97 protein-coding genes, 2 pseudogenes, 1 riboswitch and 1 other annotated feature (1 of these 101 running past the window's edge) are annotated in these 115,343 nt (G+C 52.1%); of the genes and pseudogenes, 65 read left to right on the top strand and 34 right to left on the bottom strand.

Going from position 1 to position 115,343, the window contains the following annotated elements:
• Together hcp and PV433_RS16820 are read left to right on the top strand one after the other, a co-directional pair.
• On the top strand, nt 1–613 hold the final stretch of the coding sequence (hcp, locus tag PV433_RS16825; RefSeq protein ID WP_332073228.1) for a hydroxylamine reductase. It extends 680 nt beyond the left edge of the window; the window shows 613 of its 1,293 coding nt (coding positions 681–1,293); its start codon lies beyond the left edge, outside the window; the stop codon is at nt 611–613.
• Between the two features lie 356 nt (nt 614–969).
• Nucleotides 970–2,016 (top strand): GerAB/ArcD/ProY family transporter, encoded by a 1,047-nt coding sequence (locus PV433_RS16820; protein ID WP_332073454.1) that lies wholly within the window; start codon nt 970–972, stop codon nt 2,014–2,016.
• A gap of 88 nt (nt 2,017–2,104) precedes the next feature.
• Here the strand turns inward: PV433_RS16820 and PV433_RS16815 are convergent, their stop codons facing one another.
• Nucleotides 2,105–3,307 carry an FAD-dependent monooxygenase gene (locus PV433_RS16815; protein ID WP_332073227.1) on the bottom strand — a complete coding sequence of 401 codons (1,203 nt, stop codon included), beginning with the start codon at nt 3,305–3,307 and terminating at the stop codon, nt 2,105–2,107.
• 148 nt (nt 3,308–3,455) lie between these two features.
• Between PV433_RS16815 and PV433_RS16810 the strand changes: the two genes are divergently transcribed.
• The 3 genes from PV433_RS16810 to PV433_RS16800 all read left to right on the top strand — a co-directional run bounded on the left by PV433_RS16810 (nt 3,456) and on the right by PV433_RS16800 (nt 6,482).
• Complete coding sequence (locus PV433_RS16810) at nt 3,456–4,094, top strand: PadR family transcriptional regulator (protein WP_332073226.1); 639 nt, start codon at nt 3,456–3,458, stop codon at nt 4,092–4,094.
• A 163-nt stretch (nt 4,095–4,257) separates the two neighbouring features.
• The gene (locus tag PV433_RS16805) at nt 4,258–5,457 is read left to right on the top strand and encodes an MFS transporter (protein WP_332073453.1); all 1,200 of its coding nucleotides are present in this window, start codon (nt 4,258–4,260) and stop codon (nt 5,455–5,457) included.
• Between the two features lie 389 nt (nt 5,458–5,846).
• Nucleotides 5,847–6,482, top strand: coding sequence for a DUF2625 family protein (locus tag PV433_RS16800; RefSeq protein ID WP_332073225.1), 636 nt, complete (start codon nt 5,847–5,849; stop codon nt 6,480–6,482).
• 154 nt (nt 6,483–6,636) lie between these two features.
• Here PV433_RS16800 and PV433_RS16795 read toward each other — a convergent pair whose 3' ends face one another.
• Both PV433_RS16795 and PV433_RS16790 read right to left on the bottom strand, forming a co-directional pair.
• Nucleotides 6,637–6,930, bottom strand: coding sequence for an RNA polymerase alpha subunit C-terminal domain-containing protein (locus tag PV433_RS16795; RefSeq protein ID WP_332073224.1), 294 nt, complete (start codon nt 6,928–6,930; stop codon nt 6,637–6,639).
• A gap of 202 nt (nt 6,931–7,132) precedes the next feature.
• A complete protein-coding gene (locus PV433_RS16790) occupies nt 7,133–8,038 on the bottom strand; it encodes an AraC family transcriptional regulator (RefSeq protein WP_332073223.1) in 906 nt (301 codons plus the stop codon).
• A 464-nt stretch (nt 8,039–8,502) separates the two neighbouring features.
• On the opposite strand from PV433_RS16790, the gene PV433_RS16785 reads away from it, so the two are divergent.
• From PV433_RS16785 to PV433_RS16775, 3 genes are all read left to right on the top strand, one after another.
• On the top strand, nt 8,503–9,861 hold the full coding sequence (locus PV433_RS16785) for an extracellular solute-binding protein (RefSeq protein WP_332073222.1): 1,359 nt from the start codon (nt 8,503–8,505) through the stop codon (nt 9,859–9,861).
• A 47-nt stretch (nt 9,862–9,908) separates the two neighbouring features.
• Nucleotides 9,909–13,250 (top strand): carbohydrate binding domain-containing protein, encoded by a 3,342-nt coding sequence (locus tag PV433_RS16780; RefSeq protein ID WP_332073221.1) that lies wholly within the window; start codon nt 9,909–9,911, stop codon nt 13,248–13,250.
• A gap of 76 nt (nt 13,251–13,326) precedes the next feature.
• Nucleotides 13,327–15,657 carry a family 78 glycoside hydrolase catalytic domain gene (locus tag PV433_RS16775; protein WP_332073220.1) on the top strand — a complete coding sequence of 777 codons (2,331 nt, stop codon included), beginning with the start codon at nt 13,327–13,329 and terminating at the stop codon, nt 15,655–15,657.
• Nucleotides 15,658–16,172: 515 nt separating this feature from the next.
• Here the strand turns inward: PV433_RS16775 and PV433_RS16770 are convergent.
• A complete protein-coding gene (locus PV433_RS16770; protein WP_190931560.1) occupies nt 16,173–16,469 on the bottom strand; it encodes a hypothetical protein in 297 nt (98 codons plus the stop codon).
• Between the two features lie 119 nt (nt 16,470–16,588).
• Nucleotides 16,589–17,032, bottom strand: coding sequence for a HEAT repeat domain-containing protein (locus tag PV433_RS16765; RefSeq protein ID WP_332073219.1), 444 nt, complete (start codon nt 17,030–17,032; stop codon nt 16,589–16,591).
• A 242-nt stretch (nt 17,033–17,274) separates the two neighbouring features.
• Here PV433_RS16765 and pepT point away from each other — a divergent pair, with 242 nt between their 5' ends.
• Nucleotides 17,275–18,507, top strand: a complete 1,233-nt coding sequence (gene pepT / locus PV433_RS16760; protein WP_332073218.1) for a peptidase T — start codon at nt 17,275–17,277, stop codon at nt 18,505–18,507.
• 186 nt (nt 18,508–18,693) lie between these two features.
• A complete protein-coding gene (htpG, locus tag PV433_RS16755) occupies nt 18,694–20,583 on the top strand; it encodes a molecular chaperone HtpG (protein ID WP_332073217.1) in 1,890 nt (629 codons plus the stop codon).
• 636 nt (nt 20,584–21,219) lie between these two features.
• Here htpG and PV433_RS16750 read toward each other — a convergent pair.
• Nucleotides 21,220–21,648 carry a hypothetical protein gene (locus PV433_RS16750; protein WP_332073216.1) on the bottom strand — a complete coding sequence of 143 codons (429 nt, stop codon included), beginning with the start codon at nt 21,646–21,648 and terminating at the stop codon, nt 21,220–21,222.
• Between the two features lie 291 nt (nt 21,649–21,939).
• On the opposite strand from PV433_RS16750, the gene PV433_RS16745 reads away from it, so the two are divergent.
• Nucleotides 21,940–23,232 carry an ABC transporter substrate-binding protein gene (locus tag PV433_RS16745; protein ID WP_332073215.1) on the top strand — a complete coding sequence of 431 codons (1,293 nt, stop codon included), beginning with the start codon at nt 21,940–21,942 and terminating at the stop codon, nt 23,230–23,232.
• 99 nt (nt 23,233–23,331) lie between these two features.
• Here PV433_RS16745 and PV433_RS16740 read toward each other — a convergent pair whose 3' ends face one another.
• Nucleotides 23,332–24,150, bottom strand: coding sequence for an AraC family transcriptional regulator (locus PV433_RS16740; RefSeq protein ID WP_332073214.1), 819 nt, complete (start codon nt 24,148–24,150; stop codon nt 23,332–23,334).
• A gap of 89 nt (nt 24,151–24,239) precedes the next feature.
• On the opposite strand from PV433_RS16740, the gene PV433_RS16735 reads away from it, so the two are divergent.
• On the top strand, nt 24,240–26,402 hold the full coding sequence (locus PV433_RS16735; RefSeq protein ID WP_332073213.1) for a family 20 glycosylhydrolase: 2,163 nt from the start codon (nt 24,240–24,242) through the stop codon (nt 26,400–26,402).
• Nucleotides 26,403–26,821: 419 nt separating this feature from the next.
• On the top strand, nt 26,822–27,106 hold the full coding sequence (locus PV433_RS16730; protein ID WP_332073212.1) for a hypothetical protein: 285 nt from the start codon (nt 26,822–26,824) through the stop codon (nt 27,104–27,106).
• Nucleotides 27,107–27,958: 852 nt separating this feature from the next.
• On the opposite strand, the gene PV433_RS16725 is transcribed toward PV433_RS16730, so the two are convergent.
• The 4 genes from PV433_RS16725 to PV433_RS16710 all read right to left on the bottom strand — a co-directional run bounded on the left by PV433_RS16725 (nt 27,959) and on the right by PV433_RS16710 (nt 32,384).
• On the bottom strand, nt 27,959–28,813 hold the full coding sequence (locus PV433_RS16725) for a WYL domain-containing protein (protein WP_332073211.1): 855 nt from the start codon (nt 28,811–28,813) through the stop codon (nt 27,959–27,961).
• Nucleotides 28,788–30,110 (bottom strand): helix-turn-helix transcriptional regulator, encoded by a 1,323-nt coding sequence (locus PV433_RS16720; protein ID WP_332073210.1) that lies wholly within the window; start codon nt 30,108–30,110, stop codon nt 28,788–28,790. The genes PV433_RS16725 and PV433_RS16720 overlap by 26 nt, the downstream gene beginning before the upstream one ends.
• A gap of 327 nt (nt 30,111–30,437) precedes the next feature.
• Nucleotides 30,438–31,799: an MATE family efflux transporter gene (locus PV433_RS16715; protein WP_332073209.1), complete on the bottom strand. Its 1,362-nt coding sequence runs from the start codon at nt 31,797–31,799 to the stop codon at nt 30,438–30,440.
• Between the two features lie 15 nt (nt 31,800–31,814).
• A complete protein-coding gene (locus PV433_RS16710; protein WP_332073208.1) occupies nt 31,815–32,384 on the bottom strand; it encodes a TetR/AcrR family transcriptional regulator in 570 nt (189 codons plus the stop codon).
• A gap of 397 nt (nt 32,385–32,781) precedes the next feature.
• Between PV433_RS16710 and PV433_RS16705 the strand changes: the two genes are divergently transcribed.
• Nucleotides 32,782–33,873 carry a sialidase family protein gene (locus tag PV433_RS16705; protein ID WP_332073207.1) on the top strand — a complete coding sequence of 364 codons (1,092 nt, stop codon included), beginning with the start codon at nt 32,782–32,784 and terminating at the stop codon, nt 33,871–33,873.
• A gap of 407 nt (nt 33,874–34,280) precedes the next feature.
• The gene (locus PV433_RS16700; protein ID WP_332073206.1) at nt 34,281–34,619 is read left to right on the top strand and encodes an ArsR/SmtB family transcription factor; all 339 of its coding nucleotides are present in this window, start codon (nt 34,281–34,283) and stop codon (nt 34,617–34,619) included.
• A gap of 279 nt (nt 34,620–34,898) precedes the next feature.
• Here the strand turns inward: PV433_RS16700 and purT are convergent, their stop codons facing one another.
• The 3 genes from purT to PV433_RS16685 form a co-directional block, all read right to left on the bottom strand.
• The gene (gene purT, locus PV433_RS16695) at nt 34,899–36,059 is read right to left on the bottom strand and encodes a phosphoribosylglycinamide formyltransferase 2 (RefSeq protein ID WP_332073205.1); all 1,161 of its coding nucleotides are present in this window, start codon (nt 36,057–36,059) and stop codon (nt 34,899–34,901) included.
• Nucleotides 36,060–36,144: 85 nt separating this feature from the next.
• Nucleotides 36,145–36,225, bottom strand: a riboswitch (ZMP/ZTP riboswitch).
• Nucleotides 36,226–36,363: 138 nt separating this feature from the next.
• Complete coding sequence (locus PV433_RS16690) at nt 36,364–36,984, bottom strand: hypothetical protein (protein WP_332073204.1); 621 nt, start codon at nt 36,982–36,984, stop codon at nt 36,364–36,366.
• A gap of 160 nt (nt 36,985–37,144) precedes the next feature.
• Nucleotides 37,145–38,434 carry an aminotransferase class I/II-fold pyridoxal phosphate-dependent enzyme gene (locus PV433_RS16685; protein WP_332073203.1) on the bottom strand — a complete coding sequence of 430 codons (1,290 nt, stop codon included), beginning with the start codon at nt 38,432–38,434 and terminating at the stop codon, nt 37,145–37,147.
• Between the two features lie 185 nt (nt 38,435–38,619).
• Here PV433_RS16685 and PV433_RS16680 point away from each other — a divergent pair, with 185 nt between their 5' ends.
• Genes PV433_RS16680 through PV433_RS16670 form a run of 3 tightly spaced genes read left to right on the top strand, consistent with a single transcriptional unit; the run spans nt 38,620 to nt 41,291 of the window.
• On the top strand, nt 38,620–39,804 hold the full coding sequence (locus PV433_RS16680) for an SPFH domain-containing protein (RefSeq protein WP_332073202.1): 1,185 nt from the start codon (nt 38,620–38,622) through the stop codon (nt 39,802–39,804).
• Between the two features lie 12 nt (nt 39,805–39,816).
• The gene (locus tag PV433_RS16675; RefSeq protein WP_332073201.1) at nt 39,817–40,584 is read left to right on the top strand and encodes a hypothetical protein; all 768 of its coding nucleotides are present in this window, start codon (nt 39,817–39,819) and stop codon (nt 40,582–40,584) included.
• The gene (locus tag PV433_RS16670; RefSeq protein ID WP_332073200.1) at nt 40,581–41,291 is read left to right on the top strand and encodes a hypothetical protein; all 711 of its coding nucleotides are present in this window, start codon (nt 40,581–40,583) and stop codon (nt 41,289–41,291) included. The genes PV433_RS16675 and PV433_RS16670 overlap by 4 nt, the downstream gene beginning before the upstream one ends.
• 73 nt (nt 41,292–41,364) lie before the next feature.
• Here PV433_RS16670 and PV433_RS16665 read toward each other — a convergent pair whose 3' ends face one another.
• Nucleotides 41,365–42,081 carry a sulfite exporter TauE/SafE family protein gene (locus tag PV433_RS16665; protein ID WP_332073199.1) on the bottom strand — a complete coding sequence of 239 codons (717 nt, stop codon included), beginning with the start codon at nt 42,079–42,081 and terminating at the stop codon, nt 41,365–41,367.
• Between the two features lie 279 nt (nt 42,082–42,360).
• Between PV433_RS16665 and PV433_RS16660 the strand changes: the two genes are divergently transcribed.
• Entirely contained in the window at nt 42,361–42,816 is a 456-nt protein-coding gene (locus tag PV433_RS16660; protein ID WP_332073198.1) for a VOC family protein, read from the top strand.
• A gap of 90 nt (nt 42,817–42,906) precedes the next feature.
• Nucleotides 42,907–43,179, top strand: a binding site (T-box leader).
• Between the two features lie 68 nt (nt 43,180–43,247).
• Nucleotides 43,248–44,708 carry a lysine--tRNA ligase gene (gene lysS / locus PV433_RS16655; RefSeq protein WP_332073197.1) on the top strand — a complete coding sequence of 487 codons (1,461 nt, stop codon included), beginning with the start codon at nt 43,248–43,250 and terminating at the stop codon, nt 44,706–44,708.
• Between the two features lie 64 nt (nt 44,709–44,772).
• Here lysS and PV433_RS16650 read toward each other — a convergent pair whose 3' ends face one another.
• The 7 genes from PV433_RS16650 to PV433_RS16620 all read right to left on the bottom strand — a co-directional run bounded on the left by PV433_RS16650 (nt 44,773) and on the right by PV433_RS16620 (nt 51,156).
• The gene (locus tag PV433_RS16650; RefSeq protein WP_332073196.1) at nt 44,773–45,186 is read right to left on the bottom strand and encodes a DNA glycosylase AlkZ-like family protein; all 414 of its coding nucleotides are present in this window, start codon (nt 45,184–45,186) and stop codon (nt 44,773–44,775) included.
• A gap of 239 nt (nt 45,187–45,425) precedes the next feature.
• Complete coding sequence (locus PV433_RS16645; protein ID WP_332073195.1) at nt 45,426–46,244, bottom strand: carbohydrate ABC transporter permease; 819 nt, start codon at nt 46,242–46,244, stop codon at nt 45,426–45,428.
• Nucleotides 46,245–46,257: 13 nt separating this feature from the next.
• The gene (locus PV433_RS16640) at nt 46,258–47,229 is read right to left on the bottom strand and encodes a carbohydrate ABC transporter permease (RefSeq protein ID WP_332073194.1); all 972 of its coding nucleotides are present in this window, start codon (nt 47,227–47,229) and stop codon (nt 46,258–46,260) included.
• Between the two features lie 40 nt (nt 47,230–47,269).
• Nucleotides 47,270–48,589, bottom strand: coding sequence for an ABC transporter substrate-binding protein (locus tag PV433_RS16635; protein ID WP_332073193.1), 1,320 nt, complete (start codon nt 48,587–48,589; stop codon nt 47,270–47,272).
• 49 nt (nt 48,590–48,638) lie between these two features.
• Nucleotides 48,639–49,430, bottom strand: coding sequence for a tyrosine-protein phosphatase (locus tag PV433_RS16630; protein ID WP_332073192.1), 792 nt, complete (start codon nt 49,428–49,430; stop codon nt 48,639–48,641).
• A gap of 34 nt (nt 49,431–49,464) precedes the next feature.
• Nucleotides 49,465–50,286 (bottom strand): metallophosphoesterase family protein, encoded by an 822-nt coding sequence (locus tag PV433_RS16625; protein WP_332073191.1) that lies wholly within the window; start codon nt 50,284–50,286, stop codon nt 49,465–49,467.
• A 201-nt stretch (nt 50,287–50,487) separates the two neighbouring features.
• A complete protein-coding gene (locus PV433_RS16620) occupies nt 50,488–51,156 on the bottom strand; it encodes a GntR family transcriptional regulator (RefSeq protein WP_332073190.1) in 669 nt (222 codons plus the stop codon).
• A gap of 231 nt (nt 51,157–51,387) precedes the next feature.
• Here PV433_RS16620 and PV433_RS16615 point away from each other — a divergent pair, with 231 nt between their 5' ends.
• Nucleotides 51,388–51,999 carry a hypothetical protein gene (locus tag PV433_RS16615; RefSeq protein ID WP_332073189.1) on the top strand — a complete coding sequence of 204 codons (612 nt, stop codon included), beginning with the start codon at nt 51,388–51,390 and terminating at the stop codon, nt 51,997–51,999.
• Nucleotides 52,000–52,054: 55 nt separating this feature from the next.
• Entirely contained in the window at nt 52,055–52,486 is a 432-nt protein-coding gene (locus PV433_RS16610; RefSeq protein ID WP_332073188.1) for a GNAT family N-acetyltransferase, read from the top strand.
• A gap of 188 nt (nt 52,487–52,674) precedes the next feature.
• On the opposite strand, the gene PV433_RS16605 is transcribed toward PV433_RS16610, so the two are convergent.
• Nucleotides 52,675–53,544 (bottom strand): copper amine oxidase N-terminal domain-containing protein, encoded by an 870-nt coding sequence (locus PV433_RS16605; protein ID WP_332073187.1) that lies wholly within the window; start codon nt 53,542–53,544, stop codon nt 52,675–52,677.
• A 319-nt stretch (nt 53,545–53,863) separates the two neighbouring features.
• Between PV433_RS16605 and PV433_RS16600 the strand changes: the two genes are divergently transcribed.
• The 14 genes from PV433_RS16600 (at nt 53,864) to PV433_RS16535 (ending at nt 70,384) form a co-directional block, all read left to right on the top strand.
• Entirely contained in the window at nt 53,864–55,276 is a 1,413-nt protein-coding gene (locus PV433_RS16600) for an extracellular solute-binding protein (protein WP_332073186.1), read from the top strand.
• 156 nt (nt 55,277–55,432) lie between these two features.
• On the top strand, nt 55,433–56,422 hold the full coding sequence (locus tag PV433_RS16595; protein WP_332073185.1) for a hydroxyacid dehydrogenase: 990 nt from the start codon (nt 55,433–55,435) through the stop codon (nt 56,420–56,422).
• Between the two features lie 151 nt (nt 56,423–56,573).
• Nucleotides 56,574–57,935: a chondroitinase-B domain-containing protein gene (locus PV433_RS16590; RefSeq protein WP_332073184.1), complete on the top strand. Its 1,362-nt coding sequence runs from the start codon at nt 56,574–56,576 to the stop codon at nt 57,933–57,935.
• 59 nt (nt 57,936–57,994) lie between these two features.
• On the top strand, nt 57,995–59,341 hold the full coding sequence (locus PV433_RS16585) for an ABC transporter substrate-binding protein (protein WP_332073183.1): 1,347 nt from the start codon (nt 57,995–57,997) through the stop codon (nt 59,339–59,341).
• 408 nt (nt 59,342–59,749) lie between these two features.
• Nucleotides 59,750–61,048: a sugar ABC transporter substrate-binding protein gene (locus tag PV433_RS16580; protein ID WP_332073182.1), complete on the top strand. Its 1,299-nt coding sequence runs from the start codon at nt 59,750–59,752 to the stop codon at nt 61,046–61,048.
• 13 nt (nt 61,049–61,061) lie between these two features.
• Nucleotides 61,062–62,378 (top strand): sugar ABC transporter permease, encoded by a 1,317-nt coding sequence (locus tag PV433_RS16575; RefSeq protein ID WP_332073181.1) that lies wholly within the window; start codon nt 61,062–61,064, stop codon nt 62,376–62,378.
• Entirely contained in the window at nt 62,379–63,257 is an 879-nt protein-coding gene (locus tag PV433_RS16570; protein WP_332073180.1) for a sugar ABC transporter permease, read from the top strand. It begins immediately after the preceding gene.
• Nucleotides 63,258–63,291: 34 nt separating this feature from the next.
• A complete protein-coding gene (locus tag PV433_RS16565; protein WP_332073179.1) occupies nt 63,292–65,040 on the top strand; it encodes a glycoside hydrolase family 13 protein in 1,749 nt (582 codons plus the stop codon).
• A 61-nt stretch (nt 65,041–65,101) separates the two neighbouring features.
• Nucleotides 65,102–66,016, top strand: a complete 915-nt coding sequence (locus PV433_RS16560; protein WP_332073178.1) for a LacI family DNA-binding transcriptional regulator — start codon at nt 65,102–65,104, stop codon at nt 66,014–66,016.
• 25 nt (nt 66,017–66,041) lie between these two features.
• Nucleotides 66,042–67,385, top strand: coding sequence for an alpha/beta hydrolase (locus tag PV433_RS16555; RefSeq protein WP_332073177.1), 1,344 nt, complete (start codon nt 66,042–66,044; stop codon nt 67,383–67,385).
• The gene (locus tag PV433_RS16550; protein WP_332073176.1) at nt 67,349–68,455 is read left to right on the top strand and encodes an alpha/beta hydrolase-fold protein; all 1,107 of its coding nucleotides are present in this window, start codon (nt 67,349–67,351) and stop codon (nt 68,453–68,455) included. The genes PV433_RS16555 and PV433_RS16550 overlap by 37 nt, the downstream gene beginning before the upstream one ends.
• Nucleotides 68,456–68,615: 160 nt before the next feature.
• Nucleotides 68,616–68,990, top strand: a complete 375-nt coding sequence (locus PV433_RS16545) for a hypothetical protein (RefSeq protein ID WP_332073175.1) — start codon at nt 68,616–68,618, stop codon at nt 68,988–68,990.
• Between the two features lie 218 nt (nt 68,991–69,208).
• Nucleotides 69,209–69,820, top strand: a complete 612-nt coding sequence (locus tag PV433_RS16540; RefSeq protein WP_332073174.1) for a histidine phosphatase family protein — start codon at nt 69,209–69,211, stop codon at nt 69,818–69,820.
• Between the two features lie 132 nt (nt 69,821–69,952).
• Nucleotides 69,953–70,384, top strand: a complete 432-nt coding sequence (locus tag PV433_RS16535) for a VOC family protein (protein ID WP_332073173.1) — start codon at nt 69,953–69,955, stop codon at nt 70,382–70,384.
• 634 nt (nt 70,385–71,018) lie between these two features.
• On the opposite strand, the gene PV433_RS16530 is transcribed toward PV433_RS16535, so the two are convergent.
• Entirely contained in the window at nt 71,019–71,549 is a 531-nt protein-coding gene (locus PV433_RS16530; protein WP_190931512.1) for a hypothetical protein, read from the bottom strand.
• Between the two features lie 456 nt (nt 71,550–72,005).
• Between PV433_RS16530 and PV433_RS16525 the strand changes: the two genes are divergently transcribed.
• Nucleotides 72,006–75,410: a glycoside hydrolase family 44 protein gene (locus tag PV433_RS16525; protein ID WP_332073172.1), complete on the top strand. Its 3,405-nt coding sequence runs from the start codon at nt 72,006–72,008 to the stop codon at nt 75,408–75,410.
• 317 nt (nt 75,411–75,727) lie between these two features.
• Here PV433_RS16525 and PV433_RS16520 read toward each other — a convergent pair whose 3' ends face one another.
• On the bottom strand, nt 75,728–81,886 hold the full coding sequence (locus tag PV433_RS16520; protein ID WP_332073171.1) for a VWA domain-containing protein: 6,159 nt from the start codon (nt 81,884–81,886) through the stop codon (nt 75,728–75,730).
• 24 nt (nt 81,887–81,910) lie between these two features.
• A complete protein-coding gene (locus tag PV433_RS16515) occupies nt 81,911–82,270 on the bottom strand; it encodes a zinc ribbon domain-containing protein (RefSeq protein ID WP_332073170.1) in 360 nt (119 codons plus the stop codon).
• A 270-nt stretch (nt 82,271–82,540) separates the two neighbouring features.
• Between PV433_RS16515 and PV433_RS16510 the strand changes: the two genes are divergently transcribed.
• The 6 genes from PV433_RS16510 (at nt 82,541) to PV433_RS16485 (ending at nt 88,000) form a co-directional block, all read left to right on the top strand.
• A complete protein-coding gene (locus tag PV433_RS16510; protein ID WP_332073169.1) occupies nt 82,541–83,806 on the top strand; it encodes a stalk domain-containing protein in 1,266 nt (421 codons plus the stop codon).
• Between the two features lie 34 nt (nt 83,807–83,840).
• The gene (locus PV433_RS16505; RefSeq protein ID WP_332073168.1) at nt 83,841–84,326 is read left to right on the top strand and encodes a hypothetical protein; all 486 of its coding nucleotides are present in this window, start codon (nt 83,841–83,843) and stop codon (nt 84,324–84,326) included.
• 39 nt (nt 84,327–84,365) lie between these two features.
• Entirely contained in the window at nt 84,366–84,704 is a 339-nt protein-coding gene (locus tag PV433_RS16500; RefSeq protein WP_332073167.1) for a DUF4870 domain-containing protein, read from the top strand.
• A 617-nt stretch (nt 84,705–85,321) separates the two neighbouring features.
• Nucleotides 85,322–85,786 carry a hypothetical protein gene (locus PV433_RS16495; protein WP_332073166.1) on the top strand — a complete coding sequence of 155 codons (465 nt, stop codon included), beginning with the start codon at nt 85,322–85,324 and terminating at the stop codon, nt 85,784–85,786.
• Nucleotides 85,783–86,874, top strand: coding sequence for a serine hydrolase domain-containing protein (locus PV433_RS16490; protein WP_332073165.1), 1,092 nt, complete (start codon nt 85,783–85,785; stop codon nt 86,872–86,874). Before PV433_RS16495 ends, PV433_RS16490 begins: the two co-directional genes overlap by 4 nt.
• A 295-nt stretch (nt 86,875–87,169) precedes the next feature.
• Nucleotides 87,170–88,000, top strand: a complete 831-nt coding sequence (locus PV433_RS16485) for a serine/threonine protein kinase (RefSeq protein WP_332073164.1) — start codon at nt 87,170–87,172, stop codon at nt 87,998–88,000.
• Between the two features lie 89 nt (nt 88,001–88,089).
• On the opposite strand, the gene PV433_RS16480 is transcribed toward PV433_RS16485, so the two are convergent.
• Nucleotides 88,090–88,389, bottom strand: a complete 300-nt coding sequence (locus PV433_RS16480; protein WP_332073163.1) for a hypothetical protein — start codon at nt 88,387–88,389, stop codon at nt 88,090–88,092.
• A 408-nt stretch (nt 88,390–88,797) separates the two neighbouring features.
• Nucleotides 88,798–90,198: a cytochrome P450 gene (locus tag PV433_RS16475; RefSeq protein WP_332073162.1), complete on the bottom strand. Its 1,401-nt coding sequence runs from the start codon at nt 90,196–90,198 to the stop codon at nt 88,798–88,800.
• Nucleotides 90,199–90,348: 150 nt separating this feature from the next.
• Here PV433_RS16475 and PV433_RS16470 point away from each other — a divergent pair, with 150 nt between their 5' ends.
• The 4 genes and pseudogenes from PV433_RS16470 to PV433_RS16455 all read left to right on the top strand — a co-directional run bounded on the left by PV433_RS16470 (nt 90,349) and on the right by PV433_RS16455 (nt 93,092).
• On the top strand, nt 90,349–90,930 hold the full coding sequence (locus PV433_RS16470; RefSeq protein ID WP_190929611.1) for a TetR/AcrR family transcriptional regulator: 582 nt from the start codon (nt 90,349–90,351) through the stop codon (nt 90,928–90,930).
• A 55-nt stretch (nt 90,931–90,985) separates the two neighbouring features.
• Nucleotides 90,986–91,217, top strand: a pseudogene (locus PV433_RS16465) (P-type ATPase); the annotation flags it as partial.
• A gap of 170 nt (nt 91,218–91,387) precedes the next feature.
• A complete protein-coding gene (locus PV433_RS16460; RefSeq protein WP_332073161.1) occupies nt 91,388–91,840 on the top strand; it encodes a GNAT family N-acetyltransferase in 453 nt (150 codons plus the stop codon).
• Between the two features lie 277 nt (nt 91,841–92,117).
• Nucleotides 92,118–93,092, top strand: a complete 975-nt coding sequence (locus PV433_RS16455; RefSeq protein ID WP_332073160.1) for a hypothetical protein — start codon at nt 92,118–92,120, stop codon at nt 93,090–93,092.
• 206 nt (nt 93,093–93,298) lie between these two features.
• Here the strand turns inward: PV433_RS16455 and PV433_RS16450 are convergent, their stop codons facing one another.
• The 3 genes from PV433_RS16450 to PV433_RS16440 are packed head-to-tail and all read right to left on the bottom strand — an operon-like array spanning nt 93,299 to nt 95,085.
• Nucleotides 93,299–93,658: a hypothetical protein gene (locus tag PV433_RS16450; RefSeq protein WP_332073159.1), complete on the bottom strand. Its 360-nt coding sequence runs from the start codon at nt 93,656–93,658 to the stop codon at nt 93,299–93,301.
• A 56-nt stretch (nt 93,659–93,714) separates the two neighbouring features.
• Nucleotides 93,715–94,701 (bottom strand): M56 family metallopeptidase, encoded by a 987-nt coding sequence (locus PV433_RS16445; RefSeq protein ID WP_332073158.1) that lies wholly within the window; start codon nt 94,699–94,701, stop codon nt 93,715–93,717.
• Between the two features lie 9 nt (nt 94,702–94,710).
• Nucleotides 94,711–95,085, bottom strand: coding sequence for a BlaI/MecI/CopY family transcriptional regulator (locus PV433_RS16440; RefSeq protein WP_190929614.1), 375 nt, complete (start codon nt 95,083–95,085; stop codon nt 94,711–94,713).
• Nucleotides 95,086–96,100: 1,015 nt separating this feature from the next.
• On the opposite strand from PV433_RS16440, the gene PV433_RS16435 reads away from it, so the two are divergent.
• The 5 genes from PV433_RS16435 to PV433_RS16415 all read left to right on the top strand — a co-directional run bounded on the left by PV433_RS16435 (nt 96,101) and on the right by PV433_RS16415 (nt 100,403).
• A complete protein-coding gene (locus tag PV433_RS16435) occupies nt 96,101–97,069 on the top strand; it encodes a GNAT family N-acetyltransferase (protein ID WP_332073157.1) in 969 nt (322 codons plus the stop codon).
• A gap of 372 nt (nt 97,070–97,441) precedes the next feature.
• A complete protein-coding gene (locus PV433_RS16430) occupies nt 97,442–98,197 on the top strand; it encodes a class I SAM-dependent methyltransferase (protein WP_332073156.1) in 756 nt (251 codons plus the stop codon).
• Between the two features lie 266 nt (nt 98,198–98,463).
• Nucleotides 98,464–98,946 carry a DUF5946 family protein gene (locus tag PV433_RS16425; RefSeq protein ID WP_332073155.1) on the top strand — a complete coding sequence of 161 codons (483 nt, stop codon included), beginning with the start codon at nt 98,464–98,466 and terminating at the stop codon, nt 98,944–98,946.
• A 46-nt stretch (nt 98,947–98,992) separates the two neighbouring features.
• On the top strand, nt 98,993–99,571 hold the full coding sequence (locus tag PV433_RS16420; RefSeq protein WP_332073154.1) for an MBL fold metallo-hydrolase: 579 nt from the start codon (nt 98,993–98,995) through the stop codon (nt 99,569–99,571).
• A 268-nt stretch (nt 99,572–99,839) separates the two neighbouring features.
• Nucleotides 99,840–100,403 (top strand): chloramphenicol phosphotransferase CPT family protein, encoded by a 564-nt coding sequence (locus PV433_RS16415; RefSeq protein ID WP_332073153.1) that lies wholly within the window; start codon nt 99,840–99,842, stop codon nt 100,401–100,403.
• Nucleotides 100,404–100,601: 198 nt separating this feature from the next.
• Here PV433_RS16415 and PV433_RS16410 read toward each other — a convergent pair whose 3' ends face one another.
• Nucleotides 100,602–101,210 (bottom strand): TetR/AcrR family transcriptional regulator, encoded by a 609-nt coding sequence (locus tag PV433_RS16410; protein ID WP_332073152.1) that lies wholly within the window; start codon nt 101,208–101,210, stop codon nt 100,602–100,604.
• Nucleotides 101,211–101,565: 355 nt separating this feature from the next.
• Between PV433_RS16410 and PV433_RS16405 the strand changes: the two genes are divergently transcribed.
• The 4 genes and pseudogenes from PV433_RS16405 (at nt 101,566) to PV433_RS16390 (ending at nt 106,345) form a co-directional block, all read left to right on the top strand.
• Nucleotides 101,566–102,003 carry a hypothetical protein gene (locus tag PV433_RS16405; protein ID WP_332073151.1) on the top strand — a complete coding sequence of 146 codons (438 nt, stop codon included), beginning with the start codon at nt 101,566–101,568 and terminating at the stop codon, nt 102,001–102,003.
• A gap of 13 nt (nt 102,004–102,016) precedes the next feature.
• Nucleotides 102,017–102,286: pseudogene (locus PV433_RS16400) on the top strand (CD3324 family protein).
• Nucleotides 102,287–102,805: 519 nt separating this feature from the next.
• Nucleotides 102,806–103,837 (top strand): VOC family protein, encoded by a 1,032-nt coding sequence (locus tag PV433_RS16395; protein ID WP_332073150.1) that lies wholly within the window; start codon nt 102,806–102,808, stop codon nt 103,835–103,837.
• An 873-nt stretch (nt 103,838–104,710) separates the two neighbouring features.
• On the top strand, nt 104,711–106,345 hold the full coding sequence (locus PV433_RS16390; RefSeq protein WP_332073149.1) for a P-loop domain-containing protein: 1,635 nt from the start codon (nt 104,711–104,713) through the stop codon (nt 106,343–106,345).
• Between the two features lie 160 nt (nt 106,346–106,505).
• Here PV433_RS16390 and PV433_RS16385 read toward each other — a convergent pair whose 3' ends face one another.
• Nucleotides 106,506–107,330: a helix-turn-helix domain-containing protein gene (locus PV433_RS16385; protein WP_332073148.1), complete on the bottom strand. Its 825-nt coding sequence runs from the start codon at nt 107,328–107,330 to the stop codon at nt 106,506–106,508.
• A gap of 314 nt (nt 107,331–107,644) precedes the next feature.
• On the opposite strand from PV433_RS16385, the gene PV433_RS16380 reads away from it, so the two are divergent.
• The 3 genes from PV433_RS16380 to PV433_RS16370 are packed head-to-tail and all read left to right on the top strand — an operon-like array spanning nt 107,645 to nt 111,784.
• The gene (locus PV433_RS16380) at nt 107,645–109,576 is read left to right on the top strand and encodes a glycosyl hydrolase family 28-related protein (RefSeq protein ID WP_332073147.1); all 1,932 of its coding nucleotides are present in this window, start codon (nt 107,645–107,647) and stop codon (nt 109,574–109,576) included.
• 39 nt (nt 109,577–109,615) lie between these two features.
• A complete protein-coding gene (locus tag PV433_RS16375; RefSeq protein WP_332073146.1) occupies nt 109,616–110,452 on the top strand; it encodes a sugar phosphate isomerase/epimerase family protein in 837 nt (278 codons plus the stop codon).
• A gap of 21 nt (nt 110,453–110,473) precedes the next feature.
• Entirely contained in the window at nt 110,474–111,784 is a 1,311-nt protein-coding gene (locus PV433_RS16370; RefSeq protein ID WP_332073145.1) for an ABC transporter substrate-binding protein, read from the top strand.
• Nucleotides 111,785–112,215: 431 nt separating this feature from the next.
• On the opposite strand, the gene PV433_RS16365 is transcribed toward PV433_RS16370, so the two are convergent.
• Nucleotides 112,216–112,689: an N-acetyltransferase gene (locus PV433_RS16365; protein ID WP_332073144.1), complete on the bottom strand. Its 474-nt coding sequence runs from the start codon at nt 112,687–112,689 to the stop codon at nt 112,216–112,218.
• Nucleotides 112,690–112,975: 286 nt separating this feature from the next.
• On the opposite strand from PV433_RS16365, the gene PV433_RS16360 reads away from it, so the two are divergent.
• The 6 genes from PV433_RS16360 (at nt 112,976) to PV433_RS34125 (ending at nt 115,332) form a co-directional block, all read left to right on the top strand.
• Nucleotides 112,976–113,374, top strand: a complete 399-nt coding sequence (locus PV433_RS16360) for a GNAT family N-acetyltransferase (protein WP_332073143.1) — start codon at nt 112,976–112,978, stop codon at nt 113,372–113,374.
• A 201-nt stretch (nt 113,375–113,575) separates the two neighbouring features.
• Nucleotides 113,576–113,812: a DUF6953 family protein gene (locus PV433_RS16355; RefSeq protein ID WP_332073452.1), complete on the top strand. Its 237-nt coding sequence runs from the start codon at nt 113,576–113,578 to the stop codon at nt 113,810–113,812.
• A gap of 247 nt (nt 113,813–114,059) precedes the next feature.
• A complete protein-coding gene (locus tag PV433_RS34130; RefSeq protein ID WP_442951537.1) occupies nt 114,060–114,221 on the top strand; it encodes a phosphoglycerate mutase family protein in 162 nt (53 codons plus the stop codon).
• A 50-nt stretch (nt 114,222–114,271) separates the two neighbouring features.
• Nucleotides 114,272–114,517, top strand: a complete 246-nt coding sequence (locus tag PV433_RS16350) for a helix-turn-helix domain-containing protein (protein WP_332073142.1) — start codon at nt 114,272–114,274, stop codon at nt 114,515–114,517.
• Between the two features lie 39 nt (nt 114,518–114,556).
• Nucleotides 114,557–114,808 (top strand): hypothetical protein, encoded by a 252-nt coding sequence (locus PV433_RS16345; protein WP_332073141.1) that lies wholly within the window; start codon nt 114,557–114,559, stop codon nt 114,806–114,808.
• On the top strand, nt 114,766–115,332 hold the full coding sequence (locus tag PV433_RS34125) for an IS630 family transposase (RefSeq protein WP_442951542.1): 567 nt from the start codon (nt 114,766–114,768) through the stop codon (nt 115,330–115,332). The genes PV433_RS16345 and PV433_RS34125 overlap by 43 nt, the downstream gene beginning before the upstream one ends.
• The last annotated feature ends 11 nt before the right edge of the window (nt 115,333–115,343 follow it).

Here is a 115,343-nt window from a genome sequence, read left to right as displayed (position 1 = left end):
CTCCCCGTTGATCGAACGGGCGCTGGAGCTGCCGGAGGCGAATATCGATTCCGAGCAAGTGCTGACGACCGGCTACCACCACGAGACGGTCATCGGACTCGCTCCGGAAATCATTCAAGCGGTCCGCGACGGCCTGATCAAGCGGTTCTTCGTCATCGCCGGCTGCGACGCTCCGGGCAAAGGCGGCGAGTATTACCGCGAGCTGGCCACTTCGCTTCCGAACGACACGGTGATACTGACGACGTCCTGCGGCAAGTTCCGCTTCAACGACGTCGACTACGGCACGGTAGCCGGCACCGGCATACCGCGGTATATCGATTTGGGCCAATGCAACAACTCCGGCTCTACGGTCAAAATCGCGCTGGCGCTGGCCGACGCCTTCGGCTGCAGCGTCAACGAACTGCCGGTAAGCATCGTGCTGTCCTGGTTCGAGCAGAAAGCCGTCGCCATCCTGCTGGGCTTGTTCAGCCTCGGCATCCGCGATATCCGGATCGGTCCGAAAGCGCCGGAGTTCATCAATGAAGGCGTCATGAACGTGCTCGTCGAGCTGTTCGGCCTGAAGCTGATCGGCGATGCGCAAGAGGATATGGCGGCTATGCTCGCTTTGAATTAGTTTGCACGGCAAGGGAACTGCACGTTTAGGTCAGCCTCTATCCCCCCTACCAGCCGCTCCAGCCGGATTGGGGGGATTTGTTGGAGTTGAGCGCTCTTTCCCTTTGGACGAAAACGGGGTCTGGAATAGTTTAACACCGCGCCGGAAATAATTAGAAGCGACATGTAGCAAACCAATGGCGCTCACAAGGAGCCGGGCAGGGGGGGGAGCCGAGCATCGAACAGCAAACCGGCAGCAGAGACTCGAACCGTCCGAAAGGTCCGGCAGATCGGCAAAGCCGTCCAACGTTCTACACCAACATCCGGCAGTCCGGCAGCATCGTCTCCAGCTCGTTGATCGGCATCGGTGTGCTGACCTTGCCCAGAATGGCCGCAGAATCGTCAGGGGAAAGCGGGTGGATCGTGGTCATAGGCGGCTGCCTGCTGGCCATCCTGGCGTTGTCCGTCATCATTAAGCTGTCCAACCGCCATCCGGGTCAGACGATTGTCGACTATGCAATCCGGCTGCTCGGCCCGAAGCGTTACCCTCTGGTCGGACGCCTCATCGGCCTTCCCTTATTCACCACATACTTTTTATATTGGGCGGCTTCTACCGCACTCATCGCCCGCAGCTTCGGCGAGGTCGTCGTAACCAACGTATTGAGGGAAACGCCTCTGGAAGTCGTTATACTGACGATGCTGTTCACAGGGTTGTTTTTCGTTATGCACGATGAGCAGGTGCTGGTTCGCGTCAATGAAATTTTGCTGCCGATCATCGTCGTCCCCGTCGTCATCATTGCTCTGTCTTCCCTGCAAAGCGCGCGGCTGGACAACGTGCTGCCGATATTCAGCGGGAATTGGCTCGGCTTGCTGAAGGGGGTTTTTTATACGGCCGGCTCGTATCTCGGCTTCGAGATGATGTCGATCTTTTTGGCGAATACGGAGCAGGGGGGCAAACGAATGACAGCCGGGATCATCGGCGTTGCGATCCCGGGGTTCATCTACGTGCTTATCGTATTTTCCGGCATATCCGTATTTGGCGTCGACGAGCTGCGAATTCTGGCCTGGCCGACTTTGGAGCTGGTCAAGACGAGCGAGGCGCCCGGACTGATCCTGGAGCGGCTGGAATCGGCTTTTCTCGGCGTATGGGTGGCATCCGTTTTTACGAGTGTGGGCAATATGTACTTCGCCGCAACGATCATCGCCACACAAGCTTACAAGGTGAAAAACCGGCGGTGGATCGCTGTTCTCATGCTGCCCGTGCTGTATTGGTTTTCCATGCTTCCTCCAAGCAGCCAGAAATTGATCGAGTACCAGAGGTTGAACATTTACTTGGGAATGTGCATCGCATATGCGGTGCCCGTGCTGCTGCTGCTGATATCCTTCGCGAGAGGCGGGCGCCGTCCGGGAAAGGCAAGTCCTTGAGGCGCCCCGGCCGCGACGGGCTTAAGCCGGCAAGTCCGGACTTGCGTTTCTTACCGGCAGAAAGGGTGAGGCAGCATCTTACGTTGGGTCAGCTCTCTTCCCAATCGATCCGGTATTCGTACATCCATCGATGGGCGTCCTTATCGGCTCTCCTAAGAAACAGCGGCATCATCAGATCGCGGAAAAACACTTGCACCGGGTTCGTCGCATGCTTGCGCCGGCCGATGCTTCTGGAGTAACGGACGATCTGTTCCACTCTGTCGCGGCGCTGTTGCTGGAAAAGGGCGAAGGCCTGCTCCTGATCGGGGAGGTCGCGGAGACACTTGGCCAGTACGATCGCATCCTCCAGCGCCAGCGAAGCGCCCTGCCCGGCATTTGGCGATGTGGCATGCAGGGCGTCGCCGATCAGACCTACAGATTTCTTGTGCCATTCCGGCAAGGAGGGCAGATCGTAGATCGGATAGACGCCGATCTCTCCTTCCATCCCATGCACGATACCCGAAAGCGGGGCGATATCGTCGGCATACAACTCCCGGATAGTTCGATGCCACTCCGCCTGGGGGATGCGCTGCAGATCTTGCCGGGTGGGCGATCCGCGATAGTCCAAGTTGCCGAACCAGTACACTTCGCCGTCTTGCCTCGTCAAATAGCCGAAAAACGCGCGTTTCCCGAACACCATCGTCTGGGTGCCCTGATCGTAGGGGAGTCTGCTGTCGGGCAAAAAACCGCCAAAGCTGATCAACCCTGTATAAGCCGGCTCCGGTGCGCCCGGAAAGACGATTCTCCGGACCCGCGAATGAATGCCGTCGCAGCCGATCAACAGATCCCCGGATGCGGTTCCCCCGTTCTCGAAAGAAATCTCCACGCGCTCCGCCGTATTCACTTCGACCGCTTTCAGCTTCTTGCCGTACTCGAGCGGAATGCCTTGACGCCGCGCTTCTTCCCGGAGAATCTGATGGAGCGCGCCTCTTTTCACCGTATACCCTTGGGGCTCCCCGCCGGAAGCGCCGATAACACCCAGCAGCTTGCCTTTGCCGCTGACCATCTTCATCGTATGCATTGCATACCCTTCGCGCCGGACTTCTTCATCCAACCCCAGCTCTTGCAAAACATACATCCCGTTGCGTGCCAGATTGAGAAACAACCCCGCATAGTCGTCGGCCTGCTCATCGGCTTCGAAAAGTACGGGAGCGAAACCGGCCCTCTTCAGAAAAAGCGCCAAGGCCGGACCGGCGATTCCGCATCCGACGATCAGCACTTTACGGGGGCGGCGAGGTCCGTTATTCGTCATGTCGTCATCTCCTTTATTCTTTTTGGAATAGTCTAATTAAACTATATTAGGATTAACTAAACGAAGTCAACTAAAATGTTCAAAATAGCTTGAATCGGCTATAATGAGTCGAGAATTAACCGGAGTGTGGAAGGAGCGAAAGACGGGTATGCCGAAACCGAAGCGCAGCAATTTGCTGGCTCTCGCCGTGTTGTCTCTTCTGAACGAACGGCCGATGCACCCTTACGAAATCGGGGTGACGATGCGTCAGCGCGGACTTTCCGGCAGCATCAAGCTCAATACGGGCTCGCTATACGCGGTTATCGAATCGCTGCTGAAGAGCGGGCTGATCGAACCGGTGGAAACGCAGCGGGAGGGCAAACATCCCGAGAGGACGATCTACCGGCCGGCCGAAGCGGGCAAAGCGGAGTTTTTCGATTGGCTGCGTATCTTATTAAGCACGCCTGCGAAGGAGTATCCTCAATTCGCGGCCGGGCTTTCCTTTCTTGCCCATTTGCCGCCCGGGGCGGCGCTGGAGCTGCTGCAATCGAGGGCCGAGAGTCTGAGCCGGCTGATCCTCGAAACCCGCTCTTCCATGGAGACGACGCTTTCCGGGGGAGTCGACCGGCTGTTCGTGATCGAGACGGAATATTCGCTGGCGCTGCTTGAGGCGGAGCGGACATGGGTCGTCCGGCTGATCCGGGATATAGAGGCCGGGGATTTGACGGAACGGACGAAGGACGGCTGGCATTGGGCGGTCCGGTTTACGGAGCCGCCTGCGGCCGGTCCGGACAAGGATGCCGATTAAAAGGCGCGAGGGCTGTGTGCGCGATCCTGCCGAATGACAGGGGACTGCGGCGGGAATTTTCCTTGTAACCCGGGGATTTTGTCAGAAACTTTCAAGTATAAAAGAGCCCGGAGGTTAACCGGAAGTGGAGAGACGACTAGAGAAGTTCAACAAGATTTACGCCATGCAATTGGTGACGATTTTTGCAGGTTTTATCGTTTTCGGCTTTTCGGAAAATAGTAAAGGACCGGCTATACCGCGCATTCAATTCGACTTCATGCTGAATGAATCCCAGCTCGGCACGCTGTTGTCGCTGAATGCGCTCGGCTATTTGCTGGCCTGCTCGTTCACCGCATTTCTGACCCGGATCTGGGGAATCAAAATCGTAAGCGTCGCTGCGTTCGGGTCGATGATCGCCTCGGGCGTGCTTATTTATTTCTCCCACAGTTACCCGGCGTTTGCTTCGTCGTATTTTCTCATGTACATCGGCAACGGGATGCTGGAGATTGCGTTAGCGATTCTGGGCGCACGTATTTTCGTGAAAAATACGGGGACGATGATGAATTTGACCCACGGCTTCTACGGGATCAGCTCCACGGTGGCTCCCCTGGTGGCGACGGGTTTAATGAACGTAACCGTGCTCGGGCATACGCTGGACTGGCGCGGCATGTATCTGGTGATGCTGTCCCTGTCGATTCTGCCCATTATATCGGCCTTACGCTCCTCGTTCCCGGGCGACAGCCTGACGCATGAGGAACGGATTCCGCTGAAAGCCTTGATGCGCGACCCGGCCCTCTGGCTGATGGTGCTGATCCTCACCTTCGGCGTCGTGTCGGAGCTGGCGGTAGGCGGCTGGCTCGTTTATTTTCTGGAGAAGGCTTACGGATGGGATACCGTTACGGCCTCGGGCATGCTGTCGGCTTTTTTTCTATGCTTTACGCTTGCCCGGCTTATATTGGGGCCCTTGACCGATAAGATCGGGTTCACCCTGTCGCTTATTGTTTTCTCGGGATTTTCGGCCTTATGTACGTTTGCAGCCCTGATCGGAGGCGAAGGTTATGCCGTTCTGTTCGCAGCGGCGGGACTGGGGATCGCGATGATTTATCCGACGGTTATGGCCTTTATCGCCAAACGGTATTCGAGGGGCAGCGACACGGCCATTACCTTTACCGTTACGCTGATGGGGGTAGGGAGCGTGATCGGCAATTATCTCATTGGAGGCGTCATAGAAGGTACGAAGGCGATTTACGGCGCCGATACTCCCATCGGTCTGCTCCGGGGGCTCCAGGCCGGGTACGGATTTATCGGGTTGTGCGCCGCTGTGTGCGCCGCTTTCGGCGTCGTGCTGTACCGCTACTTAAAACGGCGGAGGGAACTGATTTAACCCGATAGAATAGGAAGGAACCGGACAGCGAAAGCGTTCGAGCAGGCATGCAGGGCCGGCACATAGCAAAGAGCGCAGCGAGAAGGGGGAGGTCTTACGCTGCGCTCTTTGTTTGAAGCTGATACAGTATATGATAGGTTGCTAGATTTCGACAAGACGAATAAACGGTAGAGAAAGACCATTTATTGGCGCCGCCGGACAAGACGCCGGCGTTCCCCCATTTGGCTATGGAGGTGCGCGCAATCCGCTGGCGGCTCTTCCCCAGCGGCTGCCGGTTCGGGCGGTTAAACTGCGGTGAGGAAGGGGCGGCTCCCGCAGAATGAAGCTGCTGCTTATGAAGGAATAACGATAAGTCTCCCGCCAGAAAACATCCAATAGTGAGGTAATCCATGAAAACTAGTAAAAAACGGATGAGTCCGGACGATGCGTGGGGCGAACTGCAGGAATGTATCGCAGGCGCACAGAACCGGGTTTCCGTACTCCCTTGCAAGAGAGAACAAGGGATCGCAACGCTTGAACATTTGCAGCTATCGAATCGATCTTATCTGGGAGCCATTGCCCTTGAAACCGGCGGACTGTTAATCGACGGCGGCTGGTTAAAAGTTTTGGGGGCCGGCAACTCCAGTATTTCGGGATCGCTGCTTACCTGGAACAACCCGATCGGAGACGCTTTAATCGTCGCGTACGATTTGGTCGGGGGCTGTTTTGCGCTAAGCGGGGGAACGGGAACCGTACAATATTTTGCTCCGGACACGCTAGCTTGGGAAGACCTGAAAGTCCCCTATTCCGGATTTATCGATTGGGTGCTGAATGGGGAGTTGGCTTTATTTTACGAGACGTTCCGGTGGAAAGAGTGGCTGCACGATTCGCAAAACATTCAAGGCGACCAGGCGTTTTTACTGTACCCGTATCTATGGACGGCTGAAGGAAAAGAGGTGGAGCGCGCCTCGAGAAAAGCGGTCGGCGTCAAAGAACTATGGGAGATGCAGCTGGAATTCGCAAGGCTGTTGAACGGACAGTCGTAGAAGCGCTCCGGACCGCGATCCTTCGTAATTCCTTGGCCGGCAGCCCGGGGGCCGCTTTCCCCGGCAATCGGGCCCCGCAGCGACAAGCCGACTTTGCGGGACCTCATATAAGGGCAGCCGGCCTGCCCTTCCTACGGTTACGCTCCCCTTTACGCTAACCTTTGAACGATAACCCGCTCTCCTGCAAAGCCGCCCGAAGCTTGGGCAACGACGCGGGTCCCATCCCGTGAAATTTCAAAATCTCTTTCTCGCTATAGGTCGAAAGCTGCTGCAAACTCGTAATGCCGTTATGTTCCAGCGCCCGTCTGGCCGGCGCCGAGAGAAGGGAGAGAAACGCGCTGTCAGGCGCTGCTTGCTGCTCGCAAACCGGACATGTCGGACAATCGGTGCTTTTGTAGTACCGGTGTCCCTGGCTGCACGTTCTTAACGTTTTCGGTGAAGCCGCCACGATTCATACCTCCTTTCATCCTAGTTCGTTTATCCCCTGCCTGCATGTGAACCTGCCTTCAACCCATTTCAGTGATAGGAGGCAAACAAGAGCGGTTTGTACGCTTTTGAAAAGCAGCTGCATAAAACGCATACAAGGGCCATCCGGCGTGGGACAGGCTCGTTTTGTCGTTGCTGTCGTCATTTCGCTGCTTCCGTTTCCCCTATCCGCCGATCCTTCTCGTTCGGGCGAGAATCGACCTGGCGTATTCGGAGGGCGTCATGTCGGCGATCCGCTTGAACTGCTTGGAGAAATGGTGGATGCTGCTGTAGCCCAGGCTTTCGGCAATCGACGATATATTGCCGTTCTCCTCGCGAATAAGCTGCTTGGCCCGGTCGACTTTCAGACGATTGAAATATTCCATCGCCCCCATGCCCGTATGCTCCTTGAAGATCATTTTAAGTCCCGTGCGGCTGATCGCGAAGATGTCGCACAGCTGGTCGAGCGTATAATTTTGTTCGATATGGCTTTTCATGAACTGGATGATTTTCGAGAAAGATTCGTTTGTCGGGACCTCACCGACCAAGGCGGCTTTGCTTCTTGCGCTTTGTTCCGCTCTTCTCCGGCGGATCAGACGAATCAGAAAAATTTCCAGATAATTGCGGATCAGCTGCTCTCCGCCGAAGGCCGCGCTCTCCCGCTCATGCGGGCACCCCGAGATCATCGGCGAGTTGACCGGGGGATCGAACGCCTGCAAGCCCTCCTGAACAATCAAGGATAAGATCTGGTATTCGTCCTCTTGCAGACGAAAGCGGCATTCGCCCTCGAAGACGGACATGCAGGCCGAGTCGCATTCGAACGAGAGGATAATAATATTGCAGGTCGTCTTGTTTAGCGATCGGCCCCCATGAAACAGATCTGGCATGAAAAACAAGATGTCCCCTTGACGGAGGTGATACGTCCCCAGATCGGTATAAAACTCCACTTCCCCTTTATCGATATAGATGAATTCCCAGAAGTCGTGGCGTTCTCCTCCTTTGGTGCTAAAATGTTTGGACATTTCCCGGTAATAAAAGGTGACCAGCTTGCGAATGGTCAGTTCTTCCTTCAACACATGTCTCGGACGCATCGGCCGGATTCCCCCTGATCCAATTGAAATCGTTTGCAACGAACGACAGCGAGCAGAACCGATATGATCTTATTATATTTCATGTTCTTGGCCGGATAAAAGAGGGGACAGCCGCCACCTTTCGATTCCAAGGCCGTATCCATTCGCAGAACGGCTTGCGATGTCAGGCGAGCTCCTGATTGGGAGCCGAATGTTTTGACCGGATTGACAAAACGTTTGACCTTTGCGGCAAAGCCCTGCCCCCGTCTTGGCTTTATGATAAATATAAGAAAACTGCCGGGGAGGTGAGGGGAGGTTGAATAAGGTCGTTTGCCAACATAGGGTAATCGATTTCTGAAAAGCGGTACTAACATGGCATACGGGTTCCGGAGAGATGTCCCGCACAAGAAGGCAAAGCTGTCCGGTGAGATCCGATGCTCCGATGCAAGTTGCGGTAGAATTCAGGGAAACTGGGGGAACTGAACATGGGAACAAAAGCGAGAAACAGGAAGAAAGTGAATGGGCTTGTACTTCCGGCTCTTCTGGCCGGTTTGACGCTGGCAGCGTCCGGCTGCGGAAACGGCAGCGAGCAGGGGAGCGGAAACGGGGGATCGGCCGCCGAAGGCGACAACCAGCCGCCCAAACGGACGGAGCCGGTCGAGCTCGTGATCCATACGAACAACGGGGGGACGCCGGAAAGCTTCGACGCCAATTACGGGGATCGGATCCGCAAGAAATTCCCCGATTACAAAATCACTTACATCCAGAGCAAAGCGGGCAGCACGCTGCAGGATTTGCTCGCAACCGGTCAGCGGGTGGACATTTTGTTCCAGACGGATTCGTACTACTTTGAGCTGGCCGAGGGGTCCAAACTCGAATTCGATATGACCGAGCTTGCCAAAAAGCACGGTGTCGATCTGAACGCGATCGAGCCCCGGCTGATCGAAGGCTTAAAAGCGTCGGGCGGCGGCAAGTTGTATGCGCTTCCGGTCAGCAACATGATTCAGGTTCTCTATTACAACAAAGGAATTTTCGATAAATTCGGCGTTCCTTATCCGAAGGACGGAATGAACTGGGATGAAGTGCACGAGCTGGCCAAAAAACTGGACCGTGAAGACGGCGGCATCCCCTATATCGGATTTACGGCGTCGCCGGCCCATATTCTCGGCAACAACCAGTATTCCATTCCTTATGTGGATGCCAAGACGGAAAAACCGACGTTTCTCGACGGCACCTGGAACAAATTGTTCGAGACCTACTTATTAACTCCGGGCAAGACCGCAGGATACCAAAAGTTCGTAACGGACAAAAAGAAGCTTCCGTACCGGCTGGAATTTACCGATGCTCCGACGCTCGGCATGTTCGTATTCAACTCCAGCTTCCCGTTCTCGATCCCGAACATTAACGACATTAATTGGGATCTGGTCTCGCTGCCTGTCTTCAAGGAGAAGCCGAAAGTCGGCTCGCAGTCGATGCCTGTCGTGTTCGGCATCACCTCGACGGCCAAAGAGAAGGACGCGGCGATGGAGGTCATCAAGTATCTGGTATCGGAAGAGGCCCAATTGTCCGAAGCGAAAAAAGGCAACATGCCGATCTTGACCAGCGAGACGGTAAGAAAAGCGTTCGCGCAGGATACGCCGTTTAAGGACAAAAACTGGGCGGCCTTGTATGACAATCAGATCGCTCCGGGCGTTACGAAAAATCCGTACCTGCTGTCGGTCGAACGGGTGCTCACTCCATACGTACAGCAAGTCATCGAAGGGAAGAAGGATCTCAATACGGCGCTGCGCGAAGCGCAGGAGCAGGCGGAGAAGACGATCGCCGACGCGAAGCTCAAAAAATAAACCGGCGCTGGATTGTATCGTAAACTCGGCATAATGGAGGGTTTGGAATGAACGGATTCAATTCATGGCTGCCCCATCCGCGATTCATGTCAGTCAAGCAAAATGCAGCGATCCTATGTCTGTTCACACTGCTGTTTCAACTGCTGGGGCTGGCAGCGGCGGCGCCGCAGGCCATCGCCCATAGTCCGGGGGACGACGCGATGCATAACGGAGGCTTCGAGCAAATCACCGACGGCAAACCGCTTCCTTGGCTGGCGATGGGGGGCTGGAGCAATCCCGAGATCCAGGTCGCATCCGCGGCGGCACGCTCGGGTGCGGAAGGCATCCGGATCGAGACGGCACAGACGACGAACCCGTGGATCGCACAGGATGTGCTCGTCGAATCGGGCGCCGTATACGACGTGTCGGTCTGGTTCAAGTCGCCTGGAGTAACCGGAAGCATAGGGGTTAAATTCGAATATTACCGGGATCAGGTGCGTACCCCGGCCAACCGGCTAAGCCAGTACGATATGCAGAAAAATATTTTGGCCCAGGATATAACGGGCGACTGGCAGCAATTGCGGTTTGAGGCTGAGATTCCTCAAGAGGCCGGACTGATCCTGGTCTATTTGCGGATGTACGGAACCGGATCGGTTTCTTTTGACGATGCTTCCTTCGTTCTGCTGAAGCATAGGCCCATGATCGATTTGACGACAGACCGGATTTTCTATTATGCCGATGCCGATGAAGGCAACGTGGAGGCCGCTTTCAACTCGCAGGTCGGTCCCTTGGATCAGCTGCATGCGGAGGCCCGCATCTACCGGGAGTCGACCGGTGTCGTCCTTGCGACGTATGCGCATGCGAATGCGGCGCTGCCGATGAGCTTCCCGTTCGATCCGTCGCAGATGGTCATGGAGGAGCCGTACGGGGTGGAGGTCCGCCTTATGGACTCATCGAATGCGGTTCTGGAAACCGTGACGAAGCCGGTGTACCGGATCAACCGTCCGACGATGCTGCGGAACGACGGAACGCTTCTGGTGGACGGGAATCCGTTTTTTCCGATCGCGGCCTACCATGTGCGTCAGACCGACTATCCTTATTTAAATGAAGCTGGGATCAATACGGTGCAGGGTATCGTCACGAATAACGCCAATGCGCTGCAAAGCGCGCTTGATGCCGCCCACCAAAGCGGGCTGAAGGTGTTGGTTCCGCTGTACTATAATATGAAAGTAAAAGAAAATGCGGCGCTGACCGAGCAATTCGTAACCCGGTTCAAAACGCATCCGGCGGTGCTCGCCTGGATGATTATGGATGAACCGTTCTCCAACGGCAAAACACTGGAGGAGCTGGCCGACGCCTACCGGCTGATTCGGTCGCTCGATCAGGCGCATCCGACCTATATGGTCGAAGCCATGCCGCCGTATTACGCCACGACAGCCAAGGCGACGGATATTCTGGTAACGGATGTGTATACCATCCCGTATGAACCGATCTCCTTAGTCGGCGAACGGACGGCGGCGGCCAAGCAGGCGGCAGGGGAAAAGCCGGTCTGGAACGTCCTGCAGGCGATGTATAATCCGCCGAACTGGCCGATTCTGCCGACGATCGGGCAGGTGCGCAATGCGGCGTACCAGACGCTGGCGAATGGCCTGCAAGGCGTAGCCTACTATTCGATCAATGAAAATACGTTCCAACTGCGGCAATCCGCGCTCTGGCCCGGGCTGGTCGATTTCCGGGAAGAGCTGGAGCTGTTCGGCCGGCTGGTAACCGAAGGGAGCCGGATCGGCCAAGGGCAGACGGACCACGGCCGCTGGGCCGTGTGGGAGCATGAAGATGTCCGCTACGCCGCAGCCGTCAATACAAGCGAACAAATCCGTCAGATGACTGTCCCGCTGGGGGTAACGGGCTATCGCGCGGAATTGCTCTATGGGGACACGCGCTCGGTGCTGGATGGGCAGGGCGATGAACTGACGGTTCATCTGGGTCCGCAGCAAGCGCTTCTCTACCGGATTACCCCGTTCGAGAACAGGATCTCGGAAGCATTAACGATCGCGGCTCATGCTTCGGGGCTTTCTGCGGATGCCCAGTGGACGTCCCGCATGAACCAGCTGGAAGCCAAACTGAACGTGATCCGGGGTTATCTGACCGGAGCCGCCCCCGATCCCGCTGCAGCCGTTCATACGGCGATTCAGGCTTTGCACAAGGCGGGCCAGTTGGAAGAGTGGGCCGATCTGAACGGCAGCGCATCTGCAAAGCCGGATATGCTGGCCGCTATGAAGCAGCTCAGAGAGCGGCTCGGGCCGCTGGCCGCCTCGTATGTCCGGAGTGAGCTTCATGTCGGAGGCGGACTGCTGGTCGGACAGGAGGAGCGGAACGAGCTGTCCTTCACCTTGCACAACGGAGCGGAGACCGGACTGCAAAACATCCGGGTCACGTTGAAGTTTCCCGATCCGTTCGGCCTGGAGCCGGAAACCCGGACCGTCTCCCCGCTCGGCAGCGGCCAATCGGCGACGGAGACGTTCAGCTTCCGCATGGCGGAGCCGTTGCTGGAGAAGAGTTACCGGCTGCAAGCCGTTATCGAGCTGGAGTACTCCAACAAACCGGGAGTTGCGATCTTAACGGATACGTTCATTCGGTCTCCTTATACGGATCTGCTAAGCGCGAAGATCGAACCGGACGCCATTCTGGCGAATAAGGGCGGCAGTTACCCGTTTACGGTGAAGGTTGATAACAACGTGCCGGGAAGCCTGCAGGTCGGATTCGAGACGGAGCCCTCATCCGCCTTGTCCGTACAGCTTCCCGCTCCTTTCCAACTGCCGGGGAATCAGCAAGTTACGGTCAGCGGCACGGTATATGTACCGATGAGCGTTACCGACGGGGTCTATGCGGCGACGATCCGGGTGCAGGCGGACGGGAAGACGGTCCGGTCGATGCCGCTTCAGATCCGGATCGATAAAAACAAGCTGCCCAATCCGGGATTCGAGCAGGCTAACGCTTCAAGCACGGGACCTGCCGGCTGGCTGATGCGTCAAGGAAGCTGGGTACAGGACGCCGTCTACGGCGGTCATTATGCCGTCTCCTTGCAGCCCGATTCGGCCAACGCCTGGAACGTTATCAACTCCGACCTGATCGCGATCGAACCGGGTACCCGACATGTGTTGAAGGGCTGGGCCAAAAACGGCGCTACCGGCGGCAGCGTGTCGATCGGGCTGAGGGAGGTCCGGGAGAACGGCTCATCGACGATCGGTTATACGTGGAAAGAGATCGCGCCCGCTTCCGACTGGACGTATTACGAGTTGGAGGTAACGCCTGCGGCGGCGGCCAAGTATGTGCAGGTTTATTTGAAATCGGACGCGGACGTGGATGGAACGGCATGGTTCGACAATCTATATGTCGGAGAAATCGAGTGATCCGCACGATAAGCAGGAAGGCACGGGGCGGGGAGAACCCGCCTCTTCCTTTAGAGGAAGCAGGGGGAGAGCGAAGATGAATCCGTTGGACAATTCAGTCTGGATGTGGAACGGCCGAAGCCGCGACGAGGTGAATCAATATGTGGAATTCCGCCACGAATTTACACTGCCGCAGCAAGCGGAGCAGGCGAGCCTGTATATTTCCGTAGATTCGGAGTACGCCGTATGGATCAACGGGACATGGGCGGATGCCGGTCAATATGACGATTTCCCGGATCATAAAGCTTACGACCGGTTGCCCGTCGGGCATCTGCTGCGGAAGGGGGATAATGTGCTGTGTGTGCTCGCCTATTATCAAGGCGTTAACAGCTTTCAATATATTCCGGGCACCCCGGGGCTGATCTACACGCTGGAGACGGGGATGGAGACGATCCGGAGCGGCAGCGGCGCGTATTGCCGGCCTTCGCGGACGTATGCTTCCGGACGGCTCCCGATGAGCACGGCGCAGCTCGGGTTTACGTTCGAATACGACGCGGCCCGCGGCGACGGCTGGCTCAGTCCGGAATACCGGATGACGGACGAGTGGAAGCGATCCGGTCCGGGACGGGCTGCAGACGAGTATCCGGCATGGTATGCGAGACCGGTGCGCAAGCTGGATGTGAAAGAGCGATGCGGATCGAAGCTGATCACCCAGGGAGTGTACGTGCGACAAGCGGCGCCGTCCGATGCGATAGTGGCGGAGCTGATGCAGAGCGACTACTTGTCCCATCGCCTGTCCCGGTCGCTCATCGGCGGCGGAGGTCCGCTGACGCTTCCCTCTTCGGGGGGATTGCCGATCAAGCCCGAAGCGTTTCCAGAAAACGGCGGCGTGTATCTGGTGCTGGATATGGGGCGGGAAGAATGCGGTTTTCTGGAGCTGGAGCTGGACGGAGAGGAAGGCGCCGTTCTCGATATCGCATACGGCGAGCATCTGGACGATCTTCGGGTCCGCGCATCGGTCCGCGGCAAACATTTCGCCACCCGATACCGGTGCGGCAAGGGACGGCAAAGGTTCACCCATTATATGAAACGATGGGCGGGGCGCTACCTGCAGCTTCATATTAGCGGCGTTAAAGAGAAGTTCGTGCTTTATTACGCAGGCCTTCGGTCCGTGGAGTACCCGGTTGAATGGAAAGGCGAATTCCGCTGCCCCGACCGGCTTCACCGTCAAATCGAGCAGGTGGCCGTCCGCACCCTCCATCTGTGCATGCACGAGCATTACGAGGATACGCCCTGGCGCGAGCAGGCGTTGTACGCCATGGATTCCCGGAATCAGGCATTGTGCGGATATTACGCCTTCGGCGAGTACGAATTTCCGGCCGCGTCGAACCGGCTGTTCAGCGAAGGGTTGAAGGAGGACGGTTATCTGGAGCTGACCGCTCCGGCGAGAAGCCCGTTCACGATTCCGTCCTTCAGCTTCCTATGGATCGTTCAACTGGAGGAACATTTGCTGTACAGCGGCGATCTTGAGCAGGCCCAAGCGATGCTCGGCATCGTTCGGCGGATGTTGGATCAGCATACGGCCCGCTTGCGGGACGGGCTGCTGGTCACTCCGGGAAGCTCCGGCTACTGGAACTTCTACGATTGGGAGCGCGGTTTGAACGGTGCGGCCGCAACCAAGCCGGGTTACGAAGGACTGGAGGGCACGAGATTCGACGCGCCGCTTAATCTGTTTTTCGCGATGGCGTTGGAGGCTGCGGGCGGCATGGCGGATGCCTGCGGAGACGCTGCAGCGGCCCGGGGCTACCGGGAAACCGCGCATAAGGTGAAAGCGGCCGTCCATGAACAGTTCTGGGATGCGACGTCGCTCGCTTACCGGACGTATCTGGGGGGAGACGAAGGCGATCATTATGCCGAATTAACCCAATCGTTGGCCCTCTGTGCCCGTGTATGCCCGGAGCCGGCTGCGGCCGATTTAAGGAGACGGTTGTCTTGCCCGGACAACGGATGGGTGCCGGTTTCGCTCAGCTACGCCTTATTCAAGTTCCAGGCTTTGCTGGCCGAACCCGAGCTATACGGGCAGATCGTATTCGATACGATTGAGGACGATTGGGGGCATATGCTGTACCGCGGCGCGACGAGCTTCTGGGAGACGAAGGACGGGGCCGACGCGTTCGGTCAGGCCGGGAGCTTGTGCCACGGCTGGTCGGCCATCCCCGTTTATTTTTATTACGCCTATATACTGGGGGTCCGGCCGGTCGAGCCGGGTTTTCGGGTATTTCGGGTGGAGCCGGTGCGGACGGTGTTTCATCAAGCGTCAGGCACGATCCCGACACCGTATGGCGACATTCAGGTGGAATGGAAGATGACGCCGGACGGACTTGTCCTGCATCTGGAGCACCCGGAGGGGACGGTGCGGGAGTCGTAAGCATCTAGTAGCGGCAGTAGCCGCTGCTGCGGGACAGGGAGGAGCTCCGGCCGATCAGGGGTGATGTAAGATAATCGGGTTGCGTCTCTTCCTGGGGGAGGGACGCTTTTTTTCGTGGTGGAGGTAACGAATAAGAGTGGTTTGTGAGGCTGTCGATTCAATGTGTAGAAGTGTTAGCAGGCCGTTCCAAGTGAAAAGTTACCTTCTTCTACTCAAACAGGTTGTCCGGAATCCCTTGATTGAATAAGGATTGTAAGGTAGGGGATTCCAGACAAAACTCGCCAGAAGGTAATCTTTTCCCTTTCCACTTGGTTGTCCATAATAAATCGACAGCCTCGTTTGTATGCTTTATTTGGTCCGCAAACCGGGTTGGACACGGAATAAGAGCGGTTTGCAGCTCCTAAAATCCGCGAAAAGGGTGCAGACGTGGTCGGCAGTTAGCAACAAAAAAGCCCTCTTATCAAAAAGAGGACTTGCTTCGTCATTATAGCCGCGGACCGTTCGAACGCTCGCTTCTAGCTATGCATCGACTGCGCTTTAGCTTGCTCGCGGGTCGCTTCGTTCAGCATCGACTTCCAGTCGGCGAACTTGGTCTGCCTGGCGACATGCCGGTCCCACAGTTCGTCGGGAATGTTACGGATATCATCGAGCGTATCGGCTTGGAAATTGCCGATCTCCAGAAACTCGTTAAAGCTTTTGCAGGAGGAATGCTTGCTCATAAACGACTTGGTGAACAGTTCGTCGAGCGAAGTCTGGCCTTCCTTACTTGTTTTTTGACCCTGCAATTCTTTAAGCAATTCGTCAAAGGGCATAGGTTTTTGTTTTCTCAGAGGATCACTCCTAAATTTAATGTTCTCGGTAAACTATAACACATCACGGCTATAAAATGTCGCCTTTTCCAAAAATCAGAGTCAGATGCGTCTCGCACCGCCTATTTATTCGTTAACGCGGCCCACGACTCTTCCAGCCATTTTTCGAACTCTGCGCCTTTGTCCCCTTCATAAGTATCGTATACATCAAGTCTCATCTTATGCAGTTTTTCCTTGAATTGCTCGAACGAGTGGCCCTCCGGCAAACTTTTTTTAATGCGGACGAAAATTTTCGTCGTTCCCTTGACCAGTTCGCCCTTTTTCCTGCGCGGCTGCTGCACGTTCTCGCCAAACTCCTTGAGCTTGCGGTAGGCGGCCTCCTGGACTTGATACACCGTGTCGTTATTCATCCGGTGCGTCAAGATGTCGATCACCTGCTCATGTTTCCAGGCGCCGAGCTCTTCTACGGCAGTCAGCCGCTCGCGCCAATTCGATGTCCGGTTCGAGGCCGTTTTGAGTTCCGCATAGTTAGGCGGCAATTCGTTTTTCGCTTTTCGTTTGTCCAATCGATTCCAGCACCTTTCGTTGTTTAGATTCCGCTTTCCTGGTGTAAACTTCCTGCTGTTGGTTCGTGCGCCGTCCGTTCTAGAGCTCCCTAAGGCGAGAGCCGTGAATTTTACTTGGCATAGTCATTGTACCAAGCAGGTGGAAGAATGCAACCGGAGGCGTCTGCGGGTTATCGCCGGACGGAGCTCCCTTCCAAGGCCGGGCGCGTTGCAGTACAATAATCGATAAGGAGCTGAGCGATATGAAAAATGAGATGATAGCCAGATTTACCTCTTACGTGCAGGTGGATACCCAATCGAACGACGGTAGCCCGTCTTGTCCTTCCACGCCGGGGCAGTGGACGCTCGGCAGGATGCTGGTCGAGGAACTGAAGCAGATCGGGATGGAGGAAGTGACGATCGACGAGAACGGCTACGTCATGGCTACGCTTCCGGCTAATACGGATAAGCCGGTACCGGTCATCGGTTTTCTCGCGCATATCGATACGGCGACGGACTTCACCGGGGCGGGCGTCCAGCCGCAGACTGTGGACAACTACGACGGCGGGGACATCGTGCTGAACGAGGAGCAGCGGATCGTCCTGTCGCCTCGCGATTTCCCCGAGCTGGCCGGTTATAAGGGACATACGCTCATTACGACGGACGGCACGACGCTGCTCGGAGCCGACGACAAAGCCGGGATGGCCGAGATTATGACGGCGATGGCGTATCTGATCGCGCATCCGGAGATTAAGCGCGGCAAAGTCCGGGTCGCGTTCACGCCCGACGAAGAGATCGGACGGGGTCCGCACCGGTTCGACGTTGTCGCCTTCGGCGCGCAGTATGCGTATACGATGGACGGGGGCCCGCTCGGCGAGCTGCAGTATGAGAGCTTTAATGCGGCGGCTGTCCGCATTTTGTGCAGAGGGAAAATCGTACACCCGGGCACGGCCAAAGGCAAGATGGTCAACTCCGCGAAAATAGCGATGGAGATCAACCGCCGGCTTCCGGTGGAGGAAGCGCCCGAGTTTACGGACGGCTACGACGGCTTTTTCCACCTGATCTCGATAAACGGCAATGTGGAGGAGACCGTGCTGAGCTACCTCATCCGCGACTTCGACCGGCAGCGGTTCGAAGGGAGAAAGGCCGAGCTGACCGGCATCGTCGAGGAGCTCCGGCACGTATACGGGCAAGAGCGCATCGCGATTGAGATTAAGGATCAATACTTCAATATGCGCGAGAAGATCGAGCCGGTCATGGAAATCGTCGATATCGCCCGCCAGGCGATGGAGAGTCTCGGAATCGAGCCGGTCATCCAGCCGATCCGGGGCGGGACCGACGGCTCCCAGCTGTCGTATATGGGATTGCCGACTCCCAACATTTTTACAGGCGGCGAGAACTACCACGGCCGGTACGAGTACGTGTCGGTCGACAACATGCTGAAGGCGACCCACGTGGTCGTGGAGATTGTTAAGCGCTTCGAGCAGCGGGCTTAATCCAAAACAAATGATCCATTTGCAGCGGTTGCTATTGACAGATCCGTCTGTTTTATATACTAATAATAGTAGTAGCAGTCTAGTTACTTGAGTGCCAAAACGATTGGACCGCCTTTCTTCACGGGTGACGAATACGACATCGCGGTTTTGGCGCGGCTATTTTCACTATTGGAAGGAGACTTATTCGTGGCTAAGAAACAGTTTCAGGCGGAATCGAAACGATTGCTGGAAATGATGATCAACTCGATCTACACGCAGCGGGAAATTTTCTTAAGGGAGCTAATCTCCAACGCCAGCGACGCCATCGACAAAATGTATTACAAGGCGTTAACGGACGACCAGCTTGTGTTCAACAAAGACGATTATTACATCAAAGTCACCGCAGATAAAGAGAACCGGACCTTGACGATCTCCGATACGGGTATCGGGATGACCAAGGAGGAGCTTGAAAATAACTTGGGGGTCATCGCGAAGAGCGGCTCCCTGGCGTTCAAAAAAGAAAACGAGCTGAAGGACGGCCACAACATTATCGGCCAGTTCGGGGTCGGCTTTTACTCCGCGTTTATGGTAGCCGATGTCGTTACCGTAATCAGCAAAGCGCACGGCAGCGACGAAGCGTTCAAGTGGGAATCTGAGGGTGCGGACGGCTACACGATCGAGTCGTGCGGGAAAGATTCGGCAGGGACCGAGATTATTCTCAAAATCAAGCCGAACACCGAGGACGACCAGTACGACGAGTATTTGGAGGAATACCGTTTAAAGGCGATTATCAAAAAGTATTCCGACTTTATCCGCTACCCGATCAAAATGGATGTCAAAGGACAGCGGCCGAAGGAAGGCGCCGACGAAAACGACAACGAGCTTGAGGAGTATGTCGAAGAGCAGACGATCAACAGCATGGTTCCGATCTGGCGCAGAAACAAAAGCGAGCTGACGGCTGACGATTACGAGAAGTTTTACAACGAGAAACGGTACGGCTTCGACAAGCCGCTGAAGCATATCCACATTAGCGCGGACGGCGCCGTCGTATACAACGCGATTTTGTTCATTCCGGAAAATACGCCTTTCGATTACTATACGAAGGAATACGAGAAGGGACTCGAACTGTACTCCAACGGCGTGCTGATCATGAACAAGTGCGCGGACCTGCTCCCGGACTATTTCAGCTTCGTCAAAGGGATGGTCGATTCGGAGGACCTGTCGCTGAACATCTCGCGCGAGATGCTGCAGCATGACCGTCAGCTCAGCCTGATCGCCAAAAACATCAAAAACAAAATCAAAAGCCAGCTGCAAAGCATGCTGAAGGACGAGCGGGACAACTACGAGAAGTTCTACAAAGCGTTCGGCCGCCAGCTCAAATACGGCGTATACAGCGACTACGGCATGAACAAGGATCTGCTGCAGGATCTGCTCATGTTCCACTCCTCCAAGGAGAAAAAGCTGGTCACTCTGGACGAGTACGTCTCGAGAATGCCGGAAGACCAGAAGTATATCTACTACGCCTCGGGCGAGTCGATCGAGCGGATCGAGAAGCTGCCGCAAGCCGAGCTGGTCACGGATAAAGGCTACGAGCTGCTGTACTTCACGGACGATATCGACGAGTTCGCGATCAAGATGCTGATGAACTACAAGGAGAAGGAGTTCAAATCGGTATCGAGCGGCGATCTCGGCATCGAGCCGGACGAGAAGGACAAGGAGTCGGATGAGGAGCAGAGCGAGAACAAGGACATTTTCGAGCATATGCAAACCGTGCTCGCCGGCAAAGTGAAGCAGGTCCGGACGTCCAAGCGGCTGAAAACCCATCCGGTCTGCCTGACCGCCGAGGGCGAGCTGACGATCGAGATGGAGAAAATCCTGAAGGCGATGCCGAACGGCCAGGACGTCAAGGCGGACAAGGTGCTCGAAATCAACGTCAACCACGAAGTGTTCCGGTCGCTGAAGGATGCGTTCGCCGGCGATAAGGCGAAGCTCGATCTGTACACGAACCTGCTGTACAACCAGGCTCTGCTGATCGAAGGATTGCCGGTTGAAGACCCGGTGGAATTTACGAACAATATTTGCAAAGTCATGGTGTAATGGATTCGCCGTGGCGGCGCTAGTTGAAGGAACCCTGTCTGGCATTGTGCCGGGCGGGGTTTTTGCACATGACTCATACTGATTAAGTGATTAAGTCGGCTAATTGGGCCGGCAGGTGTTGCGGTCGTTCATGGTGATCGTGATCGCGATCGCGGTCCGTCGGCCCTAGGCCCTGCTTGGGAGGGGAAAACCGGATAAGAGCGGTTTGCGAGGCTGTCGATTCATTGTGGACAACCAAGTGGAAAGGGAAAAGATTACCTTCTGGCGAGTTTTGTCTGGAATCCCCTACCTCACAATCCTTATTCAATCAAGGGATTCCGGACAACCTGTTTGAGCAGAAGAAGGTAACTTTTCACTTGGAACGGCCTGCTAACACTTCTACACATTGAATCGACAGCCTCGTTTGCACCCTTTATTTTGTCCATAACCCGTTTGAATGGGGAAATAAGAGCGGTCTGGGACTGCTAAAATCGGCGAAAAGGGTGTAGACCCCGCCAGCGGGTTGAAATAAGTGGTGCGAATCGCCTTTATTCGTCTCGTTTTTTCGATTAGGTTGAAAATAAAGGGTGCGAGAAGGGTGCGAGAAGCTCTTATTGTGCGATAGCATGCGGGAGGGTCTCAGGCGGAATTAAGGCATTAAGGCAGCTTGGGCCATCCTTCGGTGCTGCTCGTTACATAGCCGCTGATGAGCCACCTGCTGCCGTCCGTCCGTTCCAGTTGCAGCGTATCGGTATAGGTCACCTCGGCGCCGTCGTGTTTCCTGGTTCGGACCTGGACGGAAGCCGTCTTGAGATCGGAGCCGGACTCCCGGATCGAGGCGATCGTGTAACCTTGAATATCCCCGTAATAGAAACGATAGTTGGCCAAAAAAGCGGGGGATACGGTGAGGTAAGGTGCTGTGCCTCCGATATCGACCCGGAACGCGTTGTAGAAGCCTTCAATTGTGGCGCGGGCCTCGGCGTGATGCGCGGATAACGGATCGGCTCGATTTTTCCAGAGGGAGCTCGCGATGCCCAGTAAGACTGCTGCCACGATTAAGATTGAGAGAATCCGGACTTTTTTCAAATGATCACCATCTTCTTGGTCATGATGGCACCAGTATAGCATGAGATGCGAAAGTGTATATGCTGATCGTGAGGGAATAGAGGGGACGCCGGCCATTCTTGCAAAGGGAGGGCTTATTTGTCGTGCCGGTCAAGCAGGCAGGCGATCGAGGCTCGTCCGAACCGATCCTTTCCCGGTGAAATGAAGTGCATAAAAGGTGAAGCGATTGTCCATAGGAACGGCATAGGTTATCGATTACGATGAATGCGAGCGCTCTCAAGAAATCCATATCAAACAAGGAGGGGTTACCCGGTGGTTACAAAAAAAACGATGCTGCTGTCGATGATCGGGCTTGTCCTGGTTGCAGGCTGTGCAGGTCAAAGCGAGAACCCGGGAGGTACGGCCGGCAATCCGAAAGAGCCGGAGAAAGCGGAGCCGGTCACGATTACGGCGGCAGTCGACGGTGCGTATAACGAAGTATTCGACACGCTGCTCAGCCGGTATGTGAAGGAGAAGTACCCGCATATTACGCTGAGCCTGATGCGGCCTGCGGAAGGAAATACGCTGGATAACCTGATCATCGCCGGCACGATCCCGGACATCATCTTCACCTTTAACGGCAACCTGAGCTCGTACCGCACCAAAGGTTTGTTATACGATATGACGGCCTTGATCCAAGAGAACAACTTCAACCTGGACCGTTTTGAAACGAATTATATCGACGATGTTAAAATCGCTTCGACGAACGGCGAGCTGTTTGCGTTACCCTATGAAACTACGTTTCACGCCTTGTATTACAACAAAACGATTTTCAATAAGTTCGGGGTCGATTATCCGAAAGACGGGATGACGTGGGACCAGACGGTCGAGCTCGGCAAACGGGTCACCCGGTACGAAAGCGGGACGCAATATCGCGGATTGGACCCGGGAGCGGGGATCATATGGATCTCGCAGCCGCTGTCGCTGGCCGCCGTCGATTATAAGACGGACAAAGCTTCGATTAACAACGAGGGATGGAAAAAGATTTTTGAACTGGTGAATGCGATGTATTCGATTCCTGGCAATAAACCGGTTGGAAACGTGCTGAACGAGTTTACGAAGGACAAGACGCTTGCGATGGTCGGCCATTTGAATATCTTTTCCGCTTTGCAGCCGGCAGAGAAGGAAGGGCTGGAGTGGGATGTCGTGCAGTATCCGAGCTTTCCCGAGAAGCCGAACATTTACGGCAATTCCAGCGTGTACGTCGGCACGATCACGCAAGCGAGCAAGCATAAGAAAGCGGCGCTGCAAGTGCTTGACGTCTTGACCTCGCAGGAGTTCCAGACCGCACGGGCCAAGTCGGGCAGCATAACCACCTTAAAAAGCGAGGCGGTCCAAAAATCGTTTGGCGCCGACATGCCGTTTCTGCAAGGCAAAAATGTAGCAGGCATATTCAAAAGCAAGCCGGTGTCATACCCCGTCGCTTCCCAGTATCGCCCCAAAGCCGAAAATATCGCAAAAGCGAAATTTACGGAATACACGGAAGGCACGATCGACGTTAATACCGCGCTGGCCCGCGCCGAAGAAGAAATCAATAAAATGATTGAGGCGGAAAAACAGAAATAGAGTAGAAGGAGCGCATCCCGGCCGGTCCGGCGGCGTCCGCCTTCTGCAAGCGGATGCCGCCGCCGATCGGCAGGGGCCGAACCGAGTACGAACCGGATGTTATACAAAATGAGCTTTCCGGTATTGCGAGGGGCTTACGTTCATCTTTCTGGAGAAGATCCGGCTGAGGTACAATCCGTTCTCGTAGCCGCATTGGAGCGCGATCTGCTCCAGTGTCAGCTTCGTCTCCGCGAGCAGAGTGCGGGCGCGGCTTAGCCGGAGAGACGTGACGTAGTCGGAAGGGGTCACTCCGTATGCCGCCTTGAAACGGCGAGTGAATTGAACGGCGCTCAGACCGAGCTCTCCCGAGATGCTTTTCATGTTGACGGGCGAGGCGCTGGATTCCCGGAGCAGGCTTTCCGCTTGACGCATTAGCGTATCGATCGGCTGCCTGATCTTGTCTTGGGCGGCCGAGCGGGTCTCCCAGGCATACAGCTGCCATAAGTCCTGGAGCAGGAAGTTTCGGCGATAGACGCTGGCCGGATCTTTCTGCTTGATTACTTTTTTCAAATATTCGTTGGACGAGAACAGCCGCTGCGTATCCTGCAAGGCGCATTTTCCGACTGCATGGGGCGTCAGCTCGTGCTCGCTCTCGATTTTGCGCCCGCCTTCCGCATACCAGTCGAAATACACGGCGAGAAACGTAAGCGGATGGATCACTTCCCGCTCCATCAGCACGCCGGGAGGGCAGAGCACGAGATCGCCGAACGTCGCCGTTCCCCGGTGGCTGCCGATCTCATATCGGAACTCGCCGCTTTCGGGAATAAACAGCGTCCAGGTCTCGTTCGGTTCCCGGTCGTATACAAATTGTTCCTTGCTGCACCATCTGACGATGATATGAACATACGGGGACAGCTCCCCGATCGGATAGGGCTTCATCGGCCGCATCTCCCGGCATCAGTGTTGTACTCGAATTATAAATGAAAAACGGGCGATTATCGATCCCCCATGGAAAGGAAGAATGTATCGTGAACGGAAGCAGTGTTCCTATCCTCATACCGGCACCCAAAAAGATGAGGTACGAAGGAAAGCAGGTGCTCGACAGCAGCCGGCCAGTGACAGTCGAAGTGACGGTTGAAGCGGGATCACAGCCGGCGGCAGTTACGTTAACGGCTGTGCGCCAGTTGACTGCTTGGTTGGAGGAGCATTGGGGCGGAACGGTTAAGGTACGCATGCAAGAGTCGCAGAGGGACGAAAGTGTGCGCGAAGGTGACGCTTATCGGGTACGGCTGGTGGAGAGAGGCATGGAGGCGGAGCGGTATACGCTCGTGTCGGATGCAAATGAATTGCGGATCACAGGAGTGCCGCAAGGGCTGCTGTATGGCGTCCAGACGCTGCTTCAGCTGCTTCAGCCCGGGACGACCCGCGACCTGCTGAGTCTGCCTCTCGCCGAGATTGAAGACGAGCCGGATCTGGCCGTCCGGGGCATATTCGCCGAAAGCTTCTGGGGCTCCGATCTGATGGAGCTGGACGACTGGAAAGCGATGGTCGACGAGATGGTATCCTTCAAGCTAAACACGCTCGGGATCGGGATATACGGCTGCTGGCCCAGACGGTACCCGGCGGAAGGCAACAGCAGCTCCGAGTTTCTGTTCGCGCCGTTGCTGGACGATCCGGAGCTGGTGGAGGAACGGAGCATCCGTTATTGGAATCCCGCGACGGGGCAAGCGGAGACGAAGACGTACCGGCCGGCTTTGTACGAGCAGGACGGCCTGAGTAAGCTTATCGCGTATGCGGTCGAACGGGGCGTCCGGGTCATTCCGCAATTTAACGGTCCCGGCCATTCGCGGCTGCTGCCGAGACTGTACCCGGCGATCTCGTCGGTAGACGGGCAGGGCCAAGCGACGGGCACCGGCTACTCGCTGACCCATCCGGAGACGTTCCCGATGCTGAAACGGATGATGAAACGGGTGATCGATCGTTACATGAAGCCGTTCGGCCAGACGTGGTTCCATATCGGCATGGACGAAATCACCAGCTGGTGTGCCGAAGATTTGAAGAAACATTCTCCTCGCCAGCTGCTGGAGCTTTATTTGACGGAAATCGGTCGGTTTCTTGTCGATAACGGGATGGAGAAAATTATTATTTGGCACGACATGGCTGACAGTTTAACCGGTTTTGACGAAGCGTTCGAAACGCTGCTGGAACGGAGCGACCTGGCCGGCAAGGTGGTCATTCATTGGTGGAACTATACGATGCCGGTGCTTCCCGTCCGATCGGTTCGCGGGGCGGCAGGCTGGATGGCGCCGAGCACAGGGTATTTGGCGGGCATGTTCTATCAGGATTATGTGGAAAATATCGAGAACCGGCTGAACGAGGGAGCGGAGCATTCCTTCGAGGGAGCGATGGCCTATGCACTCTATTCGCCGACATTTCGCCGGAATACGGCCTTCTTGGCGGAGAAAAGCTGGAATACGCGCAAACGAAGCGCCTCCGAGTTCGAGCGTGTATACGCGGGCTGGATCGTAGACGGCCAAAAAGCGGAGCAGTGGGCTAGAGGGTTTCAGGAAATGCGGAAAATGTTCCAGTACAACCCGACGTTTGTCCTGCTGCTGGAGATCGGCGTGTTTTCCGGCAACGGGGATGCTTCGCGCCCGTACCCCTCCAGAATCATACAAGGCGTGCTCGCTTCCGACGGGATTCATAAAGCGTACCGAATTACCCGGGCGCTTGCTCAACATACGCTGCTGCTCTTTGAGCGGGGAGATCCGGTTTCCGGCCGGGAATACGACCTGCTCGTCAACCGGTTCGAATGCCGCAGAGTGATCGGACTGATCGACGCGCTGCTCGGACTTGCCGATGCGGTTCAGGCCGAGCAGCGATTGGCGGGGAGACCGGTCACAGACAGAAGCCGGCTGGCCGAAATCGGCGGGAAGCTGGAGCGGCATCTGGACGAGCTGGACGCCCTTCTTGCCGAGATGCAAACGGTGCTGCCTCCCTACATGGCGTATGTCGCTTGCAGAGAATACATGTTCCTTCGCCAGGCGATGCAGGTGCAAGCGGACGAGCTGGCGCTTCTTGCGCGGGACGAGGCGATCGGGAGCGGTGAAGCCTTGATTCCCCGTACCTGTCTCGTTGCGAGGCCGGGGGACGGCAGGGATGGCCCTCTAGGGGCCGGTGTCAACCGATAAGCTCAAGTGTAAGCAAATATAGCCATGCGCCTCCGGCGGGATGCCGGAGGCGCTTTTGTATTTCATGCGAGCGTAGCATTTCCGGCGGGCGTGGAGGGTGGAGGGTTCGGGGGCTCCTTGTTGAAATGCCTGAAGTAGTCGTTCCTATTCAGCGCAGGTCTTGCAGTATAATGCCAGCATGCCGATATCCGAACTCGTGAGAAGGGCTGTATCCTCGCACTGCTGCTGCTTTGCGTTTGTGTGCGGCGAAATCGTAAGTGAGAGTAACTTAGCTTGTTGAGTTTGGAGCACGGCCAAGCTTTGAAGCGCAACCAAGCCTAGTATGGAGGCGTATAACGTATACATGATGGTAGGAACGAGGAAAGGGTGGGTGGATGAAAAAGTTGGACGGTCTCTAGCTTCCCGTTAGGAGGTTAGAGATGAGCCGAAGTTTTAAAAAGTCACCCGTTATGACGGACCATGTTACGCCCGGAACACGCTGGGCCAAGCGCCAGGCCGCGAAAGCGGTGCGCCGGTACGCGGGCTGTCTGACGAACGGGAAATCGTACCGGAAAGTGTTCAATCCGTGGAACATTTGCGATTACCGGTTTTACCAGACAAAGCGGCAGGCCGAAGAAAAGTGGGAAAGGTGCGCACGGCTTCAAGCGAGATTTACCAAGGATAGAATCCTTCGAAATTGGGAGAAATTTTACAGAAGAAAATAACGGAGAAGCGCCGGCATGGGAAGCGTCGGCGTTTTTTTGTTTGGTCAGTCGTCGTGATGGCAGCCGTCTGGATGACTCGTCTTGTGACTTGGGCTCGCCGGCTACTACTCGGACCGCCGAATTGAGCCGCTCGCCCACGGTCACAGTTCAGCGCCGTCGGAGCGCCTTCCGCCCGCCAGATGCTGCTTCGCACCAACGGCCCGTCTCTCGCCCTAGCGGCTGTTTCGAGCCGCCAAAGCACCGTTCCACCGTTCGTCCCACCAGTCACCGCGTAGCTCCCCCGGCCGGGCTTCCGTCCGCCAGATGCTGCATCGCTCCAAGGTGCCGTCTCTCGCCCGTCTGCGGCTGCTTCGAGCCGCCAGAGCGACGCTCGTCCGGCGCAGTGTGATTCGCTGCCTGGCGGCGATCGGTCGACCGTATGGACTTAGCGGAAGAACGACTTCCGTTATTTGGGGAGGAAGCCGTCTGGGAGAGCAAAAGCGGAAGTTTTTGTTCCGCTATTGCTTGCTCGTAAAGCCAAATAAGCTAAATCGGCGGAAATAACGGAAATGAAAGTTCCGCTAACACCGATTTGACGAGCGTGGAGCGAGAATAACGGAAGTCATTCTTCCGGTAGCATGGGTGGCCTCAGGCTGAAGAAGCACCGCCGCAGCACCTCACGCCATTTTAGTGCATCGCGCCAAATTCTGATTAAAATTAGGTGGCTTCCAGTTAAAGGACCGCCTCCCGTCCGCCAATCGCTGCTACCTGCCGCGAGAGCGCCATCCCGTCCGCCAATCGCTGCTACATGCCGCCGGAGCGCTCTCCGCGCCCGCCAGCCGCTGAGCTTGCCTCATCCGCCCCACCGGAGGTTTACCCCTCCGCCGCTTCCGAGGCAGCCGCAGCTTCCTCCCGTCCCTCCGCGTCCGGGAAGATGCCGTACCGGGCCAGCGCCTTGGTCGCGGATTCGTGCATCCGCTTCTGCAAGTAATCCCCCTGCACGACCCGGACACGCTTGCCGAGGAAACGGAGCTTGGAGAGCAAATATTCGCTCTCGTCGCCGAGAAAACAGACCCGAATCCGGTAGAGGCCGGCCGCCGGATCGTATTCGACATCCTTCTCGAAACAGGAGAACGCGTATAGGATGCGGGACAGCTCACGATTGTACGCAGGGACGACTTCGATGAGGGCATCCGTCTTGCGGGAGTCGAGCATCCGGGGGATCTGCCCGCGAATCCGCTCGGCTTCGTCCGGCGGGATGACGAAATCCGAGACCGAGACGATTTTTTGCAGCCGGGTGCTCATCAAGGCGCGGTGCCTCAGATGGTACCAGAGCAGGTACCACTCTTTTTTGACCATCGAATATTCCAGCTTGAACGGCATCCCTGTCTGGCCGGACACGATCTGTCCTCCCTTGGTCGAGTACGTCAGACGCACCCCCGATAAACGCTGCAAGCAGCGGCGCAGCGGACGAAGCATCGGATGATACAGCTGTTTGTCGGCGCTGCGCGCTTTCTCGGTTACATATACGGCCGTTTCGATGGAGGGCTCGCGCTCGAGGATGGAGCGCAGCTTCTCCAACGTGCCCGGGGAGAACGCATCGGCGGCGGAAGGGTGCCGGAGCATCGTCTTCAGCCATTGCCGCTCGTGCGAGGTCACCATGAACGTCCCCGAGTCGTCCAGCCGGGACAAGAGGCGGTAATTAAATATTTTCTCGAACGGGTTCATAACGGGCTTGCAGCTCCTTCCATTCCTCGATCATTTCCCGGCGCAGCCCGGCGGGCTCCAGCACTTCGCAGCTCGAGCCGAAGCTGCGCAGCCACGGGCGGATCTCGATCGTACCGTTCACGGTAATCTCGAAGTCGAAGCGGTCGTCGGTTTCCTCTGTAATCCGCCCCCATTGCCCTTGCAGCAGCACTCGTTCCTTGACGAAGTTCGGCTCTCCGGGTCCGGGGTTATAGAAGCGGGCGCGCACGTTGACCGGACGGCCGGTATCGATGAGCCAGCTGAACCGCGTGCGCTCCTCCAGCTCCCGGAGCTTATCGGCAAATTCCGTCTCGGCAACCGCCGCGTCTTCTTCGATCTGAGTCATGCCTTCCATCCGGTATTTCCGGATGCCCTCCCGGCCGGAGGCGAGCATATACCAGCGTCCGTACTGATGATCGTATACCACCTTCAGCGGAAGCGCGGTCTCCAGCCTGCCGCTGGATTCCCGCTCGAACAGCGGATTCGTATTTTTGGAGGCGTAGCTCTTGTCGGCTTTCGGGGAGAAATACAGAAAGCGTACCTTGCGGCGGCTGCGGATCGCCTGAATCAGCGGGAACAGGTGAGCTTCGTCCAATATTCTCGAATAATAATGGTATTTGTATAGAAACGGCTCCACGGCCGGCTTGTCGGCGGCGCCGCGCAGGAAATGCTTCTTCAGCCCGTCCCGCAGCATATAGCCTTGAACCGACGGCACCTGCGTATGGGTCATCACATCGACGAAGTCGTACAGATCGTACAGCTCCTCCTCGGACAACTGCATAATAAATTCGTTATCCAGCCGGTACCGGTACGGACGCGGACCTGCCTCCTTACGGATGACGCCGACTTCCTCCAAATATTTCAGATCGGAGCGAACGGTCTTCTCATCCGGCTGTGCGGAGCTGGCAGGCAGCTGGCCGCAGAGCAGATCGAGCAGTTCCATCGCGGTGAACGGCCGGTTGTTCAAGGCGGCGAGCAGCATCGAGATCCGCTCGCTTTCGGACTCTTTCAGCGATTTGGCGCGGAACAGGAACAGCAGCATCGGATCGGCGCAGTCATAGTAGCTGTAGCGGACCGCTTCGGAGAGCTCCTTGCCTTGCTCCTCCGGCAATTGTCCGTGCACGGTGCCGACGATTTCCTTGAGGCGCTTGATCGTTTTATCGAAAGTATGTACGGATATGCCAAGTCGCTCGGCAAATTGCTGCCGGCTGTACGCACCGCTCGTCAAGGCGAGCAAACGCAGAAACTGGACTTCCTTGTCGAAGCTTTCACGGGCCATCAGCGATCCCTCCTCGGTTGGCGGCGAAAGGTTCTGTCTTTATTGTAACAGGCGGGGAAAAGAGGGGGAAGATACGTCCTTCCCAGGTCGAGGGGGGAACGGCATTGACTGCCGCTGCGTCCCGTATACGTCTTCTAGCGGGCGGTATCGCGGCGCAGGAGGCGTTCGGCGGCCAGTCGGCTGGCGTCGGTTGACGTCAGCCGAAGGCGAGCTGTCTAGCGGCAGCCCGGCGCCCCGCAGGCCAACCCAAAAACGGGCGGTCCCTTCCAGCAGGGCCGCCGCGTCGTGTACTTGTCCGGAAGCCGAACATCTCCCGCCGCAGGAACGTTACACGGCCGAATTCGCTGCAGGAGCGATACGCGCGCGTCTGCGGATATAGGCGTATACCGTAATAACGACGATCAGCTCGGAGAGCGGAATCGCCAGCCAGATGCCGGTCGTGCCGATCAGATGCGGCAGCGTGAACAGGATGGCGACCATCAACAGCATTTCCCTGGCCACGGTAATCCAGGTCGCCATTTTGACCTGATCGGTTGACTGGAAGTAGGTCATCATCACGAAATTGACGCCCATAAACAAGTAGCCGATAAAAAACAGCCGGATGCCGGTAGCGGCCATCTCCCGGACTTCGGGGGCGAACGAGCCGAACAGCGACACGATCCCGTCCGCCGCGACGAGCCCGATCAGAAAGATGCCGGAGCCGATGCCGAAAGCGGTCTGGACAGCGAGCCGGATCGTCTGGCGCTCCCGGACGTGCTGCTTCGCTCCGCGGTAGTAGCTGATAAGCGGCTGGATGCCCGCCCCCATGCCGATGAACAGCATAAGCATCACGCTGTGAACATAGTTCAGGACGGAGAAGGCGGACACGCCGAGCGTTCCGGCCCAGCGGACCATGGCGATATTGTAGCCGGCCATGAAGACGGCGATGCCCAGCTCCGCGACGAAGCTCGGGAAGCCGATCGTGAACGTATTTCTCAGCAGCTCCCAAGAGAAGCGCAGCTTCACGAACCGCAGCGAGCATTCCTTGCGCAGAAAATGGGTGACCAGCACAAGCGTCCCGATCGCAGAAGCGCCGATCAGCGCCCAGGCCGAGCCCGCTACGCTGAAATCGAGCACGAACAGAAACAGATAGTTCAATACCACGTTGCATATCGAAGTCACGATCAGCGAGATCATCGCCAGGTTCGGATTGCCGTCGTTGCGGACGAAAATGTTGAACGTATTCTGGACGGTTACGATAAAGCCGAACGCGAGCAGCACGTTCATAAACTCCATCACATACGGCATCGTATCGTCGTTGGCCCCGAGAAAAATGGCCAGGTTGTGTCGGAACACATAAGCGATCCCGGCGATGATCAGCGTCAGGCCGAATATAAGCGCAAGCGAATGGGTGAAGACCGACTGGGCTTGATTCACCTGCTTGGCGCCCAGATGCCTCGAATACAGAGCCGCTCCCCCGATGCCGATCCACAGCGAGACCGCAAAATAAATCGAAAACACCGGAAACGCGACATTAACGCCCGCAAGCGCCACTTCGCCGAAACGGTTTCCTACGAATATGCCGTCAATGACCGCATTGATCGACATCATAAACATCCCGATCATGGAAGGGATCAGGTAACGGACGAATACTTTGCCCACGGAATCGGATTCCAGGGCCGTCAGCTTTTGGTTTTCATTATGCATCATACACCTCGATAACAGTTACGAATGAAGAATGCCTTTCCATAAGAAGGAGAAGGTCGTTTCGGACGCCTGGATAAAATAATCGGGACTGCCGAATATAAGCTTCGCGGACAATCCTTCGAGTACCGTATGGACGGCCAGTGCGGCTTCCTTGGGGTCCGCACGAAGCGTAAGATCGCTGCGGAAGGCGAGCTCCAGCAGATGCAGCAGATGATGCGAGTACAGGTCGTACAAGGTGATGAACAGCTGCTGCAGCGGCTCGGGCGGCATAAACGCCATCAGGAACATGAGCTTCACGTTCGGGTTCGTCTCGTAACGCTCCTTCATCTCGGCAGCGAATGTCTGCATCGTCTTTGGCAGCGGCTTACCCCGGTGTTCATCGAAAAACGCAGTGAGAAAGGCGATCTCCTGCTTGGTCGCCTCTTCGTGGATTTCAACGACCAGGTCTCTTTTATTTGCAAAATGAGCGTATATCGACTGCTTCTTAATGCCGGCTCCTTGGGCGATATCCGCCAGCTTCGTCCCCTCGTAACCGAACTGCAGAAGATGGCTGACCGCAACTTTTTTGATCTCGTCTCTTCGGCTCACCTGCATGACCCCTCGGCGAATTAGTAGTTGCCTTACCGTAGTCAGGTAACTGTAATCGGATTTTATCACCATTTTCATTGATTTTCAATTGGTCTACAAATATTTTACATAACAGATCTAGTCGGGGACACGAACTCTGGTCAGTTAAGCGGCAACAGGAATAAGGCAACCTTGCTGAAGCTTCTCGGCTCGCGGAATGGACTGTGCACGCGTGAAGGGGGGATGCTGCGGCGGGGCGGCATCCTGAAGATGGAAATAGATTGACGATCCAAATCAAGTGCGGTTAAAATGAAAGCGCTGCCCGGTTTGGCTTGCGATCTGTTGATGCAGCAGCCGCAATGTACGATCAGCCGCCCGGGTGCATTTCATCGGATTCGGTATAGGGAGGGGCAATGGAATGGACAATAAAGGGACTGTCGTGCTCGATTTGAGGCCGGCCAAGGGGAATCCCCGCAACAGCGAGGGTGCATTTCTGGAGCTGAAGGACGGACGGCTGATGTTCGCGTACAGCCGGTTTATCGGAGATTCGCACAGCGATGAGGCGGCGGCGTGTATTGCAGTCCGCTATTCGTCCGATGGCGGCGATACGTGGTCGGATGACCGGATTGTGGCACATCCGGGCGACTATGACGCGCTGAATCTGATGAGCGTATCTTTGCTGAGGATGGGCAACGGCGATGTCGGGCTGTTTTATATTATCCGTTACGGCTGGCATGACACGCGGCTCCGGTTATGGCGTTCATCCGACGAGGGGGAGACTTGGGGGGAACCCGTGTGCTGCGTCCCGGGCCTGGGCTACTATGTAACGAATAATGACAGGGTCGTTCGTTTATCTAATGGTCGGACCATAGTACCTGCTGCCCTGCATAAAATGAGAACCGACAGCACGACCGACTGGAAATCGTTCGACCAGCGGGGTATGGCCTACTTTTACTTGTCGGACGACGACGGGGCGACGTGGCGCGAAGCGAAAAGCGGATGTTCCTTGTCGCTGGCGCATTGCGGCAGCGGGCTTCAGGAGCCGGGGGTCGTCGAGTTGTCCAACGGCACCTTATGGGCTTACGCCCGCACCGATCTCGGCCGCCAATACGAGATGTTTTCGTTCGATGGGGGGGAGACGTGGAGTCCCGCCGTTCCGTCGCGGTTCACTTCGCCGACCTCGCCTTTGTCGGTCAAGCGCAATCCGGAGAGCGGCGATCTGTTCGCTGTCTGGAATCCGGTCCCGAACTATGAGACCCGGACGCTGGAGAGGCATTCCTGGGGGCGCATCCCGCTGGTCGGCGCGATCAGCACGGATGACGGGAAGACGTGGGGGCACCGCTTTACGATAGAAGGAGAAGAGACGCGGGGCGGGTACTGTTACACGGCGATTCATTTTACAGCGGATTCGCTGCTGCTGGCTTATTGTGCGGGCGAACCGGAGGACGGCATCTGCCTGGCCAGACTGAAGATCAAGAAATACAAGCTGGCGGAGCTGTACGGGAAGTAACCGGACCGCGGAAGGGAAGTTTGGACAGATTACAGGTTGGGAGGCTTTTCGGGTTTGGCTGTTTGGGGTGGCATTTTGTATGGTTTAACAGGACTCTTCGTTCCTGATCGGATGAACCCGGTATATTTCTGAACGAGCCTGCTTAGGATATAGTATCCGTATCCGGGGCCGTTCGGATCATCCGTTTGTTTCCTGAATGCCCGCGCGCAGAAAAAAACGGCGAATCTGCCGGCCGGCGTGCCGAAAGGATGGACGAACCGGAGCTAATCATGATAACGTTATAAGATTAGCTGTTTTGCTGTTATCCGGTTCATTGCCGGAGGGCGGCACGGATCTCGAATCCGGTCTAGCGCGTGCGCCGGCGGATATCCGTAGCACCATTATTTGTATGGAGTGGGGTTCAGGTCATGGATACGACCACATTCAGTGCATTAGCCGAGCCCAACCGCTTAGTCATCGTCGAACTTCTGCGCGACGGCCCCCTTACCGTAGGGGAAATAACCGAGAGGCTCGAACTCAACCAGCCGCAAGCTTCCAAACATCTTCGGGTTCTTCACGATGCCGGGCTCGTCGAGGTGAATCCGGTCGCCAATCGGCGTATTTACAGGCTGCGTCCGGAGCCGCTTCTCGAGCTGGAGAGCTGGCTGGAGTCGTTCCGCCGTCTATGGGAGGAACGATACGACCGGTTGGACGAATATTTGCGCGAGCTGCAAGCGAAGGAACACGATCACGACGGGAACAAGTAAGGTTCCCGCGGGGGGATGTACGGCAGGTCGCGTCAGTGCCCGGGTCGGCCTCGTTCTTGAACGAAGCCGTGTGCCGGGAACGGGCCGTACAGACGTCTAGCCGGAGCGATCGGACTCTGGTCTAAACGTCCAAGTCAAAGAAGCAGCGAGGCGCGGAGCCTGCTGCTTTCTTTGTTGTAGAGGGGATGGGAGCCTGTACAACTGGGGCAAAGTATTACCCGAATCCCGGGCAGGGAGGCGGCCCCGTGTCTTGTTCCTGTTCCGGATCGGTTGAATCTCCTATGCTTCCTCGACGGACAGCTTGTCCAGCGCCTGCTTGGCGCGGTCGCGTGCTTCTTGAACCGTGGGAGCGGACGATAAAGCTACCGCCATACGGCGTCCTGCCTTCGTAACCGGCTTGCCGAAGATGCGCAACTGCGTGTTCGAGACGGCCAGCGCCTCGGCCGCACCGCCGATCCGGTAATGCTCCAGCTCGCGATCCGCCTTCAGCGGCCGGCTGGCGCCCGGCGTTACCAGTACGATCTCCGGAATCGGATAGCCGAGGATGGCGCGGACGTGGATGGCGAATTCGGACAAATTTTGCGTGACCAGCGTCACCAGCCCGGTATCGTGAGGCCGCGGCGAAACTTCGCTGAAGTACACTTTATCTTCGGCCAGAAACAGCTCGACGCCGAACAAGCCGTAACCGCCGAGCTCGTCCGTAATCGTCTTCGCGATATGCTTCGCTTCCGCGATCTGCTGTTCCGTCATCTCGTGGGGCTGCCAAGACTCGATATAATCTCCGTTCTCCTGAATGTGTCCGATCGGAGCGCAGAAGCTTGTCCCGCTTACGGAACGGACCGTCAGCAGCGTAATCTCGGATTGGAATCGGATAAACTCTTCGATGATAACCCGGCCGTTCTGTACCCGACCGCCTTCCATCGCGATATTCCAGCTGCTCTCGATATCGCTCTCTTCCCGGCACACGCTTTGCCCTTTGCCTGACGAGCTCATGAGCGGCTTGATGACGCAAGGGTAGCCGGTCTCCTTGACGGCTTGCACGAACTGTTCGTACGTATCGGCGAACTTGTAGCCGGCCGTCGGAAGTCCCAGCTTCTCGGCGGCCAGCCGGCGTATCCCTTCGCGGTCCATCGTCAGCTTCGCCGCGCGGGCGGTCGGGATGACGCGGTAGCCTTCCGCTTCCAGCTTCACCAGCTCCGAGGTGGCCAGCGCCTCGATCTCCGGTACGATCAGATCCGGCTTCTCCTGCTCGATCACGGCCCGCAGCCGCTCCGCATCCAGCATATCGATCACGTAGCTGCGGTGGGCGACCTGCATGGCAGGCGCGTCCGCGTAGCGGTCTACGGCGACCGTCTCCACGCCCAGGCGCTGAGCTTCGATGATCACTTCTTTCCCCAGTTCTCCAGAGCCTAACAGCAGCAATTTGGTTGTACGCAACATCGGCTTGTCCCTCAATTCGTTCTATTTTGTCATGCCCATTTCCCGCAAGAAAACCAAAAAGAGGCAAGGAGAAACCAAGTCCCCTTACCTCTGCCCAGGCGTACGGCCGTTACCGTCCATGTGCTCCCTCATGGTTCCCCATGCTCCGCCAGTTACACATACACGTTGAATTGTCAGCTTGATCATACCGGAATCCGGTTCGAAATGCAATTGGCCTCGTGCCCGGCAACTGCGGTTATCATTAGCCTCGCATTCCCCCTGGAGGATAAGGACCAATCAAAGGCCGGTCACGAACGAACACCGGCTACTGCTGACGCTGATTGATTTCCTTCAAATGTTCCAGTAATTGTTGAACGATCGTTTCTTTCGATTTAAGACCGTCCAGCAGCAGATCCGACCTTAATTTAAGGTGTTCGTAGAGGTGTCGCATCGCCTTTCCTTCAAAATCATGATAGCTGGTTACATAGTTCAAGATCCGGTCCAACCGCTCTTGCGGCGGTTCGTTTACATAATCATAGGTCAGATTTCTAATCATCCTTCTGCACAGAGAAATCTCCAGCGGGAGATCGATACAAACCGAGGTATGAATGATCGCGTCCATCCCTTCCCTAAGTCGTCCGAAAGGCTCCTCCACAATAATAAACTTGGCTGGCATCAATTTTCTGTTCCAAGGATCGGTTACTTCCATTCCATTGTGTAACTGAGTCAAATCCCTAAGAAACTCGTCATTTCTAACTTCATGGGGGTTGACCTTCTCTCCGCGGTTGATCCTCTCGAACAAATCGTCCGGAAACCGAAGCGTCGATTGATAGGCATCGAAATAAAAACTGACTGCATCTTCGAGAAGCTCGACGCTTCTTTCCATTAATGAGCTTTTCCCTGCACCCGAAGGACCGCTAATACAAATAACGATGGATTGACGCATCCTGGAATCCCTCCCCAAATTAGCGGCAGCCTGCTGCCGAAAGCGGCAATAGAATCGCGATTATCCGAGTAAAACAAACAGCCTCGGTTCAACTCGTGAACGAAGGCTGCCTGACCAGATGTGTTTGAGTTGAATTAGAGAAATGAGGCTTTGTACCGGCTTACTGGCTTCCGGCAAGCCGCTTCCGCACACTCGCCAGCTGCACGCACAGCGCCAGCACCTCGATCGCAGTCCGCAGCTCCCCGAGCGGCGGCAAGGTCGGAGCGATCCGGATATTCCGGTCCCGCGGATCGTGTCCGTACGGATACGTGGCGCCGGCTCCCGTCAAGGTGACCCCGGCATCGGCGGCCAGCCGGACTACTTCCTTGGCACAGCCGTCCGGCGTGTTCAGGCTGATGAAGTAGCCGCCGTTCGGCTTGTTCCAGGAGGCGATTCCCAGTCCGCCCAGCTCCGACTCGAGGATGTCCAGCACTGCTTCGAACTTCGGCTTGATGATCGCAGCATGTTTTTCCATATGGGCGTGAACGCCGTCAACGCTGCCGAAGAAGCGAACGTGACGGAGCTGGTTGATTTTATCCGGTCCGATCGTCTGCACCGAGAGCTGCTTGCGGATGAAGCTCAGATTATGCTCGCTGGCGGCCATCACCGCTACGCCGGCTCCGGGGAAGCTGATCTTGGAAGTGGAGCTGAAAATAAACGGACGATCCGGATGGCCCGCAGCCCGGCAAGCCTCCAGAATCGGCTTCAAGCGGTCGGGCGTATCGCTCAGATGGTGAACCGTGTACGCGTCGTCCCAGAAAATCCGGAAGTCGGACGCTTGGGTCACCATCCGGGCCAGACGATCGACGACTTCATCCGAGTACGTGATACCGTCCGGATTGCTGTATTTCGGCACGCACCAGATGCCTTTGATCGACTCGTCCCCCCGTACCAGCTCCTCGACCCGGTCCAGATCCGGACCGTCCTGCCGCATATCGACGACGATCATCTCGATGCCGAACAGCTCGCAGATTGCGAAATGGCGGTCGTACCCCGGGCTCGGACACAGAAATTTGACCGACGGAAGCTTGCTCCACGGCACTTCGCCGCCGGCTACGCCGTGCAGCATCGCCCGGGAGATCGTGTCGTGCATCATATTCAGGCTGGAGTTGCCGCCAATGAGGATCTCGCCGGTCTGGACGCCCAGGATGGAAGCGAACAGCGTCTTTGCTTCGGGAATGCCGTCCAGCCCTCCGTAATTGCGCAGATCGGTACCGTCCGCCGCCCTCAGCGCCTCGTCCGGTCTTAGTACATCCAGCATGCCCATCGACAGATCGAGCTGCTCCGGGCAAGGCTTGCCGCGCGACATGTCCAGGCGCAGCCTGCGGCTTTGATACGCCTCATACCGTGCTTGTAAAGATTGTTCGAGTTGCTGTAGATCATTTATGCTTTTTGCCTCTAAGTCGCTCATTAAGGCGGCCTCCTAGTCTATTTTCCATGAATCTACTATTCGCTGCGGCCAGCCGGATCTCCTTGCGTTCCGTCCTTCTTTCGACACTAGCTATAAATAGGAATCGAAAAAATAGTTTGTTCGTACTATAATCAGAATAGTCTTTACGAGGGAAAGAATGGACCGATCGACAGGGGGATAGGACGATGGCACTGATTACAGTGGTGAAATACGACGGGCCTGCCGATGTGCTGGCCTGGAAATATCCGGATCAGGAGCTGGGCACCTGGACTCAGCTGATCGTGAACGAGTCGCAGGAGGCGTTATTGTTCATGGGCGGACAGGCGCTGGATGTGTTTCCGGCCGGGCGCCATACGCTTTCTACGCAAAATATTCCGATACTGACTTCGATCGTCAAGCTTCCGTTCGGCGGCAAGTCGCCGTTTACGGCGGAGGTGTGGTTCGTCAACAAGCTGCGGACGCTGAATATAAAATGGGGGACGGCGGCGCCGATCCAGTTGAAGGACCCGGTATACCAGGTTCCGGTATCGGTGCGGGCGTTCGGGCAGTTCGGCATTCAGATCGAAGACACCCGGAGTTTTTTGACCAAGCTGATCGGAACGGTTGAGGAATACGATCAGGCGACGCTCGGCAAACATTTTCGGGCCGTCATGATGATGAATATTAACGAACTGATCTCGAGCTACTTGATCCATAAGAAGATCAGCATACTGGAGATCAATGCGTATGTCGGCGAAATATCGAAACATATCGAAGAGCGGATCGCTCCGGCATTCCAATCCTACGGAATCCGGCTGGTGAACTTTCATACCGACTCGATCAACATTCCGGAAAGCGACTCCGTAACGGCACGGCTGAAGGAAGCTTTGGCCAAAAAAGCGGAGATGGACATTCTCGGCTACACGTATCATCAGGAGCGGACGTTCGACACCTTGCAAAGTGCGGCGCAAAACGAGGCGGCTTCCGGAACGTTTATGGGAGTCGGCATCGGCATGGAGATGGGAGCCGGAATCGGAGGCACGATGGGGAGAACGATGTCCGAGCTGTCCCGGCAGGCGAGCGCCCCGGCGTCTGGCTGCAGCAAGTGCGGCCACCCGATTACCGCAGGTTCGAAGTTTTGCTCCAATTGCGGCGATCCGTACCATCCGTGCGCAGCCTGCGGAGCGGACAACCCGGCGAACGCCCGGAGCTGCGCCAAGTGCGGGCAGGCGATGGCCGGAGGGTGCAGGCATTGCGGCGTTTCGATAACGCAGGGAGCCAAGTTTTGTCCGGAATGCGGGCAGAGTCAGACGCTGCAGTGCAGCTCGTGTAAGCAGGAGTTTCAACCCGGAGAGAAGTTTTGCAAGGAATGCGGACATAAGCTGGGTTGAGAGGAGAAGACGATGAGCAAACGCAACGTGACTGGCTTGATGACGGTGCTTTTTCTAATCGCGGCTGCCGCGACCGCCGGTTCGTTCGGATTGTTGAGCCGGATCGGCTTGCCGCTTGTGCATAGTATCGTCTCCGGGGCCGCTATGCTTGTAGCCGAGCTTCTCGCCTTCCGCTTTGTTTGGGAGCGGGTCGGAGCCGGAGCGAAGGAGAAACAGCTGGTACCGGCTTATTTGGTGCAAGGCACGCTGATCGTGCTGTATGGAGCGGCTGTACTGGTGATTACGTTCGTGTTCGGGTTTGCTTTCCGCCTGTCGTGGCCTGTCTATGCCGGGGTTCAGGCCGGCATGCTCGTCTTGCTCGCCGCAGGTGTAAAGGCGTCCGGCCGGTACGTCCGGTTCGTTGCGAAACACGAGACGGAGCTTCGACAGCGGAGCGTATTTATGAAGCAAATGAAAAGTTCCCTGCACACAATCCGGGAGCTGCTGGCGTTAGACGGGAGCGGCAGAGAGAAGGAATTGCTGCATTCGCTTGTGGAACAATTGGCCGAGCGCTTGTCCGCCGGCGATCCGGTCAGCCGCCCTTCTGTCTCCCAACTGGAAGACAGCTTGCTGTGGCAAATGAGGGAACTGGAGAATTGCGTGCGTCTGCTGCGTGAAGAGAACGGTCATGCCGGTCATCTGGAGATGGCCCGGCAGCTCGCACAGGACGTGCTCACGGATCTGGAGACGCGGAGACGCAAGCTTCGGAGCGAGGCATCGAGAGGAGAAAGTATCGGATGAATTATCAGGCAAAGCCATCCGTTCACGGCTGTTTGGTGTTTATTGGCTGTACGTTGTTTTTTCCGATCGGCGTTTTCTTTCTGCTGTTCCGGATCTACAAGCACCGCCACGCCAATCATTTGAAAATTGACGATATAAAATTAATTTCCGTGTCGTTGATGGTCGTTTGGGCGTTCATGTCGTTCGTGTACATGGTGGCGATGGTTCAGGAGCATCCCGGGGATGTCGTCCTGTTCGCCGCGATTACGTTTCTATTCCTTGCGCTTCCCGGCGTCCTCCTTGGTTTATGGGCCAGACGCAAGGAGCGTAAGCTGCATCAGATGTACACCTATTACGAAAATCTGACCGTACATAAGCATATCGCATCGATCGACCGAATCGCGGACATGACCAAACAAAATGCCCATACGGTGATGAACGATATCTGTCATATGATCTATACCGGACGATTGCCGGGCGCGTTCGTAGATTCGTATTCCCGCGAAGTGTTGTTCCGGAACGCGCATGCCGTCCCTCACAGACATGACGTGAACATCGTGATCGAGACGGGGTACTCCCGCATGCAGGCGGCGCCCGCTGCTGCTCCCGTGAAAAAAGAAGCCGTACCCGCTGTGAAAGTCGTAGAATGCTCGGGCTGCGGCTACAAGACCGAGCTGGTACAAGGCCAAAGCAAAGAGTGCGAATATTGCGGTTCTCCGGTCGGATGAACCCCGGGAACGCTCCCGGGCCCGATGGAATAAAAAACCTCCAACTCCGTTAGAACGCGGGAGTGGAGGTTTTTTACATACTGCTGATCAACAGATAAAACCCGGTAAAAAGCAGGATGACGTACGTAATCATTTTGAATACCTGTTGATTCATATACTTAAATAAAAATTGCCCCAGGAAAATCCCGAGGAACAGCGAAGGCAACGCAATCGCAGCCGAGATCCACGTCTCGGAATTCGTCCCGTCCAATCCGATTTGCATGATCAAACTGGCCAAATAGACGAACAGGTAGTAGGCCAGCGTAGTGCTGCGAAGCGTCTCCTTGCGAGTGCCGACGCCTGCGAAGTAGAGCAGCAGAGGCGGTCCGGGCACCCCGATGCTCGTCGTTAACAGACCCGAGATGCCGCCGGTGACATAATCTTTGGTTACGGTCTGCCGGACAGTCAGCTTGAGGATCAGAAGTGCCGTCAAGAGCAGGATCAGGCCGCCTACGACCATTTTCAACCATTGAACATCCACGTATAAATAAATGAAAATTCCCGGTACTAACCCCAGGATACTGCCTTTGATTAATCGGGTTAATAAAACCGGATCGATTTCCTTGCGAATGTTATAGATCATCACAAAGGAAAGGCAGAGCGACAGAATAATATTGATCTGAATAGCGGTATGAGCCGGGTAAATCAGAAACAAAAACGGCGTGCCGATAATTGAAAAGCCGTACCCGGTACTGGTCTGCAGCAGTGAGGCGGCAAGGACAATCACAACGAGCAGAATCCAATCCTCCATCAAGGCATCACTTCACTTCCATATTATTACTTTTGCGAACGAAACCGTCCACCTATTATAAAGTTTAATATGGATAAAATGAAGGGGAGCAGCTGGTAAGAAGAGGAGGCAGGATAACTTTTCTAATGCAAGCTGTAATCAAGAGGGTTTCGCTGCTTGGGCACGAATCTTATGCATATCCTCAGATGAATTTGAAGCGGCGTCCTTGTTAAACAGGTAAGTAAGCTTGCATATTGTACTAGAAGAGCCGAAGAAAAATTGAAAAAGGGGTTGTTTGATTTGACGGAGCAGGCGTTGAGTAAACAAAAAGTAAGCGAAGCTTTTGAGCAAAAATCAGTAAAACGAATCGTCGGGATCTCCTGTCTCAATTTCCCGGTTAAAAACGTCGATATTTCTGCACAGTGGTATGTCCGGCACTTAGGCTGCAAATTGGTTCGGGAACCGATGCGTTCCTCCTCGGGTGCCAATGCTATTATTCAACTTGGCGATGAAGGTCCAAATGTCTTCTTGCATGAAGAAGCAGAGAGAACCCCTTTACATTTCATCCGACAAGGGGTGCCAGCTTCACTCTTCGAATTGAAGACAGACGATATTGAAGCGTTCTACGCTCAATTAAGAGAGGACGGAGTACAAGTAGGCGAACGATACGATAATGATCCATGTTCAAAATATTTTGATGTGGTTGACCCGGACGGAAATACGATCACTATAGCTGAATGGATTAAAAATAGTTAATGATTCTTCACTAATAAAGGGCGCAGGAAGATTGAAGTTGACAACAACCATTTCTATTTGCTAAGTTAATTTTAAATTTTCAAAAAATAACATACGGCTATGAAGAGAAAAGTAATTTGGATTCATTATTTACAGAGAGCTCCTGTCTGGTGGAAAGGAGTAATAGGGATCTAAATGAAAAAAGACTCGGAGCTTCGCATGGATCTAAGATTGTTTTCTTAGTGATGCTGCGACGGGATCTCCCGTTATAGAGATAGGGTATAATCAATTTTTTTATAAAATTGCCGTACCCGAAGAGGTTGATATGGCAACATATCGATAAACTGAGGTGGTACCACGAAGTGAATAACTCTCGTCCTCAAGATTAATGATCTTGAAGACGGGAGTTTTTTGATTTTTTAGTTACATAAACGAAAACTGGAGTGAGATGAATGAGTAATGAACAAACGAGCCTTAGGTTAGAGAAATTAGAGACTTTAAGATCTCAAGGAATCCCGGTATATCCCGAAAGATTTTCTGCCAATTATGAACTTTCTGAAGCCTCTCTGCTTGAAGACGGAATTTCGGATGTACGAGTCGCGGGAAGAATACGGGGTATTAGAAACTTCAGTAAATTCACATTTATCACCCTATCGGACATAGCAGGAAGTTTACAGCTGCTTTTGAATAAGGAAGAGATTGGAGAGGCGTTGTTTCAACAATTCCATAAATTGGTGGATATTGGGGATTTTATTGGGGTCGAGGGACATATGTATACGACTAGAACTAATGAGAAAACGTTGCGGATTCAAAGCTGCGTATTTCTTGGGAAGGCTTTGCGTACTTTACCGGATAAGTGGCACGGGTTAAGTTCCATTGAAACCCGGTACAGGCAGCGCTACTTGGATTTAATCATGACCGAGGAAACCCAATTACGTTTGTTAGCCAGAACGAAAATGGTTCGTGCTATTCGGCGATTTTTGGAGGATCGACATTTCTTGGAAGTAGAAACGCCGGTCTTGCAGCATACGTCCTCAGGTGCAATAGCTAAACCTTTCAGGACCTATCATAACTCGTTAGATACGGAATTAAACTTGCGTATTGCCCCGGAAACCTATTTAAAACGATTGATTATAGGCGGCTTTACCAAAATATTCGAATTCGCAAAGTGTTTCAGAAATGAAGGGATCAGCCCTCAACATCTTCAAGAGTTTACGATGGTTGAAGGATATGCTGCATACTGGAACTATGTCGACACCATGAAACTCATGCGTGATATGATCCTGTATATTCTTGAGGAAACCTTTGATACGACAACTATTACAATAAAAGGCCGCATAATCGATTTCTCATTAGAATGGGACCTAATTTCCTTTAGGGACTTAATCTTAAGAGACACAGGGATTGATATAGACCTGTACCCTGATGTTAAAGAGTTGTACCGGGAAACGAAAAGGAAAAATATCGATTTAGAGCATGCAGATCTTGAAGTTTTAGGCAGAGGTAATTTTATTGATCTTCTGTACAAGAAGATGTGCCGCCCCCAACTGGTAAAGCCGACTTTTCTGGTTCAGCACCCGATTGATTTATCTCCACTAGCTAGAGCTAATGATCAAAATCCAACCCTTACAGACCGTTTTCAGTTGGTAGTGAATGGTGCGGAAATCATTAATGCCTATTCCGAGCTGGTCGACCCGCTTGAACAAAGAAGAAGGTTAGAGGCTCAAGCCCTTCTAAAGAGCAGCGGGGACTTAGAAGCAATGGAGATGGATGAAGATTATCTTACCGCGATGGAATATGGAATGCCCCCTATCTCCGGCTGGGGATTTGGCATAGAACGCCTGTTGATGGTGCTGACTGATAGCGATACGATTAAGGATTGCGTTTTATTTCCTTTGACTAAGAAAGTTTAACTGTGCGGAGATCTTTTTAATCATGGCGAGCTACTAACAAGGAGGCTTTTTCAATAATGAAATGTTACGTCGTAAGTTCATGATAAGTGAGAGCTTCTTCTTCGATATAAATTCGCGCTACGGAGGTCAATTCGTTCAGGTCAACGCCATGCAGTTTCTTGGATAAGGTGCCGCGCAGCCAGCGATCCAGAACGGGTTGAACGGCTGGCCGGACCACGAGGCAATCGCCCGCGGAGACAAGATGGAGGGTCCCCCGCATCAGGACGATACGGACGACACTCCGTTCCAGCAGAAGCCGGCTTAACTGTCCATGTTCAAAATCGGCGAGCCGGCTCCATAGAGCGAAATAAGGGGCGCTTGGAGATTGCGCTTGCATCCCGATAAGGCGCTCGACCGCTTCTATGACGGGCGTATTCGCCCGCTGCAGGAGCATCTGCCGGGACAACAGCGCGCGATTGAGAGCACGTCTGCTCAGCACCTGCGGACCGCTGCTGTTTTTCGGCTTAAGGGCATTCGGTTCGTTCGTGTATTCATCGCTTGGCCGCCTTTGTTATCGGGATGGTTGGGGGATCGTGTCTATTGTGGCGTGTTGTTCGTTTATATCTCTATGGTAACCCTCCTTCCCTGACAACAGTATGTCAGGATCAAATCAACACAGCGGCAATCCAGGACTTTCGTTTCGCGTCCCGGATAGCCGCTGTTTTTTTCGCACAGATGTCATTTAATCCCGAAGCGCACGAACGAATCGACGATTTGCCGCTGAAGCGTCAGGTAGAGCAGGAGGATCGGCAAGCAGGAGACGGTCGTCGCCGCCATCAACGATCCCCACATGTTCGTATCCGAGTTGACGAATAGCTTCAGACCGATCTGCAGCGGTGCGTTCTCCATCTTTTTGGTGATCAGCATCGGCCATAAGTATTCGTTCCAGCTGTTGATGAACATGATGATGCCGAGCGAGGCGATCGTCGAGCGGATATTGGGCAAAATCAGCTTCGTCAAAATGCCGAAATCGCTCTGGCCGTCGATGCTCGCCGCCTCGATCAGCACGCGGGGAAACGACTGGAAGCTCTGGTAGAGAGACAGGATGCCGAAGGCGGACACGGCAAAAGGGATAACGATGCCAAGCAGTTGTTCGTTTAACCCCATTTGGTTGACCAAGACGTAGTTCGGGATCATGATCGACTGAAACGGGATAAGCCACGTTAAGCTGAGAAGCATGAAAATAAACGTTTGCCCCCGGAATCGCCAGCGAACCAGCGCGTAAGCGGCCAACAGGCTCGTAGCCAGCTGAAACGCGGTCATTAAGGTAGACATGCCGAGCGAATTGAGCAGCATCCGGATAATCGGCATTTCCGTGAACGCATACTTGTAGTTGCTCCATGTCGGGTGCAAAGGAAGCAGGCTGGAGGTGAAAATTTCGGATTCGTTTTTGAATGAAGAAATGATCATCCAATACAGCGGGAATATGGCCACCGCGCTCATGGCGACGAGCAGTCCGTGTTGAATCAGCTTTAAAGCCGGAGGTGTGCGTTTCATCGTCGTCTCCTCATCAGTTGTCGTAAAAGGAGTATTTGCGGGACAATCCGGTCAAGGCCAGGGCGATCAGCCCGAATACGAAGAAAAACATCATGGACGCTGCCGAGCTGAACCCGACGTTGAGGTTGGAGAAGCCGAACTTGTACATCTCGTAATAAATGTTCGTCGAGGTGCCGTACGGTCCGCCCGCGGTCAAAATATCGATATAAGCGAATGTCCACTGGCTCGAGAACAAAATGCTCATCGTCAGCATGAACAAGATCATCGGGGACAGGAGCGGGACGGTAATATGCCGGAACAACGCGAGCCGCCCGGCGCCGTCCTGGGAAGCCGCTTCGTAATACTCCCGGTTGATGCTGGTTAACGCCGCCGAGAACATAAGCGTGCTGAAACCGATCATCTTCCAGCCGGTGATGAGCAGGATGATCCATTTGGCGAAGTCCGGATTCGAGAAATAAGCGATCGGTTCCTGAAGCAGCCCGGTCTGGATCAGCACCTGATTCACCAATCCGTTGGACGGGTGAAACAGCCAGCGCCATATCGCGCTTACGGACACCGGGGCCAGGATCATCGGGATGAAAAATAAAGCACGGTATACGTTTTTCATGGTGCCGGTCATCTGATGCGTTACGGTCGCAAGCAGGACGGGAATTGCGATGGAGAACGGCAGCAAGCCGATCGTATAAAAAACCGTGTTGCCGATCGAATCGGCGAAGCTTTTGTTGGCTAGCAGGCGCGTGAAGTTGTCCAAACCGACAAAGGCCGGTTCGGTGCCAGGCACCATGCTCCATTTGTGAAAAGCCAAATAAAAGGTGGAAAGAAGCGGCTTGTACATCCAGACGGCAAGCAACAGCAAAGCCGGCGACAAGTACAAATAAGGCTTCAGGCGCCGCAGCATCTTGATTCGGTTCCCTTTCCGTTTCCCGGTGAGAGACGGCCGCCCCGTCAAAGGGGGAGCATACGAGTTCTCGATAACCTGGCTCATAACAGTTCCTTTCCGTTACTAGTTTCGGAATTTCGGACGCTTATTTGAGCAATGCGTTGATTTCGGTTTGCGCTTTTTTGAGCGTGGCCGCCGCGTCTTCATTCGTCATAATCGTTTTGGCGACGGCGTCGGAGAAGGCGGTGGATATTTCCGTCGCATATTCGCCCGGCCAGATGGCGACCGGCTTGATTTGTTCAAGCTGCGCCAGATTGATTTTATACAGCGGGTTTTGGTCGACGAAGCTCTTTAAATAATTCGGATCGTCGGCGAGCGCGGTGCGAAGCGGCAAGTACCCGACGGAGGACGTGATGATCGTATAACCTCGATTGCCCGTTACGAATTGGACGAACTCCCAGACGGCAGCGCTTTTTACCGGATTGTCCGGACGGATGGCGAGTACGCTTCCGGAGTTGACGGGCACCGCAGGCTTGTCGCCGAATCGCGGCAGCCCGGCGCCGTACAGTTTCCAGCCGCCCGCTTCCGATGCCTTCTTGAATCCGCTGTGCAGGGCGGTCGACGTAACGAACATGCCGAGATTGCCTGCCATGAACTGCTCGGATAGCTCGGCGTCGCTGCCTTTGGCGTGAGCGCCGTTCTGGTACAAGTCCTTCCACATTTGCATGGCCTTGACGCCCGCATCCTCTCCGAATGTCACGGATTTGCGGTCCTTGGCAAGCACCTCGCCGCCGTTGCTGAGAATGAGTCCTTCCGTAATCCAGCCGTTGTTCGGCGCAAGTCCGAAGCCGTCCTTCCCGGTTGCGGCTTTAATTTTAAGCGAGGCGGCTTTGATGTCTTCCCACGTTTGCGGAGGCTTGGCGGGGTCCAATCCCGCCTCCTGGAAGAGCTTGCCGTTAAGGAACACGATCGGCGTGCTGAACGTAAAGGCGAGGCCGTACATCTTTCCGTCGATTTTGCCCAGCTCCAACGCGTTGTTGGAAATGCCTTTGAAATGCTCATCCAAGACGTCCTTGGGGAATACGTCCTCATAAGCTTTAAAGCCGAGCGTCAAGCGGGAGCTGTCGAGCGGGCCGAAAGCGTGCTGAACGACATCGACCTGCTTTCCGGCGGAAATGTCGGCCTTAAATTGTTGAAAGCTCGCATCCGCTACGCCCTCCACCACAACGCCCTTCTCCTTGCCTACCGTTTCGTTGAATTCCCGAATCAGCTGCTCCATGCCGGCTTTCATCGTCGGATAGGCCAGACTGTACGAGTAAAAGGTGACTTTCGTCGGTTTGCCCGGGTCCAGCTTGCCCAGCTCCGCTTGGCCGGCAGATCCGGCGTTGGAGTTGCATGCGGTGAGACTGACGGCTGTTGCGGCTGCGATTGTAAGGATGGCTGCCGTTTTCGTAATCCGTTTCATGGTTACGCCCTCCAGAGAATGAGTGGGATCGGAACTACACTTGCCATGTTTATTGAAGACAATAGGCTTGAATTCGTTCTCTGGCGGCTGCGTCGATTCCGAATTCGGCTTGCAGATAACGTTCGAACGACCCATACGTTTCATGAATGGAAGTTTTCGTTGCATCCAAAAGCGGCTGCTTGAGCAGCATCGCCTCCTGGAACGATTCGAGCTCCTCCTTGCTTACATACCGGGAGGCCATCTCGAACAAATGATCGTGATAGGCGGTCAGCGTTACATTGGACAGCAGAAAATCTTCCACCGCCGTCTCATAGGGAACGCCAAGCGTCAGCAGAATCAGCAGGCTGCCTACCCCTGTCCGGTCGCGGCCTCCGGCGCAGTGATGAACGAGGGGCAGGTGGAGCTCCGGCTCGGCCAGCAGCTTCATGAGATGCTTGTAGGCTTCGTTGCCGATCGGCAGCGCCGCGTACATTTTCGTCAGCATGTCGGCTGTAAACGCCTTATGCATGCCGGCTTCGAACATTTGCTCCAAGGTAACGTGCGGTGATGATTCGGCTGCCATATTGGCGGGAACGCGGGAAAGGACGGCTTGCCCGATCTGCGGGTCCGGCTTCAGCTCGGCTTCCGCCCGGTTGCGGTAATCCAGCACATGCCGGATGCCAAGCGCCTCGAGCACTTTATGATCGCCCGGCGTTAACCCCGTCAACTCGGCAGCGCGGTAGAACAGACCATGCTTGACGGTGCGGCCGTCAGCCGTCCGGTATCCGCCCATATCGCGGAAATTAAAGGCGCCTTCCAGAGGAAGAAGACACTCTGGTTGCGGGATCGTGTGGCTAGTCATAAGGAATCGAAATCTCCTGTCTCTATTGAAATAATTAGTGCTGCTCGGCCAGCGCCTTCAGCGGAAAACGGAAAAATTCGGCGTTCGAAGTCGGGAGAGTGACGGTCGATACGGCGACGCCGTCTTGATCGACGGTCACCACGTTATAGCTGCAGGCGTCGAACATGCGGAAATGCTCGGCGTCAGCCAGTTCCCCGCCGAATGCGGTACCGGCTGCGGCAACGCTGAGGATGCCGCGGAACGAGCCGACATTGTTCGAATGCACATGCCCCGCCATCATTCCGATGACGTCCGTACCGGCGAGTACATCCATGAGCGCATCACGGTTTGTAAGACTGTGATCGCCGGGCATGCCGTTGATCGTCAGCAGCGGATGGTGGATGGCGACGATCGTCCCGCAGGGAGCCGGCGTCCGGAGCTGCTCGGCCAGCCAGGCCAGCTGCCGGTCGTCGATCGTTCCGTTGTGTGCTCCCGGAACTTGCGAGTTCAGCCCGACGAGCCGCAGGCCGTCGATCGTTTGCGTGTAGTAGTAAGGTTCTTCGGATGCGGTCTCGCCCAAGTACCCTTCACGGAAAGGAGCGCGGTGATCGTGGTTGCCAAGTACGACATAGACGGGCGCGCTAATCGTTTCGGAGCCTTCGTCAAGAAGTTTGCGGATGTAGGCGTAATCTGCGGTGTCGCCTTCATGGGACAAATCGCCTGTGATGAGCAGGAAAGAAGGGCGGAGGCCGGATTGTTGAATATGGCCGAAAACGTGTTTGACTTTTTCCGCCAACTGCAGCTTCGCGAACGGGCCTTCTGTGTCGGGTGCGTTCATGTGGGTGTCCGTCAGGTGCACGAATTGAATAGGTTTCATCGAAATCGCCTCCAAATAGGAAAGTGTAGGTTGTGGAACGAAAATAAACTTGTATACAAGAACTATAAATCTTGTATGTAAGATCAGTGTTAACGGGATTTATCGATTTTGTAAAAGGGGGTATTCGGCGGTAAGCGCAAAAAAACTCGCGTCCTCCGGGAAGAAGTCGCGAGTGTATGGGGGATAAGAACCGAGCAAAGTTCACGCATGTCGGTGTGAGATGGCTTTAAAACCGGTCCGCAGCAATTCCTCCCGCAGGTTTCGCTTCGATTCGAGAATCATCAGCTTGGCTTCCCGGTAGTTTTTGTCGCACAGGACCCGGTAAATGTCTGCATACAGCTTTTTGCCGGTATAGGGACGATGCTTGCCTTCCATCGAGCGGTGAGCGACGACGAAAAACAAAATTTTGTCTTTGTAGCGATCGAACGTTTGCTCCATGCACCGGTTATCGAGCGCCTCGAGGATCGTTCGCATAAACAACAGCCCGTTCTCGTAGTAATCGCGGTCTCTTTTCTCCGCGCTCGCCTCCGTCAGCCGGTCCAAATACGTCTTGAACGCCTCCAGATCCAGCTCGTACGCATGCTCGTCGAATTGATCGAGGGCATAGATGTATAAGGCATTCAGCAGGTCGAACATATCGTACAGCTCCTGGACGTCGATCTCTTTTACCAGGACACCGCGTTTATTCAACGTTTCGACGAAGCCGTCCTTCTCCAACTGGGAGATTGCCGCCCGAACGGGAGTACGGCTCATATTCAGTTTGCCGGCAAGGTCGCTCTCCGAGAGAAGACTCCCCGGCAAATATTGTCCATTCAACAGCTTTTGGCGAATTTCCTGATAGGCGATATCTACAAGAGGCACGTCCGGCATGGCTGAAGCTCCTTAGAGGTTGAAAAAATAATTTACATTCCTTCTAGTATATCTCATCGGAGAGGCAGGGGGCAATGAAGGTACATTTCAGTGCGATTGGCCTGCACTCCGAAAGTGCTGGGTTTGTATGTGGGAGAAGGTGGAGCGATTTTCCAAAATTTGAGGTAAAATGGTTGTGATGAGGTTGTAGGGAATATTATCGGGACAGCTTGTGTGAACGGAGGAGGATTTATGCGATTCATAACGGGCGTTTGTATCTTGCTGCTGCTTTTGACGGGGTGCACGGAGAAAGTCGGGAATCCCGTACCTGAAAGCGAGCAGCAGCCCGCTGCCGTAACGGTGACGCCCGTCGATCTGTTCAAAGGCGAGGCAGCCAAGTTTCAACCGTTCCTGGGCGCTATGTCCGGAGCGTTCCGGCTGCACTATGAAGGAAACAAGCCGAATGCAAGTCTGGATATCGGCATCTGGCAAAATGGGAGGAGAACGGCTTCATTAGGCTCCGTCGGCGATTTGTTCCTCCATTCAGCGGATGATCCGAATCGCGAGGTGGAGGTCATCATATCGATGGAGCCCGTTTCTGTGGAAGGGAAGCAGGATTCGATACGGATAAAAGTCAGCTCCGGGTCCAGCCTCGTTACCTTTACTGCTCCGTGGGACGAACAGCTGACCGCGCGAGGAGTGATCTCTTTTGCCGAACCGCGTTCCTTTCCGGTCGAGGGCTCCGTTCATGTGTGGGGGATGCAAGGAACTAGCAATAATGAAATTCACACCGCGGATTTCTCTCCGGAATCCTTAAGCCGGCTCGAGCGGGCAATCATTTTTACGTTGCGTTTCGAACAGTAGCCGAGGAAATTTAAAACTGTACACCTACTTTGAAAGCAAGCTGGAGGATGATGAAGTGGATCACGCAGCTACACATGTGAGATGGGCGACCATCGAGGACGCGGAAGATCTTGTCCGTTTAAACCGGGAATTTAACGGCGGATATCGGGCCGTTGAACAGGTACAGGCGTCAATTGAAAGTAACCGGGAACTTGTTGCGCTGGCCTGCTTGGATGATACAGTCGTAGGATTCGCTTGTGCCCAATGGTTTTCGTCATTTTGTTACGATCATCCGTATGGAGAAATAACGGAAATGTATGTGCAAGAACACGCGCGCAGGAAAGGACTGGCTGCCGGGATGATCTCGTTGCTGGAGGAGGGGCTTCGGGAGCGCGGAGTGCGAAGTGTCAAATTGCTCACGGGGTTAACTAATGAAAGGGCAATTCAAGTTTACCAGAATTCAGGCTACCAAAAAGAGCGTGAATTATTGTTATCAAAACGATTTTGATTGCCATGGAGAAAAGAAATTAGCTTTACAGACGAATCCGATCAGGCTAATGTCGATCGACATTTAACTACCGAGCCGTCTGCAATAAACGTACCGAAAGCTCCGGCTTATGATCCTGGCCGGAGCTTTCGGGCTTCGTTTAGAAAAATTTATTTATTGCTTTTTAAAATCTAGATGAATAGTACGCCTTATTCCTCTTCAGTAATCACAACCGATTGCGTTTCACTTTCCCATTCTACAGCTGCTTTTAGAGCCTCGCTAACGAAACGAACCGGTACTACCGTGTTTCCTTCAACGATTGCAGCCGGTACTTCCAAAGTCACTTCTTTCCCATTCACATAAGCGGTTGCATTGTCGATAAACAGCTTCACGGTGATATCGTCACGCGTAACTGTGACGGAACGCTCGTCGCCATTCCAGCTCACTTCTGCTTTTAGAGCCTCCGAGATGGCGCGGAAAGGAACCAGCGTGCTGCCGTCACGGATGAATGGCGGCACTTCGACTGCCGGTTCTTCACCGTTTACATACAATTTAACGCCTTTTTTCCCCAGTTTTTCATAAAGCTTGCCCAACTTTTTGTAAGAATCGATATTTTTCAGGTTAGCTCTTATTGCATCCTTTTGCACATAGACCGCATCGGTTACATTGCCTTGGCTGTCCAAAATATCGGCAACGGCGGAAAGCGCTTTGTCCTTCTCGATTAACGCTTCCAGTTCAGCCTTTTGCTCCGCGCTAAGCATGACTTCGTATTTGTTCAGCAGCAGGTCTGCGATAACAGGTCCGGCCGGCTTGTCCTTCACATTCTCCAAGGCATTCAGAAGCCCCTTATATCCTTGTTTACCGTTGTTGCCGTAGGTATCGGAGGTAACAGAATCTTGTGACTCCGACTCGACCTTCGGTTCCTTTTCTTTCGCAGCCGCATTAGAATGAGCCGCAGCTTCCGCTTTATTGTCCGCGTTGCCGTTGTCGTTCGGCTTGGCCGCGAAGGCGGATCCTGCCATAAGACTTGTTGCCACCAGACAAGCTGCTGCGATTGACCATGCTTTCTTTGTTTTCATTTTGAAAGCTCCTTTGTAGTAGAATTACTTTCCAAATCTATGTACCCTAACATGTTCGATTTCCCCCTCGACTTTTGTGAGGGTGGAAGTAACGGGATCTTTAAATAATTCGCCAAACATGCGATTACCGAAAAAATCCCAATGATCGCACCGACGTTATACGCCCTATTGTTTCGGTTTGCGGAGCGGAAGGTGTGCGAGAGTTGACTTGAATTTCGGACATAGGCTATATTGAAGAGAAATGAACGGGTTAGAAATGAGTTACAGCGGCGAGCAAGCGACTCGTAGGAACCGTGCGGAAATGTGAGGAGAATCGATGGTGGACAAAGGAAGTCGCAAATTTTTTCGACAGCGGTTGGAGCATATGATCGAGGAGCTTCGTTCCGGTATCGTGACAGGCAAATACGCTGCGGGAGACTTCCTGCCGTCCGAGAGCGATCTGGAAGGGATGTACGGGCTGAGCAACCAGTCGGTTCGCAAAGGGCTGGACGTGCTCGTCCAGGAACGGCTGATCGAGAAAATTCCGCGAATCGGCAATAAAGTGACGGAGAAGCCCGAGAAGCCGCATACGGTCATTCGGTTCGGGTACCACAGCACGATGGAGAACGATGCGGGAGTTCGCGGGCTGCTGGACCGGTTTCATGCGTTATACCCGCATATTCAGGTGCAGACGGTGGCTCTGCCGACGAGCGGCTACGTCCCGTTCGTGCTGGAGCAGCTGCAGACGGGCCTGCTCGATGTCGTGACGGTGAACGAGATGAACGTGCGCGAGCTGATGGCGCAAGGAGCGGCGGACTTGCTGCAGCCCTGCGACATCCATCCGGATACGTATCCGTTCCTAATGCCGCTATTGCCGCCGATGAACCCGCCGGTCGTCCAGCCGCTGCTCTTCTCGCCGGTGATCATCTGCTACAACAAGGACCACCTCGAAGAGTGCGCGCTGCCGGAGCCCCACAGCGGATGGACGTGGCCGGAGCTGCTGGATTATGCGGTGCAGTTGGCGAGGCCCGGAGTCCGGTTCGGTTTTTACTTCAATATGTTCATGCGCAACCGCTGGCCGATTTTTCTGCTGCAGAACGGCGTTGTGTTCCAAAGGGACGGCGAAGGACGGTACGTCGTGGACGATGACAAACTGATCGCCAGCCTCGAGGTCGGCAAGCAACTGCTGGGCATGGCCGACGCCTTCCCGATTGCTTTGTCGGCCAGCGATACGGATGCGGAGGATTTATTCAGGGACGGGCAAGTGTCGATGATTATGACGACGTATTTCGGCCTGAATGAATTGAAGCGGGCGAACGTCACCTACGATATAGCGCCGCTGCCGCAATTTGATTCATTCCGGACGATGCTGGTGCTTATCGGGGCCGCCGTCAACCGGCAGAGCGCTCACCGCGAAGAAGCGTTGCTGCTTGCCGAATTTATGAGCGGGTATGAGACGCAGCAGCATATTCGCAAAAACACGATGAGCATACCGGCGAACCGGCGTGCCGCCGAATGGCGGGGCGAGGAGTCGGGGTACCGGCCGTCCCGGTACGGGATGTACCGCGAGATCGTCCCTTCGTACCGGACTGTGGGGGATTTGCAGTTAAGCTACTTGCAGCTGTCCCGTATGCAGCGGGACGTGAAGCTGTATTGGACCGGCCTGCTTAACGCGTATGATTTCTGCCGCCGGGTGGAGCAGACGCTGACCGAAGCGGGCCAAGGCCTCCAGCCGATGATGCCGACGAAATAAACAACCTCACATTGACTCGCAACTGACTGGCATTGTGCCAGTCTTTTTTTATTTTCACCGTTGACACTTGATGGTTATACGTTATAATGACAGTATATGTGGGTTAGATATGAGTCAATAGAAGATTGTTAATGCGGCTAATGGGAGTGGAACTAGATGAGAATTGCTGTATTGCCACCACCTGCGGGTCAGAAGCGATTGTTCTCCGCGCGGGCGTGGGAACGACTCCAATCGATGGGAACTGTGGCGTGCAATGAGATCGAGGAAAAACCGACGGAGGATTCGATTGCCGGGCTGATAACCGGAGCGGATATCGTCATCACGTCCTGGGGAACTCCGGCGCTGACTCCGCGGCTGCTCGACTGCGCCCCGCAATTGAAAGCCGTCATCCATGCGGCCGGCACCGTCAAACCGATCGTGACCCCGGCGCTGTGGGAGCGGGGCATCCGCGTATCGAGCGGCAACAACGCGCTGGCGATCGGCGTCGCGGAGACGGCGCTCGGATTCACGATCGCGACGCTGAAAAACATGTGGGCCTTGACGCAGAACATGAGGGACGGCCAGTGGACAAAAGGACGCGGCGACGTGCGGGAGCTCTACGAGGTAACCGTTGGCGTCGTAGGCGCAGGACGTGCCGGCCAGCACTACATCCGGCTGCTGCGCCAGTTCCATGTCGACGTGCTGGTGTACGATCCGGTCATGGACGCGCAGACGATAGCGGCGCATGGCGGGACGAAGGCGGATCTGGATACGCTGCTCGCCAGGTGCGACGTCATCTCCATCCATGCGCCGTCATTGCCGGCAACGTACCACATGTTCAATCAAGAACGTCTGGCCGCGATGAAGGACGATGCGATCCTTATCAATACCGCACGCGGCTCGATCATCGATGAGAAGGCGCTCGAGGCGGAGCTGCGCAAAGGCCGGCTGATCGCCTGCCTCGATGTGACCGATCCCGAGCCGGCGCCGCCGGATCATCCGCTGCGTCAACTGCCCAACTGCATGATGACCCCGCATATTGCGGGAGCAGTGACGAACGGCTTGAAGCGTCTCGGCGCCTTCGCCGTTGACGAGATCGCACGGCTGCAGCAGGGAGAGCCGCTGGAAGGAGAGGTAAAGGAGGAGCAGATGGCCGTACTCGCCTAACAATAAGGAGGTGTGTCCCATTCCATCCAGACTCAGGATGTGTCGGCGGACGAGTCGGGGAGCTGCGGCGGCAGCCATGCTGCTGCTGCTTGTCTCTTGCACGGCGTCTCCGCCGATAAGGGAAGCAGAGCACATTCAGGAGGCGGAGCACATGAACACGAGTCAAGAACGGCGCGGGCGGATCAATCCGCAAGCGGCGGCGGAGCTTCCCGGGGGCGCGCAGCCTGTGGCGATAGATCGGGTGCAGGACGCCCTGGATCAAGCGAAAGCGGGCGAGACGATCTGGGTCGCTTCGGGTACTTATGCAGACCGGCAATTTGTCTGGACCTACAAGGGCGAAGGTCCTGTGGCGATCCGGGCCCGGGAAGACGGCGGCGTCCGCTTGACGGGGGCTTCGCTTGTCACGATTCGCGGCAGCCGGCATGTCGTGCTGAGCGGTTTTTGGTTCGACGCCGTAACGTCGGACAACAGCGTCGTGTTGGATGGGTCGTCTGACGTTCACGTGACGGAAAACTACTTTTACCGCAACGGACGCACCCCGACGAGCAAGATCGTCGGCATTCGCAACGGTTCGGCCCGCAACGAGATTCATCACAATACGTTCGATCAAAGCTACGGGCAGTCGGTGGCGACCTACAACGGGCATACGCCGGATGACGTGAACAACACCGACAATCGGATCTACGCCAATTTGTTTTACAACATTCCGACGGTGAAAAGCGTGTACAACAAAACGAATGGAATGGAAGCGGTTCAATTGGGGCAGGGGCGCGATGTGCATGTCGTCCACCGGACTCAAGTGTATGAGAACGTGTTCGAGCATGTTGCGGGCGACCTGGATGAGATTATCAGCGTCAAAACGAGCGGCAACGCGATCTATCGCAATTCGTTTCTGAACAATCCGTCCGGATTGACGATCCGTCTGGGGGCGGGCAATACGATTCGGGACAACTATTTCGAAAATACGGAGAAAGGGATTCGCTCGTACGGGTACGATCAGACGATCGCGCGCAACTATCTGGCAGGCGGCCGGATCGGCATCCAGTTCCCGGCAGCGGACACGAAGACCGGCGAGAAAGAGCAGGTCGCCGCCCCGTATTACCAGTCCGACCGCTCGCTTATTACGGGCAACATCATCGTGCGGCCGAGCGAAGCGGCGTTCGTCTTCGGACGCAATTACAAGCCGGATCAGTGGCCGCTGCTGCCGACCGCGCTGCGGATCGAGGACAACGACGTGTACCTTTCGGCCGCCAGAGCCAAAGACTACACGATGCACGAGCAAGCACCGGCATTTGATCCGTCGATGGCAACGTTTAAGGGCAATCGTACGTTCGGGACGGACCGGCTCAACCGGGAAAGCGTCTCTGCCGGCGACCCTGCGGCGATTGCATTTACGATTACAGCCGAACCGGTTTTTCCTTCGCCCTCGGACTTCTGGGGCGAGGAGCCGCTGGGGAGCCGGGACAGCCGAACAGGGACGGCCTGGAAGCAGCCGGAGCCAGTCATACGTTAATCGTTAGCCAAGGGTAAGGGCATAGGGGAGTTCGTTCCAAAACAGAGAGGGGTAGATCAATGAACAGGACACGCACGCGCACATCGCTTATCGCAGCAGGATGTATGGCACTATTGCTCGCCGGATGCGGCAATGACGGCACGGCCACAAACACCGACGCCAACAAGGAAGGGGCGGGAGGAGCTCCGTCGGCCAAGGAAGAAGCGGCCCGGATCGCCAGCGAACCGACCGAGCTCGTCTTTTACAACACGTCGAACGGCTGGACGCAAGAGCGGTTTATGGAAGAGTACGGCAATCCGATTGCGAAGAAATTTCCGAACTACACGCTCAAATTCGTGACGCAAGAAAACAGCCAGACGCTGCCCAACTTGCTGACAACGGGTCAGCAAATCGATATTCTGATGGCCTCCATCGGGCTGACGCCGGCCTTCCTGTTGAATTACGGGCTGCAGAGCGATATCAGCGATCTGATCAAGAAGTACGGCTACGACTTGACCCGTCTCGAGACGTCTCTGGTCGATATTCAGCGGGACTTGGCGGACGGCGGCATCTACGGATTGCCGGTGACCAATACGTCTGCGGCACTGTTCTACAACAAGGACCTGTTCGATAAGTTCGGCGTCGGTTATCCGAAGGACGGCATGACGTGGGACGAGACGTTTGCTCTGGCGCAGCAAATGACGCGTCAGGACGGCGGGGTCAAATACCGCGGGCTCACGATGGCGTTCCAGCATGTGCTGTTCCTAAACCAATTGTCCGCTCCCCATGTGGATAAGAAAACGAATAAAGCGGCGTTTTTGCAGGATGGCTTTGTCCGTTCCTTTGAAAACCTGGCACGGTTTTACCGGATACAAGGCAACGAGCTGCCTAATAACAAGTTTGCGCTCGGTTCGCAGCGGGACGACTTCTACAAAGTGCAGGATATCGCGATGTTCTTGTCGCTCAGCGGATCGGCCGTATCGTTCGGCGCGATGAACTGGGATGCGGTGCAGCTGCCGGTGTTCGCGGACAAGCGCAATGCAGGGCCCCAGGCGTATCCGAACTACTTTTATTTGACAAATATGAGCAAAAAACGCGATGCCGCCTTCCAGGTGATGGATTACGTCACCTCGCTGGAATACCAGAAATGGCTGACGGAAAAAGGAAGCTTCCCGGTCGTGCGCGAATCGTCCAAACTGATGGAGGACTTCGGCAAAACGAACCCGATCTATGCGGGCAAAAACGTGAAGTCGCTTATGCCGCAATCGTTCGCGCCTGCGACGACAAAAACGAAGTTCCAGGATGTCGCCGACAAAGAAATTTTGAATGCGCTTAACAAATACGCGAGCGGAAGCGATGTCAATACGGCGCTGCGCCAAGCGGCGGAAGCGACCGACCAGGCGATAACCGCTACGGCAGCGAAGTAAGCAAACGGCGGCTTGAAAAGTGAAAGCCGATCGGATGAACCTGGAAAGGGATTCCATCCTGTGCATGAAAATCCGGCTGGCAGCTTATCCTAAACGATAGGCTGCCTTTGCTATTAGAGGCCCAAACGGATCAGGGTGCAGCGAAGCTGGGCACGAAATTCGCTTGCATGATTAGGCGCTTGCCGCTTACGCGGCAGCGGGCATATATTCGCGGGGGAGCGGCGGTCTCGTACCTCCCTGCTCGTGAGCGGGAAAGAGCCAATTAAGAGCGGTTTGTACCCTCAATCCCCCTTTATTTTCCATTGACTTTCCTTTTAGGGCGCGATAAGATAGGGGCAAATTAATACTTAAACGTTTCAGTACCAACTTCACTTAAACGATTAAGTATAATAAACAAGGGGGAAACGTATGTTGTTCAAACGATTGCATCTTTTCACCTCGGTCGCCGTTATTTCCAGCCTTGCGCTTTTGGCCGCCTGCGGCGGCAAGGCCAGCCCGGCGGCGGATCAAGGGCAAAGCCGTCCTGCGGACGAAACCGTCAAGCAGGAGGGTGGGTTGAAACCGGAGACGGGAGCGCAGCTGCTCGTATGGGAATCGAAGGGCCCGGAGCTGGACTATTTGAAAGCGATCGCAGAGCAATTCGAGAAAGAATACGGGGTCAAGGTGAAAGTGGAGCCCGTGCCCGCGATCGATTCGGTGAAAAAGCTGACGACGGACGGTCCGGCCGGCCTCGGGGCCGACGTATTCGCCGCTCCGCACGATCAATTGGGCAATGCCGTGCTGGCCGGGCTTGTTTTGCAAAACGACGTATTCGATGAGGCTGCGAGGGGCGAGTATATGGAGTCGGCCATCGACGGGGTGAGCAACAAAGGGACTTTGTACGGATTTCCCACGGCCATCGATACGTACGCGCTGTATTACAACAAAAGCCTGATGGCGGCCCCTCCGAAAACGTACGAGGATATCGTCAAGTTCGCCGCCGGGTACAACGACCCGAAAAACAAAAAATACGCCTTCATGTGGAACGTCGGCCAATTGTACCAGTCTTACTCGTTCCTGGCCGGTTACGGCGGTTACGTGTTCGGGAGCAAAGGAACCGATGCGGGCGATATCGGGCTGAACAATGAAAAAGCGGTCGAAGGCGCATCCTATATCCAATCGCTTAAGCAGATTTTGCCGTTAAATACGAACGACATCAACGACAATATCATTACGGGCTTTTTCCAGGAAGGGAAAACGGCGGCGGTTATTAACGGGCCGTGGCTGCAATCGAGCCTGACCCAGGTCAACTTCCAATACGGCGTCGCTCCGCTGCCGCTGCTGCCGAACGGCCAGCACCCGATCAGCTTCTCCGGCATCCGCGGCTTGTACGTCAATTCGTATACGAAATATCCGGCTGCGGCCAAGCTGTTTGCGAGTTATGCGACGAACAAGCCGAATCTGACGAAACGGTTCGAGATGACCAAGCAATTGCCGCCGAGAAAAGATATGATGGAAGATCCGATTCTTACCCAGGACGCGAACGCTTCGGCCTTCCTGGAGCAGGCGAAATACTCCACTCCGATGCCGTCGATTCCGGAAATGGGCAACGTATGGGTGCCGGCGGGCGCTGCGCTTTCCTCGCTCTGGAACTCCAATCAGGACCCGCGCACCGCCCTGAACAACGCGGTCGAGCAGATCAAAACAGCAATCAAGACGACGAAGTAAGGCGGTTACACGTATGAACTTGACACAAGAAGCCGGGCGGTACCGGACGAAGGCTGGCTTATTATCCGCGCTGCTGATCGGGCTCGGTCAGCTGTATAACAGGCAATACGGCAAAGGCCTGCTGTTCATGACGGGGGCGCAGTTGCTGTTCTGGACTTATTATCCGATCGCTTTCAAAGGAATTGCCGGACTGATTACGCTGGGGAAAGCGCCTACCCGCATCGTCGGAGGCAAAATCGTTCAAGGCGACCATTCCATCTTCCTGCTGATAGGCGGTCTCATCACGCTTGTCATCGTCCTGCTGTTCGTCGGCTTTTATGTGCTGAATATTTATGACGCCCGCAAAAACGGAGAACTTCGCGACGAAGGGCGGCGCGTTCCCGGCCTTATCGATTCGTTCCGGACGGCGAGGTTCCGGCATCTGCCTTATTTGCTCCTGCTGCCCGCCTGCGGCTTCGCGCTGTTCGTCACCGTCATTCCGCTGACGTTTAACGTGCTGATCGCCTTTACGAATTATTCCGCTCCCGCCCATATTCCCGACCGGGCGCTGGTGGACTGGGTAGGGCTGCGGACGTTCACCGATTTGTTCACGCAGGAAGCTTGGCGTTCGACCTTTCTCGGCATATCCGTCTGGAACATCGCATGGGCGGCGGCTTCGACCGTATCGGTCTTTTTCGGCGGGCTGCTGCTGGCGCTGATGGTGAATTACCCGGGCATCCGGTTCAAGCGGTTTTGGAGAACCATGTTCATTTTGCCTTGGGCGGTTCCGCAATTTATCTCGATTCTCGTGTTCCGGGTGTTGCTCAACGGATCGTTCGGTCCGGTAAACGATATGCTGATGAAGCTGGGCATCCCGGCCGTTCCGTGGCTTTCCGACCCGCTGATGGCGAAAGTGACGATCGTGCTGGTCAACCTGTGGTTTTCGACTCCGTTTCTAATGGCTCTGATGTCGGGCGTGCTGACGACGCTGCCCCGCGATTTGTACGAAGCGGCGGAAGTGGACGGGGCGTCGGGACGGCAGAAGTTCGTCGGCATTACGCTGCCGCTCGTGCTGGCGGCCACCGCGCCGATTCTCATTATGCAGTTCGCGTTTAATTTCAACAACTTCAACCTGATTTACTTGCTGACGGACGGCGGCCCGGACCATCCCGGCTATTACTATGCGGGGAGCACCGATATATTGATTTCGTGGATTTACAAGATGACGCTGAACCAGAGCCAATTCAATATGGCCTCGGCCGTCTCGATTATTATGTTTGTGTTTATCGCGGCTTTCTCGTTATGGAATTACAGGCGGATGAAGTCTACCCGAGAAGAGGATTTGGTCTGAATGTCGAAGCTGAAAAACAATGGACGTGACGGAATACGCGCAAATTCGGCGAAGTTCCGGGAGAAGCTGATCGTAACCGGCATCTACGCGGTGTTCGCCCTGCTGCTCGCGGCGATCGTATATCCGATCGTATGGGTGATCGGGACGTCGCTGAACCCCGGCACCGGACTACTGGTCAGCAGCATGTTCCCGGCGAATCCGACGTTCGGCCATTATGCCGAGCTGATCGGCGATACCGATTTTGTGCTGTGGTACGGCAATACGGTCAAGGTCGCGGTATGCAACGCCGTTTTGTCGACGGCATTGGTCGCGATAACGGCTTACGCCTTCTCCCGTTTCCGCTTCAAGGGCAGGAAGCAAGGACTGATGACCTTGCTCGTCCTGCAAATGTTCCCGGGCTTCTTGTCGATCATGGCGATTTTCGTGCTGCTGCTGCAAACGAAGATGCTCGATACGCATCTGGGCATCGTGCTCATTTACGCCGGAGGGGCCGTCTCGATGGGAACGTGGGTGATGAAGGGACATTTCGATACGATCCCGCGCAGCCTGGAGGAAGCGGCTTTTCTGGACGGCGCTACCCATAAGGACACGTTTTTCAAAATTATTCTTCCGTTGTCGCTGCCTGCCGTGACGTTTGTGGCGCTGAACAGCTTTATTACGCCGTTCATGGATTTCATCTTGCCGCAAATCGTCCTCAGGTCGTCGGAGAAAATGACGCTTGCCCAAGGGTTGTACAATATGGTCGCCAACGAGACGAATTCCAGCTTTACCGTATTTGCCGCCGGGGCCGTGCTCGTCGCATTGCCGATTACGCTGCTGTACATGTATTTTCAGAAATATTTGATCGGCGGACTCGCGGCCGGCGCCGACAAAGGCTGACGAAGCCGGTATTTGGAGGATGGGGGAGTGCGCCATGCACGTTGAAGCGATCTATCACAGGTCGACGGACAGTTATTGTTACGCCTATGACGACCGGACGGTCCACATTCGGCTGCGCGCCAAAAAAGGCGATCTGCGGACTCTCAAAGCTTTATACGGAGACAAATACGATTGGGAACATACCGCGAAGGAGAAACATCTGCACAAGATCGCCAGCGACGAGCTGTTCGATTATTGGCAGGCCGAGCTGACGCCTCCGTACGGCCGGCTCCGCTATGCGTTCGAGCTGGCGTCCGGCACCAGGAAGCTGTGGTATACGGAGCAGGGCTTCTCGGAGCGGAAGCCGCAAGATCCGCTGTCCTGCTTCGACTACCCGTTTCTGTGGCCGAGCGAGGTGTTGAAGCCGCCGGAGTGGGTCAAGCGGGCCGTTTTTTATCAAATATTCCCCGAACGGTTTGCGAATGGTGATCCGGCGAACGATCCGGCAGGCGTCCGTCCTTGGGATCAGGACGATCCGGGACCGCACGATTATTACGGCGGCGATCTGCAAGGGGTGCTGGACCGGATCGATTATATCCAGTCGCTCGGCGTCAATGCGGTCTATTTCACTCCGCTGTTCGAGGCGCGGACGAACCACAAGTACGATACGTCGGATTATCTGCGTATAGACCCCCATTTCGGAGACGCCAAGCTGCTGAAACGGCTGGTGCAGGCGTTCCACGAACGCGGCATTCGCGTCGTCCTCGATGCGGTGTTCAACCATAGCGGCTTTTGGTTTGCGCCTTTTCAGGACGTGCTGGAGAAGGGGGAGGCGTCGGCTTACCGCGACTGGTTCCATATCGACGAATATCCGCTGACGAGGGAGCCGCGGCCGTCCTATCGCTGCTTCGCCTTCGAATCGCACATGCCGAAGCTGAATACGGCCCATCCGCAAGTGCGCGATTATTTGCTGGACGTGGCGCAGTATTGGGTTAAGGAGTGCGATATCGACGGATGGAGACTGGACGTGGCCAACGAGGTCGACCATGGGTTTTGGCGGCAGTTCCGCAAGACGTTAAAGTCGTTGAAGCCGGATCTGTATATTCTGGGGGAAATTTGGCACGATGCGATGCCGTGGCTGAGAGGCGACCAGTTCGATGCGGTGATGAACTATCCGGCGACGGAGGCGGTGCTGCAGTTTTTTGCCAAAGGCGAGATCGATGCCGATACGTTAGCGGATCGGATCAACCGGCTGCTGGCCGGCTATCCGCAGCAAGTGAACGAGGCAGCGTTTAATATCGTCGGAAGCCACGATACCCCGAGGCTGCTTACGGTCGCCGGGGACGAGCGGAAAGGGAAACAGGCCGCGCTGTTTCAATTTATATTGCCTGGGACGCCGTGCGTGTATTATGGTGACGAGACGGGAATGCAGGGAGGGGCCGACCCGGACTGCCGGAGGCCGATGGTGTGGGACCCGCACCGGCAAAACGCGCAGCTTCTCGACTTTTACCGCCGCCTCGTCTCGCTGCGCAAGTCGAACCCCGCCCTGCAGGAAGGCTCGTTCGAATGGCTGTATGCCCGGGGCCGCCAATTGGTCGTGCGGAGAACTCATGCCAGCGGGCACGTGTACGTGTGCTTCAATCATGACGCCGCTCCGGCTCATCTCGTGTTCGCCGTCGAGCCGCACGTTTCGCCCGTTCCGGTGTGGGGGAACGGCGTCGTTCAGATGGCGGAGGAGAAGGCGAACGTCACCTTGCCTCCGTTCGGCTGGCACGTACTGATCGCGGTGTCCGGGAGCGATTGACAAATCGGATGGCGTGTGATTAAATCGACTGAAACGTTTAAGCAAAGGCGGCAGATTTGAGATGAAAAAAGCGACTATCAAAGATATTGCTAAGGCGGCCAACGTGTCGATTGCCACCGTCTCCTATATTTTGAACGACGTCAAAACCCAATCGATCTCCGACGAGACACGGGTTAAAGTATTGAAAATCGCCCAGCAGCTCCAGTATGTGACGAACCGGAGCGCCCGTTCGCTGAAGCTGCAGAAAACCGGGCTGATCGGGATTTTATTGTTCAAAGATTTGCAGCCCCACCGCTGGTCCGAGCTGAAGTACGTCAAAGCGTTGTACCGGATCGAACGGCTGTGCAGCCAGCTCGGCTACCATACGATCTTCATGCAGATCGAAGGGGACGCTCCATCCTATGACATGATCCGGGAGCGGAATCTGGACGGGGTGTTTCTGATGAACGTCGACCAGGAGCGATTTGCGACCATCTCCCGCTACTTCGGATTCGGCATTCCCGTCTTTGCGATCGACAGCCATATCGAAGATACGATCTTCCATAAAGTGCTTCCCGACTTCGCGGCCGGCTTCCGGTCCGCGCGGGAGAAACTTGGCGAAGAGCCGCATTTCCTCGTGATGGACGGGTATAACGATTCGCAACTTGTCGGGCAAATCAAGCGGCTGTCGGGTATGGACGAGGAACGGATTCACGTGTATGAGGGGGCCGAAGGGTTGAACGCTTTTTTGGCCAAGTACCCCGGCAGTCCGGGAATCGTCGTCAACGAATTTTTGGCAGGCGAGGCAGTGCGGACTCATGACCGGATCGTCGCTGTATGCACAAGCGATTGTCCGGAAATGCTGGCGGAGCGGATCGCCAAGGTAGCGTTCGATCTGAGCGATTACAAGCGGATTGTGGACATGATGGACCGCAACATTCACGATGCGGATCACAGCAGTCCGGAGAAGTTCCTTTATTTGCCCGTTATCTCGTAAGACAAGGACAGGAGGAAGGCACCAAGTGAATTCATCGCGGTTGATCGCATTCGAATCGTTTCATTCCGCCATTTTAAACAACAATCGCGAATTGTTCGTCTATTTGCCCCCGAGTTATGATAGCGATCCGGATGCGCGTTATCCGGTTTTGTATATGCACGACGGCCAGCACGTCTTCCACAAAGACCGGAAGGGCGAGTCGTGGGACGTTCATCTTACAGTAGACCGGCTCGTTGCGGAAGGACGCATGCGCGAAATTATCGTGGTTGCGGTCGCCCATGTCGAGGATGCACGCATCGCCGAATATATGCATGCAAGCCCGGACGGGCGCGACGTGTTCGGGATGACGAACCAGGGCGAGCTGTACGAGTTGTTCCTGCTGCGCGAAGTGAAGCCTTTTATCGACAGGGAATATCGCACCTTGCCGGACAAGGAGCATACCGCTCTGATGGGCTCGTCCGCCGGCGGGCTGGTTTCGTACAATATCGGGTTCCGGCATCCGGATACGTTCGGCATGATCGGCGCATTATGTCCGTTCTTCGTAAGCGTCGATCCGGCGACAATGGAGGAACGCTGGTTAAGCCGGGTATATACGGAGAAGCAGGATTTGAAAATCTGGATGGACGTGGGCGATTCCGAAGGTTATACCGTCATGGAAAAACATGTGCGGCATGTCGCCGATACTCTGATCCGGGCGGGCTTCCAGCCGGGAGTCGATCTCATGTTCCATGTGGCCATCGGCTCGGGGCATTCCCAGAGGGATTGGGCCGCCCGTGTCCATGCTCCGCTGCTGTACTTTTTCGGCGGGATCGGCAAGCCGGTCCGAGCGGAGCTGCACGGCCCCGCCGTCATCGGGCTGGAAGGGCCGAGGCGTGCGCTGAACCCGGTCGTCCATTACGACAGCGGGTTTATGGTCACGGACTTGAATGCGCATTATGTAGCGGACGATCCCGGGATCGTCGAGGCGAGCGCGGACGGTAAGCTGCTGCCTAAGCGGACCGGAAGCACGAAAATTACGTATAACGGCTCTGCGGTGACAGTCTGTCACGAGCTCGCCGTCGTCCCGCATGTGCCCGCTACGGTTCCGGTCGAGATGTACGTGAAGGTACCGGAGGGCACGCCGCCTGCAGATAAGCTGTACGCGGGCATCGAGCTGCCCCTTCTTCGCGAGGGCTGGTACGGCGGGACGTTCGAGGTACCGAGAGACGTTTCCTTCGTGTTCCGCATTTCCCGCGGATTGGGCCGGCACGAGGTCGATGCCCGGGGCCGGGAAGTTCCGTACCGGACGTTCACGGCGGACGGCCGCCAGGTGCTGCATTATGAGGTGGAAGATTGGATAGATACGGCGTCGGAGCGCTTATCGGGGTGAATGAGATGACAAACGGATCGAGCCTTTTGCGAGTCGAAAACTTTTATTCCGCCAGCTTGGACAACTCAAGAGAGCTGTTCGTGTATTTGCCCCCAAGCTACCGGCATCATACGGCCAAGCGTTACCCGGTGCTGTACATGCATGATGGTCAAAATGTATTTCATCCGGCCTTCAACGGTTATTCGTGGAACGTGCACGAAACGGTCGACCGTCTCGTCTCGCTCGGTCTGATGGAAGAGATCATCGTGGTCGGCGTCGCCAACCGGGGGACGGAGCGGTCGGACGAATTCACCCACGATCTGGCCGGCGTGTTGTATCGCGAGGATAAAGTAACGGTGCAGCCGAAGGGCTTGCTGTACGAGTCGTTTCTGATCGATGAAGTGAAGCCGTACATCGATGCGGTGTTTCGCACCGAGCCGGGTCCGGAGCATACGGCGCTGATGGGATCGTCGCGGGGCGGACAGGTGACGTACCATATCGGCTTCCGCCGGCCGGACATTTTCGGCAAGCTTGCTATCGTGTCTCCTTATTTTTATTGCGTGGACCCTAGCAGCCCGGCCGAGGTGACGCTCGTGCATCTGTTCCGGGAGAAGCAGCCGCTGTCCCGGATCTGGATCGATCTCGGCGGCCGCGAAGGCACATTGGTGATGGAAAAGCACGTCCGCGGCGTTGCGGAGCACCTGCTTGCGCTTGGTTATACGGCGGACCGCGAGCTGGCGTATTATTTGGATGCCGAGGCGGAGCATGTGGAGCATGATTGGGCCGCACGGCTGGCTTCGCCCTTGCTTCATTTGTTCGGCGACGAGCCGGCGCCTGTCGATACGTTGCGGCTGGGCGGCTGCGAGGAAGTAAGCATGGCCGGTCCGGCTTGCCGCCTGAATCCGGTTGCGGTTCGTGCCGACGGACTGACTCAGTCGGTGCTGCGGCCGGTATATACGGTCGAAGACCGTTCCGTGCTGAATGTGCGGGAGGATGGAACGATCGTGCCGCTAACGACCGGCGAGACCGTTATTACCGCCGAATACGGCGGCGTGCAGGCGGCCCGGACGGTTCGCGTCACCGCCGGATAACCTCTAGGGCCGGATATTCCGGTTCAAACAGGATAGTAACAACGAGGCTGCCGGAGAGCGATCCGGCGGCCTTTTTGTGTGCGGTCCTGTATAGATACGCGCAACCTTCCAGGGATTGGAAGCGTATAAGAAAGAAAACGGCCGCAGGGGGGATGATCGGTTGGCTCTGGTACCTGTGTTTGGAGTCGCGTCTGCTGTTTTGTCTTTTATACTGCTCTCCGTGATATGGATCGCGGGACTTCTTTTATGCAGGAAGCATTCCTTTCGGGGAGGATATTACTTTTTTCTGTTTTTACTGATCGGCAAGATTTACTCCTTTCTTGTTACTTGGGTGCTCTCGCCCATCCTCAAGACGTATGTCGATTCCGTCAATGCTGCCTCGGTGCCTGCCTCGGGAATGACGCCGGGAGAACTGCTCATGTGGATTTCTTATGCGAACGGCTCCATCACCTTTCTGCTTCAGCTGGTAGCGTACGGCTGCTTGGTTATCGGGTTTTATCGGATGTGGGCGCAGCGGAAGTATGACTTCCGCTAATTTCGTAAAATCCGCAACTTTAACGGCTTAGCGGAAGTTTGGTTTCCGTTATTCTAGCCGTTTGAGGTGATCCAGTCGGTTATATGGTGAATAGCGGAACCGAAGTTTCCGCTATGGGTCGATTTCCTGCTGCAAGAAACAAATAACGGAAGTGATACTTCCGGAAGAGGGTTGTCGGGCTGCAAAAAACTATCGCGATCGATCCCAAGGAGGGAACAATGGCTATTTACTTGGTTAGGCATGGTAAAGACGAGGACGGGTTTCGCGGCGGCTGGAGTCAAAGGGGACTCATCGTGGAAGGGTACAGACAATCCGAGAAACTAGGCCGGTATCTCCAGGAAAACCGGGATGTGTACAACATTCATCGGATCGTTAGCAGCGACTTGCAGCGTACGCTGGATACCGCAAATGAGATTGCCCAATCCCTTGACTTGCCGGTGCATCGCAGCCGCGACTGGAGAGAAACGAACAATGGCCTAATCGCCGGGATGCCGAACGAGATCGTGAATGAACGATACCCTGGCTTGTATTTTTCAAGTTTACGGATGGATGAACGATATCCTGGCGGCGAAAGCCCTATCGAGTTTTTTACGCGAATCCGGGAAACGTTCGAACAATTGTGCGAGGAACAGGCAGCAAGCAATCACCGTGAGCATGTACTCGTTGTTACCCATGGCGGGGTCATTAATGTCATTTACCATGTTCTAAAAGAATTGGAATGGAGCAATACCAATAAATCGTTTCCTGCGGCCAACACCAGTGTTCATAAAGTGGAGCATCGTTATGGGAAATGGCAAGTTACGCTCGAAAATGTTCTTCCGCACTTCTAATAAGTTAGCTCCGTAACGGGCAGCATAGTTCAACCCAAACAAAAGAAAGCGAAAAATTCGGCTATTTCAAATATCACCGTTGAAAGTTGTTTAAGAAGAACGAGGATAAAACTTAAAGAGGAGATGTATGAAATGGCTGAAGAAGTTCGGGTCGCTCAGAAAGTCGATAGTCCATTTAGCCAGCGGGATAAGGCTAAGATTAAAGCGATGATCACCATTGACATGCATGTTTCCGATTTGAAAAAGGCATTGAATTTCTATGTTGAATTATTAGGCTTCACCTTAGTACGACCACCATTCCATCTCGATCAAGACGTTGAAGACGACAACGCCATTATTCGAGTCGATGGCGGTCCAAACATTATTCTGGTTAAGAAGCCAAATTCACAAAACAAGGGCAGATCCCCCATCGTCTTTACCTACCATACCGATGATATAGAGGCTGTATACTCTGTTCTTAGGGACAGTGGCATACGAACGAACGAACGGTTTGACGATGGATGCGGGAAGTGGTTGGAATGTTACGATCCGGATGGAAATCTGGTTTATGTGCACTCTGATTGAGTCCACATAATCGGGAATGCATTTTAAAGGTTAAAACGAGGAACGTGCAGATCGACTTAGTAAAGGGGATGCAAGGTCGTCGATTACTTCGACGGCCTTTTTGAATGCTCAAAGAGTGTCAGAAAGCATACCTTTCTGTAAAACGAATTACAGAAATAAATATCGCTTCTGTTTTATATGTCGCACCAGCGTAGGCTCGTTAACAACCGCAGCGAAGAGAACAATTAAAAATTAAGCTGGACTAGCAAAAGATTCCCGCCAGCCGAAGCCAGCGGGGGCATGCTTCCTGATCCCTAACGTTCTCATTACGGAGATTCAGTTACGGTTTGCAGTTAATACCGGAGTAACGACTACAGCTTGCGTTGCGACACTCGGACAAGCGTAATAGCAAGATCGACCCCAAGTATGGGTAAGAGATCAATAGTGACATTGCCTCCCTCGGGAAAAGGCACGGCCGTAACCAGATTAACCCCCGCCGGAATCGTGAACGGCGGAAGAGGTGGTACGGTTTGAACGATAGAGGCTAGAGTAATTGTAACCAAGCAAAATGTCGCTGCTCCCATGTTATCAACTTCTCCTTTGGGACTTTGCCAGTCCCTAGACGACCGGCCTTTTTTTCGTACCGAATGTCCTATCAGGCTCTGCGAGCGCGCACTTGCAAAATGTAGAGCGCAAATACGACATAACAGAGCCCCCAGGCGACCGAACCCAAATCCGACACAGCAGGGATAAAGTAAATGCCGGGATATACGATGAACAAAATCAGGCTCCAAATGGGATAAACGCGGGCACGGATCGCTGTAAGGCTGAAAACGATCTGCCCGATCAGCGTCAGAATGGAGTTAATGGGCAGCAGCATGGAGATGTAGTTGTGGTCTTCTGGCAATAAACCCAGCATGTTGTTCCAGACGAGCGCTGCCGTCAGCGAACTACTGACGGAGAGAAGCAGCACCGAGATCAAACCGAGAAGACCGCTTCGCGGTGCCTGATACAGGTAAACTCCGATGATGCCGATCCCCATCAACACGCAAGCGACGAATCCGCTAACCAGCTCCGGCATGCTGTCGGCTCCCCAGATGTAGGCGGAAGGCGCCATACAGATTCGTGCGATTCCTCCCAGAAGCGCAACAACGCCTAAAATTCTAATGATTTGTTTTACTTCCATGAAACCATTCCTCCCCGACGAGTGGTGAAAGATTTGCCGTTCTGCTACGGAACGGCGCAAGCTCCTCATTCATCATAGATCGTGTTCACTTGTACGACCAGTTACCGTTTGTCATCATCTAAGTCATGTATGTCATGATCACGTTCGTACCTCACGCTTCGGGCGGCGTTTGCTGAACTTTAGCCAACTTGATTTCTGGATGACCGGAGACTGCTTCGGGAAGGCCTGCAAACGCTGCTTCAAACCGAAGAGGGGTTCGGCTTTCAACTGAAGGGTATGTCCTCCCGTATTATCGTTCAGACGATACGCAATGCGAGGGACGGCGAAGGGATTGCCGTTCCTGCAAGAGGACGTCGCTTCCAAGTCGTGACAATAACTGTGACAGTCTGTAACTATCGAGTGACGATCTTCTCTATTAGAATGGGGAGGTTATTAAACTAGAAAGGAGCACTGTTTATGGGAGCGAGCATAAAAGTGAAGGGCCCCTCCAAGGTGGCAGCCTTGCTGACGACAGCGCTATTGTTTACTCAGCTTGCGGTTCCGGGTCCGCGAACCTACGGTTCGGGGATCGATAAGCTGAACGTGTTTGACGATCGATTGGAGGAATCGTTCCACAACAACAGCTGGGCGGGTGTCAGCCTGGACGAGACGGTGACGGTGTACGAAGGAAGCCGTTCGATCTGGTTCGAAGCCAAAGAAGGGCAGGCCGTCTATCTGTACAAGGACCGCATCATGAATGCCGGCGAGTACGACAGCTTCAGCTTCTGGCTGCGCGGAAGCGGCCAAGGAGGGCAGTCGTTCAAGCTGGTGTTCACGCTCGGCGGACAAGCGCTTGCGGAGCTGAACTCTGCGGATTTGCTTTCAGGCGGTATACCTACGGAGGAATGGGTGAAAGTGACCGTTCCGCTTGGCGAAGCCGGCATACAAGGGTTGATGGACGGAATCCTGATTTGGGGTGCTGGCCAGCAGAGTCCACTATATTTGGACAACCTTGTCTTTACGGGCAAAGCCGGAGGAGAAGAACCTGGTGGAGAGCCGGGCGGGGAGCCGGGAGGAGAACCTGGCGGTGAAAATCCAGGTGAAGAACCGAGCGAGGAGGAGCCAGGCAGCGAAGAGCCGGGAGATCCGATCGAGCCGGTCGAGGGATTGTACTTGTTCGATGACAAGCTGGCGGATTCGGTCACGAACAACAGCTGGGGACAGGTCAACCTGGCGGAAGGCTCGGTGAAACGGACAGGCTCTCGTTCGATTCGCTTTACTCCAAACGGAGACGGAGCGTTGTATCTATACAGCACTCAACTGCTGACGGTGAACGACTACGACAAGCTGAGACTGTGGGTGCATGGAGGTTCCGAAGGCGGACAGCAAGTACAACTGGCGCTGACTGCAGGAGGCGTAACGGCCTTCAAACGCCCGCTCGAGCATTGGCTGCCGGAAGGCGTTCCCGCAGGGGAATGGGCGTTGATCGAGATGGATCTGGCGAAACTGGGGCTGGAGCACCGTCTGTTCGACGGCATTCGTTTGACCGGCCTGCAGCCGGGCAAGCAAGCGCCGATATATCTGGACGATATTGCGATTACTTCTCGACAAGCAGCACAAGCCGCCGTGCTTGAGCTTAGAATCGATCAGCCGCGTCTGGTGATGCTGCCGGGAGAACACCGGCAGATTCAGGCGGAGACGTTCCTGCAATCGGGTGACACTGCCATCGTGACGAACGATACGCAATGGACGATTGACAAGCCGGAGCTTCTGTCCGTCGAAGGCGGCGAACTCGTTGCGCTGCAGCCGGGAATTGCGAAGATTACGGCAACCCACAAAAATTTGACGACCGTTGGGTTCGTCCAAATTACGGAAGTCCAGGCGGAGCCGGTGTACGAGGAATCGCTGGCCTCAGGCTTCCATAACTACAGCTGGCACGAAAAGGATTTCGCCAACGCGGAGCAGGCGAGAAGCGGCAGCCGCTCGATCAAGTTCGAGCCGGACGGCTGGGACGGTGTATGGATTTCCGGCGAGTCCAAGAAGTCTGTGGAGGACTATTACGGCATCCGGTTCTGGCTCCATGGGGGCAACGCCGGCGCCCAAGAGCTGCTGTTCCATTTTTACAACGGCAATCAGGCGCTTGGAGCGATCGATCTGAACGAGCTGTTCCCGAATCGCTCCCTTCCGGCCGGTCGATGGACGGAGGTAACGGTCAGCATGGCCGATCTCGGACTGGATCTCGGATTTTTCGATGGTTTTGTCCTGCAGGCTGCGACGGAAAAAAACCAGGAAGCGATCTATATCGACGATATAACGTTTCTGTCCAATCCGAATGCGGGGCAACTGCCTGAGCCGGAGCTCCCGCTCGTCACCGTGTCCGTCGATCAGACCTCGGAGCGGAAGCCGATTAGCAATGATATTTACGGCATTAACTATGACGAGGGAAATCCGACGACCTCCACTCTGCCTTTTACAGTGGAACGTTGGGGAGGCAATCAGACGACTCGCTATAATTGGCAGTTGAATGCGGCGAATCGCGCCAATGACTGGTTCTTCATTAATTACCCGTACGACGGCCCGGATTGGGAGCCATCGGGGGGCTCGCTATCCGATCGGTTTGTCGATCGTGTGCTTGGGCGGGGGAATCAGGTGCTGATGACGATCCCAACGATCGGTTGGACGCCGAAGGATCGCACGGTCAGCTATGGCTTCTCGCAGCAAAAATACGGAAGTCAACAGGAGGGTGCATGGGAGCTGCGGGATGCAGGCAATGGAGTGTTCAAGGATGGCACGTTAGTAACGAACAACGATCCCGGCGACACCTCGGTTCGCGTCGGAACGGAGTTTGCCACTGATTGGGTTCGCCATATGGCCGAAAAGTCGAACGATAAAGTCCGACTGTACGCGCTAGACAATGAGCCGGATCTATGGCACGTGACGCATCGCGATGTCCATCCTGAGGCTCCGACCTATGATGAGCTGTGGAACAAAACGGTAGAGTATGGCACGGCGATCAAGCAGGCCGACCCCGACGCCCAACTGTTGGGCCCTGTTTCGTGGGGATGGTGCGGTTACTTCTACTCCCCGGCCGATTGGTGCGCCGACGGTTCGGATCGTCAGTCTCACGGCGGAACGCCTTTCCTGGAATGGTACTTGCAACAAGCGAACCGTCATGAGCAGGAGACTGGCGTGAAGCTGATCGATTATTTGACCATTCACTATTACTCTCAGGAGGGCGGGGTTCCGTCCGAAAATGAAAGCCCGCAGGTCTCGAAACGCCGCTTCCAGGCGCTCAAGGCGCTGTACGATGATCAGTTCGTCGATCAATCCTGGATTCAAGAGCCAGTTCGACTCATTCCGCGCATGAAAGAAGTCATCGAGCGCAATCAGCCCGGACTGAAGCTGGCGATTACGGAGTACAACTTCGGCAACGGCTTCGGCGTTACGGCGGGTCTGGCGCAGGCGGAAGCGCTCGCGATCTTCGGCAAAGAGGGTGTCGATCTGGCCACACGCTTCGGCAACTTCCATGCGGACACGCCGATCGAGGATGCGTTTAAGCTTTATCTGGATTACGACGGTCAAGGCTCCAAAATCGAAGGAAGCAGCGTCCGCACCGATTCGTCGCGCTATGATGCGGTCGGCTCTTATACGATCGAAGGAAATGACGGCAAGACATACGTACTGCTGTTCAACAAGGACACGTTAAGCCGGGATATTCAGCTCGAGCTGGGTACAGGCTTTGACACTGCGGAGGTTTATGCCTTCGATGCGGTCCGTCGCCTGGCCAAGACCGGCGATCTCGCAGCAAGTGAGACAGGCACTGTGTTGCTAAAGCTGCCGAAACGCTCGGCAACGCTGCTTGTCATGAAGTCTTTGAACTAATTCTGGTTGATGTTGAAGGAGAAACGTACAAATGGAGTTGAAGCAGCGGCATAAGAGCCTGGCAGTACCATAACCCGTTCATTGTATAGATCCCCGCTAGTTGGATTATTCTTTTCCGGAGCGAAGAAGATTCGTATAAAATGGTGATGAAGTAACCGCTGCTGCCGCAGAACCGATGTGAGAACAGTCGTTCTTCGCAAACAGCGGGGAAGAGATGGTGAGGTGCGTCTAGCATTCTGCCGGGCAGACCACTCAACTCCAAAAAGGGATCGTCTCCTCGGCGGCTTATCGCTGCCTCTGAGACGATCCCTTTCGTTTTACTTGGCGGAGCCTCCGCTCGGAGGCCCGTTTTTGACGACTGGCTTCTTAATGGCCATCTCCGCTTGCTTGAAGTAGTAAGCGGCGCCGATCTGGAAGCCGAGTCCGAAGCCTACGACGTCGCCGGCTCCTTCTACTGCCTTGCCCGATTTCAGAATATGGAACTGTTTGGCCAGTTTATCCTGATCGAAGTCCGTCAGCTTCAGCTTAAGTGAGCCGATGCTGTACTCGAGCTTGGGGAGATCCTTGTTGCTCATCATGCCGCTCAGCACTTCGCCCAATCCGTACGTATACGCTTTGGCGGCTTTGATGATTTGTTCATAATCGTCCAGCTTTAACGCGAAGGAGCTGACGCTCCAGACCGACGAACTGACGCCGATAAACGCGCCGGCCATGAAAGCCATATAATCGTCGCCCGTCGGAGAAACGGGCTCAAGCGACATCAGGTACTCCGCGAAGCTTCCGTGCTCGCCCGTGTCCGTGACGGAGATCGTCTCGTAGGTGTTCGGGTCGATCTCCAGCCAAGCCCAGCGGCTTTCGCCGTGAATGCTCGCCGGCCGGTTCGGAATCAGCATGATCGCGGGAGAGGTTTTGGCCCGTTCGATGAGCGTGTCCGGGAAGCCGTTTTCCTCCATATACTTCAAATCCTTGTTGCGGTTGTTCCTGAGGCTCAGGAACAGCATCGTATTCTCCGGGCTGCTCTGCCATACGTCCATGAAATCCGTCTTGTCACCCGGCAGCGCGGCGCCTTCGAGCCGGGAGGCGAACAGGCCGCTCATGATGTGAAAGCCGCGGACGGCTTCCTCCGAGCCCCGATGAATCCGATTGGCGATCTGCTGCAGGTCAACGCTTGTTCGGAACTTCGATTGCGCCCGGTCGTTTCGGATGGTTACGAAAATCACCCGTTCCTTGTCGACACGTCCTGCAGTAACGTCCAATACCGCTGCGAGTTCGTTTTCGTAGGCGGTTTGGTTGGCGATAATCCGATACAGAACGCTTCGGGTATACCAGATGAGCGCGGATTGGTCATCCGGTTTTTCCGTCGCCTTATGCACCCGGTCGGCCGCTTGCTGAAGCGCTTCGGCTGCTTCGGCGGACAGATCGGGAAGATTGACCGCGACCGTATGGAAGACGTCGGCGATCTCTTCTCCGTCCTTAAGCCGGGTTTCATGCGTGAGTTTCTTCTTCGGCAATTGAACCTCGATGCGCACGCCAACGATTTTCTGTTCGTTAGCGTCGATCAGACGGTTGCCGACGATTTGCAACGTCTGGCTTTCCAGCACGGCGGTATACTTGCCTTCGGAACCGCCCGCGCGGATATCCACCGGCTCGCGGCTCAACTGATCAAGGTCCAGAGCGGCTTCGAGAACACGAACCTCCTCGATTAATGGCTTATCTTGGCCTCCCCCTCCGCCGAGCGCGCCGCCGACGTCCCCGGTGATGCCGCCCACTCCCCGATCCTCTTTCGCTTCGGCCATGAAATAGACGCTGATCGTGCTTTGCGCGGACGTCATCCGCCTGCTTCCCTGACCGCCGGGGAAGAAGGCCAGACCGTCCAGCTCTGACAGGTCCTTCATGAACGGCACGACGAAGATTTTCGTTTTTCCTTCTTCGTCGAGGTAGGACCATGCGGGCAAATGCTTCAGAATTACCGAATCTACCGCTCCCAGCTCCGCAAGCGCCGCTCTTCCCCGATCGGTTACTTGCACCATCCTGAGCGCCGGGCTGTAACCGAACTTGGCGAGCAGGCCTCCGGTCAGGTAGGCCAAGTCGCCTTCGGTTCCCCAGCCTTGCGCCAACACGGCTTCCGGGGAGCTCCGATAAGTCGAATACGGGTCGGCGGAGGGCAGCCATCTCAGTCCGTTCACCAGTGCCTGGAAGTCGGACCACGTCTTGACCGATTCCAACTGCAGCATGCCGTGAACGGTTGGCAGAGGAGCCGGAATGCCTTCCTTGCGGCCTTGGCCGGCGTCGAAATCGGCCGTCCGCACGGCGTCGGCCGGCACCTTGGCGGCCTCCAGCGTGCGGTGGCGGCTGATCGCTTCCGTGAGCGCCTTCGAGAGCTGGATATCGAATTTCTCGTCCAGAGGCGGCTCCACCCGTTTGACGAGCAGCCCGTTTTCCTTGTAGGTTTCGTTGCCGACGGGAAGGTTCAGGCGGGCGAACAGGTCGGATTGCAGCGTCCAGTTCAGATCCGCTTGATTGTGAGGGATCGAGAACACGAGCAGCCCGCGCCGCGAGGCGCCGTCGAATACGGACCAATCCTTATCGACGCCAAGCAGCAGTTCGTCGGTAACCGGGTCTGCCTGCAGATCCGAAACCTCGCGTCCTGCCGGCGATTGAACCGGCACAAGCTTAAACGTCTCGCGGAAGCCGGACGATCCGAAGCCGTCGGATTCGTCGGCAACCGTCACGTCGGCTATGACGAAGTTACCGCTGCCGGACTCGATGTCGCGAATGCGAGCCAGCGAGTTGACGACCAGCGATACCCCCTTGTCTGGGAGCATCGCTGTGTTGTCCGCACCTGATGCTCTTGTTGCGTCACCTGCGCCCACATTGTCCGCCGAACCGTCTCTTACCGGAAGCACCGTCGCGCCGCCGAAAAGGTCGACGTATAGCTCCATCGGCATAGCCCCCAGCGCATTCGGCGTCTGGAAGGCCAGGCGGGCTTTGTTGGAAGACCCGGGACCGAACATGACGGGTCGCAGCAAGCCGTGAGGCAGCAGGGCGGTGGCCGTATGAACGGGGATAAGGAAAGGGCCCTCGGCTGTTATGATGTTCATATAAAACCGATCCTGCGGGTTCAGCTTCAGATCGGCCTGAACCAGGGATTTCAATTCGGCTTCCACGATTTTGAACACGCTCGTTTTGCGGGTCAGCGCGACCTTCTCGATATGATCCGTTTCACCGAATGCCGTCAAGACCAGCTCGAACGTATCCGAAAGCTTGCCTGTGGCGCTTTTCGGCATGCCGGCCAATACGGCGGGCTCCTCCCTCGGCAGGGAACCTACCAAGGCGAGCGATATATGCCCGTGTTCGACGTCGTAGTAGTGGACGGAAGCCCGTTCAATCTCTTCGTCGGGTACGAGAAATACTAGCATCCCTTTAACGCTCTCGCCTTTTTTAACCGTGATGTCTCCTTGTCCGGGAGGCGCCAGCGGCTGTTCCGTCAACCAAGTGGCCGTCGAAGCCGGATAGGTGCCCTCGCCGTTTACGTTCATGAAGAAATGCGAAGCGAAATCCGGAATCAAGTAGTCGGCTCCGCCCGGGTGAGCGTTTGTGAGCTCCATCTCGATAGCGGCAAAGCTGCGTTTCGCCGGGGCATCTACACCCTTCAGCTTTTTGAGGAAGAGAAGCTCCCGGGCCGTCCATTCGACCGCTTTGTTTTTCCCTTGGCTGTTCAGCGGAACGCGCTTGTAGATTTTGACCTCCTCGCTCGGCAGATCGCGTCCGTAGACGAGCGCAGCTGTTGCCTGTTCGTATTGCGCGACCTTCTTGCCCGTCTCGAAGCCGATCGTCTGGAATTCGACCTTGTCGCCTGCGTCAAGCAGCACAGGGAAATCGACCAATCGATCGTCTGAATAAATACGAGCTCGGCCGTCATCCGATTCGTTGCGGACGGCGAGCATCAGCGGGATTTGCTCGGAAGGCCGCTTCTGGACTTCAGCAAGCGCATCTTGGAACGCTTTGGCCAATATGGCCGGATCTTCCGAGATCACGTACTTGCCTCCCGATTTCTCCGCCGCCCACTTGAACGCTTCCGCGCTGTCGTCCGTACCGAGGCCTACCCACAGCACCTGGATGCCCTCTTCTTTAATACCGGTCAGCATCTCTTCGAAAAAGGCCTTTTTGCTCTCTTCGACATCAAGCGCCGCATCGGTCAAGTAGACAATAACGCGCTTTTCGGAAGGGATTTGCTTGATCGAATTGTACGTCACGTAGACGGAATTCAAAATGTCGGTTCCCCCGACGGCCTTCAGGTTGCCCAGCGCCTGCATCAGTTCAGACTTGCGAGAGGTGAACACCTGATCGAACTTCAGCTTCGCGGAGAAGCTGAGCAACTGCATCAAGCTATGCTCCGGAAGCTGTCCGACGAAGTCGTGGAACAGATGCTTCACCTTATCGATCCGGTAAGCGCCGTTGCCCGAAGCGGGATCGACATCCATCGATCCGCTTACGTCCAGCGTCATAGCGATGACCGGAACGTCGGACGGAGATTGCTCCTTCGGCCGCTCGTAGGTGAGCTCGAACCGATTGCCCAGCCTGTCGTTAATGGCGGCGAACACATGCTTCAGCGCAGCTGTATCCTTAGCGGGATAATACGTTCCTTCCGACATCGCTGCCAGCTCCAACAGCGTGGAGTTATCGTGATCCGGACCGAAGCCGATCGAGTAGATCGGAATGCCGGAATGCCCCACAGCTTGCTCGACATCGCCCTTGCTCGCCTTGCTGCCCGTTCCCGCCTTCTCGGTGTTGCTGTCCACTCCGTCGGTGAACACGACCAGCGTCGGCCGCTGCTTATCGTTCAGCAGGTTCAGTCCCTCAATCACCGAATCGTACAGCTTGGTATGTCCTAGCGCCTTGATCTGACCAAGATTCGCCAGTACATCCATCTTACTCGTGCCTTCCAACACCCGAATCTGGGAATCGAAATCGATCACCTGGATATAGGCGTTGTCCGGCAGCCCTTGAATAAAGGCGCGGGCAGATTCCAGCACTTGCTCCATCGACATTGACATAGAGCCGGAGGAATCAAGCGCCAATACGACGCTAGGCGGCGTCTCGATCCGATCGAGCTTGACCGGCTGTCCCGGCCTGCCTCCCTCTACAATATCGATATCCTTCATATCGGGCGTAAATTTGGGGTTTTGGGAATCGAGCAGCATGAAGGTAACGCGGGCCTGATTGCCCAGCTCGACAGCTTCTTCGATTTTCAGCTTGCTCTCTTCGCCGCTGGCGTCTCCAATTCCGTCGTTCCGATAGGCGCTCTGCAGCAGCGGCTTGATCTCCAGCTCCGTCATCTCTCCCGCGCTGACGGGAACCAGCCTCGTATTCAGAGGGGGGCGATTTTCCGGCTGTGCCACGACGTTCCAGAAGCCGGAGGGCAGCCAGAACAGCGTATCTCCTTCCGGCGTCTTATCGCCTTTCAGATGAAGCTCGGGGTGGGTCAACGTGACTCCCGGAGGCGCTTCGACTTGGATAAGGCCCAGCGCGTCCCCGCGCACCTTGAGCGCTCCCAGCCGTTCCCCGTCTTTGACCGGACGGATGTCCTCCCCTTCGTCAAGCGTGAAGACAATTTCCTTCGGGTCGGTATCCGGGCTCCAGGACAGCTTCCACAGCAAGGGGGCGGACGTATCCTGGGGAATATCGCTCAGCGTATAATGATTCGTTTTGTAGGCGAACAGCTCTTGAATGTATGACAGGTCTCTACGGTACTGCCCTTGCGAATACGAGCCTTTGCCCGACAGCCGAACATGGCCTCCTGCCAGATCGACTTTGAAGCTCTGGTACTTGTGCCGTTCGTTGTCCGTCATGAAATAGATTTCCTGATTCGGGTAAGACGATGTCTGGAAGGAGACGGATTCTCCATGCTTCAGACGAAGCTCCTTATATATCTTCAACAGGTATCCCTCGCCGCTCTTCGAAGCGACTCCCCACCAGGCGGTTCCCTCCGGATCGTCCGCGCGAAGCACCCAACTGCCTTCGGAGGCGCCCATATAATATTTTCCGCCGAGCTCGGTAACGTACAGCCGCAGATCCTCCCAGGGGTCGGTTTGCGAATCCTTCCATTGCACCTGCAGTTGCCACAGATCCCCGCCGGTGATTCGAGACAATTCCATGTTTTCTTCATCGACGTATTTCAGCTCCTGGGTCTGATTCGGAGTGTAATCGACGGATTGATAGTTGTCTTGGGAGCCGAACGGATTCAAGTAGGGGATCGCGATATCCCACTTGCCGATCGGATACGTCTTTCTGCGCGGCAAATCTTTGACGGCCTCTGCTCTTCCGGACGGTCCCGGAGCGACGGATTCGACGACCGTGCCGAGGGGGCCGCGGTTATTCTTGACCATTACGACAATAGCGCCAAACGCCAAGAGCGCGCCGACAAGAAGAAGCAAGGCGATCTTGGCGTTCTTATTGGCAAGCAAGCTTTTCATGGACTGTCTTTCCTCCGTTCCCGCTCAATCCGTCGCTGAAAAAGTATGCCCGCAGGACGGACAGAACCGGGCATCCAGTGGGGACGCTTTGCCGCAGACACAGTCTTTTTCGTTCGCGATCGTTTTGATTTGTTTTTTGTTCTCCTCGATTTCGTTTTCCAGCCGTACGATTTCCGCTACTTCTGATTGAAAATCTGATTCCGCGACCTCTTCCAGCCGACCGACCGCCTTCAGGAAAAACAGACGGCCGATGCTCTGATACAGCTTTTCGATTTCCTTCTGTTTACTGCTGTTCTGCAGTTTGAGCTTGTTGACCTCCACGACGATTTTCGCCTTGCTGCCAGCTTCCGAGAAGCCCGATTTCATTTTGTCCATGAAGCTCATGTCCATTCCTCCCAAGAGATAAAGGTTCATTACGTTCATTGTAAAAGAATGCCGAGACACCCCCTAGTTACAGGCTGTCACCATCTTTGTCATCTCCAATTGATTTTTCAACTTGAGGAGATTCGGCAGCGGGCGATGACAATGATGTGACAATTCAAATGACATCTTGTAACTGGCGTCCGATTATCAAAAGGAATACGATGAAATCGAATTTCGCATACAACTGCAGAAGCGTGAGTGCTGCGGATTTTTTGACGAGGAGATGGGAGAATGGGAAAGTATTCGGCGAAAGCGGTCATGTGGCTCTCTACTCTGATTCTTGTCCTTGCCTGCACGGCATCGTTCGCCATGGCCAAGGAAGATGAGGTAGCGGTTTATTTTAACGGGGAGCTGCTTACATTTGCCGATCAACAGCCGGTGATCCAAAACGGGACGACGCTCGTGCCGTTTCGCGCAATATTCGAAGCACTAAGTTATGAAGTCGAATGGAACGGTGAGGAAAGGAAAGCGATTGGGATAAGAAAAGGGCTGAAAATCGAGCTGACGATCGACAGCCTGACCGCCAAAGTCAACGGCCAAGCAGCGGAGCTGTCCGTGCCGCCGCAAATCATCAACAATCACACGATGATTCCGCTGCGATTCGTTTCGGAGAACAGCGGCTATGACGTAATTTACTCACAAGAATCCGGCACGATAGTCATCCGGATCGGCACAGGTATGCCTGCCGGCAATACGGCGGGCGAAACGGGTGGTCAGGCGGAGCCTTATGTCGTGAAGGGCAAAGTTGTCAACCCGCAAGGCGAGCCGATCAAGGGCGCTTTGATCACGATCGACAACCAACTGCTGTACAACAGCAATTCGCAAATCAAGACGGACGCGAACGGACAGTATCGGATCGAGCTGACAAAAATGGCGGCGACTTATAAGGCGTATGCGGAATATTCGATCATGTACGAGGGTGTGAAGCATAGCGTCGATTTGATTCCCGATGACGATAGTCCGTTCGCCGGCAACGAGGGCGCGGTCCGCAATTTTACCGTCAAACTCGATAGCTCGACCGGAACGGGCGGAAGCGCGGAAGTGCTGTTCTATATGATGGATCTCATTCATCCGCTCAACCCGGTCGCCGAGCCGCCGAACCGGGACGACGTCACGCTGACGCTCGAGCCGGAGGGCAAGATGCTGGACGGAACCTCGGGCAAGAAAATCGTCAGCAAGGGCAGCCGGTCGAACAACGGTTACGGCGTGCATAACGTGCCGATCGGCAAGTACAAAGTAAGCGCGGTCTATGCGCCTCCCGGAGCCGAGCCCCAGCACATGCTGATCAGGGTTGTGAACCCGGGTCAGGATGATCCTTTTCATCCATCGGTCGTCGCCGGCTTCCAAAGAGTCACAGACAAAATCTACAAAATGGAGCTTGAGCTGAAGCTCGATGTCGTCAAGCCGCCGGCCGAGGACCCGTCGGAGATAGATTGGGACGCGGTCTACGATATTAATGGCAATCGGATAGATCAGAACAAGGAATGGAACTGGTAACGGTCCGAATACAAAAAAGATGGGAGAGCGTAAAATGAAGAACAGGCAAAAATGGAGTATAGCTTTGTCCGCCGTCATGCTGATAGCCATGATTTTCGCGACAGGCTGCTCGAAGGTCGAAAAGGCAATCCAAGAGGCCGAACAGGGAACGACGACAATCACAAAGGGAAACGGCGAGGAGATTAAGCTATCCAGCAAAGCGGACATCCCGGATTTGTTCCCGTCCGACGTGCCGATTCCGGACGAGATTCAAGTTACGTCGTCTATCGGCGGCAAGGATTCCGTCACGCTGACGATCGAAACGAAGATGCCTTACGATGACGTAGTCAAATTGTATTACGACTATACGAAGCGAGCCGGCTACTCGGAGGTTCATAAGCTGGAGGACAAGGATTTTATCAACTACTCGTCCAAGAAAGGCATGGAACGGTTCGTATTTACGCTGCAGAAAGATCTGGAGGACAAAAAGATCGTTACAGGAGCTCTGGTCTATTCGAATAAGCCGGAGACCGAACAATAAACGAAAATCCATTCTAAACGACGGAAAGGAAAATGAACAATGAACGTCGAAAATCCGGAGCTTCAAGCCGAACCGACGGATGTCGCCAACAACAAAGGGATGGCGATTCTGGCCTATATTCTCTTTTTTATCCCTCTGCTCGCGGCCAAGCAATCGAGGTTCGCGATGTATCATGCCAATCAAGGGCTGATCTTGTTTCTGGCGTTGGTTGCCGTCAATATCTTCAGCACGATCGTCCCGGTTATCGGCTGGCTCTTGATCGGCCCGCTCGCGAATCTGGGTTTATTCATTCTCGCAATCCTAGGAATTCTCAATGCGGCCGGGGGAAGATGCAAGCCGCTTCCGCTCATCGGAAGCTTCCGGATCATCAAACACTAATCGAAAACCGCGTCTCACGGACCGCCGCTTTTTTCCTTAAGGAGAATAGCGGCGTTTTCGTGACTGTAGCAGGGGTTTAAAGATCACCCCGGCTGGATTGACTGCCGCTGAACAGCGCGCCGACCAGCGCTCCGTGAACGGCGCCGTGAAATCGCGGCTCTTCGGGATGCGGATCGAAGGCGAACGTCGACCTGATCCACGGCTCCCGTTTATTTGACTCCAGGAAATTTTAAAACAATGGGTGACTTGAGGAAATTGCTAGAGGATCAGTTTTTAAGCATGCTTGCGTACGTGGCCGAGAGGAACGCAAGAAGAACCGGCAGCGACAAGCGGAGGGAACTGAGGTTGCTAAAGCAGACGGGGGAAAGCTCGGTCGTCCGAAGGTCAAGATCGGCGCAGCATTCGCTCTCGTCTATGATGAATGGAAGGCTGGGCGATCACAGCTACAGATGCGATGAAGAAATTGAATATGAAGCATAGAACATTTTATAGGCATGTCAATGAAAACGAAAGCAATCGTCTTTGTTGAACTAACGGGCAGTAATATGGAATGAAGTGGAAGGTTTAGGGTTATTTTTGTGGAATGTACTATATAAGGGAGAAGGGAGTGTTTTGTATTGAGTATGAATAAAAAAATCCTAACCGTTGTCCTTTTTCTTATTATTGTCGTAATAGATTACTCGTTTTACCGTTCTAATGACCCTGCTTCAACAGAAATGAGCAATGATTATTTTCCAGAATCCGAATGGAGAACTTCTACGCCCGAAGAACAAGGAATGGACTCGGAACAGCTGCTTCGAATGATTCAATATATAAACGATCAAAAATCAAAGATTCATAGCATTGTCATTATCCGTAACGGATACCTGGTGTTAGATGCAAATTTTTATCCATATCGAGGGGACTTGATCCACACCTTGCAATCAACTTCGAAAAGTGTGCTTTCTAGCTTAATAGGTATTGCTGTAACCGAAGGTAAAATCACTGACATTCAAAACAAAATCTTGCCGTATTTCCCCGATAAGTCCATTGATAATGTTGATCCTTTAAAACAGGAGATCACAATTCAAAACTTACAATGACAGCAGGATTCGACTGGCGGGAGTCACATGTTTCATACGGGCAAACGGGTAACTCATATACAGAAGCTATTCAAGTTGCAGATCCGGTATTATTCACACTCAATCGTCCAATGGCGGATAAACCAGGTCGTATATTTAACTACAACACGGGATCTACAGACCTCCTTTCCGTTATTCTTGAGAAGGCTACCGGACAATCGACATATGAATATGCAAAAACTAAACTTTTAGACCCTATTGGCATTAAGGAATCGTATTGGGGCCAATATAGATCCGGACATTTTCTTGGAGGGGCAGGGCTTTTTCTTAAGCCTGTCGATATGGCGAGGATCGGTTATCTGTTCTTAAACGATGGTGTATGGGATGGAAATCAAATTATTTCTAAAGATTGGGTAAAGGAATCTACCAAAACTCACGTAAAATCCAATATGTTCTCAGGCAGAGACTACGGATATTTATGGTGGATGAACAATAACGATGGGTTTTCGGCATCTGGTTCAGGTGGGCAAACTATTAATGTATTGCCTCATCAAAATATGGTAGTTGTCACAACTGGAAGCACAACTGATTCCAACTTGCCAACGCAACTACTTGACCAGTTTATCCTACCCTCACTTTCATCAGAATCACTACAAAAGGAATCAACAGCGTTTTGGGCATTACAAGATGCTTTAAACACTGAAAGTACCCCAGTTATCCCCCAACCGGTTGAAATTCCATCTTTCGCCAAGGATATTTCGGGGAAAAGGTATGTTTTTGAAAATGGATCTTTGTCGTACACGTTTCATTTCCAAGAAAACAAAGGGGGGATTGTAACCATCGAGTACGATGGAGTGAAAAGAACCCGTAACTTTGGATTTAATGGAAATTACATGGTCTACTTTGACCCTTCTGAAATAACCATTACGAACAGCACCTTGGCTACTGCTACCTTTGATAATAACACTATTAACTTACAGTTTAAATCTCTACAGTATCATACCGATTCTTTGTTAACATTTGCATTTGATCATGATAAAGTCAAGTTAAAATCAACTAATTTATATGACAAATCAGTATCTGAAGTGGAAGGGAAACTGGCTCCATAGACTATCAGCAAGGCAACTTTACAGGATAATCTAGGCATCGACGAGAACGCATAACCGTGCTAACAGGGAACTACACTCAAGGTACAACTTCTGCCGCTTTCTCAACTAAAGGTAGATTTTTTCCTAGAAAGTTCAATCATTCCTAACGGATACGATAGCTCGATTGTTACATTACGGCGGCCGGTCATAAGATAGGCTGCCGTTTCATTAAGCTAAAGGGCAACTTAGCACAAAAATTGGAATATAATGATATAATGTCCATGCTTTAAATATCATCATATTTCGGAGGTAAAGTATGGTAACCAAAATAATCGAAGGGGTATCCTTTGATTTGAAAGAAGATTTTTGTTTTGATTTTTTATCGGAGTATGGGCAGGTCTTTAGGGTATTCGATAAGCAGGATTCTGGCTACATATCCTTCGGTGTCCAAAATGCAAATAATAAATTGTTTCTTAAAATAGCTGGAGCACCAACTGTAAGAAGTAATTACAGTTCGGCTGAATCAATAAACCGACTTAAATCAACCGTATCTATTTATCAAGACTTACGCCATCCTAAGCTTATTGAAATAATTGATCATAAGGAAATCAAAGAAGGATATCTTACTGTTTTTGAGTGGATTGAAGGTGAATGTATGGGAAAACAGTATGGTGCATTTGATAAATTTTTAAATTTGCCATTAGAGGATAAATTCAATATTTATAAAGATATCCTTCTGTTTCATCAACATGTTAACCAGCGAGGATATATCGCAATTGACTTTTATGATGGTTGTATCATGTATAATTTCACTTCAAAGCAAACCATGATCTGCGATATAGAGTTCTACAGCAAAAAACCGGTAATAAACAAATTTGGACGAATGCCGGGGTCAAGTCGGTATATGTCGCCTGAAGAATTTCAATTAGGAACTGAAATAGATGAGAGGTCCAATGTCTTTGTTATGGGGGCTACTGCCTTTCAGTTACTAGGGGGAGGAAGTGATCGTTCATTAGAAAAATGGAAGGCCGATGAAAAACTTTATACTATTGCATTAAAAGCTATCGATATTGAGAAAGAAAACCGTTATAGAACTATCGATGAATATTATGATGCTTGGAACAACGCCTGTAGTAGTTTAAGCTAACGGGACACGATAGTGGAACAGGATCTCATGTATGGAGGATCTCGCAAGTATCTTTAAAAAGGTTAGGGAAGAACGGGATCTAAACCGAGTCAAAAGGCGGTACATGAAGCTAACGAAGTCAGAGCTTGTGGAATTGTTAATTCAATCAGAGCAATACATGGCGCAAAACAATAAACTCTTGTTGAAAGTAGAATTCGAAAAGTACCAGTAAACAGCATGATAATCAAAAAGGACCGCAATTCGGCGGTCTCGCTTTCGACGTTTGCGATGATCTCTGCAGCAGCTTGCTTCACTACATGGCTTGGAAAGAAGATGTCTTTTTCTCCCGATATCACAAGTGCAAGTGCATAGTACTGGTTCAATTCGGCTTTTCCGGTGAGCTTTGGCATTTCTTATTCCAGTTTGACATTCATGAAGATATCTTCTATGAGCCGTTTGTCCCTTTCGCTTATGCTGAAGTTTGACATTGTAGCTGCGTTTCGGACGAGGTCGTCTTGTAAAGGATCATAGGCAGAAGTATTTTGCGAATCATGGCGAATTTTGAACCTAACTTTAACCCACAGGTGTGGTCAGAACTGAACAAGCAATCTTTTCCGGGTAATAAGCGGCAAGCCTTAATATAATACCCCTGTCATAAGACGGCCCGATAAAGGAGCATTTATCGATTGGATAGTGATCTAATTGAAGGCTTTCCAAATAATCTTCGTAACGCTTTTGAATAATAGCTTTGCCAAATCGAAGTAGCAAGTGGAAGAATCACGAAAGCTGCCTTATATAAACCTCATTTGCAAGCCGATTCAAAAATCGACCAGCTCATTGATTGTTCCGCGAACAGGCTCGCGAACGAACGCCCGATCCTGCTTAACTCTTCGCGCAGGCATGCCGTGTACGGGCCGCATCATCAAATTTGGGGATATTTTCGCATTACGGGTGATGCCAATCCGGTATCGTCGAAGAAGAATGGACAAAACGATTTTTAGCTCAACCATGGCAAAATACCAGCCGACACACATATGAGGCCCCGTGCTGAACGGCAAATATTCGAACGGGGAGGGCTTGAAATCGAGCCACCGTTCGGGCTTGAACCGATTCGGCTCGCTGTAAAGCTCAGGGATTCGATGCGTGATGAATTGGCTGAAAAACACATTTGTACTGGCTGGAATCGTAATTCCATTTAATTCACAAGGAACAGCGGTTACCCTGGTTCCTATGCTCGCGGGTGGCAGTAGCCGCAAGCTCTCTTTAATGACACCTTCAAGCAGTGGCAGCTTGTTGATTTTGTCCATCGACACCGTGCCTTGTTGAACCGCCCCGTCCAGCTCTTCTATAAGATTGGAGAGCACATTCGGATGCTGATTAAGCAGGAAAATAGTCCAGGTCAACGCATTGGCTGTCGTTTCATGTCCGGCGACAAACAGGGTAAACGTGTGACCGACCAGTTCCTCGTCGTTTAGCTTGGCGCCGTCTTCATCGTGGGCTTTGACAAGTGAAGCGAGTACATCGGCGGCGTGGGGCTCGGTTCGCTTTTGATCAATCATGGAACGGATATAATCATTTAATTGACCTGCTATACGCAACGCTCGGTGATACGGTGTATACGGAATATCGACAGGGGTCAGCGTGACCCATAACAAGGATTTGGTCAATTGTGAGATAAGCTCGCCAATTTGATCCAGATCCTTATCTTTATACGTGCCCATCAATGTTTTAACCGCTATGCGCTGAGTTATTTTTTTCATTTCCGCGTTCACGTCAATCTCTTGTTTGTGCTGCCATTCATCGCATAGCTGCTCGGTCAAGAGAATCATGTCTTTGCTGTACTGCACGATCTGTTCATGGTGAAAAGAAGGCTGTATAAGGCGCCGGTGCTGCTTATGCTTTTCTCCGGCCATTAAGATCAGGTTGTTATAAAACATTTGTCCCATAACCGTATCTTTAGGTATTTTGACAAGGGCCGTACTCATTTCAAAATAATCGGGATTTGCAACAACCTGGCGATTGAGCTCGGGTCCGAACGCAAAAATCGTTTTCGGCTTATCCGTTGTTCCAAGCGAAACAAGATCACCGTATTGTTCGTACAGCTGCCGCTGAAACCTGAAAGGGCTGCGAAAAAAATGAAGCATGTTCATCCTCCATCCCAGCGCAGGTCGCGGGCCTTGCAATTCAGCTAACGGGGATGCTCCTTTATTGTTGTTCATTTTGGTCCCCTCCACATTATTTATGTTTTGAAATAATATATTTCATATCATTCATAATATATGGTTTTTGCGGCAAATTCAATGTTTTTTTGTAATTGATGAATTGATATGTTACAAATCATTTTATATAATGTGGTTTGAGGTGACAAAATGAACGGATACCAACAACGAACGGAAAAGAAAAAAGCGCAAATTATGAAAGTAACCTTCGAACTGCTCTGCAAATACGGCATCGACAAAATAAGCATCGCTGAAATATCGAAACTGGCTAACGTATCGCCTGTGACCATTTACAATTATTTCGGTAGCAAGGACGAGTTGGTCAGACAAACGTTTGCCGATTTCATGGACAAGACGTTGGATAAGTACGAGCAACTATTGGAACAGCCGATTCCGTTTCAGACGAAAATGGAACAAATATTGCGTGATCACGACGATATCGTGGATCATATGAATGTAAGCTCTATGGTTCAGGCCAATATTAACGATCCGGTTATTCGGGAGTATATGGAGGATTTTTATACGACCCGGACGCTGCCTTTTTTCGAAAAGCTGATCGATTTAGGCAAACGGGAAGGCTGTATCGAGCTGAGCTTATCCATGGAGGCGATTTTGTTTTATATACAAATGTATAAGGAAGCTTTGGCGCGACCTGCTTTTCTGGCGCAAGCAAGCCCTTCGATGCTGAAAGATTTGGATCGGTTAATGTATTATGGCTTGATGGGGAAGTAGCCATGTTTCGGTGAGGGAATTCCGTGAGGGAGATCTTTCCTCTTGATTGGTGTGGAACATAGCTCCCATATTTATAACGGGGAATCCATTCCGGTGGATCGGCGATACCGTATACGCGGTAATCATTAACGAACACGGTTCCCTAGAAATTACGTTACCAAGTGGGTCGAGGACACGACGATAGCTAAGATTATCCACCTTGTCGAGGAAGCACTGGAGAAAAAAGCGCCTAGGAAGCTTACGCCGATCGCTTCGCCCGGATCTACACGCCGATTGTCGTTCCGCTAAAGGATAACGATAGTTAAATAAAGATAACACGACGGCAGCCGGCCAGAAATGACCGGCTGCCTTTGCTCAACTAACGGGCAGAAAAGTTTATTGATAACGATATATTCCCAAGAAAAATTTAGATTTCTATTGTAAGGTTGATGGTGAATTTAGGAAGGCGGGGAACCGTTTGATAGCCTTAAAAGAGATCGACCATCGGAATTGGCAAGAATGTATAAAATTAAAGGTTAAAAAAGAACAAGAGCATTTTGTACCTTCAAATCTTTATTCTCTTGTACAAGCCAAGTACCAAAATACTGAATATTATTCGTTTGTACCGTTTGCGATTTATTTGGATGAGACTATGGTTGGATTTATAATGTGGGATGATGTTCCAAATAACGGGGTTTATGTAATACCACGATTGATGATCGATGAGCAATATCAAGGAAAAGGGATCGCAAAACGTGTGCTTCAAACAGCCATTGACATTATCAAACAAAAAAAAGATTGTAAGGGAATACAGGTTAGCTATGAACCGGATAATGTTGCTGCACAAAGGCTATACGCAAGTTTAGGGTTTAAGCGAAACGAACTAAAATCAAAGACCGATGGGCCTGTCGTCGAACTTAAGATAAAATAAATTCTTGATCGGGTACATAGAACATTAATTCACACCATGATAAGGCCGTGTGCTAAACGGCAGCTTGTTACGCTAACGGGCAGTAATGTGGAGTAAATTTCCCTTTACAACAGAACGTACATTCGCTATATTTTAGTTGGGTATATTTCCCATATTAATGAAAGGCCATCTGCTAAGGATGCTTAAAAAAACTTTCCGTTAAAGACAGCGCTGTGAACACTGACACTTGAGGCTGCTACTGGAATAAAAAATACTTGAATGAAAGGTACTGATTAGATTGACACTTCAAAACGAAATTATGTGGGACTTGGTAGAATCGCATACTGGGCTATCCAGAAAGTCGGAAGAAGGTTTAGTATTATATGCGGGTCAGACAGATAATCAAAAAATGCTTTCAGAGGTTAGCTATGTAGTTCCAATAAAGATGGAGGCAGTTGTAAAGACGGACTCAACAAACATTCGGTTGTATTTCGCTCAAAAAGGACGACTGATCTTTAATTGGGATAGTAATCAAGATGAGGTGCGACTTCATAGTCCTATTAAGGGGTATACAGCGGTTAATTTTGAAAGGTTATCTGTTAATGAATGGGCGAAAATCACTTGGATTGTAAATCCGGATCATATGATTGTTCGAGCAAACGATAAGGAAGTTTGTAAGGTGACAGGGGCTTTCAGAGATTTAACAGGCAGAGTAGGAATCGGACCTGCATGGGGATCCCAATTGGTTGTTAAGTCATTCAGAGTTAACGGTGAGTATCGCAAAGCAAGGAAGCTGACACAGAAAGTCGCAAGTTATGATGAACAAATAATAACCGAATTTATAACTTTAAGAAATCAAACTTTGAGCTTGATGGATCGTATCCCGGAAAATATCTCAGATATTATACCAGAAGGATTCGATTCGAATATTCATTATCACTTCGGTTTTATCTTAGTCGCATGGGATCATGGTATTTTTCCAAAACTTAAACAAAATTATCGCGTTCCCATTAAGTATCACCGGATGTTTCCAATTAGACTAAAACCTAAGGATTGGAAAGAAGACCCCCCAGGTATGCTCGAGATTAGAAAACATTTGGAAAAACAAAGGGATGAAATTGCAACTATTTCTTCTGGGCAGTTAGATGTCCTAATTAAACATAAACAGACCTTACGAAGACTTTTAAAATATTTTATGCCCTTAGAACGTAGCCATTGTTTAATGATTAATGACATTATGAATTCGATATCCAATGGAGTTGACAAGGGCTGAGTATATACTCATCAGATCGTCCTTGTAGCTGGAGAATAGTATAAAGAGTAAAGTGTTGAGCATTCCGCTAACGGGTACGAGAGTACAGTAATACAACATGGTGAGGCTGCCGGTATGGATGGGCAGCCTCGCTGTGCTAACGGACAGAATAATTCAGTCAAACGACTGAAACTGATTAAGTTGTTTGCTTTTTTCACATGTCCTATTTATTCATGTAAATTTTCACTTCGAGTATTTCCGGAAGCCGAAAACAGAGCTTCGAACTCAGCAATTTCTTGGGGAGTCATACTCCTAACCGTAATGGACGTTCCGGGAGGGATCGACGGATCTTCTTTATGTGTTCTTGTAACGGATACTCCAGGAGGGTACTTTTCATAAGATTCTTTTAATTTCGCGATGCTCCCAGGTGAATAATACCCATCCTCTTTTGTGACCTGGCTTTGATCATCGGGTGTCAGATCTTCAAAAGATACCAGTTCCTTATAACCTTCAAGAGCATATAAGCCCATTACCCCTTTTTCGGTTACGAATTTTTGTTCGTCAGGCGTAAGCGCATTGTATTTCAAAAATTGTACGCCTGTATATAGTCCAGAATCTCCCGCACCTTCACTGGTTTGATGGGTCACCTTGGGTGTTGTTCTGGCTGCCCAGGCGGCTGTAGATGTACCCATTGCTCCAACAGCAAGGACTGCCGCTGCGGCCAGCATGATTGTATGTTTTTTAGTTTTTGCACACTAAGCATGAGTGATAATCTCCTTTTCAATCGTTTTCCGTCGCCGGATAAGGAAGCGCAAAATCGAACAGGAATACCCCTTGAACCGATCATCACGTTCAGGATGGTTTCACCGTACCGTTTTCGCTCGACATGAGACATTTCTTTCACCACTTCTTCGTCACAAGACAGCTCGCTCCACGTGTGAATGTCATTTCGCAGAATGCGAACGAAGGGATTAAACCAATGCAGGCTGCTCGCTGCCAAGGTGATGGCCTTGACCCATAAGTCTTTTCGTTTCAGGTGAATCAACTCATGCTGCATCACCATGCTCATGTCGATATTTTCTAAATGTTCTATAGGAAGATAAATGGTCGGTTTCCATAGCCCGACAAGAACAGGACTCCGGATCGCTGAGCTATACGTAAGACGGACGTTGCTTCGCATGCCGAGAGCTTTCTTAATCAAGGTAAGCTGTTTGGCCGCTTCGTCGTTCACCGGCACGGGCGAGCGCGTAAACTGCAAATTCTTTATAAACCTCCGGTAACAATAAACCTGCCAGATGGCGAAAGCGATAGCCCCTGTTCCCCAAATACTCAGAAAGACAAGGGCTGCATCAACAGAAAGATTCAGTTCCGAAATGGACTTTTGTTGTATACTCGAAGGCTGACCGGAAATATGGACGGTTGACGTTTGGTATGGATTGAAGAGCGGCAAAAGCCATTGCATAACAAAGGCTACGGGCAGAAGATAAAACCCTATTGCCATTTTTCCAATTGTATATAGCCACTGAGCAGGGAAGACTCCTGGTGAAAAGAGCCGTAACAGGAGAATGCAGATAACAACGGTACTTCCCGCAACGGAAAGGGAAACGAGCAGTTCCAGAAGTTTATTCATAGACTACACCTACTTTCCCGAAAACCATTGCTTCAGCTCTGCGATGTCTTCATCCGAAAGTTTGTCGCCGTCATACAAGGCAGCGATTAAGTTTTTAACCGATCCTTGGTATAATCCGTCCAGTACATGTTGCGCTTCCGCTAGTTTGTAATCTTTCGGCAATAGAACAGGGACATACTTGTTCGTTCGGCCGTCCCTTGTCGCTTCTAACACCCCTTTATCGATCAATCTCGATAAAAATGTAGAAATAGTTTGCGCCTTCCATTCTTTACCCCGCCCAGCGAAAATACGCAGTAGTTCGGTTGATGTGACGGGAGGGTCGCATTCCCAGATCACCTCCATGAGTTCCATTTCAGTATCAGACAATCTTTGAACATGTTTCACCGGTGTACACCTCTTTGCATCGTTATGCGTCCATAACAATTTATTACTACACCATGTAGTAATTATAATCTACTACACAGTGTAGTGGGATGTCAAATCAAATACGGTTGACCCTGCATACTTGTCGTTACGAACGGTACGATTGCTCAATTATCTACTCGAACAGAAGCTGATGTCATGGTTCGGCAGCTATGCTGCGAACACGAGGATATATGTTCCATTAAGTGGTATGATAAAGGTAAAAAGTGATCGAGAGGAGTGAAAGGACACCATTGAGAAAAGCTGCGAATCCTTTATTATTAGGTGCTTTAACTGGGCTACTGACACTGCTTTGTACGTATATCTTTGGCACGATACATCGTGACTTTTACCTTGCAATTGTAAACTTATCCTGGTGGATAATGTGTTTATCTGTTATCCCCTCGTTATTATTATTGACAATTCTAGCATCTCGCCTTAATAAAAACTTTAGTTATATTCTTACATCGTCCATTACAAGTGGGATCGTATTTATGATAATCGGTTGGCTTGTTTTGGGTTATAAAAAACCTATAATGAAATTATTTTATAACTTCTTCCCCTCAGAAAAGTATCATTCTATGATAGGATATCCCTCCAACGTTTACATATTAAATGGGGGTATTTTTTTAGTAGTCATTATTTTGAGTTATTTGATTATTATTCAAAAAGTACGCTAAATTACTGCATAATTGCACTAACGGGGACGAGAGCTCAAAAAATACATGACGGCAGCCGGCCTGAACGATCGGCTGCCGTTTTCTAAACTAACGGGCAGCATAGTGCAAAAACGATCTATTTCAATTTATTAAACGACTCATTGCAAGTGGAAACTTTTACGGATTTTTTTATTTCATTTCTTTTTCACCATAACTTTGAAAGATTCTTGGATTATGATGTAAATATAATATTCGGAAAGGGTGATGTGATATGGTGAAGACGAACTGCCATGTATCTAATCTTTGTAAGTTAAATTTAATTAAAACGGAGGAGTTAGATGAACACAATCGCCCGAACATGGTCTACGGACATGACTTTCTATGCATTGTCTGATCAATTCTCCATTCATAAAGCTGATGCTAAAGATTGGAGTCTTTATTACAGTATTTATTATAATCAGGCGTATAACGGATTTTTTAAAGAATATGGTTTTGACGTTTATGACGGAAATAATGCCTTTTGGATTTTTAATTATGAGTCAAAAATTGGTGGGGTAATTCTCAACGAAAATCGATTGTATAACTTGTTTTTTATCCCGCCTTTTAATGATGAAATAAAAGTAGTTAAATTATTAAAACACCTTCTTGTAGATTTTTCTGACGGATCTAAAAATATCACAGTAATTAATGTGCTTCCACATCAAGTTGATCTATTTTCCCAAGCAGGCTTTTGGGCGGACGTTAACCGTTCTCGTATGATGCAGCGTCCAACTGAAGTCCTCAATACCATTTGGGATGACGGTTTTAGAATAGAATCACCCGTTATGGGAAACGGAAAGTTTTCAATCGAATTAGAAATAGCGGAATTGTTTTTTGAGAGCTATAAAGGTGGAATTAATGCAGCAAGAAGAAATCATATCTCGAAAGAAAGCTTTATTTTTAAACGGAGTAGTAATATTTTTACTGACTCGATGCTTAAGGCATCCACCCTGGTATTTGATAATAACACTAACCAATTAATTGGAGCATGTTTGTTATTTTTAGAAGATAAACAGCGAACGTATTACCCTGGGGTTTTTAATATTGGTGTCCTCCCTAATTACAGGAACAAGGGATTAGCTTCCAATATGCTAAAGAGAGCATTGACCCTTTTATACGGGGAATATCCGATACTAAGAATTGGTGTATTGCAAGGAACATATGCTGAATCCCTCTATTATAATTTGGGGTTCATGCCAGCTCATGTAGAGGTAGAGCGTTTAGTTTTACCCTCCTCTGAGATAAAGTTGTTGAAGTCAATCCAATAACCAAAGCAACAGACGGGGACTCATAATTTAAAGTGAGTCCCTCTTTTACTTAAGAAACAAGTCATTCCGCTAATTGGTACGATAGTGAAATTATACATGGAGCAGTTCTCGCGGCAACTGCTCTCTTCTTCATTGAAGTAACGGGCAGTATTCGAAGTATCCATATGAATTTTTCACTATAATCAACATTTGCTCTGTGCAGCTTCCCCTTAGGACCATATATTGGGTATATCTAAATATAGGGTGAGTGATTATGATGAACGCAAAGAAATTAGTTTGGACAATTACTTCAAAGTTGTGGAAGAGGCAATTACAGTTTATTCCAAAAACATCCTTCCAAAGAAAATAACACGTAATTGGAGGGGACCATAAATGTCTTCTACCCAGGGTTCTTATGAAGGAATCGTCGCGGACACTTATGATATTTGGTTTTCTGGCGACCGTTTCTTTGACACTGATTTTTATAAAAAGTTACTTGATGAGGTTCCAGGAATTGCTTTAGAAATCGGATGTGGTACTGGTAGACTTTTATTATCTTATTTAAAAGATGGGTACCAGGTTGAGGGTATCGATTGTTCAATGCAAATGCTCAACACCTGCAAACAAAAAGCTTCTGAAAAAGGATTATCCCCCGTTTTGTATCACCAACTCATGCAAGATATGATATTGCCAAAGAAATATATAACAATTTTTATTCCATTAGCTTCATTTATGTGCGTATCAGAAAGAGGTGAAGCAATCCGAGCATTAGAAAAAATTTACGATCACCTCGATAATAATGGTCAAGTTATTATCCCCTTGTTCATTCCACAAAACGTTAACAAGAAAGAATGGACTGTTGGGCGCAGAGGAACTCGAAGCGACGGTGCAGAAATTATCACAAGCTCAATTTCAAATATTAATTTCCACGAACAAGTACAGACAAATTTTGATCGTTACGAAATTATTAAAGACGGCGTTCTGTTTGAAACCAAATTCAGTACATCAAAATTAAGATGGTATTATAAGTACGAATTTATTATGATGCTTGAAAAGGTTGGCTTTCATGACATGACCGTCTATGGTGGTTATAACTTTCAACTAATGACTGACGACCAAACGTTTATGATTTTTCGCGCAAGAAAGTAATACCTCGTTGTCGCTCAACTAACGGGTACGATAATTCAATAATCAACTGGAACGAGGCTGCGGCATTGGATCGGCGGCCTCGCTGTGTTAACGGGCAGATTAGTTCACTATAGTGAACGATTTTTGAAAATTAAGTATTGACTCTTACGTAACGTTATGAAGTATTCTTTAAAAATACGAACAGTGTTCAAGATATTTTTCGGTACAATAAATGAGGTGATTTCATGTAAGATATTGAACGTCAGGCACAAAAAAAGGGAGTAAAGTTGGAGGGATCTGGGAGATGTCAATTTTGCGGCTCTAAAACAAATGGTGGGGTATTTGAATGTTTTGATGTTTTCAATGCTGTTGCAGTTAGTTCAGTTGATATAACCGGCATATCACAATTTATATATGCCGATGCCCATGCCTTGCAACATTCGGAGGTCCATGGGACTTGGAACAATAACCTGCATTTGACCAGACAGTATTTAATACTTGTTAGAAATGTGAAATGGAACTACTCGAAAACACCCCCTTTAAGCAATGTTTTGGATAAATACAAATTGAAACGCCCAGAAGATATGATCCCTCCGCTCCCTGTATTGGCAAGAGGGCGTACAACCATTACAGATTTGGTAGGACTGAAACAAGAGGAATTCAGTAAGATGTTATTGCAATGGGCAAATGACGTATACCAGTCATATGTTCGATATCATTCGATTGCAAAAGTTGTTGGTGACTTATATATAAATAAATTTGAGCGTTGAATGACTGGACATTAGATTAGAGTTATCAATATAAGAGGGGGATAGAATGAATTGCGTAAATATTGGGTATAATTCGACGAACTATTTTGCCATTCATTACCATAAAGAGTACTTGCTCATTGATACCGGTTTACCGGGTACATTGGGGAAGATGAAAAATCATTTTCAAAAATACGGTATTCGTTTGAATGATATTAAATATTTGATGTTAACTCATTTCCACCCTGATCATTGCGGGATTGCCCAAGAAATACAACTATTGGGTGTTGAATTAATAATTGGCCATACTCAACTGCCATTTTTGGCAGCTGCCAACGAATCCTTAGCAAAGTTCCCCGATTACAAACATATAGTCGTCAAACCCCAAAATATAATCAACGAAAATGATAAAATCTCATTCTATGAAAAGCTCGGCATGCCAGGCTATATCCTTCATACACCTGGGCATTCAGAGGATTCCATAAGCATTGTTATTGAAGGATTAGGCGTTTTTACAGGGGATTTACCGTTTATGAACCAGAAGATCACTGAACAAGTAGGGGTAATCGAACAAAGTTGGTCCAGGATTAGGAGTACAAGTGAAAAAAAGGTTTTTCCTGGGCATGGCAGTAGCTTTGAGCTTTGATCGAGCTAAGAATAGATGAGCTCAACTTTTGAATAAACTGGATTTAAAGACATTAAAGAATATCAATTGTGGGAAATAAGGAAAGAGTTTATTCCGATTTTGACATGCTTACCTCAGATTCACTAAACCGGACAGGCAACTTTAATGAACGGGAATCCGTTACGCTAACGGGTACGATAGCTCAATGGGGTTGCCACGGGATCAAGCAGCGGCCTCACTCCACTAACGGGCAGTTAACTTTAAGTCAACGGAAAGAGGGTAATGTTCAATGCAACTAGGGACAGTTATATTTTTAAATGGAACTTCGAGTTCGGGGAAAACCAGTATTTCCTTAGAATTACAACGAATTTTAGACGAACCATACTTACACATATCTTTAGATAAGTTTTTACATATGCTTCCAGTTGAATACCTTAATGGAAGTAAACCAGCGGATAAAACTAAAGATGCGATGTTTAAAGTTGCAAAGGGAATGCATCATGCACTTTCCGCATTAGTTGCTACTGGGAATAACATAATTGTCGACCATGTACTCCAAGAAAGACAGTGGTTAGATGAATGTGTTATGTTGTTAGCGGATTACAAAGTGTTGTTTGTTTCAGTAAATTGTTCGTTAGAAGAACTTCAACGAAGAGAAAGGGAAAGAGGAGATCGGAATATTGGTCTTGCAAATTATCAGTATAATCTGGTTCATACACATGGCACTTACGACTTAGAAATAAATACGGAACTCAATAAAACTCATGAGTGTGCACAGCAAATCAAACAGTATTTGCATGATAATTCTCATTTAAATGCCTTCAAAGTATTAAAGCAAAGATTGAGCGATTGAACTAATGGGTACGATAGTTCAATTGTTACCCGGCAGCCGGTCAAAATGTTCGGCTGCCTTGTTATGCTAACGGTAGGATATTTTGATGAGGCAAAGAAAGTTGATAGTAACATGCCGGGACACATTTTTCGCCGATAGACCTGTTAAGCTGAACCATATCTCAAGTAACGTCAAGTTTTTCGGGAGTCGTCTACAGGCTCATCCATTCGTAGCTTGCGAGCATAGCTCCTGAAGATGGCGGGTGACGATCTGCTCAACGGTCACCGGTGTGTAGAGTTCCGGGCGGAGCAGTGCGAGGATCGTCAAGCCTTCGACAATCGCGGCTAATCTGAATGTTTCGAGTTGAATGTCCACCGAAGAGGGGAGAAGCCGCCCCTTAGCTAGAATTTCGAGGACAGCTTGAGTCAGGTAGTGGAGTCCGTCGGTGAGCTCGTCTTTTTTAACTTGTAATGCCAAACTGGTGAGGGATCGGATGGCGAAGACCCACCAGACGCCGACGGAAGTTCGTTTTTCCGCATCCAAAGGGAGCAGTTGTAACAAAATTTCCTTCGCAGCCTCCATCGGAATAGGGCTTATTTCCAGGCGCTCTTCTGCTCGGGCAACTCCTCTTGTCAAATAATAATCCACGATAAATAGCAACAGCTCGTCCTGTGTTGAAAAATAATGACGCAATGCGCCAGGCGACAACCCCGCCGCTGCTGCAACGGCCCGGATTGACGCATGTTCGATCCCTTTTTCTTCAATAATACTCCATGCTGATTCGGCGATCAGTTTTCTTTTTTGTTCGTGGTCCACGACCTTCGGCAACGGTAAACGCCCCTCTTGTCTTATTTAACACACTGTACTAAAATAAATAATACAGTGTGTTATTTAGATTTGATTCAGTTATATCGCGTCGCAGTTATCACGTCAATAGTTGGACTTTGTCGTGATTGACGGGAGGGGATGCAATGCAAGAGCAAATCGATGGATTTTTTCGTTTTCACTCCATCTGTTCTAGTTGCAGAAGAGAGTTTTATGTTATTGAAGGGACTCAAGCTTACGACCATGTGAAACGAAATCTCAAAGGAATACATTGCTGCGAAGACTGCAAAACCAGGATCGAGCTTGAAGCACGACTACAGCTCGGAAGACGACTTTTGACCGGCAGAGATTAGGTTTCATGAGTGTGGAGGATATTGAGCGGATGCTTCTGGAAGACGGAGAAGAGGCGATGGCCGAGTTGTTCCGAAATCAGTATCCTCCTAGCCTTACACGCGAACCGAACCAAGTCATTCTTACCCTGAGAGATTCAGGATCAGAAGCGATAGTGGGAATCGCGTTTTATCGAGTTGGAGTGACCTATGGAGGAACACCCAATGAATTTCTTACTGCTTCAGCTTTTGGTATCCATATCAGGCCTCAGTACCAGGTTAGTCGAAAAGAGATTAGGAGATTCGTTCAGGGATGCCTGGTAACGATGAAGCAATTGGATTTGCGTCATGTCCATACGAGGCTTACATTGAACCATTTTGATGTGTTTGCCGCTATGGTTTCCGAAGGGTTCCATAATACAAATGCCGAACGATCTAATGCGATTCGTCTTTCCAAGAGATTGTAATGGGAAAACGCCAATGAAGAAATATGTAAATGCTAAACAGATTTTGCCGGAAAGCTTAATTCAAGAAATTCAGAAGTATGTTAAAGGCCAACACATCTACATTCCTCAGACGGACCGCCAGGAGTGGGGCACTTCTACCGGAGTACGCGAAAATATGGAGTAGCGAAATACCGAGATATGCCGGAGCTATTATGGGGGGATAAGCATATCGCAGTTGGCGGAGACTTACAATTTAAGCGAGGAACGGATTCGAGGAATTATTTATGAGAGACAGCGTGAGTAGGAGAAAATGTGCAAATTCCCGTTAAAAACCTGGAACTCTCCATAGCATGGTACGAAGCCAATCTTGGCTGCCGGTGCAATATATAATAAGCGAAAAGGACACTGGCATCCCGTCAGTGTTCTTTCGTACCTCAACGGGTGATTTTTAACACTGCGGGCATCAAGATGGCCGGGTCCACCTTTCCCCATGGCGTAAACGTCGTTGACAGCACTTAGCGTTTGCCGGACTCTGCCGAACGGTATGCGCCGAACATAATTTTATGAACGTGCGGTTGCTTCCTGGCCGATTGTACAGGCTGCTTTCCAGCGCAAAGGCAGCGGACAAAATGAGTCGTCACGCCTTCATGCGGAAGGATGCGATTGAATCATGCGGTACATGACAATCGGCGGGGGCCGCGCGAGTCCGGTTCGACGGGCCAGATGGGGGCGACGTTAAGCTAACGGGAAATATAATTTGATAAATTAATACACATTTAGCTTCCTTTATTGTGGTAATATTTACCTAATTGAGGTGATATTCATGAGTCAGGTCACAAAAGAACAATCTGATGTAGAGGAAAGAATGGTTGGCGGGTACAAGCCCACCAGTATTCCAAGTGCATTAAAAGTTGTTAGCGGACAGATAAACCAACTGGAGGTTGTGATCATGTCGGAACAAAATGCGAGCAACAACACAGATGTGCCTGTGATAACGGAGAATAGTAACATTGAAAGAGGACAATTCTTGCTAACGTTTCCAGTACGTATGGTATTGGATGTACAAAAGTCTCAGGCGTGGTATCGGGATGTATTTGATTGTGATGATATTTCTGGTTATGGACATGCAGCACGAAAAGGGATGGGTCTAATATTAAAGAAGGCTGTTTCGGAAAAAGATATTCGTCCAAACGCCGTTTCAAAGAAGAGATCAGCTTATCCAACAGAATGGGATAGTCCAGATTATAGTTGGGATTCACTTATTTATGTGGATTGGAGTAACCTTGAATTTATTGTTGAAAAAGTACGGGAAAAGGGCGGAACAATTGCCGTTGAACCCTTTGAGTACTCACATGGAACTAGGATTTTCAAAAAAGCGCATATCCTAGATTTAGATGGATACAACATGGTTTTAAGTGCGAGAAAGGAAAAGTCAGACGAGCAGAAAGCAACACCTGAAAAACAAGAATTTACATTCAAAAAGGCGATACAAGTACGTCTTGTCTCGGATCTGAAAAAGTCTTTGGAATGGTATCGAAATATATTGGGATGTGACGAAGTGAATGAAGAGGGCTATGCAAGACGCGGTGAAATGGAAGTTATCTTGCAAGAGGCGGTATCGCCAGATGAAGTACATCCCAATGCTGTGCCGGCAGACAATGAACAATGGGATACTTTTGTACACGTAGCTTGGGAGGATGTATGGCGCATCACTGAAGAGGTACGCGAAAAAGGCGGTAATATTGGTGTAGAACCGTTTGTGATTACAGCAGATCGTTGGGACTTCTCAAATGCACATATATTAGATCCGGATGGATATAACATCATTTTAGGAGGTATGCGGGATAAACATTAAGGCATTGTTGATTAAACAAACGGAGTACAAGAGCTCAATAAAAATTTTGTAGACGAGTGGCTTTTTACGATCAGCTCCTTGCTAGCAGACAGATTTCTTCTATAAGCAATTGCTATATCTCGATTGTTACCTGACACAACTGGATAAATGTTCGCTGCCGTCGTTATCGTGGTGTTTTCAATCGATGGGGGCATCTTTTACCTATTTCAGGGTTTGAGTTCATTATAATTAATTCTTCCCTATATTGTGGATGATCTCTATGTTAGGATTGTGGTGCTGTAAAAAATAAATCGTAACGAGGTGAGGACAATGAAAACAAAAAAAACATATACGTCTTATCCTCATATTGCTTTTTAGTTAATTTTTACGAATCCATTAGGCTCTGAGGGTAGGACTCACTCTCAGGGCTTTTATATTTAGGCAGAAGGAACGTTTTTCGCTTTCTTGCCGGTCTATGACAGCCACTTACGGAGTGGCTGTTATTTTTTTAAGGACAAAAGGTTGGTCAAGGCAACAATAGTGGTTTTATTTTAAATTGGTTAGGATTTAATCGTTTGTGTTGCAAATGGATCTGAACTCTATTAGGGGGAATATGTATTGAACTTGAATGACTTAGGAAGGAATTCATTTTTCGAGGAACATTTCAAACCGTATCGGGTTATGTTTGAGCAGGCTCACACCTGGAGAGTAGGGGGCGATCCGTCTCGTCGTTACCTTGTTCCAAAGGATAAGGGGCCCCCTTCTTGAGATATCGTTTCATTTTCGGCATCGTTTCCCGTTAATCACCGCTTTCCAAAGAAGAAAGGATGATCCTTTATTAAAAGACTCGCTCAATATTTTCGCTCCTTACAATCCGGACAGTCATCGTATAGTATGATTTATGAACCTGACCCAACCTATTGGAATAATGATGTTGCCTATTACATTGAACGGACACATAAACTCACACTGGATAAACCATGCATCACCATAAAAATACCTTTTGACCGTCTCGGCTTAGATGAAAATAGGGATCAAGTAGCTCTCTCCGATTTTGCATTAAGAGAATGGGGTAATCATATTAGGACATTAAATGAATTGATTTATAACCGGTCACGTCCTGATAAAGAAAATGGTGCTTATTATTGTTTTCGTCCAACGAATGTGGTGTTGCAACGTAATGCATCCTTTGTCGAAGTCATCTCGGAAGAATGGTATCTATGCTTAATGATTACAGTTCAACTTCCGTTCAGGAATAATGATAAAGCTATGCGCATGCTCTGCAAAATGCTTCCAAAAGAAGTGGAGAAGTTTATTGCTACGTTTGATCTCATCCAATTAAATGCAGCCTATGGATTGGTAAAAAAACAAAATAGGATTCGCGAATGGCTGAAATCCAGTGATTATTGTGCGTTTATTGCGAATGGCAGCATTTTGCCAAGAAATAAAGACAACAGCGGGCCACTGGAGGGTGCCTTGCCTTTTACATCTCCGGAAGATGTTGAAGTTGAAATTTGTGGTCTGCGAGGAATGGGAATTAAACAAGGTGTGACGGTCATCACCGGCGGTGGTTATTCGGGTAAAAGCACTTTGCTGGATGCACTAAATTCGGGGATTTACAATCACAGCATAGGCGACGGACGAGAATTTGTGATAACCGATCAAAGTGCAATGGAAATATCCGCAGAGGAAGGCCGTTCCATAAAAAATATCAATATAACGCCTTTCATAAAATGGATACCCAATGGTTCGGCTGAACAGTTTTCGACTGACTACGCCTCAGGTTCCACATCTCAAGCCGCCAATATTATGGAGGCAATCAACGTCGGGTGTAAGCTTCTTCTTATTGATGAAGACAGAAGTGCGACGAATTTTATGATTCAAGACATCAAAATGCGTTCCTTAATCAAGCATGAACCCATTACACCTTTTACGGAACGTGTCAGGGAGCTTTATGAGGCTGCCCACGTATCTTCCGTTCTTGTTATTGGAGGTAGCGGTGAATTTTTAGCCGTTGCCGATCAAATCATCCTGATGGACAATTTTGTGCCAAAAAACGTAACCCAGGAAGCAAAAAAATTATGTGAACACGACAAACCACGCGAACGTATCCCCTATACAAAATGGGAGATAGAAAGAAAAATAACCACCGATCACTTTTCGAGCTATCCGCAGGGCAGTGGTACAGAAAAGCTGATGGTTTCAACCATGGGATACATGATGATAGGTGATGAACAAATTGATATCAGAGGGCTTTACAATATCACATCACACGCCCAGCTTGCAGCTATCGCCTTTTTAATTCGAAAAATCGCTGTAAGAAATCAGGATCGCCTCATCTTTCTTCATGAAAAGATCAAAAAAGCACTCGAAGATATGGAGAGAGAAGGAGTAGATATCGTATTTTCTTCCTTTTTCCCTGATTTCGATAGATGGCTTGAATTACCAAGAATTAATGAAGTGTTAGCTGTCATAAACCGAATGAAACATTTGAATTTTATTCAGCTCGATTCCTCTGAACACCTCTAATCACGACATGAAGAAGGACCGCGAGAGCGGTCCGTAGCTCGAACGCGATTCGCCGCGCGCTTCCTGGGTTCAAGTGCGCCGTGTACCGCACCTCTTCCGTAACCGGAAAGTGGCGGCGGTAATAGCTTCGCGCCAACTCGCGGAATTGCCGGGGAAGCAGCTAGATCCGATGCGCTTTTCTGAAGGCGGTCGGCGTGACTCCCATATGCTTCTTGAAGATGTAGCTTAAATAATAGGCGTTCTGGTAACCAATGTATTCCGAGATTTGATCAAGTGTCATGGTTGTTTCCAGCAGCAGCTGTCTCGCTTTTTCCAGACGCAATTCGGTCAACAACTGGATCGGGGTTTGTCCGAAGCTAGCTTTAAACTTCTGGCATAGCCGTGCTGGACTTAGTCGCAATTGTGCAGCAATGTCCTTCAGATCAACAGTCTCAAAGGCATGTTTGCGAATGAGGGCGGAGGCTTCGTTCATGATCGGCTCTGGTTGTTTGCCAGCTTGCCATTCTTTCGGCCAAGGCCATTTGCTGCACTCCCTCCCATATGATAACCAGATGTCCAGCATATAGTGACCGCACAGCCACAGCTTCACTTCCTCGCTGAGTCCTTCGGATTGCTTCATCAAGGAATAGTTGGTTGCCAACCGCTTCGTATCGGCGATACTCGTTTTGCCGACAAACCGGGTCGGTTCCGCCTGTCCCGCCCTCACCAAGTCGTTGATCCGCCATCGAACCCGAATCGCAAAAAAAGTAAGCGGCGATATAACGACCCTGCGCAGAACCGTATTTGCCGGACAAATGATCAAATCGCCGAATGCGGCAATGCCCTTCTCCTCGTTAAATTCATACTGGAACGACCCGTCTATGACGGCGAAAATGGTCCATTCCTTGCAGGTATCCTCATAAAACAAAAATTTGTCTTTTCGCTCCCAATATCTGCAATATGTGAGCTGGGGGATCAGAACATTTCGACCCTCTTCGGTATGCAAGTCGGCTCCTCCGTTCTGCAAGAGTACTTCACTAGCCTTAACATAATCTGAGACTGATTGTAACATACGATCGATTCTTTAGGGCATGATCCAGGAAGATCATCCAGGCGTTGCCCGGCCGACAGTTACCCCCTCCCTGCCCAGGAAGGGGGCTTCTCTCGGAATTCCGTTAAAATTTATATATAGTCTGGTTTAATTCTCTTTATTTTAAAAGCAATCGGGTTCCACTATGCTGAAAGCAGGATCAGCTTGCTCATTATTTGTAAACGCTTACCGTTTCTTGATAACCAAAAACCACAGATCGGAGGTCTACTATGAATCAAGAGAAAGAAATCGGCACAAAGGAAGAGGTTGACGATTCGGGAACGGTCAGCGGCAGCAGAAGAAAGCTGCTCGCATCGATTGGCTTGGCAGGCACGGCTTTGGTCGCGGGCAGTCTGTGGAGCGCCGCGAATGTCCAGGGGAAACGGGTGACAGAAGCGGTATACGGGGCGGAAGAGGAGGGGTGTTGTTGGCCCAAGGTGACGATTGCCGAGCTGCGTTCCTTGTCTACGGCTCCTGCGGAATTTTATGTTGTGACCGATCCGGGCCAGGAGGGCGTGTTCCGTTTCGATCCGGCCGACGGGTCGAGCGCGGATGACACCGGTCTGGTAATCGTCTCGGCTACAGGAGCACGGTTCAAACGCATTTTCCAGGGAGCGTTCAACGTAAAATGGTTTGGGGCGAAAGGCGACAACGCGTCTGACGATACACAGTCCATACAAGCGGCTGTGGATGCCGCGCAGAACCGGGGGTCAGTCGTCTACTTTCCGTCTTCCGATTTTTATTTGATCTCAAGCCCGATCCTGATCGATTCCAGTAAGCGAGGGATTCGGCTGATCGGGGACGACTATAACCGCCGGGTCCATTCTTCCGTCATTCGTCCGCATGCTTCCGTCACGGCGTCGGCTCCGCTCGAAGCAATCTTCAAGTTTACGGATACCGTGGTGGGGAATCAGTTCGAATTTTCGAATCTCGACATTTCCGGAGACAACAAGACGAAGTACGGGATATATTCCAAAAAAATCGCGCATTCGCTGTTCCGCCGGATTTCCATCAAAGGAACGACCTTGGCCGCGCTTGCTATCGGCTACGGCTGGTGCAATGACGTCGAGACATGCGAAATATCTTACAACCGCGGCGATGGCATCCAATTGGTTGATGGTGAAGTGAACGTCTTCAATGTTGTGAATACGAAAATATTCACGAATGACGGCATTGGCATCTATTTGTCCAGGAAAGCGCTTGGCGTCCGGATCAACGGCTGCAATATCGAAGGAAACAAAGTATGCGGCGTTTTCGCCCGCAATTCAATCATGCCCTTCGATCTGTCCGACAACTATTTCGAAAATAATGGCTCGGTCGGTTATTCGTTTGCGAATCCGGAGCGGTTGGTGAAAGCGCAGATCATTATAAACGGAACAGTCGCAGCGGCCACGGTCGGCAACACGCAGCCGGTCAGCTCCATCCGGATCGTCAATAATTTCGCCAGTCTACGGGATTCCGACTGTTTGGTAGCTTGCTATTCCGCCAAGCTGGGGCTGGAGATCGGCAACAACAGCATCTCCCGCTCGAGCGCTCCTTTCAAAGCCTACACGCTGCTAAGAACAGGGACGAGCAGGACCGGAATGGGAGCATGGGTCAACAATCTGAAGATATACGGGAACGGCGTCGCTTACGACGAAACGTACGCTTCGCTGGCGAATTTGCAAATCGAGGACTTGGCCGCATCGAAGACACACTTTCATAAGGCTGAAATTCAGGGTGTTACGAGGGTAAACTACTCGCCGGGTCTGGGACAATTCGTTCCCGTCACGACGGGAAGCGGAACGTTTGCTTTGTCGAGCGCCACCTACCGCACCTACGAGGCGTTTGAACTGTCCGGGGCTGCCAATACGAGCGACTGGGGGTTCACGATCGATTTGGCGTTGTACCCGGAGTTAGCGAGCAAGTACGTTTATTTTGCTTTTTATGCGAGAGCTTCGGAGGCTTTGGCGGGTGCTGCGGCCTATTCCAGTCAGTTAGGTCCGAGCACGACAGCCTATTTTGAGAATACGGATTGGCAGCTCGTCTCCTACGTAGACTTATTGCCGTCCTCGGGAACAGTTTCCTTCGGTATACGGAAACTGTCTGTCCATGCAACCAGTCTCGTATATGTCGCCCATCCGGTATTGAGCGAGGTTGGGGTACCGTACGACTGGTACTGAACGCGGGATTGCGGGAACTGAATAGGAGGGACGCGGAAGATGAAACTGGCCTGTATGACATTGCCTTATGCAACCTGTTCCATGGAAAGGGCTTTGGAAGGAATCGCGCGCGCGGGGTATCGATATATCGGCATCGGGAATCCTCACGCGGGGATTGAATTACCGGATGCGGACGACATCGGTGCCATCGGCCAATTGACCGGACTGTTTGCCGAGTACAACTTGCAACCGTTGCAGCTCATGTCCAATGCACATTTTAAGATCGATCAGCCGATCGAGCGGGCGAGGCAGCGCATGCAACTAGCGAAAGCGCTGGGAATCAAGGAAATACTTACAATCGGGACGCAAAGCTATCGCTCCTTTCCGTCGGATCCTCTGACAGAGGAGGAAATGCAACCGATAAACCGGGCATACATCGAACGGTACAAACAAATTGCCGAGGAAGCTGCCCTACTCGACCTCATCATAACGATCAAACCCCATACCGGCAATACGGCAACCGCCGTGGATATGCTGGAGACTTTGCAGCAAATCGGTTCCCCGCATATTCGGGGATGCTACGATCCCGGCAATGTGGAGTTTTACGAAGGAATTGATGCCTCTGACGATTTTCCCCAGGTGGCGGAGCGCACGCATTCGCTTATCGCCAAAGATCACCGCGGGGAACGGGGCGCACGCGATTTCCCGATACCCGGCACAGGAGATGTAGATTTCCCGGCTATTTTTACCGTTTTAAAGAGGGGCGGGTTCCAGGGCAATGTATTTTTGGAGCGGGTGGACGGACCGTCTGTACCCGAGCTGATCGATCAGCGAATCGCAGATGCTCGAATGCACCTGGTTCGCATGTTGCAGGAAGCGGGTTTTAGACCAGAATGATGGAAACGCGAGGGTGTCCATATGTTCAAGCAGAGAGCAAGATTGCTAATCCTGTTAGCCGGAATAACCGCTATTGTCGGAGCTTGCAGCGGAGGGGCAAAAGAGGGAGCCGATGTTCCTCAAACGGCTAAAGAAAATCCGGCCAAACGCGTTCCGCTAACCTTAGTGTCCATTTCTCCTATAGAGGAGATGGAAGTGGTTTATTTGGAGCCGCTGCGCAAAAAACACCCTCATCTCGATGTGCGGTACATTCAATCATCGAAGGCTAATGGCACGACGATTCCCGAACTGCTGGCAACCGGCGTCAAGTTCGATTTGTACACCAATTCACGGGGAGGATTCGAGGAGACGCTGCTCGATTACGATCTGAAGTACGATATGAGCGACTTGATCCGCAAGCATAACGTCGATATTGGCCATCTGGAGCCGACAGCTATCGAATCGATGCGGCAGATGTTCGATGGAAAGCTTTATGGCCTTCCGGTTAAGATGAACAGTTTGCTGCTCTACTACAACAAGACGCTTTTCGATACGTTCGGAGTGTCCTATCCGAAAGACGGGATGTCATGGGCGGAAACGCTCGATCTGGCGAACAGAATGACACGGTTTGACGGCAGCGTGCAATATTACGGGATCGGCAGCCATGGTACGGGTGCGATGATCGGCTGGAATCCCTATTCTTTGCCATTGGTGGACGGGACCAAGCGAATACCGACGGTTCATACGAACGCGCAATGGCAGACACTGGTCCAATCTGTGCTATTAAATCCCGTATTCACGAAAGCATACAAAGAAATAGGGAAAATACCGGATTGGTCAACGTTTAGCAAGGACCGCAGGGTTGCCATGCTTTTGTACACGGCGGCCGCTCCGCTTGCACTGACAAAAGAGTTTTCGTCGCTCGATTGGGACATGGTTTCATTTCCGGTATTGCCCGGCTTGGCTGAAGTTGGCTCGCAGGTTTCTCCGAATTATTTCGGCATCACTTCGCTTTCGGAGCATAAAGAGGCGGCCATGGAGGCAATCAAGTTTTGGACTTCGCTCGAATTTTTTGTCGAAAATTCGAAGGGCGGTACATTGATGGCTTCGAGAGCCAAGGAAGTGAGGGAGACGCTTGGATCGGAATCTCCTTTCCCGAGTAAAAATTGGCAGGCGGTCACCTATTATCCTTTCGCGCCGCTTGCAGCGACAACGAACGTCGATTCCAAAGCGAGGAGCATCTATGAGAAGCATCTGAATGCGTTGCTTGCGGGAACGGTCGATCTCAACACAGGCTTGCGTATGATGGCGGAAGAGACACAGAAAATGATAGACGAGCAGCCGAACCCATGAAGCGATTGTTAGTGGGATGCCGAAGTAAAGTGAAGGTGGCTCAGCTAAACGGAGACGATAGTTCAAAAAGCGAGGCTGCCGGGGATATTATTAAAATGTTGAAGGGTAGGGCTATAAGATGTCGCTGGAAAAGAATGAAGTGGAGCTCGGAGAGGATGAAATCAGAGGCATCCTCCATAAGCTTGAACAGGATGAGCTCGTCGAGATGCCATCCACAGGTAAGTCAGCTTCAGAGCTGAACACGCTTCTGTTGGAAGTGTTTCGGCGACGGAATGCTAAAAGATCGCCGGCCGAGCAGAACAAAGTCATTTCCGCGCTCCGTGGAACAGAGTTTGTCGCGGGCACGATAGTCAAGGAGCTCCTACGCGGCAGCTCCTTTTTCGTTTCCTCAACGGGCAGGATAGTTCAGTCGAGCTTGCCTAATACCTCTTCTACTTGTAATTTTTAAAAGTATCAAGCACCATAGCATTTTCGTCGCAGTTTGAAAACTTAGAACAATTCATACAATCTTTCCATGTTTTTTCCATAGGTAAGTTGCTCTTATCGACGATGTTGAAGCCACACTTTTTAAAAAAATCAACTTGATATGTCAAAGATAATAAAGTTTTAACCTCAAGCTTTCTTGTTTCATCTAAGACGGCATACACAAGACTTCTTCCGATACCTTTTCCGAAATGAGTTGTTGATACAGTCAGTGATCTAACTTCTGCAAGATCTTTATCCAATATGTGTAGGCTTACGGTTCCAACAATTTCACCGTTACTTTCAGCAACATAAAAACACTGAAGGTATTCGTAAATTGAATTAAGAGTTCTATGAAGTAGTTTGCCTTCATCAGCGTATGCATTTATTAGTTTATACATCTCATTTGTATCTGTAATTGTTGGTTTTCTAATTCGATACATCCAATCCCTCCCAGGAAATAAGATTTTAAATATTTATACAAAAATAAGAGTAATAATTCAATAGTTATTTCTGAAATGGACATTTAAATCTGTCGTTAATTCGATTTAGCGGTTTCAATAAGCTACGGGTGTGATAGCCTAGAAAAGGCACTGTATAACTATATGGATCAGCTTTGCCACGGCAGCTGCTCCTCTTTTTATTAAGCTATTTGGAAGCTATGCTCAATAAGGAAATACATGTATAATTATGTCGTCCTTAATAAATTTTTGAATGAGGTCTGAACTAATGATAATTTACAAAAGCGATGAAACACCATCATCGAAGGAAGTCATAGCACTATACAACAAAGCTACTTTAAGACGACCTAACGACGAGAGACGCATGGAATTGATGTTAAAGAATGCAAATATTAAAGTATCCGCTTGGCATAACGGGAAGTTAGTGGGTTTCCTGAGAGCATTCACAGACTTTTGCTTTGACTGTTACATTAACGATATTGCTGTTGACCCTGAGTACCAGGGAATGGGAATCGGCAAAGGACTAGTAGAGTATTTAAAACCACAGTTAGAAAAGGATACATTGATGTTCCTTATTTCCGCCCCTGAATCTAAAAGGTTTTATAAAAAAGTCGGATTTAAAAATTTTGAAGATATCGAAGATACATGGCACCAAGTTATTAAATAACCCATTGCATCACTAAGCTACGACGACGGGTACGAAAGAGCTAAATACAAACACAAGGGCAGCCTCTAGAATGATCGGTTGCCTTTACTCGAAACAGTGAGAGAAAGCCGTTATGGCTTTGGTAGTATTTGTTGATATAATTAAAGATGAAGCAGATCAAGATAGATCAACTTTTTCGATTGGTAGGTTGATGAGATGACCATGAAAGCAACAGCCGAGCAGGTGGCCGAATGGATGCTGGAGAAGGTGAGGTTCGCGGGAATTCTGTACCAAGAGGAGGCCGTGAACTACATTCGTACAAATTTCGGAGAGCAGTTTATTTACGTGAATGAGAACGGGAATACGTCTATTGATAAGAATGTAAAGAAATTTTTCAAAAAGCTCCACAGCGGAAAAGTCGCTTGGGATCGGGACGGTTTTTTCTGGGGTTGGACATAAGGAAGGGACTAGCCGTCATGCTGGTCTCTTTTTTATTTCATAAGACCCCGCTGAATCTGTTGAGGTCGCCTCATTGAAGTAACGGGTACAAGAGCCCAATTAAACATAACGGCAGCCGGCCTGAACGATCGGCTGCCGTTTCTCAACGGGCAGGAAAGCTTAGCTAATAATTACTTTATCACATCCCAATAACTGGTGGGAATGGTAGACTGAATAGAGAGACAGGTACATGGGGTATTAGCAAGATATGAGGAAAATGTATATTATTCAACATTGTCAGTCAGAGCATCACATAAATAATATGTCGGGTGGCTGGACTGATACTCCGTTAACTGATTTGGGTAGAAAACAAGCGGAGCTTGTTGGATTGAAATTAAAAAAAGAACTAGTGCCCCATCTGAGATCGTAGTTGGAAATATGGGTAAATAACCTTAACGACTACGACTCGGAGGGATTGCCATGACTTTGTACGTTCGTGAGTTATCCAATGAAGAAGGCAACAAACTGCTGCATATCGTCCGTAGAGGTACTGAACCGGTTGAGGTTCGGCGTGCACTTCTGATCCTAGCCTCTGCACAGAAAATGAAAGTGCCTGAGATTAGCCGACTGTATCATATCTCTGGTGAACACATTCGAAAGACGATCCATCGTTTTAACGAAGAAGGAATGGGCTCTCTCAAGCCAAACTATGGCGGAGGTCGATAACCGACATTCACGACGGAACAACGAGAGGCAATCATTGATTTGGCGCAGATCCCACCGCACACCATTGGGTATCCATTTACAAACTGGTCGCTTTCTAAATTGAAAGAAGCTGCTGAAGAGCGCGGCCTAGCGGCATCGATCTCCATTGAAACGGTACGGGTTATTCTAGATGAAGCAAAGATTACGTACCAGCACACGAAGACCTGGAAAGAATCGAACGACCTTGATTTTGAAGTTAAAAAAAACGAATCGAATCGTTATACGAAGCGCCTCCATGTGACGGGCGCGTAATCTGTGTAGACGAATTTGGTCCTCTTTCCCTGCAGCCTTACCGCGGAAAGGGCTGGTTCCAACAACGTCGTCCTAATCGATTACGTGCTACGTATACACGCCCTCATGGCGTCCGCCACCTGCTTGCTGCGCTTGATTTAAAAACGAACAAGTTATATGGCCACGCTTCGAAAACGAAGAAACACGCAGATATTCTTCGTTTCTTCAAGGTGCTTCGCCGCCGCTTTCATGCTTCGGAAAGACTTTACATCGTTCTTGATAACTTCTCGCCGCACCACCATAAAAAAGTGAAAGCTTGGGCACAGGAAAACGATGTAGAACTCGTATTCACACCGACATATGCATCATGGTTAAACCGAATCGAGTGTCATTTTGGACCGCTTCGAAAGTTCGTACTGGAAGGCAGCGACTTCACAGCGCATAAAGATCTTGGCTCAGCTATTCAAGCTTATCTTCGTTGGCGGAATAAAAACAAACGTCATGCGGCTATTCTACGTGAGCAAAACAAGATCAAGGTTATCTGATGGGGCACTAG

The organism is Paenibacillus sp. GYB004 (assembly GCF_036577605.1).
GTDB classification, from domain to species: domain Bacteria; phylum Bacillota; class Bacilli; order Paenibacillales; family NBRC-103111; genus Paenibacillus_AB; species Paenibacillus_AB oceani.
Note: the sequence above shows the minus strand (reverse complement) of the source record. Positions and strands in the feature narration are given on the sequence as shown.

What these genes read in the sequence shown, in the direction of transcription:
- PV433_RS16470 (WP_190929611.1), top strand. Translation starts at nt 90,349, where the DNA reads ATGAACGGATACCAACAACGAACGGAAAAGAAAAAAGCGCAAATTATG.
- PV433_RS16635 (WP_332073193.1), bottom strand. Translation starts at nt 48,589, where the DNA reads ATGAAACGGATTACGAAAACGGCAGCCATCCTTACAATCGCAGCCGCA.
- PV433_RS16705 (WP_332073207.1), top strand. Translation starts at nt 32,782, where the DNA reads ATGGACAATAAAGGGACTGTCGTGCTCGATTTGAGGCCGGCCAAGGGG.
- PV433_RS16365 (WP_332073144.1), bottom strand. Translation starts at nt 112,689, where the DNA reads ATGTATCGAATTAGAAAACCAACAATTACAGATACAAATGAGATGTAT.
- PV433_RS16360 (WP_332073143.1), top strand. Translation starts at nt 112,976, where the DNA reads ATGATAATTTACAAAAGCGATGAAACACCATCATCGAAGGAAGTCATA.
- PV433_RS16615 (WP_332073189.1), top strand. Translation starts at nt 51,388, where the DNA reads ATGCGATTCATAACGGGCGTTTGTATCTTGCTGCTGCTTTTGACGGGG.
- PV433_RS16720 (WP_332073210.1), bottom strand. Translation starts at nt 30,110, where the DNA reads ATGGCCCGTGAAAGCTTCGACAAGGAAGTCCAGTTTCTGCGTTTGCTC.
- PV433_RS16690 (WP_332073204.1), bottom strand. Translation starts at nt 36,984, where the DNA reads ATGCGTCAATCCATCGTTATTTGTATTAGCGGTCCTTCGGGTGCAGGG.
- PV433_RS16585 (WP_332073183.1), top strand. Translation starts at nt 57,995, where the DNA reads ATGAACAGGACACGCACGCGCACATCGCTTATCGCAGCAGGATGTATG.
- PV433_RS16490 (WP_332073165.1), top strand. Translation starts at nt 85,783, where the DNA reads ATGACAGCAGGATTCGACTGGCGGGAGTCACATGTTTCATACGGGCAA.
- PV433_RS16625 (WP_332073191.1), bottom strand. Translation starts at nt 50,286, where the DNA reads ATGAAACCTATTCAATTCGTGCACCTGACGGACACCCACATGAACGCA.
- PV433_RS16780 (WP_332073221.1), top strand. Translation starts at nt 9,909, where the DNA reads ATGAACGGATTCAATTCATGGCTGCCCCATCCGCGATTCATGTCAGTC.
- PV433_RS16350 (WP_332073142.1), top strand. Translation starts at nt 114,272, where the DNA reads ATGACTTTGTACGTTCGTGAGTTATCCAATGAAGAAGGCAACAAACTG.
- PV433_RS16395 (WP_332073150.1), top strand. Translation starts at nt 102,806, where the DNA reads ATGAGTCAGGTCACAAAAGAACAATCTGATGTAGAGGAAAGAATGGTT.
- PV433_RS16420 (WP_332073154.1), top strand. Translation starts at nt 98,993, where the DNA reads ATGAATTGCGTAAATATTGGGTATAATTCGACGAACTATTTTGCCATT.
- PV433_RS16500 (WP_332073167.1), top strand. Translation starts at nt 84,366, where the DNA reads ATGAACGTCGAAAATCCGGAGCTTCAAGCCGAACCGACGGATGTCGCC.
- PV433_RS16725 (WP_332073211.1), bottom strand. Translation starts at nt 28,813, where the DNA reads ATGAACCCGTTCGAGAAAATATTTAATTACCGCCTCTTGTCCCGGCTG.
- PV433_RS16535 (WP_332073173.1), top strand. Translation starts at nt 69,953, where the DNA reads ATGGCTGAAGAAGTTCGGGTCGCTCAGAAAGTCGATAGTCCATTTAGC.
- PV433_RS16740 (WP_332073214.1), bottom strand. Translation starts at nt 24,150, where the DNA reads ATGAAGCCCTATCCGATCGGGGAGCTGTCCCCGTATGTTCATATCATC.
- PV433_RS16790 (WP_332073223.1), bottom strand. Translation starts at nt 8,038, where the DNA reads ATGCGTCCGAGACATGTGTTGAAGGAAGAACTGACCATTCGCAAGCTG.
- PV433_RS16475 (WP_332073162.1), bottom strand. Translation starts at nt 90,198, where the DNA reads ATGAACAACAATAAAGGAGCATCCCCGTTAGCTGAATTGCAAGGCCCG.
- PV433_RS16435 (WP_332073157.1), top strand. Translation starts at nt 96,101, where the DNA reads ATGAACACAATCGCCCGAACATGGTCTACGGACATGACTTTCTATGCA.
- PV433_RS16645 (WP_332073195.1), bottom strand. Translation starts at nt 46,244, where the DNA reads ATGAAACGCACACCTCCGGCTTTAAAGCTGATTCAACACGGACTGCTC.
- PV433_RS16380 (WP_332073147.1), top strand. Translation starts at nt 107,645, where the DNA reads ATGAATCAAGAGAAAGAAATCGGCACAAAGGAAGAGGTTGACGATTCG.
- PV433_RS16430 (WP_332073156.1), top strand. Translation starts at nt 97,442, where the DNA reads ATGTCTTCTACCCAGGGTTCTTATGAAGGAATCGTCGCGGACACTTAT.
- PV433_RS16630 (WP_332073192.1), bottom strand. Translation starts at nt 49,430, where the DNA reads ATGACTAGCCACACGATCCCGCAACCAGAGTGTCTTCTTCCTCTGGAA.
- PV433_RS16640 (WP_332073194.1), bottom strand. Translation starts at nt 47,229, where the DNA reads ATGAGCCAGGTTATCGAGAACTCGTATGCTCCCCCTTTGACGGGGCGG.
- PV433_RS16480 (WP_332073163.1), bottom strand. Translation starts at nt 88,389, where the DNA reads ATGCCAAAGCTCACCGGAAAAGCCGAATTGAACCAGTACTATGCACTT.
- PV433_RS16520 (WP_332073171.1), bottom strand. Translation starts at nt 81,886, where the DNA reads ATGAAAAGCTTGCTTGCCAATAAGAACGCCAAGATCGCCTTGCTTCTT.
- PV433_RS16515 (WP_332073170.1), bottom strand. Translation starts at nt 82,270, where the DNA reads ATGAGCTTCATGGACAAAATGAAATCGGGCTTCTCGGAAGCTGGCAGC.
- PV433_RS16370 (WP_332073145.1), top strand. Translation starts at nt 110,474, where the DNA reads ATGTTCAAGCAGAGAGCAAGATTGCTAATCCTGTTAGCCGGAATAACC.
- PV433_RS16605 (WP_332073187.1), bottom strand. Translation starts at nt 53,544, where the DNA reads ATGAAAACAAAGAAAGCATGGTCAATCGCAGCAGCTTGTCTGGTGGCA.
- PV433_RS16355 (WP_332073452.1), top strand. Translation starts at nt 113,576, where the DNA reads ATGAAAGCAACAGCCGAGCAGGTGGCCGAATGGATGCTGGAGAAGGTG.
- PV433_RS16565 (WP_332073179.1), top strand. Translation starts at nt 63,292, where the DNA reads ATGCACGTTGAAGCGATCTATCACAGGTCGACGGACAGTTATTGTTAC.
- PV433_RS16485 (WP_332073164.1), top strand. Translation starts at nt 87,170, where the DNA reads ATGGTAACCAAAATAATCGAAGGGGTATCCTTTGATTTGAAAGAAGAT.
- PV433_RS16810 (WP_332073226.1), top strand. Translation starts at nt 3,456, where the DNA reads ATGCCGAAACCGAAGCGCAGCAATTTGCTGGCTCTCGCCGTGTTGTCT.
- PV433_RS16805 (WP_332073453.1), top strand. Translation starts at nt 4,258, where the DNA reads ATGCAATTGGTGACGATTTTTGCAGGTTTTATCGTTTTCGGCTTTTCG.
- lysS (WP_332073197.1), top strand. Translation starts at nt 43,248, where the DNA reads ATGAGTAATGAACAAACGAGCCTTAGGTTAGAGAAATTAGAGACTTTA.
- PV433_RS16595 (WP_332073185.1), top strand. Translation starts at nt 55,433, where the DNA reads ATGAGAATTGCTGTATTGCCACCACCTGCGGGTCAGAAGCGATTGTTC.
- PV433_RS16685 (WP_332073203.1), bottom strand. Translation starts at nt 38,434, where the DNA reads ATGAGCGACTTAGAGGCAAAAAGCATAAATGATCTACAGCAACTCGAA.
- PV433_RS16570 (WP_332073180.1), top strand. Translation starts at nt 62,379, where the DNA reads ATGTCGAAGCTGAAAAACAATGGACGTGACGGAATACGCGCAAATTCG.
- PV433_RS16675 (WP_332073201.1), top strand. Translation starts at nt 39,817, where the DNA reads ATGAGCAAACGCAACGTGACTGGCTTGATGACGGTGCTTTTTCTAATC.
- PV433_RS16770 (WP_190931560.1), bottom strand. Translation starts at nt 16,469, where the DNA reads ATGCCCTTTGACGAATTGCTTAAAGAATTGCAGGGTCAAAAAACAAGT.
- PV433_RS34130 (WP_442951537.1), top strand. Translation starts at nt 114,060, where the DNA reads ATGAGGAAAATGTATATTATTCAACATTGTCAGTCAGAGCATCACATA.
- PV433_RS16445 (WP_332073158.1), bottom strand. Translation starts at nt 94,701, where the DNA reads ATGAATAAACTTCTGGAACTGCTCGTTTCCCTTTCCGTTGCGGGAAGT.
- PV433_RS16525 (WP_332073172.1), top strand. Translation starts at nt 72,006, where the DNA reads ATGGGAGCGAGCATAAAAGTGAAGGGCCCCTCCAAGGTGGCAGCCTTG.
- pepT (WP_332073218.1), top strand. Translation starts at nt 17,275, where the DNA reads ATGAAAAATGAGATGATAGCCAGATTTACCTCTTACGTGCAGGTGGAT.
- PV433_RS16715 (WP_332073209.1), bottom strand. Translation starts at nt 31,799, where the DNA reads ATGATGCATAATGAAAACCAAAAGCTGACGGCCCTGGAATCCGATTCC.
- PV433_RS16580 (WP_332073182.1), top strand. Translation starts at nt 59,750, where the DNA reads ATGTTGTTCAAACGATTGCATCTTTTCACCTCGGTCGCCGTTATTTCC.
- purT (WP_332073205.1), bottom strand. Translation starts at nt 36,059, where the DNA reads ATGTTGCGTACAACCAAATTGCTGCTGTTAGGCTCTGGAGAACTGGGG.
- PV433_RS16505 (WP_332073168.1), top strand. Translation starts at nt 83,841, where the DNA reads ATGAAGAACAGGCAAAAATGGAGTATAGCTTTGTCCGCCGTCATGCTG.
- PV433_RS16530 (WP_190931512.1), bottom strand. Translation starts at nt 71,549, where the DNA reads ATGGAAGTAAAACAAATCATTAGAATTTTAGGCGTTGTTGCGCTTCTG.
- PV433_RS16405 (WP_332073151.1), top strand. Translation starts at nt 101,566, where the DNA reads ATGAGTGTGGAGGATATTGAGCGGATGCTTCTGGAAGACGGAGAAGAG.
- PV433_RS16680 (WP_332073202.1), top strand. Translation starts at nt 38,620, where the DNA reads ATGGCACTGATTACAGTGGTGAAATACGACGGGCCTGCCGATGTGCTG.
- PV433_RS16375 (WP_332073146.1), top strand. Translation starts at nt 109,616, where the DNA reads ATGAAACTGGCCTGTATGACATTGCCTTATGCAACCTGTTCCATGGAA.
- PV433_RS16540 (WP_332073174.1), top strand. Translation starts at nt 69,209, where the DNA reads ATGGCTATTTACTTGGTTAGGCATGGTAAAGACGAGGACGGGTTTCGC.
- PV433_RS16730 (WP_332073212.1), top strand. Translation starts at nt 26,822, where the DNA reads ATGAGCCGAAGTTTTAAAAAGTCACCCGTTATGACGGACCATGTTACG.
- PV433_RS16415 (WP_332073153.1), top strand. Translation starts at nt 99,840, where the DNA reads ATGCAACTAGGGACAGTTATATTTTTAAATGGAACTTCGAGTTCGGGG.
- PV433_RS16665 (WP_332073199.1), bottom strand. Translation starts at nt 42,081, where the DNA reads ATGGAGGATTGGATTCTGCTCGTTGTGATTGTCCTTGCCGCCTCACTG.
- PV433_RS16390 (WP_332073149.1), top strand. Translation starts at nt 104,711, where the DNA reads ATGATTTATGAACCTGACCCAACCTATTGGAATAATGATGTTGCCTAT.
- PV433_RS16785 (WP_332073222.1), top strand. Translation starts at nt 8,503, where the DNA reads ATGGGAACAAAAGCGAGAAACAGGAAGAAAGTGAATGGGCTTGTACTT.
- PV433_RS16590 (WP_332073184.1), top strand. Translation starts at nt 56,574, where the DNA reads ATGAACACGAGTCAAGAACGGCGCGGGCGGATCAATCCGCAAGCGGCG.
- PV433_RS16575 (WP_332073181.1), top strand. Translation starts at nt 61,062, where the DNA reads ATGAACTTGACACAAGAAGCCGGGCGGTACCGGACGAAGGCTGGCTTA.
- PV433_RS16670 (WP_332073200.1), top strand. Translation starts at nt 40,581, where the DNA reads ATGAATTATCAGGCAAAGCCATCCGTTCACGGCTGTTTGGTGTTTATT.
- PV433_RS16700 (WP_332073206.1), top strand. Translation starts at nt 34,281, where the DNA reads ATGGATACGACCACATTCAGTGCATTAGCCGAGCCCAACCGCTTAGTC.
- PV433_RS16510 (WP_332073169.1), top strand. Translation starts at nt 82,541, where the DNA reads ATGGGAAAGTATTCGGCGAAAGCGGTCATGTGGCTCTCTACTCTGATT.
- PV433_RS16560 (WP_332073178.1), top strand. Translation starts at nt 65,102, where the DNA reads ATGAAAAAAGCGACTATCAAAGATATTGCTAAGGCGGCCAACGTGTCG.
- PV433_RS16620 (WP_332073190.1), bottom strand. Translation starts at nt 51,156, where the DNA reads ATGCCGGACGTGCCTCTTGTAGATATCGCCTATCAGGAAATTCGCCAA.
- PV433_RS16800 (WP_332073225.1), top strand. Translation starts at nt 5,847, where the DNA reads ATGAAAACTAGTAAAAAACGGATGAGTCCGGACGATGCGTGGGGCGAA.
- PV433_RS16775 (WP_332073220.1), top strand. Translation starts at nt 13,327, where the DNA reads ATGAATCCGTTGGACAATTCAGTCTGGATGTGGAACGGCCGAAGCCGC.
- PV433_RS16815 (WP_332073227.1), bottom strand. Translation starts at nt 3,307, where the DNA reads ATGACGAATAACGGACCTCGCCGCCCCCGTAAAGTGCTGATCGTCGGA.